The organism is Modicisalibacter muralis, from assembly GCF_900102945.1.
Lineage (GTDB): Bacteria > Pseudomonadota > Gammaproteobacteria > Pseudomonadales > Halomonadaceae > Modicisalibacter > Modicisalibacter muralis.
In genome coordinates this window covers 633,812-748,180 of sequence record NZ_FNGI01000001.1, presented here as the reverse complement: position 1 = coordinate 748,180, position 114,369 = coordinate 633,812, and the positions used below count along the sequence as shown (strand labels likewise).

Here is a 114,369-nt window from a genome sequence, read left to right as displayed (position 1 = left end):
ACCGGGTGGTGCCCAAAATGATCGAATTCTGGCAGGGTCAGTCGGATCGCCTTCACGACCGGCTGCGCTATAGCTTAATCGATGACGGCTGGTTCAAGGTGCGCCTGGCGCCCTGAAGCACGCCATCCCGTAAACGATCCCCACCGGCAACGGCGGGGATCGCCCTCAATATAACCCCATGCTGTCGCGAAACTATGAGCGCGTCGGCGTGCGCATGGTGACCAATTCCTCGGCGCCGGTAGGATGAATCCCCACCGTGGCGTCGAAATCGGCCTTGGTCAGTCCCGCGCGCACCGCGATAGCGATACCCTGGATCACTTCACCAGCCTCTTCGCCGACGATATGCGCGCCGAGCACGCGATCGCTGGCATCGTCGACGACCAGCTTCATCAGGCAGCGTTCATCGCTGCCTGACAGCGTGTGCTTCATGGGCCGGAAATCCGCGGTATAAATGCATATCGCGTCGAATTCGGCGCGCGCCTGCTCCTCGGAAAGACCGACGGTGCCGATATTGGGATGGCAGAACACCGCCGTGGCAATATTGCGATAATCCAGCGCGCGCGGCGGTGTTTCGCTGAAGTGGTGCTGAACCATGTGCATGGCTTCGGCCAGGGCGACCGGAGTCAGCTCGGGGCCGCCGGTAACGTCGCCGAGTGCCAGGATCGACGCTACCGAAGTCTCGTAGCGCTCGTTGACCTTGAGGGTGCCATCGGGATTGAGCGCGATATCGAGTCGGTCGAGTCCCAGGCCCTGCAGGTGTGGACGACGACCGGTGGCTGCGAGTATCGCGTCGACCTCCAGCGTCTCGCCGTTGGTCAATGTCACGCACAGGCCGTTGTCGGTCTTCTCGACATATTCGATGTTGGTCTCGAAATGCAGGTTGACACCTTTCTTGGCCATCTCGTCGCGGGTGAATTCACGCACCTCGTGATCGAAGCCGCGCAAGAACAACTCGCCACGGTAAACCAGGTGGGTATCGCTACCCAATCCATTGAAGATACTGGCGAACTCGACGGCGATATAACCGCCGCCCAGTACCAGGAAACGCTTGGGAAATGTGTCCAGGTCGAAAATCTGGTTGGAGTCGAGCGCATGCTCGTTGCCGGGGAAATCCGGCACCCAGGGCCAACCACCTACGGCAACCAGGATTTTTTCAGCGCTGAAGGTCTCGCCTGCCACCTCGACGCGGTGTTCGTCGACGACCTTGGCGCGACCATTGATCAGGCGCACGCCGGCACCATCCAGCAGTCTTCCGTAAATCCCGTTCAGGCGCTTGATCTCTTCGATCTTGTTGTCGCGCAGGGTCGCCCAGTTGAAGCGCGGCGACTCGCCGATTTCCCAGCCGAAGCCGGCACTGTCGTCGAAGGCTTCGTGAAAATGCGCCGCATAGGAATACAGCTTCTTGGGAACGCAGCCGACATTGACGCAGGTGCCGCCCAGGTAGCGATCCTCGGCGATGGCAACGCGAGCACCGGTAGCCGCCGCGGTACGCGCAGCGCGCACGCCTCCGGAACCGGCGCCAATGACAAACAGATCGTAGTCGTACTCAGCCACGTGGAAACTCTCTCCTGATTCTGATTTGCGCCAATAATACCAGATCGCGGCGTTTTCTCGGGAATGGCTCCAATAGCTTGAAGCTATCGCAAGAAACGGTCTTGGTTCAGACAAAGCGGTGCCATGAGTCTCCCCTTATTCCTCCGATGCTTGCCACATGAAATGCACCACAGCCTCATCATAATGACCGCCGATAACACAAATTGCATACAACTCAATATAAAACCCAGTTGCGCGGGTTAAAATCCCGTCCTAGATTTATAATTGTATGCAATTAAGGGTTGGTCACAGCTTTCGTGGATAAAATCAAACGCTCAAATAACGCGCCGGTGGCACAAACCGCCACCGCCCAGGTTCACGCTGCCATCAAGCAACGCATTCTCGATGGCGACTATCAGCCTCACCAGTACATACGCGAGGCCAGTGTGGCGTGCGAGCTTGCAGTCAGCCGAACACCGGTGCGCGAGGCATTGCGTGAGCTGGTCTCGGAGGGCTGGCTGGAGGCCATCCCCCACCATGGGGCAAGGGTCGCGGCCTGGACCGAGAAAGATGCGCATGAGGTTTTCGAGATTCGCCTGATGCTCGAACCAATAGCCGTCAGGTTGGCTTGTCGGCACATGGACAATGGGCGGCTGGCCTATCTCAAGACATTGGCCACGCAAATGGAAACCTTGACGGAAAGCTCGATAGATCCGGAAGCATGCAATGAACTCGCCGCACTCAATCATGAATTCCACCGAGAGCTGATCAGCGCGAGCGGCAATCAGCGCCTGACAGCGCTACTCGACGGCGTGGTACGTACCTCGGTGATACGACGCAACTTCGCCAACTACGATGCTACCCACTTGCGCCGCAGCATGCACCACCACCGGGAGATCCTGCAGGCGATCGAGGCCGACAGCCCGGAATGGGCGGAAAGCGTGATGCGTTCGCACCTGCTTGCCGCGCGCGACTTGCATGCGAGCTTTCCGGAGTCGATGCCCGAAGCATCGCGAGAAATACCCAACTGACCTGGGCGCGAGTCGCGCTTTCACGCATAACCGAAGGAAACACAACAATAATGTCCCAGAGCATGCCATTCCCCCAAACACCGCTGAACGATCTCAAGGTCCTCGAACTCGGCCAGTTGATCGCCGGGCCTTATTGCGGTCAGGTGCTTGCCGATTTCGGCGCCGAGGTGATCAAGATCGAACCCCCGGGCAAGGGCGACGCCATGCGCCAATGGGGTGAGGCGGATTCCAGCGGCGAGCCCGTGTGGTGGAATGTCATCGGTCGCAACAAGCAGTCGCTAACGCTGGATCTGCGCCAGCCGCGCGGCCAGGCCATATTGCGCGAATTGGCCGCGCAGGCCGATATTCTTATCGAGAACTTTCGCCCCGGCACCATGGAGCGCTGGGGGCTGGGCTATGACACGCTGTCTCGAGACAATCCCGGGCTGATCATGGTTCGCGTCACCGGGTTCGGCCAGGACGGCCCTTATTCATCGCGTGCCGGCTTCGCTTCGGTATGCGAGGCGATGGGTGGGCTGCGCTACATCAGCGGCTACCCGGATCGTCCGCCGGTTCGCGTGGGTATCTCGCTGGGCGATACCCTGGCGGGCCTGCATGGTGCCATGGGCGCGCTGGTGGCACTCCATCAGCGCGAGCGAACCGGTCAGGGACAGATCGTCGACAGCGCCATCTTCGAGTCGGTGCTGGCGATGATGGAAAGCCTGATACCGGAATATGAACGTACCGGCAAGGTGCGTGAACGCAGCGGCAGCTTTCTGCCCAAGATCGCCCCTTCCAATGCCTACCCGGCCGGCGATGGCCGCGATGTGATCATCGGCGCCAACCAGGACAGCGTCTTCAGGCGACTATGCACGGTCATGGGCCAACCTACCCTGGCCGATCATCCCGATTACGCCACCCACCGCGCGCGCGGCGAAAACCAACTAGCCATCGACGATCAGGTGGCGGCCTGGACACGGCAACACGATGCCCAGGACATCGTCGATTGGCTGGCCGAGGCCGGGGTTCCCGCCGGGTTGGTCTATCGCGCCTCGGACATGCTCGATGACCCGCACTTCAAGGCTCGTGAATCGATCGTCGCCGTGCCAGACCGGCATGGCAAACCGTTGCCGATGCAAAACGTTTTCCCTCGATTGGCACAAACGCCGGGGCAAATACGCCATGTGGGGCCTGCTCTGGGTGAGCATACGGATGACATCCTGAAGCATTGGCTCGGCTTCGATGACACGCAACTCATCGAGCTGCGTGACTCGGCCGTGATCTAGGGAGAGGCCTTGTCATGGAACCCGCTCTCGTTCTTGTCACGCTGATCGCTCTGATCGGCTTCGGCTTCCCGATCTTTCTGGCGCTGGGGCTGTCCGGCCTGCTTGGCCTGTATATGGATAGAGGCGCGATGGCGTTTTTCTTTGCGCCCTCGTCGCTGTTCGGCCAGCTCAATAGCTTCGAGCTGATCGCCCTGCCGCTGTTCATCCTGATGGGTAATTTGCTCAGCGCCACCCCGGTAGGCGCCAGCCTGTTTCAAGCCGCGGTGCGCTGGCTCAATTGGTTGCGCGGCAGCCTGGCGATCTCCTCGGTGGGCGCCTCGGCGATGTTCGGCGCGGTTTCCGGGGTTAGTCTGGCCGGCGTCGCGGCGGTGGGCTCGATCGCCGTGCCACAGATGCTCGAGCGCGGCTACAGCCGTTCATTGGCCGCCGGCTCGGTAGTCAGTGCCGGCGCGTTGGCGATGCTGATCCCGCCCAGCGTGCCGTTCATCATCTACGGCGCGGTTTCCAGCGTCTCGGTCGCCGACCTGTTCATCGGCGGTATCGTGCCAGGCATCGTGCTGGCGCTGGCCTTGTCGCTGTACATCTACCTGCGCGTTCGGCTGCATCCGGAGGAAGCGCCGGCAGCGACACAACATTTCACCTGGAGGGAGCGCTTCGTCAGTCTGGCGAATATCTGGCATGCCGCACTATTGGTGCTGGCCGTGCTGGGGTCGATCTACACCGGGCTGGCCACGCCCAGCGAAGCAGCCAGTATCGGCGCTATCGGCGCCCTGCTGATCGCCACGCTGGTGTTTCGCTCGCTTTCGTGGAGCAAGCTGTTCGGAATCCTCGGTTCCACGGCGCGCATCAGCGGCGTCATCCTGCTGATCATCGGTTGCGCCAAGATTTTCGGCGACTACCTCAACCTGATGCGCGTGCCACAGCTTCTCACCGAAATGCTGACCGCCAGCGCATTACCGGCCTGGGCAATTCTGGTTGCGGTGATGGTGCTGCTGGTGCTGCTGGGGATGATCGTCGATGCCGTGTCGTTGATCGTGGTCACCACGCCGGTGTTGCTGCCGTTGGTCGAGGCGCTCGGCTACGACCCGTTATGGTTCGGCATCGTGCTGGTGCTGAATCTCGAGATCGCCGTAGTCACGCCACCGGTAGGGTTGAACCTTTACGCCCTGCATGGCGTATGCCCGCAATTGTCGATCGAGGAGATCATTCGCAGTGCACTGCCCTTCGTGGCCGTGCAGTTTCTGGTGCTGATGCTGTTCGTGCTGTTTCCAAGCCTCAGCCTGTGGTTACCGGGTCTGATGTAAGCCCTGGATGACGATAGCGTCGCAAGTGGACTTAGCAACACAACAACAACGCAAGGAGACTCATCATGCCAGTCAGTCGTCGTGAACTACTCAAACATGGAACCTATGCCGCCGCCGGTGCTGCCCTGCTCGGTGGTCACAGCCTCTTCTCGCGCCGCGCCATGGCCGCGACAACGTTTACCGGGGTGAGCTATATCCCGCCCTCGTACGAGGCGCTGAGCTACGGCTCGAACGGCTTCATCGACTATCTCAAGAACAATGGCGGCGATGCCGTCGCAGTCGACTACTACCACTCCGGGCAGTTGCTCAAGGCCGATGAGCAATTGCCCGCGCTACGCGCCGGTAGTATCGACTTCATGTTTCATACCACCTCTTACATTACCCGCTCATTGCCGATTCTCGGCATTACCGGACTGCCCGGTGTCGTCGGCGAGCTGTATCGCAACCCGGAGCGGATCGGTCAAGATAGTCCGCTACTCGAGCTGATCAACAGGGAATTGGCCAAGGAGAATATCTACATGCTGACCGCCGGTGGCGGCATTCTCCAGCCCGAGTACATCTGGAGCACCGAAGCCACCCCGATCCGTTCGCTGGAAGATATCCGCGGTAAAAAGGTCCGCGTGGTTAGTTTCGAGGCGACCAAGGCGCTCGAGCCCTACGACATCGCCGCCGTGCGCATTTCTTCTTCCGAAACCTACATGGCGTTGCAGCGTGGAACCGTGGACGCCGCCGTCGCCAATATCTCGACGATTATCGGCCGCAGCCTGCATGAGCAGCTTGGCATCTGCTACCGACTGCCGATGACCGGGTTCACCGTGGCGCCATTCATGCTGCGCGATCGCTGGGATTCACTCGATGGCAGCGTCAAGGAAGTCATGCAGGGCGCGGCGCAGTGGTACAACGACAACTTCGCCAGCCACTGTAACAATGACATCTACCCTAATAAGTACTGGCCGCGTGTGCAGGAAGCCGGCGTCGAGATTCTCGAACCCAGCGAAGCCGATGTCGCCGCCTTCAATGAAAGCAGCCATGCGGTATGGGAGCACTGGAAATCAACGGTCGGCGAGGATGTCGGTGAACGCGCCATCGCCCTGGCACTTGGCAAGGCCTGAGGAGGGTTGCTGCCGTGACTCTTTTCGCGATGCGCGGCTGGAACGGCCTGATGGCCGTCCTGCGCTGGTCCTCGATAGTCGTGTTGGCATTCATGATGCTGACTATCTTCTACGACACCCTCATGCGCTACACCTTTTCCGCACCGACAAGTTGGAGCCTGGAGATCAACTCTTTCCTGCTCGTTTACATGGCGGTGGTCAGTGCCGCCGAGGCCCAGCGCCACGACGCACATATTCGCATCACCTTCTTCAGGAACAAGCTGCCGATACGCTTCCAGGCGTTGCTCGGGATCGCTGCCGGCCTGCTCGGGGTGCTGTTTTGCGGCATCCTGGTATGGCGTGGCGGGCTGATGGCCTTCAAGGCCTGGGAATATGGCGAGCGGGTGTCGAGTGCCTTCGGCACGCCGATGGTCTACCCCTATGCGTTGATCCCGGTGGGTTTCGGCGCGCTCGCCCTGCAATTTTTGATCGATACCCTGAGCACTTGTCATCAGCTAGCCCGCCCCACCATACAGAGGGACAACGCCAATGACGAAAACCCTGAGCCATGAGCTTGAACTCGGCTGGATAAGCTCGGTTAGATGAACAAGGTAACCAAACCATGATCCCGCTTAACCCACCGACTCACGTGGATATCGTCGAGGTTGCGCCTCGCGATGGCTTTCAGTCGATTCGCGCTCCTCTGCCCACCGCCGACAAGATTCGCTGTATTCAGGCCCTGATCGATGCGGGCGTCACACGCCTGGAAATCGGCTCCTTCGTCAGCCCCAGGGCAATACCGCAGATGGCCGACATCGGCGAGATCGTCCGGCACTTCATCGGCCGCTGCCCGGATATGCGCTTTTCGGCGCTGGTACCCAACCTCAAGGGCGCGGAACTGGCGTTAGCTAGCGGCATCCGCGAGCTGGTGTTCGTGGTCTCGGTATCGCAATCGCATAACCAGAGCAACGTGCGCCAGAGCGTCGCCGAGTCGCTCTCGAACCTGAAGACCATCGCCGAGCGACTGCGTGAACGAGGTGGCACCCGTCTGCGGCTCGACCTGGGCACGAGTTTCGATTGCCCTTACGAGGGGCATATAAGCTGGCAACAGGTCGATGCGGTGCTGGAACAGGCGCGGGATATTTGCCAAGGCCTCGAGCTCGAAATCGCGCTCTGCGATACCACTGGCCGCGCCACACCCTACCAGGTGGCCGAGCATTTCACCCGGCTGCGCGAACGCCATGATCATTCCCGGCTCGGGTGGGCCTTCCATGGCCACGATACTTACGGCATGGGTGTGGCCAACGCCCTGTTCGCGATCCACCATGGCGCCACGGCATTGGATGCGGCCACCGCCGGCCTGGGCGGTTGCCCGTTCGCTCCCGGCGCCACTGGCAACACCGCCACCGAGGATCTGGTTTATGCGCTGAATGGCGGGCAAGTCAATACCGGCATCGATCTCACGAAACTGCTCGACGCCGCCGATGCGATCGCTACCCTGCCTGGTGGGCAGGTTGCGAGCCACCTGCGCCAGGTGCCACGGGAACGGCTGGCTTGACCCGAGCGGCCTCAAGAGTAAAAATTCATGCACGACAAAGGTCTAACGGCAACCTAATGAACGATATCGATACCCTGCTAGAACAGAACCGTCTATGGTCCGACGCTATTCGCGAACGCGATCCGGAATTCTTCTCGCGCCTCTCCCAACAGCAAAGCCCCGATTATCTATGGATAGGCTGCTCGGATAGCCGTGTGCCCGCCAACCAGATCATCGATTTGCCTCCCGGCGAGGTCTTCGTTCACCGCAACATCGCCAACATCGTGCATCACAACGACATGAATGCGCTGTCGGTGGTGCAATACGCGGTCGACGTGCTCAAGATCAAGCACATCATGATTGTCGGGCATTATGGCTGCGGCGGCGTCAGAGCAGCGATCACCGGCGGCGAATGCGGTATCGTCGATTATTGGCTGCACTCGGTACGCGAGCTTTACAGCCAGCACCGCCAGGCCTTGGCCGACTTGCCACTCGAGGAACAAATCGATCGAACCTGCGAGCTGAACGTCAAGGCCCAGGTCGCCAATCTGTGTCGCACCAAGATCATTCAACGCGCCTGGCTACGCGGCCAGCCGCTGGCGGTGCACGGCTGGGTCTATGGCCTGAGCGACGGCCGCGTCACCAACCTGGATTGCACCACCGAGGGCCTCGACCAGGTACCACAGCTGTATCGCGTGGATCGCTTGACCCCGCTGTCGCCTAGCGATTGATCACGATTATTGGCAGGATACATGGCGGCTGATACGCAGCGCGAATGACGTCAGTCGGTTTTTCGATTGTCCCGATACCTCAGCCTCTCTATGGTGATTTTCGGACCCAAGGGTCATATAACGAACAATCAACCACTTCGGGCTTTGTCATGACGTTCAAAAAAACCCTGCTTGCCACGCTGGTAGGCGCCGCCTTCAGCCTGCCGCTGATTGCCAGTGCTCAGGATTCCGACGACATCACCCTACGCATGGCCTACGATGCCGATCCGGTTTCGCTGGACATTCACGAACAGCTTGCCGGCGGCATGTTGCAACTCTCGCACATGTCCTTCGACCCCTTGGTGCGCTGGACCCAGGATTTCGAATTCGAGCCACGCCTGGCAACGAGCTGGAATCAGGTCGACGACACCACCATGCGCTTCACCCTGCGCGAGGGCGTCAAGTTTCACAGCGGCAACGACTTCACCGCCAAGGATGTGGTGTGGACCATTGAGCGCCTGAAGCGAAGCCCCGATTACAAGGCGATCTTCGAGCCGATCGCCAGCGCCGAGGCCATCGACGCCACCACCGTCGAGATCAAGACCAAGAAGCCCTACCCGCTGCTGCTCAATCTGGCGACTTACCTCTTCCCGATGGACAGCGAGTTCTACTCCGGCACTACCGAGAGCGGCAAGGACAAGGGCGCGATCGTCAAGAATGGCAATTCCTACGCGTCGCGGCACATGTCGGGCACCGGCCCCTATGTGGTCACCGAGCGCCAGCAAGGCGTCAAGATCGAGTTCGAGCGCTTCGAGGGCTACTGGGACAAGAAATCGCCGGGCAATGTCGATCACATCGTATTCACGCCGATCAGCGAGAACGCGACCCGTGTCGCCGCCCTGCTTTCCGGCGATGTCGGCTTCATCGCGCCGGTGCCGCCCAACGATCTCGAGCGAGTGCGCGAAGACGAGAACGTCAACCTGGAAACCCTCTCGGGTACGCGCATCATCCTTTTCCAGATGAACGAAGAGCGTGTCGAGGCCTTCCAGGACCCCCGTGTGCGTAAGGCATTCGCCTACGCGGTCAACCAGAAAGCCATCGCCGAACGCCTGATGAAAGGCTTCGCCACCCCTGCCGCCCAGTTATCGCCCAAGGGTTACGATGGCCACAATCCCGATCTCGAGATGCGCTACGATGTCGAGCGCGCCGAGGAGCTCATGGCCGAAGCCGGCTACGCCGATGGGTTCAGCATCACCATGATGGCGCCCAACAATCGTTACGTGAACGACGCCAGGATCGCCCAGGCGGTCGCGGCGATGCTCGCGCGTATCGATGTCACCGTCGATCTCAAGACCCTGCCCAAGGCTCAGTACTGGACGGCCTTCGACGATCACGCCGCCGACATGATGATGATCGGCTGGCACTCCGATACCGAGGATTCGGCGAACTTCTATCAGTACCTCACCCAATGTCCCGATGCCGAGACCGGCGCCGGCCAATACAACTCCGGCATGTACTGCAACCCCGAGATCGACGCGATGGTCGCCGCGGCCAACCTCGAAACCGACCGTGGCGAACGGGCCAAGATGCTCCAGGCCGTCGAGAAAGCGCTCTACGAGGACGCCGCGTTCATTCCCCTGCATTGGCAGGATCTGGCCTGGGCAGCGCGTGATGGAGTCAATATTGCGCCGGTCATCAACGTGATGAACTTCCCCTACCTCGGGGACCTGGTCATCGAGCAAGACAAATAGACCACGACGCTCGAACCATGCCGCCCACGCGAACGCGACGCTCGCGTGGGCGGTACCTGCCCCAAATCCAAGCCGGGAAACCAGCCAACGATTACCTCGTCGTTCATGGTTTCTTCGTTAAGTACAGGACATGCGGTCCATGATTGCCTTTTTGATCAAGCGGTTGTTTCACGCCTTCCTGGTCATGTTCGTCATTAGCGTGATCAGCTTCGCCATCCAGGACAATCTCGGCGACCCCATCCAGCAGATGGTCGGCCAATCGGTTCCCGAGAGCGAACGCGAGGCGCTGCGCGAGGAACTCGGTCTCAACGACCCTTTCCTGGTGCAGTACGTGCGCTTCGCCAAGAATGCCATGCACTTCGATTTCGGCTATTCGTATTTCTACAACCAGCCGACCACCGAGGTGATCTTGCGGCATTTGCCGGCAACCCTGGAACTGGTCGCGGCGACCACGCTGCTGATCGTGCTGTTGTCGGTGCCGATCGGCGTTTACAGCGCCATTCGGCCACGCGCGCTACTCGCGCGGTTCTTCATGGGCGTTTCCACCGTGGGGATTTCAATACCGGTCTTCCTGACCGCCATCGTGCTGATTCAGATCTTCGCCATCGGCGTCACTTTCACCCCGTTCCCGAGCGAAACCGGCTGGGGAAGCTGGCTCAACGACCTGATCTCGACCGATGGCGGCATGCCCGCCTACGGGCGTGGCCACGAACTCACTCACGTCTTCGGCACCTGGTACACCAATTTCGCGGGGTGGGATAGCCTGATCTACCTGGTACTGCCGGCCGTCTCGCTGGCGTCGATCATGCTGCCGCTGTTCATTCGCCTGATTCGCGCCGAAATGCTCGAGGTACTGCAGTCGGAGTACGTCAAATTCGCCAAGGCCAAGGGCATCGGCATGCGGCGCATCTACTTCCTGCATGCGCTCAAGAACACCATGCTGCCGGTAATCACCGTGGGCGGCGTGCAGATCGGTACGCTGGTCGCTTACACCATTCTCACCGAGACGGTCTTCCAGTGGCCGGGAATGGGCCTGATGTTCCTCGATGCCATCGAACGCTCCGACATTCCGCTGATCGTCACCTATCTGATGGTGGTCGGGCTTATCTTCGTGATCACCAATACACTGGTCGACCTGATCTACGGCCTGGTCAATCCCACCGTCAAACTGACAGGGAAACCCGCATGAGTAACGCAACGACGACGACCCCACCGACGCACTGGGCCCGCTTCCGCGATTCGTATCTGTTCTACAGTTTCAAGCACGACTGGATCGCCCAGGTGTGTTTCGTGATCTTCGTCATCATGGTTTCCGCCGCGTTGTTGGCACCCTGGCTGGCGTCAATCAACCCCTACGACCTGTCGCAGGTGTTCATCCTCGACTCGGAGCTGCCGCCGTTCTGGATCGACGGCAGCGACGCGAAATATCCACTCGGCACCGATGCCTTGGGTCGCGACATGCTATCGACGATTCTCTACGGCGCTCGCGTGTCGCTGATCATCGGCTTCGGCGCGGTAATCCTTCAAGCCCTGATCGGCGTCACCTTCGGCCTGCTGGCGGGTTATCTGGGCGGTCGGGTCGATGCCTTTCTGATGCGTCTCGCCGATATCCAACTGTCGTTCTCGACCCTGATGGTGGCCATCATCGTCGGCGCGGTGTTCAAGGCCACCTTTGGCGGCGCGACCTATAGCGAACATGCCGTTCTGCTGTTGGTGCTGATCATCGGTCTCGCCGAATGGCCGCAGTACGCGCGCACCGTGCGCGCTTCGGTGCTTGCCGAACGCAGCAAGGAATACGTCGATGCCGCGCGGGTCATGGGTTTTCGCGCCAAGCGCATCATGTTCCGGCATATCCTGCCCAATACGCTATCGCCGATCTTCGTCATCTCGACCGTGCAGATCGCCAATGCAATCATTTCCGAGGCGGCGCTGTCGTTCCTGGGTCTGGGCATGCCCGAGACGCAGCCATCGCTGGGCTCGCTGATCAAATCGGGTTTCGACTACCTGCAATCCGGTTCCTGGTGGATCACCCTGCTGCCCGGCGCGGTACTGGTCGTGTTGGTATTGGTGATCAACCTGCTCGGCGACTGGCTGCGCGACGTCATGAACCCACGACTCTACAAGGGCTGAGCCATGGCATTACTCGAAGTCTCCCATCTCGACGTGCGCTTCGCCCTACGCCAGGGCGAAGTGCGGGCGCTGCGCGACGTCAGCTTCACGCTCGACCGTGGCGAACGCCTGGGTATCGTCGGCGAATCCGGCGCCGGCAAGTCGGTGGCCGCGTTCACCATCCTCAATCTGATCGCCAAGCCGGGCTATATCGCCGGCGGCAGCATTCTCTTCGAAGGCCGCGACCTGACCCGGCTCAAGCCTCGCGCATTGCAGAACATTCGCGGCAATCAGATATCGATGATCTTCCAGGACCCGATGATGACGCTCAATCCGGTGCTGACCGTCGGCGAGCAGATGATCGAGTGCTTGAAGGCGCATCGTCGCATACGCTCCCGCGAGGCCCGCGAGATCGCACTGAACAAGCTGCGTCAGGTATACATTCCCTCGCCGGAAAAGCGTCTCGACCAGTATCCGCATGAACTCTCCGGCGGTATGCGCCAGCGCATCATCATCGCCATCGCCCTGCTGCTCGATCCCGACATCATCGTCGCCGACGAGCCGACCACCGCGCTCGACGTGACCATCCAGGCCGAGATCATGTCGCTGCTGCTGGAGCTATGCGAAAAACACAACGTCGCGTTGATCCTGATCACCCACGATCTCGGCGTGGTCAGCCAGGTTACCCAGCGCACGCTGGTGATGTATGCCGGGCGGGTGATCGAACAGGGGCCGACCCGCGAGATCATCAACGATGCCCAGCATCCTTATACGCAAGGCCTGATCAATGCCCTGCCGCAGATGGCGTCACCGGGCAGTCGCCTCAACCAGATTCCCGGCGCCATGCCGCCCCTGGCCAAGACACCGCCAGGCTGCGCGTTCCATCCACGCTGCGGTTTCTCGACCGATGCCGCTGGCCAGCGCCGGCGTGATTGCCGCGAAGACGTGCCGGCCTTCGTCACCTCAGGCAATTGCCACGTCGCCTGCCATATGGTGCGTGAGCTCGTCGAGCGCGACCCAGTAGAGCCAGGGGAGGCTTCATGATTCAAACACTACAACAACCGACCGCTGCCGCCACCGTGACCACCACCGATGAGACACTGGTCGAGATTCGCGGCCTGGAAAAACACTTCGCGCTGTCCGGCGACTTTCTCGAACAATTGCGCTTCCAGCGCGGCAAACTGGTACGCCGCCAGGAATTCGTGCATGCCATCAATGGCGTCGATATCGATGTCAAGCGCGGCGAAGCGTTATGCGTGGTCGGTGAATCCGGCTGCGGCAAGTCCACCGTGGCGCGCATGGTCATGGGCTTGCTGTCGCCGACGCGTGGCGAAATCCGCTACGCCGGCGAGCGTATCGATCATCTCAGCCCACGCCAGCTATTGCCCTACCGGCGGCGCATGCAGATGATCTTCCAAAACCCCTATGCCTCGCTGAACCCACGCATGACCATTCAGCAAACGCTGGAGGAGCCGCTGCGCTTTCACCATCCCGACTGGAGCCGCGAGCGCATTCGTCAGCAGGTCGCCGAGGTGATGGCCTCGGTGGGGATCGACCCCGAGTGGGGCAAGCGCTTCGGCCATGAGTTTTCCGGCGGGCAGCGTCAACGCATCGCCATCGCTCGCGCGCTGGCGGTGGACCCCGAATTCATCGTCGCCGACGAGCCGATATCAGCGCTCGACGTCTCCATCCAGGCCCAGGTTCTCAATCTGATGATGGACGCCCAGGAGAGTCGCCAATTGACTTACCTGTTCATCACCCACGACCTGGCGGTCGTCGAACATTTCGGCACCCGAGTGGTGGTGATGTACCTGGGGAGGGTCTGCGAAGTGGCCGAAACCCATACGCTGTTCTCCCAGCCACGCCACCCCTATACTCAAGCGCTACTATCGGCCATCCCCCGGCTCGAAGACGACCGGCCCGAGTACATTCGCCTTTCCGGCGAGGTGCCGACTCCGGTCAACCTGCCGTCGGGCTGTGTTTTCCATGGCCGCTGCCCGCATGCCAACGAACGCTGTCGCCGCGAGGTACCTCGAGCGATTCCCATCGGGCATGGCGCCCAGGTCGCCTGCCATGCGGTGGAAGAAGGTCGTCTGTAGCGATATGCCATCGATAGCAAACACTGGCGGCATGCCACAATACCGCGCAACATACGCTGTGCATCCGCGAACGAGGTAATCGATGGAGATTCGCTGGCTGGAAGACTTCATCACCTTGGCAAAGACTCGCCATTTCTCGCGCGCCGCCGATACGCAGAACGTCACGCAGCCAACCTTCTCGCGACGCATCAAGCTGCTCGAAGAAGCGATGGGAACCACGCTGATCAATCGTCAGACCCTGCCACTGTCGCTAACCCCGGCCGGGGAGGAGTTCCTGCTGCTTTGCGAGCAGGTCACCGATCGGGTGCGCCTGACCCGTGAACGCATCCATCAGATCAGCGAGGATCAGGCTCGGCGTATCGTCATGGCCGCCCCGCAGAGTCTATTGTCATATCTGTTGCCGAGCTGGCTCGAACGACATGGCCTGCAACAGCGGGTCGAACCGTACCTGCGCGCCACCGGCTGGCTATTGAACGACTATTTCCAGGCGCTGGATCGCGACGAATGCGACCTCGCCCTTTGCTATTGGCCGCGCGGGCGCTGTCCATTGGATATCGACCTGGCGGGTTACGAGTATCTGCGCGTCGGTCAGGAGGTTCTGGTGCCGATCTGCGCCGCCGATGCCGATGGCCTGCCCCGCCACGCCCTACCCGGCAACCGTCGCCAACCACTGCCGTATATCGCCTATCATCCGCGCGGACTGCTGCATGCCGTGCTCGACGCGCACTTGGCGCACTCAGCACAACAGGCGCACCTGATCACGCTCAACGAAAACGTCCAGACCGCCAACATCAAGGAACTGGTGATTCAAGGCTATGGCCTGGGCTGGTTGCCGTTACGCGCCGCCCGGCGTGCGCTCGACAGTGGCGATCTGGTACGCGCCGGCGATACTCGCTGGGATGTGCCACTCGAACTGCGCCTGTACCGTAGACGCCAACATCGCCACCCTGGGCTCGACGAGCTATGGCAACAACTGCAGGAGACTTAACGATGACCGATTCTCGCACGACGCTGCACCTGGCCCACCTGGACGCACTCGAACGCGCTTATGCAACGCTCCTCGACACCCATGGCTACGATGGCGTACTGCTCTACAGCGGCCATCCGCATCGACATTTCGGCGACGACCAGGAGGCCAGCTTCGCGACCTATGGCCATTTCCTGCACTGGATCGCCCAACCCGGGCTAAGCCATAGCTGGCTGCTGATCCGGCCCGGACAGCCCCCGCTATTGCGCTTTCATGCGCCGGCCGATTTCTGGCATCTGGCTCCACAGATTCCCAATGCTGCCTGGACACAGCGCTTCACCATCGAAACCGCGACTGACGCCCAGCCACCGAGCGTACTGGCCAGTCGAGCGGGCAAGCGCCTGGCGGTGCTCGGCGATGTCACGCCCGAACTGGCCGACCGGATAGGCGCCGAACTCAACCCTCCCGCGCTGACTCGCGCACTCGATGAGCTGCGCGTGCGCAAGAGCGACTACGAGATCGACTGCCTGAGCGAAGCCAACCGGCTGGCCCTGGCCGGCCATCACGCGGCCCGTGATGCCTTTCTCGCCGGTGGCGCCGAGTTGGATATCCAACTCGCCTACCTGGGCGCGAGCCGCCAGCGCGAATCCGAGGTGCCTTATCAGAACATCGTCGGACTCAACGCCCATGCCGGTGTCCTGCACTATCAGCATTACGATATCGAAGCGCCCGAACATCGTCGCAGCCTGCTGGTCGATGCCGGCCATCGCGTGGCGGGCTACGCCGCCGATATCACTCGCACCTGGGCCGGCCCCGCTGCCGACACCCAGTTCGCCGAGTTGATCTCGGGTGTCGATGCCCTGCAACAGGCACTGATCGCAGCCATTCGCCCCGGGGTCGGTTATGTCGATCTGCACCACTCGATGCATCATCACCTGGGTGAGCTGCTGCGCACTCAGGGCCTGGTACGTTGTAGCGCCGAGTCCGCAGTGGAAAGCGGCATTACCCGCGCCTTCTGTCCGCATGGCCTGGGGCACCTACTCGGGCTGCAGGTGCATGATGTCGCGGGGCGCCAGGACCCACGAGGAGAGCCACTACCGGCACCTGAAAACGACCCGGCGTTGCGCCTCACCCGGGAACTGGAAGCCGGCATGGCGGTCACGATGGAACCGGGGCTGTATTTTATTCCCTTGCTGCTCGAGCCATTGCGCGATACTCCAGCCGGTCGCGACATCGATTGGCAAGCGGTTGGGCGGCTGATGCCACACGGCGGAATTCGTATCGAGGATAATGTCGTGGTGGGCAGCGAAGGGCCGATCAACCTGACCCGCTAAAGGTCGGCTATCACCAGACGGCCCCGGCGGGATATGCTGGGAGAGATCTCATAGCGAGGCCGATATGTCACGCACCATCGTTCCCGCCGATTTTCAGGCCGCTCGTGGCTTGAGCAATCGCCATGTGCAGACGCTGCTGCCGCGCCTGCGGCCGCTGACGGCGCTCGAGCGCGATACCGAGATTCTTAACCTCCCCGATGGCGATTTCGTCGAGCTGGCTTGGGTGCGCCCGGCACCCGAGCGTGACGATGCCCCACTGTTCGTGCTGTTCCACGGCCTCGAGGGCTCCTTCGACTCGCCTTACGCCCGTGACCTGCTTGCGACCGCCGCATCGCTCGGTTGGCGCGCCGTACTGATGCATTTCCGGGGCTGTGGTCGCGCGCCCAATCGGCTGGCGCGAGCCTATCATTCCGGCGATACCGCCGACGCCTATTGGCTGATCGGCTTGTTGGCGCAGCGCTATCCGCGCGCGATCAAGGTTGCCGCCGGCGTTTCGCTGGGGGGGAACATGCTGGTCAAACTGGTCGCTGAACAGGGCGGCGATGGCCTGGATCTGGCGGGAGCGATTGCCATCAGCGCCCCTCTCGACCTGGCCACCAGCGCCGATGCGCTGAATCGTGGCTTCGCGCGCAATTACCAGCGTCACCTACTGAAGACACTCAAAAGCAAAGTCATCGCCAAGATGGCCAATGGGCCGTTGCCGATTCGGCTTTCGCCACAGCAACTCAAGCGCCTCGACAGCTTCTGGGCCTACGACAACGAAGTCACCGCGCCACTTCACGGCTTCTCCTCGGCCAGCGATTATTACCGCCGCGCCTCGGCCGGGCGACTCATCGGCGACATCGAACTGCCCACGCTGATCCTGCATGCCGCCGACGACCCTTTCATGCCCGGCAATCTGTTCGAAAAACTGCCCACGCCAAGCGATGCGGTGCGCGTCGAAATCGCCCGCCAGGGTGGTCATGTGGGTTTCATGGAATCCTACCGCAGCCGCCTGAACTCCTGGCTGGCGCGGCGCGTCGCCCTGCAATTGCAGGACTGGGCGTCGGTGCCACGCCAGATCAGAGCCACCGCCGGCCGCGACTGAAGCCCTGCGGATATCGCCTAACCGATCGGGCAGCTCACCCCGGTGCCTTTCAAGCCACAATAACCGCCGGGATTCTTGGCCAGGTATTGCTGGTGATACTCCTCGGCGACGTAGAATGCTTCGAGCGGCGCTATCTCGGTGGTGATCGTCCCCTTGCCCGCGTTTTCCAAAGCGCGCTGGTATTGCTCGCGGCTCCGTTCGGCCAGCGCCAGTTGCGCATCGGTGGTGGTATAAATCGCCGAACGGTACTGACTGCCGACATCGTTGCCCTGACGCATGCCCTGAGTCGGATCGTGCGCCTCCCAGAACACCTGCAACAACTCCGGCAAGCCAATTTCGGTAGGATCGAAAACCACCCGCACGACCTCGCTATGGCCGGTAAGTCCAGTGCACGTTTCCTCGTAGGTCGGGTTCGGCGTGAAACCGCCGGCATAACCTACCGCGGTGACGTACACGCCGGGCAGCTCCCAGAACAGGCGTTCGGCGCCCCAGAAGCAACCCAGGCCCAACACCACCTCTTCGCACCCCGCTGGGAACGGCGCGAGCATCGAACGCTGGTTGACGCGATGCTCGCCACTGATCCGCAACGGCTCCTGACGCCCCGGCAAGGCCTGCTCGGCCGTTGGCATGCGCTGTTTGTCGGTTGTCCACATGACGCGATTCCTCCCGCGTGTTGATTGGTTGCATCGAAAGATCGAGGCGGCAGTATCACGGCAAATCGTCACTGCGCCCGAAACTGAAGGTATAGATCAAATCGACGGCCTGGGCCGCACCCGACACCGCTTCTAGATACAGATTCTGCAGCAGCTTGTAGCGCAGCGTCAGTTCGGCGATCGGCGAGAAGATGCCCACGCCATAGCTGACCTGGAGCTCGTCGGTCAACTGGCCACTGACGACCACCTGGCTATCTTCCCCGCTACCTGCGGCATCCAGGCTCAGTTCCTCGACGCCGAAGGCCTGGCCCAACTGCCCCACGGCCCCACCGGTACGCGATAGCGACAGCCCGATCAGCGCCGATGTCAGCGCGCCGTCGGCACCGCCTGAATCGTCGGGCGCGCGGCCACGCAAGAGATAGGATAGCGCGCGGCTTTCATTCATCGCCGGCTCAGAGAAAATTTCCAGGCTCGGCTGTGCGGCCGGCCCCGTGACGCGCAAGCCGGCGATGACATCGTCCTCGGTCGCCTCTGGATTGCGGATGGCCTCGAATTGCAGGTACGGCTGCGACGCCGGGCCGCTGAACAGCACTTCGCCCTCGCGAATGATCAGATCCTGGCCAAAGGCCTGGAAGCGTCCATCCACCAGGCTGACATCGCCGAACAACTGCACGGGCCCACTGCCCTGACGCACCTGCAATTCCCCCGCCAACGAAGCCTCCAGCCCATAAGCCTCGAGTTGCACATCGGGGCCGAGAATAACCTCGATGCGCACGTCGAGCCGCATGCCGGCGTCGGCCAGTGCCTGGGCAGTGGCTTCATCCGCGCCTTCGCCAGCCTGCTCATTATCCTGCTGCGCCTCGCGGCGGGCCTCGGCTTCATCTTCACGGGTAATGATCACCGCATCGCTGCTCGGCGATACCGCGGAAGGCGGTACCTCGGCGACTTCCAAACGCCCCCAGGGCACCCGTACCTGGCCGCGAATACGCAACAGTTCCGGTGAGGCGTCGATATCGATATCCGGTGCCACCTTGAGACGCCCGAAAGCCGGCAACACGACCAGCAACGGCGTTTCACTACCGTCCAACGACAGGTCGGCCTGCCATTGCCCGGGCTGTGGCCAACGGGCATCGCCCTGGATGTTCAAACGCCCTTCTTCAGCGGCAATGAAGCCCTGCAGCGTTGCGTTATCGCCTAGCAAGGCGATTTCCAGGCGGCCGTCGCGAACCTCGAGCGGGATGTCGCCGCCCTGGGCGCGCAGGCCATCGAGTGCCAGTTGCCCATTCAGGCGTGGATTGCTCAAATCGCCGCTCAAGGACACATCGCCGTTGATCGCTCCCTCGAGCCGCTGCAGGCCGGTCACCAACGTCCGATACGGAGAAAGACGAATATCGTCGAGGCGCAAGCGCCCTTCCAGCGCGGCCGCGCCAGCGGGGTCGTCGACATTCACATCGAGCTGAATCTGGCCGGCCTCGGCGAGTGTCAGATCGGCATTCAATTGCGCCCGGGCCTGGGTGGCATCGAGATCCAGCGACAACGTCGATTCGGGCAATGACCAGGGCTGACCATAGGCATCCTGGCCACTCAGCGCCAGGCGGCTTTGCACATTGGCGTCGGCCGACCAGCGCTGACCGCCGGCGGACCAATCGAGCTGAATCTCGCCGTCGGTGCGGCCCCCGGCACTCCAGCCTTCCGGCAATGACGCCGCCAACAGATCCATGGGCACTTCACGTAGCGCCAGGCGCAGATCGCCGCGCTGGGCCGAAGCGTTGAGCGCCTCGATCAGGCACAGGCTACCGCCCTGGCGGCGCGTCAGGCAGAAGGGCTCGACCGTGACACTGCTGGCGGCCAGATTGGCGCTGAAGACCATCGGTGCGTCGAGGCGCAATTCGGCCTGCTCACTGTCGACCTCGAGCGAAAGCAGGCGCCCTCGGTAACGGTCGCGTGCCGCGTTGAGGTCGCCTTCCAATACCAGCGCCGCGCGTGCCAACGGCATTTGCGGAGCGGCATCGGCGGAAAACGTCAGGCGGTGCTGCGACAAGCGGCCATTGAGATCCAACGCCAGCCGCGTGAAGCGCTGGCCCGCGGCATTCAGTCCGCCGACATCCAGCGCGACATCGAGACTCGGATCGTCCAGACCGGCGACTTCGGCCTCGAGACTCAAGCTATCCAGCGAATTCTCGGCGTAGCGCAACGCCTCGCCGCTGAGCGTCAGGTCCAGTTGCGGTGCCTCGAAGGTACCGCCCAGCGAGAAACTACCACGCGCGCTGCCACCGAGCTCGGGCAGCAGTGTCGCCAGTGCCGGAGCGTCGAGTTCGCCGCTCAATGTCATGTTTTCGGCGATGCGCCCGTTGGCGGTCAGGCTATTCTGCCCTTGGCGCAGACGCAACCGATCGATGACCCAGCGCATGTCGCTATTGCCGCTGAGCCGAGCGTCGAGCGCCAGCGGGCGATCCTGCAGGGTGCCATCGATGGCTAGCCGTGGCACATCCAGCGTCCAGCCCTGCTCGCCCATGGCGAAATGCACCCGGGCATCGCCGTTAAGCGTGCCGCTGACGGCGTCGGTCACGGCATCCAGCGCAAAGCGATCGAGGCGCAGCGTGGTGGTGACATCGAGCGTCGGCGTCCAGCGCACCTCGCCCCGGCTGATCAGCGCACCGCCACCTACCGCTACCGATAGCGGCCGCCATTGGAAATGCTCGAGATCGCCCTCGCCGGCCATCGCCAGTTGCACTTCCTCGGGGATCGCCGTTCCCGTTACGGCGGCCGAAAGCGCCGCCGTGTAGCCGGTCAGATCGCCCTCGGCGCGCAGTACCAGATCGCGCACGCGGTAACTATCGGGTTTCTGTTCAGCTTCCTGGGCCGAGGGCGTCTCGCTTTCCCCGGAAGAAGCCTCATTAGCGGCGTTCTCGTTCGGCTGGGGGGTCGCTTGTGGTGCCTCGGTTTTCTGCTCGGCCTGATTGGAAGAAGCCGTATCACCGGACGCATCGGCGGCGAGCGGCCAGTCGATTTGCTCGGCATTCAGCGTCACTTGAAAAGGCAGCGTCGGCGCCAATACATCGGCCTGGGCCTCGAGTTGCGCGCTAACCGGGCCACTCGCTTGCAATTCGGCGCTCAGGTTCGCCAGGCTGCCATCGAGCGTCAGCGCGAGGCTTTCCCCACTCACCGGTGGGCGGTGAATCTGCGCATTCAAATCGACATCGAGCGGATAGTCGTCACGCAGACTGACACTCGCCGCGAGTTCGAGATCGGCGTCCGGCGAGTCCAGCCTCAGGCTATTCAGTTGAATGTCATGGCCGCGCCCCCGCAGGCTGAGCGCCAGACGCCCGACGACATAAGACGTCGGGCCTTCCAGGCGGAAATCCTCGATGACCAGGCTGGGGACGACGACGGCGATAGGCAAGCGGATCTCGGGCAACGCCAGCCGTTCACGCTCGCTCAGCGGGACCGCTGCCTCGGCGCTTTTATCACTTGCGACCTGCGATGTGCCTGACGATGGCGCGACAGGCGTCTGAGTAACGGCAATGGCGGCATCGATGGCATCGGCAGTCGGAGTAATAACCGCTGGCTGGGCCTGAGCGGACGAGGCGACGGCTTCCTCGTTGCGGTCGTCGCGCTCGGCATGCTTGACATCGCTCGCGCTCGCGCCTTCGCTAGCGTTTCCGGTCTCGACCTCGGCGTCGGGCAACTCGTTTTCAGCAGGTACCGTGCTGGGCGCCAACGCCAGGGTTTGTCCCGGCGATGTCGGCAAGCGCAGGCGCGGTTCGACCAACCGCGTCGGTAATAACGTCAGGGTATCGCCGGCGATGCGTGCACCGGTCGTAAAGTGCTGCCAGGACAACCGGGTGCCATCGGCCATTCGTACATCGACATCGCGCAGCGCCAACGCCCGCAATTCGATCGGGAACGGCACGGCGATCGACGGCAACCCACCGCCGCTTGCCGGCTCGGGCGGCGGCTCTTCGGTGGTAGGCGCGGTCTCCTCGATGCGCACATCGACCTCTTCGAGTTGCAAGGCGTCCAGGCACAACTTGCCATCGAGCAGGCAATCGTCGGCCCACGCCAGATGCAGACGCCCGACACGTATATCGGCTGGGCCGGCCTGCAGAGACAGCTCGGTCAGCGTCAGTTCATCGAGCGGTGCGCCGGTGACGCTCTCGACACTCAACAAGCCGCGCTGCTCACCCTGGGAGATCAGCCAGCCGGTGCCCCAGGGCGATAACGCCAGGCCCAGCAGCAGGAAGACGAGACCCAGCAGCCACGTCGGCAGCCACAACAACAGGCGAATCAGCAGAAAGATCAAAACTCGGGCCCGATGGCGAAATGCAGACGCCAAGAGTCCTCCTCGTCATCCAGGGGGTGGGCGATATCCAGGCGAATCGGGCCGACCGGTGACACCCAGCGTACGCCCAGGCCAACACCGGTCGCCAAATCGTTCGGCCACCATTCGTTGAAGGCGTTACCGGTATCGACGAAGGCGGCGCCCCACCAGTTACCGGTAACGCGGCGCTGCGCCTCTATGCTGGCGGTGAACATATGCTGGCCGCCGAGCAACTCGCCGTCGGCGTTCTCCGGGGCCAGGCTCTCGTAGGAGTAACCGCGCACCGTGCGATCGCCACCGGTAAAGAAGCGCAGCGAGGGGGGGATTTTTTCGAAGGTATCGGTACTGATCGCGCCGGCGCCTATGCGTCCGACGAAGCGGTTGTCATTGCCGATCATGCGAATCCATTGCGAATCGAGGGTGGCGCGCACGAAATTGGCATCCGAGCCCCATGACGTATCGGAGACTTCCAGCGAAAAGCTCTGACGATCGCCCCAGGTAGGAAAACGTGGATTGCGCGTGCGCGTGCGCGTCCAACTGATGCCGGGATACAGCAACAGTACCTGGTCTTCCTGGTCAGCCTGGACGAAGTCCTCGTAACTGGTACGAAAATACAGGCGCTGGATCCAGCCATTATCGAACTTCCAGCGTCTGGCGAACTCGACCGAGGCTTCGAGACTCTGGGTATCTTCGTTATCGAAGTTCTTGAGCCCATACAGCAGTTCGTAGCTATCGCGCAGCGGATTCTCGAGCGGCATGACATATTCGCCGCTGAAACGCTGTTCGGGGCCGGACAGGTAAAGCTCGTGATTGAGGCTATGGCCCTGCTCGTTGAGCCATGGCTGCTGCCAGGAAAACTGCGTGCGCGGCCCTACGTCGGTGGCATAGCCGATCCCCACTTCGAACTGGTGACGATCCGCCGGCGTCAGGCTGACGTCCACCGGCACCGTCGGCGGACCGACTCTACCAACGGCGACCGCGGCATCGATGGCGTTCGCCGATAGCAGCTCACTTTCCGGGGTGGTCACGCCACTACCGCTTGCCGACTGGCGATCAACCGCCTCCCACCAGTTACGCTGAGCCTGTGCCACCGACCCTGTATTAGCCGCGCTGGCGATACGTGGCCGCACGCCGATGCCGCTGAACCAGTCGGTCTCGCTCAAGCGTTGATTGTACTCGGCCAGTTGAGCGGCCAGATAAGGATCGCCTGGCTTGAACGGCAGCATATTGCGCAGCCGCGATTGCTCTATCTGGCTGCCTTCGAAATTCACCTCGCCGAACCGATAGCGCGGACCGCTATCGAGTTCTAGATAAATACGGGCGCTTTGCTCCCAGGGTCTAACTTCGATGCGCCGTTCGGTGAAACTGGCCTCGAAATAACCCCGTTCGAGGGCCAGCGTGGAGAATCGATTGCGCAGGCCATCGTACTTGGAGTGCAGTAGCGGTTCGCCTTCCTTCAATGGCAAGTCGTCGAGAACCTGTTGAAAGGCGCTGTCTTCGCTGGCGGCGCCGGCCACCTCGACATACAACTCGGTAATCTTGACGCGTGGCCCGGGTTGAATGCGGATGACGGCGCGCTCGACGGACTTCTCTCCGACCAGCCGGATATCCAGCTCGGATTCATAATAACCGTAGGCACGCAGCGCTTCGACGGCGCGTCGGCGAACCTCGGCCAACAGACGCTGACGGGCGTAATCGGAAGCTTTCAATTCAACGAGATAGGTTGCCACATTCTCGGCAACGGCACCCTTGACACCGGAAACCTCCGCCTCGAGCGCCTGTGCGGGCACGCTCAGCGACGTCAGAAACAGCGCGCCGAACAGCTTTCCATGGCAACTAGAGCGCATGGATCAAGACCCCACACGACGCCGCATACCGCCGACGACCTCAGGCGGACAGGACCCGGACGACTGCCGGCTGGCTTCCAGCGATTCCATTCGCACTTGTCACTCCTCAACTAATCGCTAGAGATTGATGCTTTCGACACCGTCGGAGCGATTATCGGCTATCGAGGCTCTCGATAATCGCATTCAGGGCCAGTTGATTCTGGCGCAGTTCGGTTAGCGACGTTTGGCTAGCCGATACGCGTAAGCTTAGTTCGTCCAGACGCTCCTGTTGAGCCGCATCATTGCCCTGCAGGGCCTCGAGAGTGCCAGCGATATCCTCGAGACGTCCTTGCAAATCGGCCAGCGCTTCATCTTGCGAGCCGCTGGCCAGCTTTTCGAGGCTGGCCTGCAATTGCGACTGCGTCGTTTCAACCTGGGCGAGACGTGCTCCAAGCTCATCGTCGACAACGCTCAATGCTTGGCGACGCTGCTCGGCCTCGTCCTGCGCCGCGGCCAAATCGTCCACCCGCGTCTCGAGCGAGGCACGAGCTTCCTCGCCGCTTCGTTCGATAATATCGAGCGAGCGCTGCATGGCATCGAGGGTAGCCGCCAGGGTATCGCGCTGATCGTCGGCTACCTGAAGCTCCTGAGCCAATTCGCTAAGCGCGGCATCGTCGGCGCTATTTTCTTCTAGACTGTTTAGCGTGGTTCTAAGTTCAGCAAGCTCTGCCTGTAACGACTGCTGGGCCGCTTGCATATCGCTCAGTTGCTGCTTGATGGCGTTGGACGCACCACGACTGTCGCCGAAGCTATCGAGCCGCGCATGCACATTGGAGAGCTGCCCCTCGAGCTGGCGCTGACTGGTTAGCCAGGTTTGACGATCTATCCAGTAATAGGCGCCCAGCGTGACCAGCCCCGCGGTCAGTAGCAGACATACCAACCACAACGGCCATGTCCGGGAGCGACGACGGCGTACGGGTGGAGGACGATGCCGAGCGACCAGTTCGCTATCGGAATCCGGCACGATGGGTGTGGTAAATCGCGGCTCGTCCGAGCGTTCCACCATGAGTTCTCCTCATCAGTCCAGGGCGCTTTGAAGTCGAATCAGCGAGGGAAAGACCAAGTGCCGTCATCGGAATTGGCGAGCATACCCCAGGCTGCTAACATGTTACGACACCACTGCTCGCAGATGCTTGGTATTGTAAGGTTTTTATCGCTGGAACAGGAAACGGGCGATTGAAAACCTGCCGACCGGCACCACATCAAGTGGTGTATCCACGGTGATATTCATATAAAGGAGCTAACCATGGCATTCGAACTTCCCGCACTGCCATTCGAGAAGAACGCGCTGGAACCGCACATCTCCGCCGAGACGCTGGAGTATCACTATGGCAAGCATAACCAGGCCTACGTGACCAAGCTCAACGATCTGACCGATGGCACCGCCGATGCCAACAAGTCGCTCGAGGAAATCATCAAGTCATCCTCCGGCGGCCTGTTCAATCAAGCAGCGCAGGTGTGGAACCACACCTTCTACTGGCACTGCCTGTCTCCCAACGGCGGTGGCGAGCCTTCAGGCGCGCTCGGCGAAGCGATCAGCGCCAAATTCGGTTCCTTCGACAAGTTCAAGGACGAGTTCAACACCAAGGCGGCAGGTAACTTCGGTTCCGGCTGGACCTGGCTGATCAAGACCGATGACGGCGGCGTGGATATCGTCAATACCGACGATGCCGACACCCCGATCGCACATGGCCAGACACCGCTGCTGACCATCGACGTGTGGGAACACGCCTACTACATCGATTACCGCAACGCCCGCCCCAAGTATCTCGAAGCGGTGTGGAACGTGATCAACTGGGATTTCGTCGCCCAGAACTATAGCTGAGCCGTAACGGCTCACGCGCCGGACCGTGATTGAAATGACACCCCGCAATTGCGGGGTGTTGTCGTTGCAGAGGACCCTGCGATTCGCTGGGGCGCCGAGCCCGTGCAGGCATTTATAATGATTACTCAGAGGGTGTTTTACAAAACAGGCGAACGATGGAAAGACAAGGCGAAATTGAACGAAAAAGCGCAGTTTACAGGTAGTAAATGAGCATTTTGATCGGACTCGCGCCCGAGGACAATTTCAACGCTGTATTGCCGAGTGCAGCCCTTTTGTAAACATCCTCTCAAGGGTTGGCGCGTCGGCCGATTCCTCGATAAACCAGCCCCCGCGCGGCAACGTACACTGGGTCGTAGATATTACGCCCGTCGAGGATCAGCTTGGCGCCAAGCATGTCGGAGAGCCGTCGCCAATCCGGGTTCCAGTAGCACTTCCATTCGGTGACCAGCATCAAGGCGTCGGCACCCTCGCAAGCGGAATAGGGATCGTCGGCGCAGAGCGTCAATAGCGGATGCTCGCCCAGCCGCTGCTTCAACGTCGACAATGCCGCCGGGTCGTGCAGACGCACATGTACCCCTTGGGCCCACAAGGCTCGCAGCAGCGTCAGTACCGGTGCATGATCGATGCGCGTGGTGCCGGGCTTGAATGCCGCGCCCCAAATGGCCACGGTACGCCCTTCCAATTGACCGTGGAAATGCCCCCACAACTTGCGAAACAGTGTCTCTTTCTTGTGCTCGTTGATGTCGAGCACCTGTTCGAGCAGATGCGACTCGCGCCCAGTGGCATATTGCACATCGGCCAGGCGCATCAGATCGCGGGAGAAATTGGAGCCGCCGAAACCGCAGCCCGGATAGAGGTATTCGTAGCCGATGCGGGTGTCGGCACCCATGCCTTGGCGAACGTGCTCGACGTCCACGCCCAATGAATCGGCGAGACCGGCGACTTCGTTCATATAGCTGATGCGCGTCGCCAGCATGCCATTGATGGCCAGCTTGGTCAGCTCGGCGGCACGCCGTGGCATGCGCTGAAACACCTCGGCCCGGCGATTGAAGGCGCGCAGCAATTCGCGCACCTGATCCGCCGCCCAGTCGTCCTCGCAGCCCAGCAGCCAACGAGTCGGTCGCGTGAACACCTGCCAGGCACGCCCCTCCTCGAGCATATCGGGCAATACCACCGCGACCTGTGAAGCGTGACGCAACAGCCCTTCGAGACTCTCGGTCTGGCCCACCGGGAAGGTCGAATTGTTGATCACGATCAACGGCGAGTCCTGACGCTGTGCCACAGCGTCGACGAAACGCTCAGCGGCGTCGCGCTGATCCGGCGCCAGGGCCAGCCAGGCGATGTCCACTTCGCCCAGCGTGTCCAGCGAATCGACCAAGCGCAGCGAGCCACCCTGACGACTGGCTTCCAACTGAGCGGGAACGCCCGGCTCGCGAGCCAGCCAATCGGCCTCGGCCAACTGTGCCCAGGGCGCCTCTTCATGCGGCCACCAATCGACCTGGTGGCCGACCGACGATAGCGCCGCCGCCGCAGTGGCCGCCGACAGCTCGCTTCCATGCACGATGATTCGCATCGGCTCACCCTCCGTTGGCGTAGCGCGTTAACAACTCGGTGAAGCCCTGGCCGAACTTGGGATGGCGCTTGGCGAGCACCAGGGTCGCTTCGAGATAGCCCAACTGATGCCCGCAATCGTAGGTCGCGCCCTGCATGCGGTAGGCGGCGACATTGCGCGTCTTGCGCAGGGCGTCGATCGCATCGGTAAGCTGAATTTCGTTGCCGGCGCCCGGCCTGGTCTCGGCGAGCAGCGCGAAGATCGCACCTGGCAGCAGGTAGCGTCCGATCACCGCCAGGCTCGATGGCGCCTCCTCGACCTTGGGCTTTTCGACCACGCCGGTGATCGCGGTGCTCTGCCCCGGCGCCGGCGCATCGCCATCGAGCGCCACGATACCGTACTTGTGAACCATGTCGCGGGGCACGTTCTCGACCATGATCTGGCCTTCGCCACTGGCCTCGAAGGCCGCGATCATGCCGCTCAGGTCATTGCGCTGCAGGCCATGGGCATCGACCAGCACATCCGGCAATAGCACGGTGAAGGGTTCATCGTCGCCGATCACCGGCCGCGCGCAGAGTATCGCGTGGCCCAGGCCCAAGGGTTCGGGCTGACGCACGCTGATGATGCTGACGTCATCGGGGATGATGTTGCGCAGCTCGTCGAGCAGTTCCTGCTTGCCCTTGGCCTCGAGGCTGGCCTCGAGTTCGAAGTGCTTGTCGAAGTGGTTTTCGATGGCGCCCTTGCTGGAGTGCGTGACCAGCACGATCTCCTTGATACCCGCGGCGACCGCCTCTTCGACGACGTATTGAATCACCGGCTTGTCGACGATGGTGATCATTTCCTTGGGGATCGCCTTGGAAGCCGGCAGGCAGCGCGTGCCAAGCCCGGCCACGGGGAGAACGGCCTTACGAATCATGGGGTCCCTCCTGCATGATGAATAGTGCGAATGAGTATGCCATAGCCTGTCGGATTCGGCCTGCTAGGTTCGCCCCAGCAGCCGAGCGATGCTCGTGGGATTCGGCGGCTCGATCACGCCATGCTCGCAAACGATGGCGTCGATCAATGCGGCGGGCGTGATATCGAATACCGGATTGAAAATCTTGACGTTCTCGGGCGCGACACGGCGCTCGCCCTGATGCGTCAGTTCGCGTGAATCGCGTGTTTCGATGGGAATGTCCGCCCCGCTCTCGAGATCCAGATCGAAGGTGCTCGATGGCGCCACCACCATCACCTTGACGCCATGATGACGCGCCTGCACCGCCAGGGCATAGGTGCCGATCTTGTTGGCCACGTCGCCATTGGCGGCGATGCGATCGGCGCCGACGATCAGCCAGTCGATCTCGCCCCGGGCCAGCAACAGCGATGCCGCGGAGTCCGCCGCCAGCACCACCGGGATGCCCTCCCGCTGTAGCTCCCAGGCGGTCAATCGGGCACCTTGTAGCCAGGGGCGGGTTTCGTTGGCATGTACCAGCGTGATCAGCCCTTGTTCCCAAGCACTGCGAATCACCCCCAGCGCGGTACCGTGGCCACCCGTGGCCAGCGCCCCGGTATTGCAGTGGGTCATCACCGTGCAGGTGCCATTGCGGGCGATCAGTTCGCTGCCGTAGCGACCCATGGCCAGATTGTCGGCCAGGTCACGCTGGTGTATCTCCCGAGCCTCGTCGAGCAGCGCCGCGACCGGCGCCTCGCGCTGCGTACGGTGTCGATCGATCACCCCGCGCATTCTGGCCAGCGCCCAGAACAGATTGACTGCCGTCGGCCGCGACGCCGCCAGGCACTCGATGGCGTCTTCCAGTCGCTGCGGCCAGTCGCTGTCTTCGGCGCGTTGCGCGGCCAGAGCCACGCCATAGGCAGCGGTAATGCCAATCGCCGGCGCGCCGCGCACTACCATGTCGGTGATCGCCTGGGCGGTCTGGGTGGCATCGTTGACGCGCAGTCTGATCTCGCGGTCGGGCAAGGCGCGCTGGTCGAGCAGTTCCAGGGCATCACCACACCAGCGAATGGGAACAATGGTCGATGCGGTCATCAAGGCTCCTGGTGAAGGTCAAAACGGGTCGGCACAATCGATCATGCAAGATGGCATTGAGCGGCAGTGTCTGTCGAGAATCACAATACCATCAAGAAAGAGTAGAATGCCGGCATCATACCGGAGGAGGTTCGTGATGCCATCCATCGCGCCGCTCGAGGTCGAGCTACTGATAGAAGCCCGCTGGGTGTTACCGATGAACGAGGGTTTGCCGACCCTGAGAGATCATGCCGTGGCCATCGAGGCGGGCCAGCTCCTCGGCCCCTGGCCAATTAGCGAGGCGCGGGACCGGGTCAACGCCAGGCAAGTGATGCGCCTGGCCAACCATGCCCTGCTTCCCGGCCTGATCAACGCCCATAACCATGCCGGCATGAGCCTGATGCGCGGTTACGCCGACGATCTGCCGTTGATGACCTGGCTCAACGAACATATCTGGCCGGCCGAAGCCGCGCATGTGAATCCCCACTTCGTCGCCGACGGCACGCGCCTGGCCATCGCCGAAATGCTGCATTCGGGCACCACCACATTCGCCGATATGTACCTGGCGCCCGAGGCCGTCGGCGAGGTGGTCGAGACCGGTCTGATTCGCACGCAACTATGTACGCCATTGATCGACTTTCCCACGCCGTGGGCGCCGGACTTCACCAGCGGCCTGGCGCTCACCGAGGCACTCGCCGAGCGCTATCGCGATCACCCAACCATCAGCCTGGCCTTCGGACCGCATGCACCGTACACCATCGGCGACGATAGCCTGCGTCGGCTGGCCGAGGCCCGCGAGCGGCTCGACCTGCCGATCCAGATGCATGTTCACGAAACTGCCGACGAAGTCGAACAAGGGCTGGTGAAAGACGGCAAGCGACCCTTGCGGCGTCTTTATGATGCCGGCCTGCTGGGGCCGCATTTCCAGGCCGTGCACATGACCCAGATCGACGACGAGGATATCGCCATCCTGCGCGATACCGGTACGCATGTGGTGCATTGCCCACAATCGAATCTCAAGCTCGCCAGCGGCTTCTGCCCCGTCGCCAGGTTGCTGGACGCCGGCGTCAACGTCGCGCTGGGCACCGACGGCGCGGCCAGCAATAATGATCTGGACATGTTCGACGAGATCAAGACCGCCGCCTTGCTGGCCAAGGGCGTGAGCAACGATGCCGCCGCGCTGCCGGCCATGGCGGCGCTGGCCATGGCCACGCGCGATGGCGCCCAGGCACTGAGGCTGGGCGATCGCCTCGGCCAGTTGAAAGAAGGCTTCGCTGCCGACCTGATCGCAGTGGATCTCGATGGCATCAATACCTTGCCGGTGCATCATCCGGCGTCCGCCGTGGTCTATGCCATGAACAGCCGCCAGGTTAGCCACGTCTGGGTCGGCGGCCAGGCGCGCCTTGTACAAGGCGAGCTACAGGGTATCGATAGTCAGCAACTCAAGCGCATGGCAGCCGATTACCAACATGCCATGGCGACCACCAGCCAACCGGGAGGGGCCCAATGAGCCAAGCGCAGCGCGACAACACCGATCATCGCGGCAATGTCGACCATGCCGAGATCGCCAAGTTCGAAGCACTCGCCAGCCGCTGGTGGGACAAGGACGGTGAGTTCAAGCCTCTGCACGAGATCAATCCGTTGCGTCTGGACTTCATCGATGCGCGCGCCGGACTTGCCGCCAAGCAGGTGATCGACGTCGGTTGCGGCGGAGGCATTCTCAGTGAAGCCATGGCGCATCGCGGTGCCCGCGTTACGGGTATCGATATGGGCGAGGCACCACTCGCCGTGGCACGCCTGCATCAACAGGAAAGCGGTGTCGAAGTGGATTACCGCCAGGCCAGCGCCGAGGAGATGGCTTTTGATCACCCCGGCGAGTTCGATATCGTCACTTGCCTGGAAATGCTCGAACACGTACCCGACCCCGCCGCCGTGGTGCGAGCCTGCGCCACGCTGGTCAAGCCCGGCGGGCAGGTGTTCTTTTCGACCATCAACCGCAACCCCAGGTCCTATGCATTGGCGATTCTCGGCGCCGAATACGTGCTTCGCCTGCTGCCCCGCGGCACGCATGAGTACCGCAAGTTCATTCGCCCCTCGGAGTTGTCGAGCTGGTGCCGCGCCACGGGTCTGCGTGTCCGCGAGCAAAGCGGCATGACCTACAATCCGCTGACCCGCCATTATCGGCTCAACTCGCGCGATGTCTCGGTCAATTACCTCATGCACTGCTCGCTGGAGGCGCCGTGACGTCTGCCGGCACACTGCGCGCGCCCAAGGCATTGCTGTTCGATCTCGATGGCACCCTGGTGGATACCGCGCCCGATCTCGCCCTAGCGACCAACGCCCTGCGCGCCCATCATGGCCTCGAGGCCCTGCCCTTCGAGGTGATTCGCGCGCAGGTCTCCAACGGCGGAAGCGCCCTGGTGACGTTGGCCCTGGGGCTCGAATCCGAACACCCCGAACATGCCACGGCGCGCACCTTTCTGCTCGATGCCTATGCAAAGAACGTCGCACTGCACAGCCAGGTCTTCGCGGGGCTGGAGTGCCTGCTGGAACTCTGGGCGCTACCCCCGCGCGCCTGGGGCATCGTTACCAACAAGCCGCGCGCTTACACCGAGCCGTTGATCGAGGCGCTGGGGCTGAAGCCCGGCGCCTTGCTGTGCGCCGACGACCTGCCGGTCAAGAAACCCTCGCCCGAGCCGTTATGGGAAGCGGCCCGTCAATTGGGTATCGCCCCCGATGCGTGCTGGTACATCGGCGATCATGCCCGCGACATGCAGGCCGCGCGGGCCGCGGGCATGGCGGCGATTGCCGTCGGCTACGGGTATATCGACGAGAATGAAGACCGCCATAGCTGGCAAGCGGATATCTGGTTCGAACGCCCGACCGACCTGGTCGAAGCGTTGATCGAGGGGCAGGGAAACTAGATAGCGGAGTTACTGCCGAGGCGGCTGGGCATCGAAACGCTCGCCGGTATGCCCGCGACTGTCGGGGCCCATCAGCCACAGATATGTCGCCATGATGTCATCGGGTTTGCGCAAGGTATCGGGATCTTCGCCAGGAAAGGCGGTCTTGCGCATCTGCGTGCGCGTGGCGCCGGGATTGAGACTATTGACGCGAACCGACGTCAGGTTTTCCAATTCATCGGCTAGTACCTGGACGAAACCCTCGGTGGCAAATTTGGAAACCGAGTAGGCCCCCCAGAACGCCCTCCCCTTGTGGCCGACACCCGACGTCGTGAAGATCACCGAGGCATCGTTCGACGCCTTGAGCAACGACAGCAACGCCTGGGTCATCCAGATCGGGCCGTTGATATTGACCTGCATGACCTGCTCCCACAATTGCGGATTGTACTGCTCGAAGGGCGTAATACGTCCCAGCAGACCGGCATTGTGGAGAATACCATCGAGACGGCCGAACTCCCTGTGCAGGGTTTCGGCCATATCCTGATAGTCCTTGAGCGTGGCTCCCTCGAAGTTCAGGGGAAAAATAGCCGGCTGCGGACCACCTAGCGCCTCGATTTCATCGTATACCGCTTCCAGCTTGGCAATCGTCCTGCCTAATAGAATCACCGTGGCGCCATGGCGAGCATAGGTCAGCGCGGCGGCACGACCGATGCCATCCCCCGCGCCGCTAACCAGAATGACGCGCCCATCGAGCAGGTCGGCCGGAGCCTGGTAATCGATCTTGCAGGTCATTACGACTCCTACCGGGAAATCACAGGCCGGACTGATTGAGAAAATCACTGGCCATGCCCGCGGCCCGGCTATCAGGATATTCCGCCTGGACCCGCTCGAGCAGTTGCTTGCTGGCGTCGGGCTGGCCCTGGCGCGCTTTCAACAGGCCCAGCTTGTACAGGGCATCCGGCACCTTATTGCTCTGCGGGTAATCATTGATGACCGTCGTAAAAGCCTGGGCCGCGGGCTCGAGCTCGGAGCGCGCCGAATAGAGTTCACCCAGCCAATAGTAACCATTGGGACGCAATGACGATTGCGGGTAATCGGTGACGAACGCTTCGAAAGCCGCGATGGCCGCATCGAAGTCACGCGCCTGAACCTTGGCGAAAGCCGCCTGATAAGCCTGCCGGCCATCATCACCGGCCACGGCGGTTGCAGCGCCGGTATCGACATTGGCATTGGCATCGACATTGGGTGTTTGTGCCCCACTACCGGTATTTCCCGCCTGAATGCGTTGCTCAAGCTCGAGATAACGCTCTTGAGAAAGTTGGCGCTGCTGATCCAACTGGTAGCGCAATTCCTCGACCTGGCCTCGAAGCTCCCTGATCTGGCGCTGATTTTCCTGTAGCTGATTGAACAATGTCAGACTGCCACCGGGTTCCTGGCGAACCTGTGCCTGCTGGTAGAAACTGTTTTGGGCCGTAAGATCCTCGACCACTGGGGCGGCCCATACGGACAGCGGGAGCACTAAGGCTCCCGCGCCGCACAGTCCTTTCAGACCGTGTTTCATGCTTGACTCCGTAGGAGCTTAGTAGTCGAAGACCACGCGGCGATTCTGCGCATAAGCATCTTCAGAGTTACCCTGAACGGCCGGACGCTCTTCGCCGTAACTGACAATCTCGAGCTGGGAAGGCGATACGCCCTGTACTGTCAGGTAGCTTTCGACGGATTGCGCACGACGCTCGCCCAGACCCAGGTTGTATTCACGAGTACCGCGCTCATCGCCATGACCTTCGAGAATGACGGTCGTGTTCGGATTGCTACGCAGGTAATCGGCGTGAGCATTGAGCACGGATTCGAATTCAGGACGAATGGTGTCCTTGTCGAAATCGAAGTAAATGGTACGCACGTCGGGGATGCCAGTCTGACTGCCCATCTGGCTACCGCTGGTTTGACCGTTGGTCATGCCTTGGCCGGAAACACCGCCCATGGTAGTACCAGTGCCATCCATGCTCCCATCCTGGGTGCCACCGCTGCTGGAACAGCCAGCCATGACGGCGAGGGACACAGCGACTGCCAGGCTTTTGGCGTACGGTTTGAATTGCATTTATCAACTCCTTGCTCGGAATTTGAATGACACAGTCGATTCTAGTGCTTTAGTTCAAGAAAGGCGACCAAGCGGGTTCCCGCACGTCGCCTTGTGCCGAGGGTAGTCGGTACGAAGCATTGCCATCGGCCGACACGACACCCAGCACCCCTCGGTTTGCTTGCTGGGTGGCGAAGATTACCATGGTCCCATTCGGGGCAACACTGGGCGATTCATCCAGAGTGGATTCGGTAAGAATCGTCAGCCTTCCTGTATCCAGGTTCTTCTTGGCAACATGGAAACCATCGCTGGCCCGGTGAATCATGAAAATCGTCTCGCCATCCGGCGCAAAACGCCCTCGGGAATTGTAGCTACCCGTAAAGGTTATGCGTTCTGCCTGCCCACTGGCAAGATCGTAACGATACAATTGCGGGCCGCCACTACGGTCCGATGTGAACAAAAGGCTGCTGCCATCCGGCGACCATTCCGGCTCGGTATCGATCCCCGGACTGTTGGTCAGGCGAGTGAATGTACGCGAAGCGACGTCCATGACGTAAATCTCCGGCTGTCCATCCTTGGATAGGGACATAGCCAATTTACGCCCATCAGGGGACCAGGCCGGAGCGCTGTTGATTCCCGAAAATGAGGTCGCTTGAATTCGCTGACTAGAGGCTAAATCCTGAATATAAATCGCCGAATTTCCGCTCTCGAACGACACATAAGCTAGCTTGCCGCCATCGGGAGACCAGGCCGGTGAGAGAATTGGATCGTCGGAGGAAAGAATCTGCTGACTGCCATGGCCATCGGAATCGGCGACATGCAACCCGAAGCGCCGATTGTCGCCCGCGCCCTGCGCCGTGACATAGGCAATCTGTGTCGAAAAGGCGCCACGAATACCGGTAATCGCCTCGAATATCTGATCGCTGATGTAATGCGCCGCGTCGCGCAGTTCATTGGCCGAGACGTTGATCACTTCACCGATAATGCGGCGCTCGCCATAGATGTCCAACAGCTCGAACTGGATGCGATAACCGCCACTCTCCTGGCTGATTTCACCGACCACTAGATAGCTGCTATCGACCAATCGCCAATCGCGGAAAGTGACCTCGTCACTGTTACTTGGCGTAGCGATCAGCGACTCGCGAGGCAGCGGGTCGAACTGGCCGCTGCGTGCCAGGTCGCTACTGACGATACCGGCGATATCCTCGGGAACATTGCCCTGCCCCTGATTTTCGAAAGGCACAATGGCAATCGGAATGGCACGATCGCTACCCTTGGTAATCTCGATCGTCAGGTCGGCGCTGGCCAGACCGCTGCACAACAGCATCAGCAGTCCTGCCAGTAAAGAAGTCATACGTTTCATCGGCGCACGTCCTCGGGGTTGAAGTCCAGATTGAATTCGCGGAATTGGCTCTGGGCGGAAGCCGGCAACGCGCTCATTTCACGGAAAGGCGCGGCACGCTCCACGGCCAGCAGCACCGAGCGGTCGAAGGCAGCGTCGCCACTGCTCTTGCTTATGCTAGCGCTAATCAGCTCGCCCGTCGGCAAGAGTCGGATACTCACGAGAGCTTCCAGTTTTCCATTGCTACCAGATGGCAATATCCAGGCCTGTTCAACGGCATTGCGCACCAGATTGACAAAGCTATTGGATGCTTGGGCCGCCTGCTTGGCATTGGCAATCGCCTGAGCCTCGCCCGCGATCGCGCTGTCGAGAGACGAGGCGGCGGCTTCAGCGGCACGCTTGAGCTCTTCCTGGCGCTGTTGCTCGGCTTTCCTGGCGGCTTCGGCTTTTCTGCGCGCTTCTTCCTCGGCTTGGCGTTTGGCTTCCTCCTCGGCTTTTCTACGCGCTTCCTCTTCGGCCTGGCGTTTGGCTTCCTCCTCGGCTTTTCTGCGCGCCTCCTCTTCGGCCTGACGCTGGGCTTCCTCGGCTTTTCTGCGCGCTTCCTCCTCGGCCTGGCGTTTGGCTTCCTCGGCTTTTCTGCGCGCTTCTTCCTCGGCCTGGCGTTTGGCCGCTGCAGCCTGGGCCGCTTCCTCACGGGCCTGTTCCTGGCGTTGCTGCTCGGCCCGTTGTTCGCGCAGCTCGGCTTGCTTAGCAGCTTCTTCGGCGCGTCGTTCGGCTTCGGCCTCGGCTTGCTGCCTTGCTTGTTCACGCTCCTGTTGTTCGGCTTCGCGTGCCGCCTGGGCTTCAGCCTCAGCCTGGCGCTCGGCTTCCTCGGCCTGGGCCTGCTCGGCCTCACGAGCCGCCTCGGCGGCTTCTTCGGCCTGCTTGGCCTGGGCCGCGCTGGCTTTAGCCTCTTCGACCCGCTGCGCCTGATCGGTGGCGGTTTCGGTACTCACCAGGGTTGCCTGTACCACCGACGACGAACTCGGTGTCGCCTCGCTATCCGGCCAACGCAGCACGGTCAACAGCAACACCAGCACATGGACGCCGATGGCGAGCAGCGTAGGCAGGCCGTAACCTACCCGCCGTTCGTGTCTAGCCATCTATACTCCTCAGCCATCACTGGGGGGCGGTTCGGAAATCAGCCCCACGTTGGGTACGCCAGCGATCTGCAGGGTGCTCATCAGCTCTACGATCTGGCCATAGGGAACGTTACGATCGCCACGCACCAGTACCGGCGTGCTGGGCTTACGCTCTAGAATGATAATGACCTTGTCGCTGATCTCATCCAGTGACAAAGGAGTTTCGCCATCACCCAGCGAAATGAAGTACTGACCCTGGCTATCCACCGAGACGACGACCGGCTCGGTGTCTTCCATATCCTGGATTGGCTCGGAGGTCACCTGGGGCAGATCGACGTCGACCCCTTGAGTCAGCATCGGCGCGGTAATCATGAAAATCACCAATAGCACCAGCATGACATCAATGAAGGGCACCACATTGATCTCGCCCATCGGCTTTTGCCGCGGGCCGCGATTGAATGGTCCGTGCATGGTAGGGCTCCCTCAGGCGGCTTCGCGCTCGCCGCGTCCTTGCAGGTTGCGGTGCAGGATGGAGTGAAACTCCTCGGCGAAGTCCTCATATTGCCCCAGTAACCGGTTGGCTTGCGCCGACAGCCGGTTATAGAAGATCACCGCCGGGATGGCGGCGAACAGACCCATGGCCGTCGCGATCAAGGCTTCGGCGATCCATGGTGCCACGGTGGACAGCGTCGCCTGCTGAGCCATCGACAGGCTCTGGAACGACCCCATAATGCCCCACACGGTGCCGAACAGGCCGATGTAAGGACTGGCCGAAGCCACGGTAGCCAGAAACGTCAGATGCAGCGTGAGTCGCTCTTCCTCACGCGACCAAGCCACGCGCATGGCGCGCTGCACGCCGTCGAGTACCGCCTGGGCGCTGCGTGTCTTGGGCAGCAGGCGATTGAATTCGCGAAAGCCGGAGCGAAAGATCTGCTCGGCGCCCAGCACTTCCTGCTCGGCCGGCGTTTCACGATACAACTCGTTGAGATCGACGCCGGACCAGAAGCGGTCCTCGAAGGTGCTATGGGCCTTGCGTGCCCGGCGCAGCACGAAGCTGCGTTGAAAGATCACTACCCAGGAGGCGATGGAGCCCGCAATCAGTAGCAGCATGACCAGTTGGACGACCAGACTGGCATTCAGGATGAGATGGGGAATGGACATGGAGTCGTTCACGGGTGTCCTCGATCAGTGGTACGGATTATCCGTTCAGGACCGCGGCAAGTGCCGACGGCCAACGTGTCGGGCGAAGCCGGGACGCATCCAGACAAGCGATGTCGACGCTAGCTTCGCATAATGGTTCCCCACGACCCGTCACCCGTTGGCGAAAACTCAGGCGACAGGAGGATTGCTCGACGACCTCGGCGCTGACCATCAGCCGGTCGTCGAGTCGGGCGGGCTTGGCATAACGGCATTCGATTCGATGCACCACCAGTTGAATGCCGGCATCCAGCAATTCACGTTGGGTAATACCGAACTGCTTGAGCCATTCGCTGCGTGCCCGCTCCATGTATTTGAGATAATTGACGTAATAGACGATGCCGCCGGCATCGGTGTCTTCGATATAAACCGTCACCGGTAGCGTGAATGCACTCATGGGCGCCCCTCGCCCGAGGCATTCGGTACGCTATCACCCGCCGCCAGGCCGAAATGCAGATAGGCCTGACGTGTAACCATGCGCCCCCGCGCGGTACGCAGCATGAGGCCCTGCTGGATCAGATACGGTTCAAGCACATCCTCGATGGTATCGCGCTCTTCGCTGATCGCCGCGGACAGCGAGTCGACACCCACCGGCCCGCCATCGAATTTCTCGATCATCGCCAACAGCAAGCGACGATCCATATGATCCAGCCCATGACGATCCACGTTCAACATGTTCAAGGCCAGATCGGCGATTTCAACGCTCAAGCGGCCATCGCCACGTACCTCGGCGTAATCGCGCACCCGGCGCAGCAACCGGTTGGCGATACGCGGCGTACCGCGCGCGCGGCGTGCGATTTCGGCGGCGCCACCAGCCTCGGCCTCGATTCCCAGCAGCCTCGCCGAACGCGTGACGATCTCGGTAAGCTCGTCGATCGCGTAAAACTCCAGACGCTGGACGATACCGAAGCGATCGCGCAGTGGCGAGGTCAGAAGTCCCGCGCGAGTGGTGGCGCCGACCAGCGTAAACCGGGGCAGGTCGAGCTTGATCGAGCGCGCCGCCGGGCCCTCGCCGATCATGATATCCAGCTGAAAATCCTCCATCGCCGGGTACAAGACTTCCTCGACCGCTGCCGGCAGGCGATGAATCTCGTCGATGAACAGCACATCGCCCGGCTGGAGATTGGTCAACATGGCGGCCAGGTCGCCGGCACGCTCGAGCACCGGCCCGGAGGTCGACTTGATATCGACGCCCATCTCTTCGGCGATGATGTTGGCCAGCGTAGTCTTGCCCAGCCCCGGCGGGCCGAACACCAGCGTATGATCGAGACTATCACCACGCCCACGTGCCGCGCTGATGAAGATATCGAGCTGCTCGCGCACGCGTGGCTGGCCGATGTAATCGGCCAGGCGCTTGGGGCGTATGGCATGGTCGACGCGCACTTCACCCATCTGAGGTTCGGCGGCAATCAGGCGGTCGCTTTCGATCATGCGTCCTTACCCTGCCATCTGGCGTGTAAGCGCGGCCTTGATCAAGGCCTCGGTGGGTTGTTTGGCATCGAGCCCCGAGAGCAAACGCGCTGCCTCAGTGGGCTTGTAGCCCAGCGTGATCAGCGCCGCCTCGGCGTCGGCCAACGGATCGTGCGAATGGGTGGCCTCGCCCGCCTGGCCCAGACCGTCGAGTGCATCGCCTTGCTCGGCCGTCCAGTGTGGGAAGCGGTCACGCATCTCGACGATCAAGCGTTCGGCGGTTTTCTTGCCCACACCGGGCAGCCGGGTCAGCGACTTGATGTCGTCGTCCATCACACAGCGAATGAACTGGTTTTCTTCCATGCCGGAAAGAATCGCCAGCGCCAGCTTGGGCCCGACGCCGTTGACCTTGATCAGCGCACGGAACAGCGAGCGCTCCTGCTGACGAGCAAAGCCGTATAGCAGGTGAGCATCCTCACGGATGGTCAGATGAGTGAAAACCTGTACCGCTTCCCCCACTCCGGGCAAGGCCAGCAAAGTGTTCATGGAGGCTTCGAGCTCATAACCGACACCGCTGACGTCGATCACCATCCAGGGCGGTTGCTTCTCCAACAGGGTGCCACGCAGGCGTCCAATCATGCGTTCACAATCCTTCGAATGACTGGGGTGTCACTATACTGATCGGCCGTTCGACTGACCAGCGTCGTGAGAATGGCTTCACTCGGGGCGATAATCGCGCCAACGTTGGCCACGCCCACCACGACGGCTACCGTAGCTGCCCTGCTGGATCAGCCCGGCGCGGGTATGGGCATGGGTCAGCGCGATGGCCAATGCATCGGCGGCATCTGCCTGGGGCGTGGCGCTAAGGCCGAGCACGGCAGTAATCATATGCTGCACCTGGAGCTTGTCGGCGGCCCCGGTGCCGGTCACGGCTTGCTTGATCTGACGCGCCGCGTACTCGAACACCGGCAGGCCGTGGTTGGCGGCACACACCACGGCGGTGCCCCTGGCCTGACCCAGCTTGAGCGCCGAGTCGGCGTTCTTGGCCATGAACACCTGCTCGATAGCGAATTCCGCCGGGCGGTGCATGGCGATCAACTCCGCGATACCGGCATACACCTGAGCCAATTTCTGGGCCAGGCCGTCGGCCTTGATGCGAATGCAACCGCTGGCGACATAGCGCGGCTTGCCGCCAGACAGATCGAGCACCCCATAACCGGTGAGGCGCGAGCCGGGATCGATACCCAGCACGATCATTGCGCGCCTCCCTGGAGCCAACCACCTTTGATCATTTATTCTTCGCTCGTGGGCACCTTGGCCTTCTGTCGTAAGCGAATGTTCAGATCCTTGAGCTGATCGGCACTGACCTCGCCCGGTGCGTCGGTCATCAAGCAGGCCGCGCTCTGGGTCTTGGGGAACGCAATCACTTCACGAATGGTCCGTGCGCCGGTCATCAGCATCACCAGGCGATCGAGGCCAAAGGCCAGGCCACCATGCGGCGGCGCGCCGAACTGCAGGGCGTCGAGCAGGAAGCCGAACTTCTCTTCGGCTTCCGCATCATTGATGCCCAGCACTTCGAAGACCTGGCGCTGCATGTCGCGATCGTGGATACGAATCGACCCGCCACCCAATTCAGTGCCGTTGAGCACCATGTCGTAAGCGCGCGATAGCGCCGCCGCCGGATTGGCCTTGAGCTCGTCCGGCGTGCACGACGGCGCGGTAAACGGATGATGCAACGCCGACAGGCGACCGGCATCGTCGGCCTCGAACATCGGGAAATCGACCACCCACAGCGGCGCCCACTCGGCGGTATACAGGTCCAGATCCCCACCCAGCTTGACGCGCAACGCCCCGATCGCCTCGTTGACGATGCGTGCCTTGTCGGCACCGAAGAAGATGATGTCGCCATCTTCGGCACCCACGCGATCGAGCAACGACTCGACGATGCCTTCCATGAACTTGACGATCGGCGATTGCAGGCCTTCGATGCCCTTGGCGCGCTCGTTGACCTTGATCCAGGCCAGCCCCCTGGCGCCGTAAATACCGACGAACTTGGTGTACTCGTCGATTTCCTTGCGTGAAAGCCTGGCGCCGCCAGTGACCTTGAGCGCCGCGACACGGCCGTCGTCGGCGTTGGCCGGGCCGGAGAACACCTTGAAGTCGACCTCTTTCATCAGATCGTCGACATCGACCAATTCCAGCGGAATGCGCAGGTCGGGCTTGTCGGAGCCATAACGCTGCATGGCCTCGGCATAGGGCATGCGCGGGAAATCAGGCAGCTTGACGTCGAGCACCTCGGAGAAGAGCTGACGAACCATACGCTCGGTGATCGCCATGACGTCGTCTTCCTCGACGAACGATGCCTCGATGTCGATCTGGGTGAATTCCGGCTGACGATCGGCGCGCAGATCCTCGTCGCGGAAACACTTGGCAATCTGGTAGTAACGATCGAAACCCGAAACCATCAGCAATTGCTTGAATAGCTGCGGCGACTGCGGCAGCGCGAAGAAGTGCCCTTCATGGGTACGACTCGGTACCAGGTAGTCGCGTGCGCCTTCGGGCGTGGCACGGGTCAGGATCGGCGTCTCGATATCCAGGAAACCCTGGCCTTCGAGAAAGGCACGCACGCTGTGCGAGATACGCGAGCGCAGGCGCAATTTGTCGATCATCTCCGGACGACGCAGATCGATATAGCGATACTTGAGGCGCACTTCCTCGCCGACCTTGCCATGCTCGTCGAGTTGGAACGGCGGCGTGGCGGCGGTGTTGAGCACCTCGACCTGCTTAGCCAACACCTCGATCATGCCGGTCGGCATGTTGGGATTTTGGGTGCCCTCGGGGCGCAGCCGAATACGCCCGCGAATACGCAGCACGAACTCATTGCGGGCGCGATCAGCGGTGGCGAACGCTTCCGGGGTGTCGGGGTCGACCACGACCTGCGCAATGCCGTCACGATCGCGCATGTCGAGGAAGATCACCCCGCCGTGGTCACGGCGGCGATGCACCCATCCGCAAAGCGTGACCTCCTGGTCCACCTGGGTCTCGTTCAACTGGCCGCAATAATGGCTGCGCATGTCAAATCCTGTTTCGTTGCTTTAATCGGTGAATCTCCGCCGACCGGTGAGGCCGGCGGAGTTGTCAGGCGGTGGCCTTGCTATCGGGGCTCGATGGAGACTTACTCGATGAGCCCTTGCCCGGTGAACTCTTGGCATCAGCGCTGGAAGGCGCTTTTTTATCGACACTTGGCGAGGCCTTGCCGTCAGCGCTCGAAGTGGTTTTCTTGTCGCCCGCGTCGCCCGCCAGGTTCTTCTTGCCGCCCGACTTGAAATCGGTCTCGTACCAGCCGCCGCCCGCCAGGCGGAAACCGGCGGCGGAAACCAGCCGCGACAGCTCCGATTGCTCGCAAGAAGGGCAATCCTTCAGTGGAGCGGCGCTCAGCTTCTGTAGTTTTTCCAGGCGATGGCCGCAGGCCTTGCACTCATATTCATAGATCGGCATGGTTTTCTTCTTCACTCTTGGGTACGAAAACAACCGTGAAACGTCACCGCAGGCACATCGGGCTACAAACCCCAGCATGCGGTGGCTCGTTTAATATGGCCAGCCGACGCGCTTTCCAAGCCTGCCTTGAAAGCCGCATATTATAGCGTGTAGCGGCCCCCGACGGGCAAGGCCGACACAGCGAGCTTCGCCCACCTTCGTTCATGAGGAATCGTCGATGAAAGCCGTAATCCTGGATGCCGCTAGCCTAGGCGACGATATCGACCTGTCGCCGCTGTGCAATGAAGTCGCCACCCTCGACGTTCACGCCCATAGCAAGCCGCAGGAATGCCAGGCCCGCCTACAGGATGCCGATATCGCCATCGTCAACAAGGTGCAGCTCGACGGCGAACTGCTGAGCGCGCTGCCTCGGCTCAAGCTGATCTGCGTGCTGGCCACCGGCACCAACAATATCGACAAGGCCGCCGCCGAGCGCCATGGCATTTACGTGAAGAACGTCAATGCCTACGGTACCGCCAGCGTTGCCCAGCACACCATGATGCTGATGCTTGCCCTCGCCAACCGCTTGCCGCTGTACCAACGCGACGTCGCCGCTGGCCGTTGGGACGAGAGTCCGATCTTCTGTCTGCTGGATCATCGCACGCTGGAACTCGCCGGCAAGCGGCTGGTCATCGTCGGCAGTGGCGAACTGGGGCAGGCCGTGGCACGCCTGGCCGAGGCTTTCAGCATGGATGTCGTCTTCGCCGCACGCCCCGGCAACGAAGCCAACGACGCGCGCCCATCACTTGTCGAGCTGTCGCCCAGCGCCGATATCCTGTCCCTGCACTGCCCATTAACCGAGGCGACCCGGCACCTGATCGATGCCGACCTGCTGAGCCGCATGAAGTCCGACGCGTTGGTGATCAACTGCGCGCGTGGCGGCATCGTCGATGAACGGGCCGTGCTGGCGGCACTACGTCGAGGCCAGCTAGGTGGGCTGGGCATCGACGTTCTATCTCAGGAACCCCCGCGCGAGGGGCTCCCACTACTCGATGCCTTGAGCGAGCCGCTGAACCTGATCGTGACGCCGCACAATGCCTGGATCAGCCCTGAGGCACGCGCCAACGTCGTGCGCCTGACCGCCGAAAATTTACGCGCGTGGGCCGGGACCCAGGGCTGATGCTTGCATCCTCTTGATCGCCCGCCAATACTCCAAAACGCGGCAATGCCCGCAAGAATGCGCTGTCAGGAGAGGCCATGCTTTACAACTATGGATCGATCAACATCGATCACGTTTACCGCGTACCGCATCTGGTGCGCCCCGGAGAAACCCTGTCCAGTCATGGATACCGTCAGGTGCTCGGTGGCAAGGGTGCCAACCAATCGCTGGCGATAGCGCGCGCCGGTGGTGAGGTGACTCACTGGGGGCGTCTGAGCCAGCGCGATCGCTGGGTGATAGAGGCGCTCTCCACCGCCGGAGTCAATACCGCGCATATCGAGCTGACCGCCGAAGCCAGTGGTCACGCGCTGATCCAGGTCGACGATCACGGCGAAAATGCCATCATCCTGCATCCTGGCGCCAATCACGGCTTCACCGATGCACAGCAGGACGCACTGATGACGTCGGTGAAATCCGGCGATTGGCTGCTACTGCAGAATGAATGCAATGCCTTGGGTAAATTGATGGTTCGTGCCGCCGAGCATGGCATGAACATCGCTTTCAACCCGGCGCCAATGGCGGCCAATGTGCTGCGCCTGCCGCTGGAACATTGCCGGCTGCTGTTCCTCAATCGCGGCGAGGCCGCCATGCTGGTCGATCAAGGCGAACAGGCACCGACCGATGCCCTGCTCGACGCACTTGGCCAGCGCTTGCCGAGTGTCGAGGTGGTGCTCACGCTGGGCCGTAACGGCGTCTGCTATCAGCATGGCGACACGCGGCTCCACCTACTGGCGCACCCGGTCGAGGCCGTGGATACCACCGCCGCCGGAGATACCTTCATTGGCTACTTCATGGCGGCGCGTCAGCATACCGACGACACCGTTGCGGCACTGCGCCTGGCAAGCTCCGCCGCGGCGCTCTGCGTGCAGCACGAAGGCGCCGCGCCGAGCATCCCGGTGATCAGCGAAGTTCATGACGCCGCGAGGGAATGGCCGGAACTCGAACTTCACGACCAGTAGACGCTGGCCGACATTCACGCTGCTAGAAGGAAGCTTTCATGGCGACACCGATCATCTTCGATACCGACCCGGGCGTGGATGACGCCCAGGCTATCGCTATTGCCCTCGCCCATCCCGATATCGAATTGCTGGGCATGACCACCACCTACGGCAATGTCGAAATCGCCACCGCGACGCACAACGCCTTGCTGCTCGCCGAGTTGGCCGGGCAGGACATACCCGTGGCACAGGGCGCCGCCATGCCGTTGGTCAAAACCAAGCATCCGGCGCCGGCGCATATCCATGGCGATAACGGGCTGGGCAATTTCGAACTGCCCGATGTGCGGGGCCAAGCAATCGAGCAAAACGCCGCGCAGTTCATCGTCGATCAGGTCAACGCCCGTCCCGGTGAGATCACGCTGGTCGCGGTTGGCCCATTGGGCAACCTGGCCGCCGCGCTGCAGCTCGACCCGAGCATTGTCGGCAAGGTCAAGCAGGTGGTGATCATGGGCGGCTCGGTGAAGGAAGGCGGCAACGTCACGCCGGTCGCCGAAGCCAATATCTTCAACGACCCGCACGCCGCGTCCCGCACATTAACTGCCGGCTGGCCGTTGACGATGGTCGGCCTCGACGCCACGCACCGCTGCGTGCTCGGCCCGGCCGACATGGAGAAGATCGCAGCCGGTCAAGGGCGATTGGGCGAGGTACTGGCCGGCAGCTATCACTTCTACCGAAAGTTCTATCAAAGCGCGCTGGGTATCGACGGTTGCTGTCCTCACGATAGCTGCGCGCTCGCCTGGCTGATGCGCCCGGATCTGTTCACCACCGCTCGCGGGCATTTGAGCGTAGCCACCGATGGCCTTGCCGAGGGACAAACCCTCTTCGCTCCCGAGGGCCGCCCTTTCCTTGGTGAACGCTGGTCGAGAACGCCCCTGGTCGAGGTCTGCCTCAACGCGGACGGCCAAGGGGTTGTCGATTGGATCGTCGACACCCTGGCCTAGTCAACGCGTCACGAAGGCGTCGCGGTCCCGCCACTCGACGCCTTCCAGCTCGACATGGGTCACCTGGGCCTCGGGTGGTCCCTGCCATAGCCATTCGACCACGGCATTGACCGCCTCGCCCTCGCCGCACAACAGAACTTCGACGCGACCGTCCGGCAGGTTCTCAGCGTAACCGGTCACACCGGCCCTGAGCGCCTGGTCCTGCGTGGCGCGGCGATACCACACGCCCTGCACCCTGCCACTGACGATGGCCTTGACACAGCATTTGCTCATGGCGATTTTCTCCCTCCCAAGCTGCCGGTGAATAGTGCGGTGACGTCTCTTTCTAGCATTGTCGCGGCTTGCACCCAAGATCGAGAAATTCCCGGCCGATTGTTTTAACCTGACATCAAGAGGCCACAAGCCTCTTCCACTTGCGGTATTCGGCGCCCTACCCGACGCCTTTGCGCATTCTATTGACACGGCTTTAGTCCGGAATTCCTCACAAGGGAGAACAACAAATGACCCTCTTCGATCACCCCGATTTCGATCACCACGAACAGGTTGTGTTCGGCTGCGACGAAGCCAGCGGATTGCGTGCCATCGTCGCCATCCACAACACCCATCGCGGCCCTTCCCTCGGTGGCCTGCGTATTTTCCCTTATGCCAGCGAAGAGCAGGCATTGACCGACGTGCTGCGCCTATCGCGGGGCATGACCTACAAATCGGCACTGGCCGGGCTCGACCTGGGTGGCGGCAAAGCGGTGATCATCGCCGACCCCAAGCGCGACAAGACGCCAGCCCTGCTGGAAGCGATGGGACGCCTGGTCGATTCGCTGGGCGGGCGTTACATCACCGCCGAGGACTCCGGCAGCAGCGAAGAGGACATGCAGATCATTGCCGGCACCACGCGCCATGTCGGCGGCCTGTGCCGCGAGGGCGACCATTCCGGCGACCCGTCGCCCTTCACCGCATGGGGCGTATTTCACGCCTTGCGCTGTGCGGTATATCACGGCCTGGAGCGTGACGACCTGCGTGGCTTGCGAGTCGCCATACAGGGCGTCGGCAACGTCGGCGCTCACCTGGCGCACCACCTGCACGACGCCGGTGCGCGCTTGGTACTAACCGATATCGATACCCAGGCTGCGGATCGGCTGGCACGCGAACTCGATGCCCAAGTCGTCGCCCCCGATGCCATCTTCGATGCCGATGTCGATGTGTTCGCCCCCTGCGCCATGGGCGCGGTACTCGATGCCAGTGTCGCTGAGCGCTTGAAAGCGCGAGTCATCGCCGGGGCCGCCAACAATCAGCTCGCCACGCCAGGGATCGGCCAGCGGCTACAGGAACGCGGCATCCTGTACGCGCCCGATTACGTGGCCAATGCCGGCGGGGTGATCGAGATTGCCTGGCAGCGCCGCGAAGACTACAGCCGTGACAAGGTCATGGCGCATATCGCCGGCATCGCACAGACGCTGGATGAAATCTTCGTTCGTGCCCGGCAGGAACGCCGCACACCCGCCGAGGTCGCCGACCGGATTGCCGAGGAGCGTTTCGCCGCGCATCGCCGCCACGCGGCCTGACGTTAACCGCAAGGCTACCGATCCCGGCTTCACCGGGGTCGGTAGCTTGATATCAGCGATCAGACATAAACTCACGCTTGACCCGCACCGCCATCTTGCGCGGGATGATCGGCTTCCCCCGGGCTTCGAGATGAATGCGGGTAAATGCCGCGCCAAACAACAGAATGAGCGACGAGTAGTAGACCCACAGCAAAATCAGCACCACCGAACCCGCCGCCCCGTAGGTCGATGCCGTCGCGGTGTAGGCCAGGTAGGCGGCAATCGCATAGCGCCCGATGGAAAACAGCACGGCGGTGACCACGGCCCCCACCAGTACGTCCCGCCAGCCGATCACAACATCGGGCAGCACCTTGAATAGCGTGGCGAAAAACAACGTGATGACCAGCAGCGAAAGTAGCAGCTCGGCGCCGCTCAGCAACGCCCCGGAACCGGGTATCCAGTCGCCGGCGAATTGAAAAGCCGCACGTAGCGCCACCCCGAGTACCAGCGACACCAGCAACACGAAGCCAATGGCCAGCACCACGGTCAGCGATAAAAAGCGCTGCTTGATGAAAAGCGACATGCTGTTGCGATCCGGCCGGGCGGTCACGCCCCATATCGTATTCAGCGAGAACTGCATCTGGCCAAACACCGTCGTGGCGCCCACCACCAGCGCCCCGACCCCTAGCAATGTGGGTATGATCCCCGAGGATTCGATACGCGATTGTGCCACGGCATCCTCGACGGCCGCCGCCGCCCCAGACCCCATGACGCCGGAAAGCTGGCCGACGATCTGCCCATGAGCAGCATCCTCGCCGAGCACCAGCCCGATGACCGTGACCGCGATAATCACCGTCGGCGCCAATGAAAACAAGGTATAGAACGCCAGCGAGCCAGCGTAACTGAACGCATTATGTTCCAACCATAGCGTGAAGGCATCGCGTACGATCTGAAACCAGGTCTTCACCTCTTTCTTGATCACGAACTCTCCCATGCCTACGGCGGTTATCTCCTGTTATCAGCATAACCAAGTCGCCAACCGAGCGGAAACCAAAGGGCGAAACTCACCATCCCCGCAATCCAAGCTACCTTGCAGGGCCGTAGTCGCCCGACCATAATGGCTCCGCTCATCATGACAGGAACCTTTATGTCGACCGCGCCGGACCCGACACCGATGCCCGCTGCTTCCGCTTCGCACGACTTTGACTGCCTGGTCTTCATCGGCCGTTTCCAGCCGCCTCACCTGGGGCACCTGGCGGTCATTCATGAAGCACTGAAACGTGCCCGCCAGGTCATCGTGTTGATCGGTTCGGCATGGCAGGCGCGCTCGCTGCGTAACCCCTGGCGTTTCGAGGAACGTCGCGACATGCTGCGCGACTGCTTCGATAGCGACGACAATCGCCGCCTGGAAATCGAGCCGCTGCTCGATGCGCTATACAACGATGACGTCTGGGTTCGCGATGTGCAGCGCAAAGTGCGTGATATCGCCCGCCCCCGCCAAGGCAAGCTGCCACGCATCGGGTTGATCGGCGCCAACCGCGGTCAATCGAGCTATTACCTGAGCCTATTCCCACAATGGGAATCGGTGAGCGTGCCACTGATCGAAGGCATCTCGGCCAGTCAGATTCGTGAGCGGCTATTTTACTCCAGTGCCTCGGCGGCGGATTATCTTTCCACTGGCGCGGCTCACGACCTACCCCCTCGTGTGCATCGCGCGCTGCTGGCATTTCATGCCACGGAGGCCTGCCAGCAGCTACTCGAAGAACAACAACTGCTCGAGCAATATCGCAGCGCCTGGGCGCAGGCGCCCTACCCGCCGATCTTCGTCACCGTAAATGGCGTAGTGGTGCAATCGGGTCACGTATTGTTGGTCAAGCGTACGGCCGCGCCGGGCAAGGGGTTGCTGGCCCTGCCCGGTGGCTTCATCAACCCGCACGAACGATTGCTCGATGCCTGCCTGCGCGAGTTGCGTGAGCGGGTACGCCTCAAGGTGCCCGAGCCGGTACTCAAGGGATCGCTGCGTGGCCAACGGCTATTCGACGAGCCGCACCGTAGTTGGCGGGGCCGCACCCTGGCCGAAGCCTTTTACTTCGCCCTGCGTCCCGAGCAGCAATTGCCGCAATTGAAGCCGGCCAAGGGCGGCGACCATGCCCGCTGGGTGGCACTCGCCGATCTCGAACCCGAGACGCTGTTCGAGGACCATTTCTTCATCATCCAGAACTTCCTGGGACTGCCAGCCGGCTGGGCCACGCCTTAAGCGGTAAAGGCCATTGGGGAAATAGCCGAACGAAATGATGCGGATGGCTTTTCAGGCCTGAAGAAAATCGCGCGGCAACTCCATCATCTGTCGCCACAGCTTCTCCACGCCGGGCTTATGCACCAGTGAGCAGCGATACAGGCGCACCTCCAGTGGTATATCCCATTGCTGGTCCCCGGCACGCACCAGCCGCCCGTCGCGAAGTTCCTCGCGGATACAGAAATCGGGTATCCAGGCCATGCCCACGCCTTGCAGCGCCATGCCCTTGAGCCCTTCGGCCATCGCCGTTTCGTAGATGGTCTTCAAGCGCATGCGTGTCGGGTCGTTCTTGAGCAACATGCGCACGCTGCGCCCCAGGAAAGCACCCTGGGTATATGCCAGGAACGGTATCGGATCGTTGCCGGCCAACGGGAAGCACGGCTGCCCGTTGGCATCCGGCAGGCACACCGGAACCATCTTGGCGTTGCCGATCGAGAACGATGGAAAGACCTCCGCATCGAGTTGCATCGTCGCGTAGGGATCGTGATAGCCAAGCATCAGATCGCAATTGCCTTCGCGCAACACATGAATGGCATCGCCCACGTTCATCGCCACCAGCCGAGTAGGCAACTCACCGACGCCCTTCTGCAGGCGCGAGACCCAGCGTGGGTAAAATGCCAGTGCCAGTGAATGCGCGGCGACGATATCCAACGCTTCGTTGGCGATCGACAGGCCGCGCAGATGCCCTAGGCATTCGCTGAGTTGCTCGACCATATTACGAGCGGTGATCAAGAAGAGCTGACCCTCGGGCGTCAATCCCACGGGCGTGGTGGAGCGGTCAACCAGCGTGGCGCCCACCGCCTGTTCCAACGAACGGATACGCCGACTGAAGGCCGGCTGAGTGACATGGCGTTGGCGTGCCGAGGCGGAAAAGCTGCGGGTATTGGCCAGTGCGACGAAATCTTCCAGCCATTTGGTTTCAAGGTTCACCGCGACTCCCGACGTTCCGATGGGCAGCTTGGCCGACGACACACGGCCGAATCAGGAGTTTACCCAAGGGCAACGGTACTCACCATGGGCGTGTCCATAATCTGAAAGTCACCGGCCCGTTTAGACAGGCCGATTCGTGATCATTGAATCGGCGCCAGCAGGTACGCGGCGCGAGAAACCAGCTTGCGCCACAGCGGTCGCTGCTGGAGCTCTTCCAGCGTCACCTCGCGGCAACTGTCGAAATCACGCTCGAGCATCGACTGCACCTCGGCGGCGAACCCCTTGTCGGGAATGAACGCCGTGATCTCGAAATTGAGCCGAAAGGATCGATTGTCCAGGTTGACGGACCCCACCGAGGCGCAGCGATCATCGATCAACATGACCTTCTGGTGCAGGAACCCCGGTTGGTAGCGGTAGATTCTGACACCGACGCGCAGCATGTCGGGCAGGAAAGAAAACGCCGAGAGAAAGATCAGCAAGTGATCGGGGCGCTCGGGCATCATCACCCGCACATCGACACCCCGCATCGCCGCCAGTCGCAACGCATCCTGCACTCCCTGGTCGGGAACGAAATACGGGCTGGCCACCCACAGCCGATGCCGCGCGCTGTGAATGGCGTGCTGCGTCAGCAGGCTGGCGGTTTCCTGGCGATCCGCCGGCCCGGAGGGCACGATCACCACGTTCTGACACTCGTCACAGGTGATGCGGGGTTTCCATTCCAGATCGATCACCTGACCGGTTGCCCAGTGCCAGTCTTCCCAGAAGGCTTCTTGCAACCCTAGCACGCTGGGGCCCGAGAGCTTCAGGTGGGTGTCGCGCCAGGGCCCATGCCGAGGGCTCTCGCCAAGATACTCGACACCGACGTTGAAGCCGCCGGTCCAGCCAAACTGGCCATCGACCACCAGAATCTTACGGTGATTGCGAAAGTTGAGCTGAAAGCGGTGGCGCAGCCCGCGCGATGAATTGAAGGCGCTGACTTCCACCCCCGCGTGACGCAGATCGTCCAGATAGCCATCGCCCAGCGCACGACTGCCGATCTCGTCGTACAGGAAATAGATCCGCACGCCGCGCTCGGCCTGACGCTCCAGGCGCTGTTTGAGCTCGAGGCCGAGTCGATCCTGACGAACGATGAAAAACTGAATGAGAATATAGGACTCTGCGGCATCGATACCGGCGAACAGGCTATCGAACGCTGCCTCGCCATCGATCAGCAGTTCGGCCCGGTTGCCGCTGGTCATCGGCATCATCGCCAACTGCTCCACGGCGCGTATGCTGCCGTGTCGCGCGTCCGCCAGATACGGCTCGATCAAGGGCCGATAACGCAGCAGCACACGGCGCAGCGTGGTATCGCGCTCACCGCGTGCCGAAACGTAGCCATAGAATCGCGGCCGCCCGAAGATCCAATAGGCCGGAACCGCCACATACGGGAAAGTGATCAGCGAGATGATCCAGGCAATCGCACCTTGTGACGTACGACTGGACATCAAGGCCAGCACTGCGGACAGCACGCCCGCAAGGTAAATCAGAAAGATACCCAGCCCCACTAGCGTGGATGTCATTGCCACTCCCTGTTGCAATGTTTGATCGAGGCAGCGCCGCTGTGCGGCCAGGCACCCATCCTATCAGGCTCTTTCGGCGATGATCTCCTTCCATTTCGCGGGACCGGTTCGATGCACCGACTCACCCAGGCTATCGACCGCCACGGTGACTGGCATGTCTTCGACCTCGAACTCATAGATCGCCTCCATGCCCAGGTCCTCGAAGCCGACCACCCTAGACTTCTTGATCGCCTGGGCGACCAGGTAGGCGGCTCCGCCGACCGCCATCAAATACACCGCCTGGTTGTCGCGGATGGCCTCGATGGCGATGGGACCGCGCTCGGCCTTGCCGACCATGCCCAACAAGCCGGTTTGCTCGAGCATGGTACGGGTGAACTTGTCCATGCGCGTCGACGTGGTCGGACCGGCCGGGCCAACGACCTCGTTGCGCACCGGATCGACCGGACCGACGTAATAGATAAAGCGACCGCGCATATCGACCGGCAACGGCTCGCCCTTGGCCAGCATATCAACCATGCGCTTGTGCGCGGCGTCGCGCCCGGTCAATAACTTGCCGGACAGCAGCACGGTATCGCCGGGCTGCCAGGCTCGTACGTCTTCGGCGGTAACGGTATCGAGATTGACGCGCCTGACGTTACCGTTCGCTTCGCGGGCGATCTCCGGCCAGTCCTCCAGCTTGGGTACAGGCAACTCGGCGGCGCCGCTGCCATCAAGCCTGAAATGGATGTGGCGGGTCGCCGCGCAGTTGGGAATGATCGCCACTGGTTTGTTGGCGGCGTGGGTCGGGTAGTCTTTGACCTTGATATCGAGCACCGTGGTCAACCCACCCAGACCTTGCGCCCCGATACCGCTGCGGTTGACCTTGTCGTAAAGCTCCAGGCGCAGTTCCTCGGCACGGTTGGAGGCGCCGCGCGCCTGCAACTCCTGGATGTCGATGGGATCGAGCAACGCCTCCTTGGCGAGTTCCATGGCCTTTTCGGCGGTACCGCCCACGCCGATGCCGAGCATTCCCGGCGGGCACCAGCCAGCGCCCATCTTCGGCAACTGTTCGAGCACCCAATCGACCACGCTGTCCGACGGATTGAGCATGGCGAATTTGGACTTGGCTTCGCTACCACCGCCCTTGGCCGCGACATGCACCTCAATGGTATCGCCCGGCACCAGCTTGTGATGGATGACCGCCGGCGTGTTGTCGCCGGTATTGCTGCGCTTACCATCGGGGTCGGCGAGCACCGACGCCCGCAATACGTTGTCCGCGTTGGTGTAGGCCCGACGCACGCCTTCGTTGATCATGTCGTCGAGACTCATGTCCGTCTCCCAGCGCACGTTCATGCCGACATGCACGAACACGGTGACGATGCCGGTATCCTGGCAGATCGGTCGATGACCGGTGGCGCACATGCGTGAATTGATCAAAATTTGCGCGATAGCATCGCGTGCCGCCGGATTCTCCTCGCGCTGATACGCCGCATGCATGGCGTCGATGAAATCCTTGGGGTGGTAGTAGGAAATGTATTGCAGGGCATCGGCGACACTCTGAATCAAATCATCCTGGCGAATCACGGGCATGGGGCGGGAACTCCTTACAAGTGACGGGCGGTGCGAACAAGTCAGTCAGGTGGCTTGCGAGCGATATTCTGTGCGACAAATTATACCCCATCGCACAATGCCTCGGCAGGCCGGCGTTATTCGCTGAGAGCCAGGAGAAAAGATAACGGTATAAATCCGCCCTGCGCTTTACAGATGGATAAAACCCTACCCAAACTGAATCACCAAGACATTCAAGGATGCGCGACCGGAATGCAGGAACCGCGAACCAAAGGGAGAGGATCATGCACCAGACTGTCAGCGACTTCATCGTTTCGCGACTCGGGCAATGGGGAGTCGAGCGGCTTTATGGCTATTCCGGTGACGGCATCAATGGCTTCATGGCCGCACTGCGCCGCGCCGATGGCTTGCCACGTCTCATCCAGCCACGCCACGAAGAAGTCGCGGCTTTCATGGCCTGCGGGCACGCCAAATTCAGCGACGAAGTGGGAGTCTGCGTGGCCACCTCGGGTCCCGGTGCCGTGCACCTGCTCAACGGCCTGTACGATGCCCGTAAGGATCATATGCCCGCGGTCGCCATCATCGGGCAGCAGGCACGCATGAGCTTGGGCACCGATTACCAGCAAGAACTCGACCTGATCTCGCTGTTCAAGGATGTCGCCAGCGCCTATGTACAGATGGTCACCGAGCCGGCCCAGACCCGCCATGTAATCGACCAAGCCATGCGCATCGCCATCGCCCGGCGCACCGTAACCTGCGTGATTCTACCCAACGACGTGCAGGATCTGCCCATGGCCGATCCACCCGCCGCGCACGGTGCGGTATTCTCCGGCGTCGGTTATCGATTTCCGCACCGCCTGCCTGAAACAGTGGATCTCGATACTGCTGCGGCGATTCTCAATCAGGGCCAGCGCGTGGCGATTCTCGCCGGGGCTGGCGTCAAGCACGCCATCGACGAGTTGCACCAGGTCGCCGAGTTGCTCGGCGCGGGTATCGCCAAGGCACTGCTGGCCAAGGCGATGATCGCCGATGACGCGCCAGGGGTGACCGGCACCATCGGCTTGCTGGGCACCGAAGCCAGCGACAAGATGATGAAGGAGTGCGATACCCTGCTGATGGTCGGCACGCGCTTTCCTTATGCGGAATTCTTGCCGAAATCCGATCAGGCCCGCGCGATTCAGATCGATATCGCGCCCGAGGCGCTGGGCCTGCGCTATCCGACCGAGCTCAACCTGCATGGTGATGCCAAGCCCACCCTGGCCGCTCTCGCCGAACGCCTCGAGTACAAGCAAAACCGCCGCTGGCGTAACAAGATTCAGAAATGGACCGATGATTGGTGGCAGGTAACCGAGGCACGCGCCGCCACCGATGCCATGCCGATCAACCCACAGCGCGTTTTCCAGAGCCTGTCGCCGCGCCTGCCCGACGACGTGATGCTGTGCTGCGACGTGGGCACGGCCACCAACTGGTACGCGCGCCATCTCAAGATTCGTCGCGGCATGTTCGGTTCGGTATCGGGCGGGCTGGCCTCGATGGGCAACGGCCTTCCCTATCTGCTGGCGGCGAAATTCTGCCATCCCCAGCGCCCAGCGGTGGCGATGATCGGCGATGGCGCAATGCAGATGCTGGGTAACATGGCCCTGCTGACGCTGGCCAAGTACTGGAAGGAATGGCAGGACCCGCGCTGTATCATCCTGGTGTTGAACAATCGCGACCTCAGTCAGGTGACCTGGGAGCAGCGCGTGATGGAAGGCGATCCCAAGTTCGATACGTCTCAGGATATCCCCGATTTCCGTTACGATCAGTACGCCGAGCTGCTCGGCTTCAAGGGCTTATGCCTGGAGCGCGCAGAAGATATCGAGCACGTTTGGGACGAGGCTTTCGCCGCCGATCGCCCGGTGATCATCAATGCCTATACCGATGGCGATGTCGCCCCGCTGCCGCCGCATATCGAGTTCGAGCAGGCCAAGCATTACATGGCTTCGGTCATCAAGGGCGATTCTTCGGGGTGGCACAACGTCAAGCAATCGACCAAACAGGTCAAGCGCTCACTGTTCAAACGCAATCGATGAAACGGTGCGGCCACCCAACGTGGCCGCACCGTCCCTGGTCTCGATAACGCCGGTCAACCGCCTAGATAAGCGCGGCGCACCTCGTCGTTGGCCAGCAACGCCTGGCCCGTATCGGACAGCACCACCCGCCCATGCTCGAGCACATAGCCACGGTCGGCAATCGACAGGGCCTTGTGCGCATTCTGCTCGACCAGGAAGATCGTCGTGCCCTGCTCTTCACGCAGCTTCTGAATGATTTCGAAGATCTGCGCGATGATGATCGGCGCCAGCCCCAACGATGGCTCGTCGAGCAGCAACAGGCGCGGCCGACTCATCAGGGCCCGAGCGATGGCCAGCATCTGCTGTTCGCCGCCGGACATGGTGCCGCCACGTTGGTTGAAACGCTCCTTGAGCCGCGGAAAGAGCGTCAGTACATGCTCGGTACTCTCCGCGATCTCGACCTTGGAGCGGTAATAACCACCCATCGACAGGTTTTCCTCGACCGTCATCCCCGTGAAGATACGCCGCCCTTCGGGAACGACCGACAGCCCGGAACGCATGATCTGCGAGGTAGGCAAACCCTGAACTTCCTTGCCATCGAAACGCACAGTTCCCGAGGTCGGCAATGGATCGCCGCAGATCGACATCAATAGCGTGGTCTTGCCGGCGCCGTTGGAACCGACCAGAGTGACGATCTCGCCTTGGCTGACCTCGAGAGACACGTCGTTGAGTGCCTGGATCGCCCCATAATGAGTCACCAGGTTATCGACTTTCAGCATCGCAGTGGTCACGTTTACTCCTCACCCAGATAGGCCTTGATCACCTCGGGATTACGCCGCACCTGCTCCGGCGTACCATCGGCCAGCGGCCTGCCCTGATTGACCACATAGATGCGATCGGAAATACCCATGACCAGGCTCATGTCATGTTCGATGAGTACCACGGTGATGCCCTCTTCCTCCTTGAGTTGCACGATCAGACGATCGAGATCGCGCGTCTCGTTGGGATTGAGCCCCGCCGCCGGCTCATCGAGCATCAACAGCTTGGGCTGGGTCACCATGCAGCGCGCTATTTCCAGCCGGCGCTGCTGCCCGTAGGCCAGATTGCCTGCCTCACGGTTGGCGAAATCGATCAGGTTGACACGCTCTAGCCAGTGCACGGCCCGATCCATCATCTCGCGCTCGCGGCGGCGGTAACCGGGCGTCGAAAACAATCCTTTGAGCAGATTGCGTTCGGCCTGCATGTGCTGGGCGACCAGCAGGTTCTCGATGACCGTCATGTCCTTGAACAGGCGGACGTTCTGGAACGTGCGTACCATGCCGGCGCGGGCGATCTTGAAGCCGGTAAGGCGATGCATCGCCTTACCTTCGAACATTACCTCGCCGCTGGTCGGGCGATAAAAGCCGCTGATGCAATTGAACACCGTGGTCTTGCCGGCACCGTTGGGGCCGATGATCGAAACCACCTCGCGTGGCTGGACCTCTATGCTCACGCCATCGACCGCTAACAGGCCGCCGAAGCGCATACTCAGGTCACGAACGGAAAGCAGTGCGGAATCAGTCACGTTTCAGCTCCATCTGCGGTCGCTTGAGCGGCAACAGCCCCTGCGGGCGCCAGACCATCATCAGCACCATGATCGCCCCGAACAGCAACATGCGGTACTCGTTGAACTCACGGGCGATTTCCGGCAGCAACGTCATGGCGATCGCCGCCAGAATCACGCCCAATTGCGAACCCATGCCACCCAATACCACGATCGCCAGAACGATCGCCGACTCGATGAAGGTAAACGACAACGGGCTGATGAAACCCTGCCTGGCGGCGAACACCGACCCAGCGAAGCCAGCGAAGCTGGCGCCAATGGTAAACGCGGAAAGCTTGATGCCGGTAGGATTCATACCCAGCGAACGACAGGCGATATCGTCCTCGCGCAGCGCCTCCCAGGCTCGTCCGATGGGCATGCGCATCAGACGATAGATCACGGTGGCCACCGCCAAAGCGAACAACAACGCCAGGATGTACAGGTAGATCACCTTGTGACTGGGGTCGTAGGCAATCCCGAAGAACTCATGAAACGATAGGTAACCCTCGTCGATACGACGCGAGAGCTGCAGGTTGAACAACGACGGCTCGGGAATCTGCGAGATGCCATTGGGGCCACCGGTGATCTCGGTCAGATTGTTGAGCAGGATGCGGATGATCTCACCGAAACCCAGGGTCACGATGGCCAGATAATCGCCACGCAGGCGCAACACCGGAAACCCGAGCAGATAACCGAATAGCGCGGTCGTGGCGCCGGCGAGCGGTAAGGCTTCCCAGAACGTGAAGCCGAAATAGCTGTTGAGCAACGCATAGGTATAGGCGCCGATGGCATAAAAGCCGACATAGCCCAGGTCAAGCAGGCCGGCCAGCCCCACCACCACGTTCAGCCCCAAACCCAGCATTACGTAGATCAGCGTCAACGTGGCGATATCCACGGCACTGCGCTCGGCCAGGAACGGGAACAACAACAGCGCGCCGATCGCCAGCGCGATCATCAGACGCCGTTGGGCATGGTTCTTGAGGAACGCCGGTAGCTCGAAATGCGATGCACGCTGGGCATGCTCGCGTACCAGCCTGATACGGTCCTTGAGCAACTGATAGACGAAAACGACCACGGCGGCGACAGCCAGCCACAACCAGGTCATTGCGTCGTGAACGATAACGATGGTATCGACGCCACGAGACTCCAATTGCACACCAAGTATCGAAGCACCCAGTAGCAACGTCAGGCCGGCGGCGAAGAATGCGGGCATTAATTTTCCTGACATCAGATCTTCTCCACTTCCGGCTTGCCGAGAATGCCCCAGGGGCGAAACAGCAAAATCAGAATCAACAGGCCGAAGGAGACTACGTCGTTGTACTCCGTTGACAGATAGCCCCCGGTCAGCGCCTCGGCCACGCCCAGCAACAGGCCACCGAGCACCGCCCCCGGAATGCTCCCGATTCCGCCCAGCACGGCGGCGGTGAAGGCCTTGAGTCCAGCCAGGAAACCGATATAGGGATTGACCACGCCGTAGTACATGCCCAGCAACAACCCGGCGACGGCAGCTAGCGCGGCACCGATGACGAAGGTCATCGAGATCACCAGATCGGTATTGATACCGAGCAGGTTGGCCATGCCACGATCCTGAGAACAGGCACGACAGGCACGCCCCAGCTTCGAGCGCGAGATGAACGCTGCCAGCAACAGCATGCTGATTAGCGTGACGGCGAAGATGATCACCTGCATGTAGGACAGCACGACGGTGAAATCCCCGCCGCTGAAATGCCAGCCACCCGGCAATATGTTGCCGATCGCCTTGTCGCGCGAGCCCTGCGCCAACAGCATGTAGTTTTGCAGAAAGATCGACATGCCGATCGCCGAAATCAGCGCGATCAGACGTTTTGAGCCACGTACCGGCCGGTAGGCGACGCGCTCCACGGCAAAGGCGTGGGCGCTGGCGACGATGATCGCCACGATCAGCGCGGCTACCATCAGAAATATCGTGCTATCGATACCCATCATCGATAGCCCGGCAATCACGATGAAAGCGACGTAGGTCGCGATCATATAGATTTCGCCATGGGCGAAATTGATCATACCGATGATGCCATAGACCATTGTGTAGCCAATGGCGATCAGCGCGTAGGTGCTGCCTATGGTAAGGCCGTTGATCACCTGTTGCAGGAAGTAGAGTGGAGCTTCCATTGGGAGTTACCTGCGCAAAGACGCCCGGTCGGCTTTTGACCGGCCGGGCGAAGGTCGATGTCGCCTCAAGCGACGGTGGGACGTTGTCGAACCGAACGAGGCACTGGCTTATTCGGTCGCGGTCTCTTCGGAACCGGTCTGTGCCTTGTCGGTATTGACCGGAGTCTTGGTGCCATCGGCGTGCCAGCGGTAGACGACGAACTCGAATTCCTCCAGGTCGCCTTTCTCGTCGAAATCGACTTTACCGATCGGCGTGTCGAAGGTGTTTTCGTGCAGATACTCGGCCACCTCGAACGGGTCTGTCGAGTCGGTAGCCTCCATGCCTTCAGCTATGACTTGCACGGCGGTATAAGCCGGCATGACGAAGGGGCCGGAGGGATCTTGATCCTTGGCTTCGAAGGCCGCGACCAGATCGGCGTTCGCGGGATCGGTTTCAAAGGCTTTGGGTAGCGTGACCAATAGTCCTTCGGAGGCCTCACCGGCAATCTTGGAAATATCCGGATTGCCGACACCTTCAGGCCCCATGAACTGGGCATCCAGACCCAACTCGGCGGACTGGCGCAGGATCAGCCCTAGCTCGGGGTGATAGCCGCCGTAATAAACGAAATCGACATTGTTGAGTTTGAGCTTGGAGATCAGCGAGGAGTAATTCTGCTGGCCTGCGGTGATGCCTTCGAACACCACCACATTGATGCCGGCTTCCTCGACGGTTTCCTTCACTGCCGTGGCGACGCCCTGGCCATATTGCTGCTTGTCATGGATGATCGCCATGCGCTCGGGCTTGATCTGCTCGGCGATAAACGTACCTGCCACCGGGCCTTGGGCATCGTCACGACCGATGGTGCGGAAGATCGTGTCGTAACCGGCCTCGGTAATCGCCGGGTTAGTGGATGCCGGGGAGATCATCAGAATGCCTTCCTCGTAATAGATGTCCGAGGCCGGCTGAGTGGAACTGGAGCATAGATGGCCAATCACGAACTGTATGCCATCGTTGACGATCTGGTTGGCGACGGCGACGGCTTGCTTGGGTTCGCAAACGTCATCGTAGATAACACCCTTGAGCATTTCGCCATTAACGCCGCCGGCCTTGTTGATCTGCTCGATGGCCATCTTGGCACCGATGGTCTGCATATCACCGTACTGGGCAACGGGACCAGTAACAGGCCCTGCTATGGCAATCGGGATATCCGCCTGAGCAGACATGCTGACCAACCCTGCCGCACTAACCCCCAGAGCCAACAGCGACTTGCGCATCACTTTTTTCATGGTGGTTCCATCTCTTTGTTATCTTTAAGAAAAAACACCGCATTTCAAGCGGCTGTTCGAGATTATTATTGGCGCTCTCGAGGCTGCCTGTAAAGCGCGGCTAACGTCGCATTCACGCCGCCTCAATGGCTTTTTATGGTGGAATATTCCAAACAGAAAGCCAAGAACAGCAACAAAACCAGAAAATTTAAAAAAACCCAGTCATTAACTAAGCAGCAAGCATAAAAAGCGGCCAATAAACGCTTTTTAAATGCGCAAGCAGAGGATCCTCTCGAAAGACCGTGGATCGCTCAGGAGCATGGATTTCAAAAGCGGCATTTTCAAAAACATGGCTTACCGGATCGGGCAGTAACGCGAATTTGCTCGCGCTTACTTGAGTTCTATCAGGCGCGCATTGAGCGTGTGCACGCGATCGCGCAGTCGCCCCGCCTCTTCGAATTCAAGATTCTGCGCGGCCTCGTACATGGCGTCCTCGAGCTTGCCGATGGCGCGGGTCAGATCGTCGATCGACATCGTTTTGAGATCGTCGAAATCATACTCGCCCACCGTTTCGGCCGCCTTGCGCTCACTGCCACGCCGGTTGCCCTTCTTGCCTGGCGTCCGAGCGCCCTCCATGATGTCCGCCACCGACTTGGTCACCGTGCGCGGCGTGATGTCATGTTTCTCGTTGTGGGCGAGCTGCTTGCTGCGACGACGCTCGGTCTCGTCGATGGCCCGGCGCATCGAGTCGGTGACCCGGTCGCCATAGAGGATCGCCTTGCCGCTGGCGTTACGCGCGGCGCGGCCGATGGTCTGAATCAGCGAGCGTTCGTTGCGCAGGAAACCTTCTTTATCGGCATCGAGGATCGCCACCAGCGAGACCTCGGGAATATCCAGCCCCTCGCGCAGCAGGTTGATGCCGACCAGCACATCGAACTTGCCCAGTCGCAGGTCGCGGATGATTTCGACCCGCTCCACAGTGTCGATATCGGAGTGCAGATAGCGCACCCGCACGTCGTGTTCATCCAGGTACTCGGTGAGATCCTCGGCCATGCGCTTGGTCAGCGTGGTCACCAGAACCCGTTCGCCGACCGCGCTGCGCAGACGGATTTCGGAGAGCAGATCGTCGACCTGGGTAGACGCCGGGCGCACTTCGACCTCGGGATCGACCAGCCCGGTGGGACGCACCACCTGCTCGACGACCTGGCCGGCATGCTCGGCTTCGTAGGGCCCCGGCGTCGCCGACACGAACACCGTCTGCGGGCTGACTCGCTCCCATTCCTGGAATGTCATCGGCCGGTTGTCGAGTGCCGAGGGCAGCCGAAACCCATACTCGACCAGGGTCTCCTTGCGCGAACGGTCGCCTTTGTACATGCCACCGACCTGGGGCACGCTAACGTGCGATTCATCGATGAACAGCAGCGCATCGGCGGGCAGGTAGTCGAAAAACGTCGGCGGTGGCTCGCCGGGCTTGCGGCCCGATAGATAGCGCGAGTAGTTCTCGATGCCGTTGCAGTAGCCCAGCTCGAGCATCATCTCGATATCGTAGAGCGTGCGCTGCTCCAGGCGCTGCGCCTCGACCAGCCGGTCATTCTTGCGCAGCCAGTCGAGGCGCTCGACGAGTTCCGCCTTGATCGAATCGACGGCCGCGATGATCGTCTCGCGCGGGGTCACATAATGGCTTTTCGGATAGATCGTCATGCGCGGCACCTTGCCGCGCACCTCGCCGGTGAGCGGATCGAACAGGCTGATGCTGTCGATCTCGTCGTCGAACAGTTCGACGCGCACCGCCTCTTCCTCGGAATCGGCCGGGAATATGTCGATCACATCGCCACGCACACGATAGGTACCGCGTCGGAAATCCATGTCGTTGCGGGTGTATTGCAACTCGGCGAGACGACGCAGGAACGAGCGCTGGTCGATGATCTCGCCGCGGTTGAAGTGCAGGCGCATCTTCAGGTACTGATCGGGGTCGCCGAGACCGTAGATCGCCGATACCGAGGCGACGATCAACGCATCGCGACGCTCGAGCAGCGCCTTGGTCGCCGACAGACGCATCTGCTCGATGTGCTCGTTGATCGACGCATCCTTCTCGATGAAGGTGTCCGACGACGGCACATAGGCCTCGGGCTGGTAATAGTCGTAGTAGGAGACGAAGTACTCGACGGCATTGTCGGGCAGAAACGACTTGAACTCGCCATAGAGCTGCGCCGCCAGGGTCTTGTTCGGCGCCATGACGATGGTTGGGCGCTGCAGCCGCTCGACCACGTTGGCCATGGTGAAGGTCTTGCCCGAGCCGGTCACGCCGAGCAGGGTCTGGTGCGCCAGCCCGGCATCGAGGCCCTTGACCAGACTTTCGATAGCCGTCGGCTGATCGCCTGCGGGGCGATATTTGGAAACGATGCGGAAGGATTTGTTCATGCGCCTGAGATGACCCCGAAAAAGGAAAAGTTCAAGCGTCGACCGAGGTCGCGGCAGTGGTAATTTCCACCTGTGACGTCGTGATCAGCCGGTGAATCGGGCAACGATCGGCAATCTCGGCGAGCCGGGCGCGCTGTCCGGCATCGTCGATGCCCTGGAAGTCGAGACTCACATCGAGGCGGTAGATGCCGTGGCGTTCCTGGCTGTCATCACGAGCGACCGTGACACTCACGCCAGTCAGTGGCCAGCCCTTGCGACGCGCATACATCTGCGCGGTAATCGCCTTGCAGGCACCCAACGCCAGATCGAGATGATCGTGCGGATCCGGCGCACTGCCCTCGCCACCGACGATTTGTGGGGCATCGAGAAACAGGGTCTCGAATCCTTCGACTTCGACACGCTGACGCAGGCCATCGCGATCGACACTCTGTACCTTGATAGTCATCGGCTCGCTCCCTGTGGTGGCGTTTATCAATGCGCCTCGATGCCCAGTTTCTTCGCCGCTGCGATCAGGGCTTCACGGCGTGCGTGCCCCTGCACCTCGGCGCCATAACGGTGAACCTCGACACTATCCACGCCCTCGACCATCATCAACGCCGTCGTCAGTCGGTTGATCTGGTCGGCGTTCTCGACGCCCTCGAAAGTGAGCGAGACATGCGCCATGCCGTCAACTCCATAGTGGCAAAATCGCTAAAATGGGAAATCGCAGTTTAGCACGCTGCCCGCAACTCGGTCGTGCCGGTGGGCACGTCCAGCGCTGCGTCCTTGCAATACGGGGTAGCTGGCCCCATACCCTGCATCAATCGTTTTCAAGCTGTAATGGAAACCGTTTCGCGCCGCAATGGAGCTCACATGACCGACTGGAATGCTCACCTGCAACACGCCGGCGCCCAGCGCATCGACGACCGGCAAGTGGATTTCGACACGCCCGAGCAGGCACGCCTGGCTCAAAGTGAAAGCGTGGTGTCGCCGCTGGCCCACCTCGCCGTGCTGGAGGTCGCCGGCGCCGATGCCGAGCGTTTCCTGCAAGGCCAGACCAGCGCTCAGCTCAGCCTGGCCAACGGCAGCTTCGCCGCGCCGACCGCGTTCTGCAATGCCAAGGGGCGCATGCTCGCCAATGCCCAGTTGCTGCGTATCGCCGAGCAGCGCTACTGGCTACTGCTCGATCGTGATCTGCTCGAGCCGCTGCGCGTGCATTTGGCCAAGTTCGCGGCCTTCTACAAGGCCGAGCTGAGCCCGCGCGATGATTTGGCGATTATCGGCCTGATCGGCCACGCTGCGCCGACGCTGATCGAAACCCACCTCGACATGACCCCACCGACCACCTGGCAGCAAATCGCACGTGGCGACACTGTCGTGCTGCGTCACCCGGGGCAATGCCCGCGCTTCGCGCTCTGCCTGCCACAAGCCGAGGCTCGCGATGTGTGGGATACCCTGGCCCGTCATGCCGCGCCGGTCGGCAACGCCATCTGGCAATTGCATGACATTCAGGCAGGGCTTGCCTGGCTGAACGCGGCGCACCAGGACAGCTATCTGCCGCAGATGGTCAACTGGGAAGCGCTGGGTGGCATCAGCTTCAAGAAGGGCTGCTATACCGGCCAGGAAGTCGTCGCGCGCGCGCACTTCCGTGGCCAGGTGAAAAAGCGCCTGGTTCGCGGTCAGCTCGACGGCAACGCCCTACCGGATATCGGCAGCCCGGTCGTCGATGCCGAAGGCAAAAGCCGGGGCGAGACTTTCGCCGCCGCCCACGATGCCGATGGCCAGGTCGAGATACTCGCCGTGATGACGACGCGCGAGATCAGTGAGCCACCGCATGTCGGCGAGCAGCGCCTCGAGCTTCTCGAACTACCCTACCCGCTCGAGCGTCTCGACCCGGAGACCATGGTCAGCGGCGGTGAAACCGCCTAGCTCAACCCAAACAGACGCCGCGCAGTGGCCGTGCTGTGCTCGGCCACCCGCGCGACGCTCTGTCCGCGCAGCTCGGCGATTCGCTCGCACACCAGCCTGACCCTGGCGGGCTCGTTACGCCGGCCCTGAAAACCTGCCAGCGGCATGTCGGGGCTATCGGTTTCCAGCACGTAGCCGTCGTCGGGTAGCGCCCTTACCGCACGCTGTAGACGCTTGGCGCGCTCGAACGTCGTCGCGCCACCCAGCCCCACCACGAACCCCAAATTGAGAAACCGACTGGCCTGCTCCGGGCTACCGGCAAAGGCGTGAACCAGCCCACCCACCGGCAAGTCGAGTTGGCGAAGCCGCTTGGCCAGCTTGTCGTTGGCATGCACGCAATGAATCACAGCCGGCAGACCGCGCGCCTTGGCGATTCTCAACTGCGCGTCGAGCAGCTTCCACTGCGCTTCCAGCGTCTCCTCGAAACGCGCATCGATGCCGCATTCGCCCAACGCCACGGCTTCGGGATGCGCGTCGAGCATCCGCTCCAACGCTTCAAGATCGCCTTGCTGATGCTCATGCATGAAATAGGGATGCAGCCCGAGACTCAGACTGACGTCCTTGCGACGCGCGACTTCGGCAACCGCCGGCCAGCGCTTGCGCGTGGTGCCGGGCACCACGAAGTGACCGACACCGGCGTCGCGGGCACGCTCGAACATCGCCTCGCGGTCGTCATCGAAGGCTTCGAAATCGAGGTGGCAATGGGCGTCGATCAACATCCTTGCGATAGACTCCTTGGCAGGGTGTCAGGACGCCTCGGAGAGCGCCGACGTGCAGGCCGGGCAGCGCGTCGCCTGCAAGGGAATCTGGGTCACGCAGAAAGGGCAGCTCCTGGTCGTCGGCGCAGCGACGGGGTCGGGCTCCTCGTAGCGCCTTCTCAGACGATTGATGTTACGGATCAGCAGGAAGGTGACGAACGCCACGATCACGAAGGACAACATGGCGTTCAGGAACAGGCCGTAGTTGACGGTCACCGCGCCGGCGGCCTGGGCATCGGCCAGGGTCGTGTAGGGCGCGCCCTCGGCCCCCGGCTTCAAGACCCAGAACAGATTGGTGAAATTCATGCCACCGGTGGCCAGCCCGATCAGTGGCGTGAAGATATCCTTGACCAAGCTATTGACGATAGCAGTGAACGCCGCGCCGATGATAATGCCCACGGCCATGTCGACCATGTTGCCCTTGACCGCGAATTCGCGAAATTCGTCGAGAAATTTCGATGCCATGCGCGCTCTCTCCCCTGAAGCGGGCAGGCTCTAACGCGTTACCTCATGTAAGGCGTCGCCCACCCGAAACGCTCCGCACTCGGCAAGAATGTGTCAGCTAGCGGCATCCGGCAAGTCTCAATGCTCGCGGGTGGCATTGAAGCGAATCTCCGGCCAGCGCTCCTGGGTCATCTGCAGGTTGACCCGCGTCGGCGCGATATAGGTGAGATAGCCGCCGCCGTCGAGCGCCAGGTTGAGGCTCGCCTTGCGCTTGAAGTCATCGAGCTTCTTGGCGTCATCGCAATACACCCAGCGCGCGGTCTGCACGTTCACCGCTTCATACAGACAATCGACCTTGTACTCCTCCTTGAGCCGGTGGGCGACCACGTCGAACTGCAGCGAGCCGACGGCACCGACGATCAGGTCGTTGTTGTCGAGCGGCATGAACACCTGGGTCGCGCCCTCTTCCGAGAGCTGCTGCAGGCCTTTCTGCAGCGCCTTCATCTTCAGCGGGTCACGCAGGCGCACGCGCTTGAACAGCTCCGGCGCGAAGTGCGGAATACCAGTGAAACGCATCTCCTCGCCCACGGTGAAGGTATCGCCGATCTGGATGGTGCCGTGGTTATGCAGACCGATGATATCGCCGGGCCAGGCTTCTTCCACATGGGCGCGATCCGAGGCCATGAAGGTCAGTGCGTCGGCGATCTTGACGTCCTTGCCGATACGCACGTGGCGCATCTTCATGTTCTTGTCGTACTTGCCCGAGCACACGCGCAGGAAGGCCACGCGATCGCGATGCTTGGGGTCCATGTTGGCCTGGATCTTGAACACGAAACCGCTGAAGCGCTCGTCCTCGGCGCTCACCTCGCGCGTGTCGGTGTCGCGCGGCTGCGGCGCCGGGGCATACTCGACGAAGCCATCGAGCATTTCGCGCACGCCGAAGTTACCCATCGCTGTGCCGAAATACACCGGCGTCAGTTCGCCACGCCGATACGCCTCGAGATCGAATTCATGCGAGGCGCCACGCACCAGTTCGACCTCCATGCGCAGTTCCTCGGCCTGCTCGGCACCTAGCACTTCGTCGACCTCGGGGTTGTCGAGCCCTTCGATGCGCACATCGTCGGGAATGCGATTGCCCTGGCCCTGCTTGTAGAGATGGATGACATCGTTATACAGGTGGTAGACGCCCTTGAAGTGGCGGCCCATGCCGATCGGCCAGGTCATCGGCGCACATTGGATATCAAGTACCGTTTCGACTTCGTCCATCACCTCGATGGGGTCGCGCGTGTCGCGATCCATCTTGTTGATGAAGGTCAGGATCGGCGTGGTTCGCAGGCGGCAGACTTCCATCAACTTGATGGTGCGCTGTTCGACGCCCTTGGCGCCGTCGATGACCATCAGCGCCGAGTCCACCGCGGTCAGGGTGCGATAGGTATCCTCGGAGAAGTCCTCGTGGCCCGGCGTATCGAGCAGATTGACGATGCGCCCGTTGTAGGGAAACTGCATCACCGAAGTGGTCACCGAGATGCCCCGCTCCTGCTCCATTTTCATCCAATCGGAGGTGGCATGGCGCTCGTTGCGCTTACTCTTCACCGAGCCGGCCATCTGGATAGCGTTTCCGAACAGCAGCAGCTTCTCGGTGATGGTGGTCTTGCCCGCGTCGGGGTGCGAAATGATCGCGAAGGTACGTCTGAGCCCGGCATTGTGGGCAATTTGGCTATCTGGCATTGAGCGACATCGCTAGTTTGTACTCAGCCGGCGCGACATGGCCCAGGCTGGGGGAAGTGTATTCTGGCGGGGATTGTAAACATTGCGGTCGATGTAGTGTAGCGCCGTGATGCTTTACCTGCGCGACGGGACGTAGCATTGTGTATTCAGCGCAGGGATTGCATGCGCCGGCAAGTCACCTGACAGATGCCGTTTTACCGACTATATTGTTAGCGTGCTAATAGAAAAATCGACTGAAGGAGAGGTAGCTAATGCGAATTCTTGGCAAATTGTTTTCAATGATTGCAGCGGTCGTTTTGTCCGCCCTGCTTCCCATGACCGCCATGGCCGAAAGCGACAGCGAATCCAAGCAGGATTATCGCCAGCAAACCGAGATGAACATATCCGACGCCGCCGGTGACGACCCGCGAAAAGACCGCCACCCCACTGAATAGAAGCCTTGCCGTTACTTCTCGCAATACCAGGAAAAGGAACATCGACGATGAGCGAGCGCTATGTGGTCGTGAACGTATTCGACGAGCACGACGAGAACAAGGTCACGGGTTGGAAGATCATCGACACCCACGACGACAATCGTGTGGTTTCCACTCACGCTTCACAGGGCGAGGCACAGCGCCAGGCCGGCGATCTCGAAATTCGCCACGGTCGCGATTGACGACTCGCGAACTGGAAACTCAATGACCGCAGCGGCAAGGTACAGCCTCGATTTCTAACTTCGATGGCGGGCCTGAGCGAAGCTACAACATCGGTTATCATGGCGTGGGCCACCCCGTCGGAGCCGTCATGCACCAGCCGCTACCCCTGCCGCTGTCCACACCCAATCGCAATCTGGTACGCCTGACCTTCGTACGCGGCATTACCTGGACCGGCTTTCTTGCCGCGATCGTCTTCGGCATCGCAGTCCTCGACTTCCAGGTGCAAATCACCCCCGTGATCAGCGTGATCATCGCCATGGCGCTGATCAACGTCGGCACCTGGTGGCGGCTGGAGCGCCCACGGGCGGTCACCGATACCGAATATCTGCTACACCTGCTGGCCGATATCGCCGGGCTGACACTGCTGTTCTATTACACGGGTGGCTCGACCAATCCTTGCATCAGTTACTATCTGGTTCCGGTGACCATCGCCGCCGCTACCCTGCCCTGGCTGTATGCCTGGATCATCGCCAGTGCCGCCATGGCCGGCTACACCTTCCTCATGGTGTTCTATCAGCCGATCCCCCAGTTGAGCCAGGGCCTGATGGACATCGGGATCAACCTGCATGTATTGGGCATGTGGTTGACCTTCGGCTTGTCGGCGGGGCTGGTGACCTTCTTCATCTTCAAGATGGCCTATGCGCTGCGCCGCCGTGACCTGACCCTGTCGCGTACCCGCGAGGCGGCGCTGCGTAACGAGCAGATACTGGCGGTGGCCACCCAGGCCGCCGGCACCGCGCACGAACTCGGCACACCGCTGTCGACCATGGCCGTGCTGCTCAAGGAAATGCGCCAGGACACCGACGACAACTCGGCCCTGGCAGCCGATATCGATCTATTGCGCCAGCAGGTCGATACCTGCAAGTCGCGCTTGCAGCACCTGGTGGCCAGCGCCGACCGCCGCCGCCTGGCCGAGCCCGAACCTCGCCCGGCCGAACAATGGCTGGCCCAGGTCGTGCAGCGCTGGCTGGTGCTGCGCCCCGATGTCACCCACCGTATCGAGAGCCCCGGCAAACGCGGCACGCCTTGGCTGGCGGTGGACGCGACGCTCGAGCAGGCGCTGATGAACCTGCTCAACAATGCCGCCGACGCCAATCCCGAGAATATCGTCATCAACCTCGACTGGACCAACGATGAAGTGATCATCGACATTCGCGACCATGGCCCGGGCGTAACCATGTCGATTGCCGACCAATTGGGCGATACCTTCGTTTCGACCAAGAGCAAGGGGATGGGCATCGGCTTGTTCCTGACCCACGCCACCATCAATCGCTTCGGCGGTGGCGTAAGCCTGTACAATCACGAGGAAGGCGGCACCCTGACCGAAGTCAAGCTGCCCCGCTTTCTGGCGGGTCAGGGGCTGTAAGAGAGCTTGCAAGAGGATGTTATGCAAACCACCCCACAACGACTGCTGATCGTCGACGACGACGAGATGTTCTGCCATGTCATGCAGCGCGCGCTGACGCGGCGCGGCTTCGAGGTCACGGTAGCGCACGATGCCGATGAAGCGCTGGCCCAGGTACGCCGCTCGCCGCCGCAGTTGGCGACGCTGGATCTCAAGCTCGAGCATACCTCGGGGCTCAAGCTGCTGCCCGAGCTACTGGCCATTGTTCCCAACTGCCGGGTGGTGGTGCTGACCGGCTATTCGAGCATCGCAACGGCCGTCGAGGCGATCAAACTGGGCGCGGCGAACTATCTGTGCAAACCCGTCGACGCCGACGAGATACTCACCGCCTTCGGGCGCGAAGGCGGCGATCCGGATATCGACATAGCCGACAACCCACCGTCGATCAATCGCGTGACCTGGGAGCATATCCAGAAGGTACTTCAGGAAAACGATGGCAACATTTCCGCGACCGCCCGCGCGCTGGGGATGCACCGCCGCACGCTGCAACGCAAACTACAGAAGCGGCCGGTCAGAAGGTAAGTACGGCGCTTCGCGCCTCGATCTCGTGGCCTATTACCTACAACCATAAAGATAAAGTCAGGGCCCGACGGGTACATGGCTATTTCTAAAAAGGATTATAATTCTGATTATTTTACGAAACAGGAAGAATTATGCCTTCCAAATTGGATGGTTTCGATCGTCATATTCTCTTTTTCTTGCAGCGCGATGCGGCGCTCTCCATCAAAGAACTCGCCGAGGCGGTAAATCTTTCGACCACCCCATGTTGGAAGCGGGTGAAGCGCCTGACAGAGAATGGCTATATCCGCGGTCGGGTGGCTCTGTTGGATCCCGAGAAGCTGGGGCTTGGCCTCTCGGTGTTCGTGCAAATCAAGACGCAACGCCATGACAGAGGCTGGCTGGAGACGTTTGCCGAGACGGTGATGCGGTTCGAGGAGGTGGTGGAGTTCTATCGCATGTCAGGCGAATGGGACTACATGCTAAGGGTCGTGGTCAGCGACATCACGGCCTATGACGCTTTCTACAAGAAGCTGATCGACAGCACGGAGGGGCTGAGCGACATCAGTTCCAATTTCGCCATGGAACAGATCAAGTACACCACGGCCCTCCCCATTTCCTGACTCCCCATGGCCCCTAGCGGGCCATGGGGGTCCGCTCAAGCATAATTAGCAGGACGCTACCACAAGAGCCCGATCACCATGAAAATAGCCAGAGTGACCAGCCCCGCCGCAAAACAATAAGGCAGTTGGGTGCGGATATGATCCATGAGATCGTTGCGGGTGGCCATGGAAGTCACGATGCCGGTATCGCTGATCGGTGAGACGGCATCGCCGAAGATCGAGCCGGAAATCGCAGCGCCGATCACCAGATATGGGTCGGCGCCCAAGGACACGGCAACCTGGATGCCGATCGGAATCATGATCGAGAAGGTGCCCCAGGAAGTCCCCGTCGACAGCGAGATGGCACAGGCAATAGCGAAGATCAGAGCAGCGGCGAAACTCGGCGATATGAAGGCGTCGACCTGCCCGGCGATATAGCCTCCCACGTTGAGCGCACCGGCGATAGTGCCGATCATGAAGGCCAGTGTCATGATCACGGCCAGCGGAATCATGCTCTTGTAGCCTTCCAGAAGCTCGTTGAAGAACTCATTGATCGTTAATAACCGCTTGATGAAGATATAGTGCACCGCTCCGGCCAACTGACCGACCAATACTCCCCAGAGCACCGAGGTTGCCCCGGAGCCGGCGTTGAACGCTCCGTCTCCTGTGATGTAGAGCCCTACCGGCACTGTGGCGATCATCGCCAGCAAGGGAACAAGGAGGTTTGAGGCGCTGGGTAGGCATTCCTTGTGCCTAGGCTCCTCATCATCGATCAGTGGAGTGGCCCCTTCGCGCAATTCCACGCCAGCGGCGGCGCGCGAATTGGCCCTGCGCATCCCTGGGAAAGCGAACCGAGTAAAGATACTGACCAATATGAATGCCAGCGAAACCCAGGCGAAGACATTGTAGACAATTGAGTGGGCCAATATGGCGACAGGGCTGCCAGAGATAAAGCCCTGTTGGATCTGCGCGGCGATGATCGCCATCATCGCGGCTCCCCAGCCGTTGAAGATCACAGACGACCAGACGCTCAGCCCAGTATTGCGGATGACGTAGGCCAGTTGCTCACGCGAGACCCGGTAGCGACTGCCTAGGCTTTGGGTGACTGTCCCTGCGGTAAGCAGGGACGTATTGCTCTCGATAAAGATCAGGCCGGCAAGACACATACCCAGCACTTGAGAGGTGACTGGCCCTCGTACCAGCCGAGTGCGCTCGGTGAGCAACAGTATTAGGCCCTGCATGCCCCTGGTGACCTTTGCCAAATGAATGACGGCACCGACCATTAAGCCGAATAACAGGACCTTGGCAGAGCTGTCGGACTTGAAGACATCGACCAGTCCCTGGGAGGCGGCCGCCAGCGCCGCGCCAAGCTGGAAATCGGCCAGCACCAAAAACCCCAACAGGATGCCCATCAACAGGGACAGGATGACCTGCCGTGTGGTGATCGCCAGAATGATCGTCAGCACCGGAGGTATAACGGACCATATACCATATTCATGCATTGTTGTTGTCCTTGCAGTACGTTTTATGTGGGAATATCGGCGCTCTCAGAGGGCTCGCAGTGCGCGATCGAGCTCTGCGATGAGATCCTCGATATCCTCGATACCCACGGACAGTCGGAACAGGTTTTCGCTGATGCCCTGGGCCGCTTTCTGCTCATGATTCAAAGAGCCGTGGGACATGCTGTAGGAATGGTTGATCATGCTCTCCACACCGCCCAGGGAGTCGGCCAGCACGAACAACTTCAGCTTGCCGAGGAAGGTGTCGAACGCCTCGCGCGGCGCCTTGAGCTTCATCGAGACCACCGCCCCGCCACTCCGCATCTGGCGCCTGCACAGCTCATGCTGGGGGTGGCTTTCCAGGCCGGGGTAGAACACCGCCTCGACTCGAGGATGCTCGGCAAGGAAGCGCGCCAGGGTCTCGGCGTTTGCAGCCTGGCGCTCCATGCGCAGCGAGAGTGTCTTCAGGCCGCGCAGCGCCAGATAGCAATCGAAGGGCCCTTGGATAGAGCCGGTCGCCATGGCGACGGATCTGAGCTCTCCCAGGCGCTCGGTATCGGCGGCCACCACGATGCCGCCGATCAGGTCCGAGTGACCGCCGATGTACTTGCTGGCGGAGTGCATGACCAGGTCGATACCGAACTCGATGGGACGCTGGTTCCAGGGCGAGCAGAATGTGTTGTCGATACAGGTGAGAAGGCCATGGTCCCTGGCGAACCGCGCGACGCGCTCCAGATCGACTAACTCCAGCAAGGGGTTGGTGGGGCTCTCGATCCAGATCAAACGAGTATTGTCGCGCAGTTGCTCCCGCAACGCGGCAATATCGTTGAGATCGACATAGCTGGCCTCGAGTCCCGCAGTGCGTCCGCGATAATCCTCGATCAGCCGGAAGGTACCGCCGTAGACGCCGGCCATGACCAGGATATGGGAGTCCTTGGGCAACAGCTCCAGCACGGCATTGGTGGCCGCCATGCCGGAGGCGCAGGCGATGGCCCCGCTGCCGCCTTCCAGCTCGGCGAGACAACTCTCGTAGGCGTGTCGCGTCGGGTTGCCGACCCGGCCATAGGCATAGTCGGGAACATCGTCCAGGCCCCGCTTGGCGAAAGAGCTCGAGGTCACGATGGCCGGAAAGATGGCGTTATCAGCGACGCTTCGCTGGTCGCCGCCGTGCACGGTACGCGTCGTGAAACTACTCACCTCGTTGTCTTGCATGATCCATCTCCTATGAGTGAGGCTTGAGAAAGCCGTTCAGCCATTCGGTCGGCTGAACCAAGGAACCGAACTGGCTCTGGATCCAGTCCGCATCGTAATAGGTATCCAGGTAGCGCTCGCCGCCGTCGCACATCATCGTGACGATGGAGCCCTGGCGGCCCTCGTTGCGCATGCGCTCGGCGATCGTCAGGGCCCCCCACAGGTTCGTGCCGGTGGAGCCACCGGCCTTGCGCCCCATGCGCTGCTCCAGCCAATGAATGGCGGCGATGGATGCGGCGTCCGGTACCTGCAGCATCTCGTCGATGACATCGGGTAGGAAGGAAGGCTCCACCTGGGGACGGCCGATGCCTTCGATCCGACTGCTGGCTCCGCTCGTCAGGGACGGGTCGCGGCGCTGGTAGCTGTCGTGGAACACGGAGTTTTCCGGGTCGACAACCACCAGTTGCGTGGCATGGCCGCAATAGCGGATATAACGACCGATGGTCGCCGAGGTTCCTCCCGTACCGGCACTCATGACGACGGCATAGGGCGTGGCGTGACGCTCCATCGCCATCTGGCTGAAGATGCTTTCGGCGATATTGTTGTTGCCTCGCCAGTCGGTCGCACTCTCGGCGTGGGTGAACTGGTCCATGTAATGGCCGCCCAACTCACGAGCCAGCCGCCGAGCCGTTGCATAGACCTCAGCGGAATGCTCGACGAAGTGGCAGGATCCGCCGAGCTGCTCGATCTGCTCAATCTTGCGACATGCGGTACTGGCCGGCATGACCGCCGTGAACGGTAGTCCCAGAAGCTTGGCGAAATATGCCTCGGAAACCGCGGTACTGCCCGAAGACGCCTCGACGATCGGCGTCCCTTCCTTGACCTTGCCGCTGCAGATGGCATGCAGGAATAGCGACCTGGCAAGACGATGCTTGAGACTGCCGGTGGGATGAGTGCTCTCGTCCTTCAGATAGAGATCGATTCCGGCGCTCTCGAGGCCCGGAATGTCCAGGAGATAAAGGTGCGTGTCGGCGGATCGACGCTGATCGCTGTCAAGCAACCGCATGGCGTTGCGAACCCAATCACACATGACTGATCTCCACTGCTACTGCCTCGATTTCGATCATCGCCGACTTGGGCAGTCGGCTGACCTCTATCGCAGCCCGTGCGGGATAGGGCGCCACGAAGTGGCGTTCCATGATCGCGTTCAGCTCCGCGAAGTTATCGAGATCCGCCAGGTAGATCGTCAGCTTGGCTACGTTACGACCGTCCATACCGGCCTCGGCCAGTACGGCGGACAGGTTGCGAAAGACCTGCTCGGCTTGTGCCTCGAAGCCCTCGACGAGGGTCATCGACTCAGGGGCCAGCGGCAGCTGTCCGGAAACGTAAAGGGTCGTTCCACAGCGGATGGCCTGGGAATAAGGACCGATGGCACGGGGTGCATTAGGAGATGAGATGACACTTCTTTGCATGGACGGGATCCGTTTGCTGGCGAATACAGCGAACACATTAACCGGGAGCAAAGAGAATGGGGTTTCAAAGTTGAAGGCTTCTTGCACCGAGAATGGAATATAATTTTATATAAAGATTATTTCCTAGAATATTCTTTATACCCTCTCTCTTAATCACACCAATTCATTTTCTTTGGCGCATTTTCGACGCTCTGGACACCTTGCGAGTTTCGTTCTTGATCCCTAAAATATCCATAAATCGAATATCGTTATTCCTTACAGGAATATAATGCTCGATATTCCGCGGATCCCATCACGGCTTACACCCCGTTTGTCGCTATCGGAGGCAACCCATATGCCCATAAAGCCTATAGTCAAGGCCTTCTTCGACGAGCCTACCAATACCTTCAGCTATGTAGTTTGCGACCCAGCCTCTAGGGCCTGCGCCATCCTCGACTCGCTGATCGACTTCGATTACGCCGCCGGACGCACCGACGTGCACTCCGCCGACGAGATCGTTGACTTCGTCCAGAGCGAGGGCTTGAGCGTCGAGTGGATCCTCGAGACCCATGTGCACGCCGATCATCTCTCGGCGGCGCCCTATCTCCACGACAAGCTCGGCGGCCGAACTGGCATCGGAGCCCACATCTCCGAGGTGCAAGAGGTCTTCGGCAAGGCCTTCAACGCCGGCACCGAGTTTGCCCGGGACGGTAGCCAGTTCGATCGCCTCTTCGAGGAAGGCGATACCCTTCGCATCGGCCAACTCGAGGGCCGGGTGATCCATACCCCCGGCCATACGCCGGCCTGTCTGACCTACGTGATCGGTGATGCCGCCTTCGTAGGCGACACCCTGTTCATGCCCGACTACGGCACGGCGCGCTGCGACTTTCCCGGCGGCGACGCCCGCACTCTCTACCATTCCATCCAGAAAGTGCTGGCGCTGCCCGGCGAGACGCGTCTTTTCCTATGTCACGACTACAAGGCGCCGGGCCGCGACACCTATCAATACCAAACTAGCGTGGCCGAACAGCGCGCCCATAACGTTCATGTTCATGAGGGTACCAGCGAAGAGGCATTCGTCAGGATGCGCACCGAGCGCGACGCCACTCTGAGCATGCCGCGCCTGATCCTGCCTGCGGTGCAGGTCAATATGCGCGCCGGACATATGCCGCCCGCCGAGGACAATGGCCAAGTGTATCTCAAGGTGCCACTCAATTACTTCTGACGCCGTGTCCGACCAATGCCTCTCGACGGGCACAAGCGTGTGTCAAACCGGGCGGCACGCTGCGCCTCTATCCTCTCAGACATGGAGCCCAGACATGACTCACACCCCTCACGCCTCCTCTCCGTCACACCATGATGTGGTCATCATCGGTGGTGGCGCCGCAGGCATCGCCGTCGCCGCAAGCCTGCTCAAGCGGCGCGGCGACCTGGATATCGCCATTATCGAACCCGCCGAGTCACACTATTATCAGCCTGGCTGGACGCTGGTCGGCGGTGGTGTCTTCTCTGACATCGATACCCGCCGCTCCATGCAAAACGTGATGCCTCGCCAGGCGAGCCATTATCCGACCCATGCCGAGCGAGTCGATCCGCAGGCCAGCGAGGTGACACTGGCAGACGGTCGCCGCCTCGGATACACCCGTCTGGTGGTGGCGCCTGGGTTGGTCCTCGACTGGGGGCCATCGAGGGGCTCGAAGCGACCCTCGGCCAGCACGGCGTGACCTCCAATTACCGCTACGACCTGGCCCCTTATACCTGGTCGCAAACGAAATCACTGAAAAAAGGGCGCGCCCTGTTCACTCAACCGCCCATGCCCATCAAGTGCGCGGGCGCCCCCCAGAAGGCCATGTACCTGTCCTGCGACCACTGGCGCCGCCAGGGCCGCCTAGCCGACATCGAAGTGAGTTTCTGCAACGCTGGCCAAGTGTTGTTCGGGGTTTCCGCCTATGTGCCGGCCCTCCAAGACTATATCGAGCGCTACGGCATCAACGTGGACTACCAGCATCGCCTGGTGGCCGTCGATGGCCCCTCGAAAATAGCGCATTTCATGGTGGCTGGTGAGGACGGCGAACATCAGCTGGAACACCCCTTCGACCTGCTACACGTGGTGCCGCCGCAGAAGGCCCCGACGTTTATTGCCGACTCGGGTCTCGCCAACGAGGCCGGTTGGCTCGAGCTTGATCCCGAGACGCTACAACACGTCCATCATCCAGCGGTGTTCGGTCTTGGCGATGCCAGTGGTACGAGCAACGCCAAGACCGCCGCGGCAGTGCGCCAACAGGCACCGGTGGTTGCCGAGAACCTACTGGCGTCCCTGGACGACAGGCCCCTTTCGGCAGCCTACTTCGGCTACGGTGCCTGCCCGCTGACCGTGGAGCGCGGCCGCGTAGTGCTGGCCGAATTCGGCTATGGCGGCCAGCTTCAGCCGACCTTCCCCCGCTGGCTGAACGACGGCACGCAAGCGACTCGACTCGCCTGGTGACTCAAGGCCCAACAACTGCCCTGGCTGTATTGGAACGGCATGCTCAAGGGGCACGAATGGCTGGCCCGGCCAGCTCGTCGTACCACCGAGCGCTGAGTTCCCATCGCGATACGAGAAGAGGCCCATGACCCCAGCGCGCTGGATTCCCCTTGCTGGCTGGTTGCGTGACTATCGACGCGACCTCCTGGCCCGCGACCTAATAGCGGCGGTGATCGTTACCCTGATGCTGGTACCCCAGGCACTGGCTTATGCCCTGCTGGCAGGCTTGCCTCCAGAGGTGGGGCTCTATGCCAGCATGTTGCCGCTCGTGCTGTATGCCCTCTTCAGCACCAGCGCCACCCTGGCGGTAGGGCCAGTGGCGATCACCTCGCTAATGACAGCCTCGGCGCTCTCCGGCATCGCCGCGCCCTGGAGTGCCGCCTACGTCGGTGCTGCCTTGGTGCTCGCTGCCCTATCCGGCCTGCTGCTGGTGGCCATGGGTATGCTGCGCCTGGGGTTCCTGGCCAACTTCCTCAGTCACCCGGTGATCTCGGGCTTCGTCACCGCATCGGGTATCCTGATCGCCACCAGCCAGCTACGTCATGTGCTGGGGGTAGAGGCATCCGGCGATAACTTGGTGGAAATGGCCACGGCGCTGGTTTCGCAGTGGAAACAAATCGACCCGCTCACGCTGGCCATCGGCGGCGGCGTCTGGGGCTACCTGCTGCTGTGTCGGCGCCACCTCAAGGGCGGCCTTAAGCGCCTGGGGCTTGCTGCCCAAAGCGCGGACCTCGTGGCCAAAGCCGCACCCGTCACGGCGGTGATCGTCTCCATTCTACTGGCCTGGTCACTGGGACTCGGCGAGCGTGGTGTGGCGCTGGTGGGAGAAGTCCCAAGCGGCCTGCCACTTCTGGCCCTGCCGAGCCTCGACCCCACCCTGTGGTCGAGCCTGCTGCCGGCAGCAGTGCTGATTAGTCTGGTGGGTTTCGTGGAATCGGTCTCGGTGGCCCAAACCCTGGCCGCCAAACATCGTCAGCGCATCGACCCCAACCAGGAGTTGATCGCCCTGGGCCTGGCCAATCTCGGCGCCGGAACCAGCGGCGGCTTACCGGTCGCCGGCGGCTTCTCCCGTTCAGTGGTCAACTTCGAGGCCGGTGCCGCCACGCCCTTGGCGGGTGCCTTCACCGCGCTGGGCATCGCCGTGGCGACTCTCTCGCTGACCACGCCGCTGGCCTTTCTGCCCAAGGCCACCCTGGCCGCCACCATCATCGTTGCAGTGGGGACTCTGATCGACCTATCTGCCATCAAGCGTACCTGGATCTATTCCCGGACCGATGGCGCGGCCATGCTGGCCACCTTGGTGCTGACTCTGGTGCACGGGGTGGAGAGCGGCATCATGGCCGGTGTGGCGCTGTCTATAGGCCTGCACCTGTATCGCACCAGCCGGCCCCATAGCGCCGTGGTAGGTCGGGTGCCCGGTAGTGAGCATTTTCGCAACGTGCGCCGCCATGCGGTGGAAACCGACGAGCGCCTGGCCATCCTGCGCATCGATGAGAGTCTCTACTTCGCCAATGCCCGCTACCTAGAGGACACCATCATGGCCCTGGCTGCCAGCCAGACCGGTCTGGTTCATATCGTGCTAGCCTGCCAGGCGGTCAACGTCATTGACGCCTCGGCACTCGAGAGCCTGGAGGCCATCAAGGACCGCCTGCGAGATGCCGGAGTCTCGCTGCACTTGGCCGAGGTCAAGGGGCCAGTGATGGATCGCCTCAAGCGCACCAAGTTCTTTCATACTCTGACCGGCCAAGTATTTCTCAGCACCTATGATGCCTGGCGCGTTCTGCACAAGGGCAATGCCAGCTCGTCTTCACCAGCCACCCTCAAACAGCCAGTCTCGCCATGAAGAAGCGCTGAATCGCCCACCCAACCCTCGCACCAACGAAGTTGGCCGTGCTTATCGGGCATGAACGATGGACGCTTCGCGCCTATTTACTCCTACTGCGCCGTCCAGCCGAGATCGATATTCCAGCTCGATCCGGTCACCGCGCCGGCCTGATCGGAGGCCAGGTAGGCGACCAGCGCGGCGACTTCCGACGGGTCGATCAGTCGCTTGATGGCGGCGTTCTTGAGCATGATCTTTTCGATCACTTCCTGCTCTTCCATGCCGTGCATACGCGCCTGGTCGGCGATCTGACTGTCGACCAACGGTGTACGCACGTAGGCCGGGCACAGCGCGTTGGCGGTAATCCCCGATTCGCCGCCTTCCAGGGCAGCGGTCTTGGTCAGGCCGATCAGACCATGCTTGGCGCTGATATAGGCTGCCTTACCCGGCGATGCCACCTGGGCATGCACCGAAGCGATATTGACGATGCGCCCCCACTGGCCCTCGCGCATGTAAGGCCAGGCCGCCTGCATCAGCAGAAACGGCGCGGTCAGCATCAGATCGAGGATTCGACGCCATTTATCCTCGGCAAACGCCTCGATGCTCTCGACATGCTGAATACCCGCGTTGTTGACCAGAATATCCACGTGGCCGAAACGCTTGACGGCATCGGCCACCGCCGCGCGACAAGCGTCGCCACCGGTTAGGTCGGCCTGGAAGAAAGCCGCGCCGGCGGCCTCGGCAACGGTTTTTCCGGCTTCGTTGAAATCCACCGCCAGCACTTGGTGACCCTGCTGGCATAGCATGTTGACCACGGCCTCGCCGATGCCACTGGAAGTTCCGGTAACCAGGGCGACACGCGGCGTTCCCGGGCTGAGATGGGCACTCATCATTCACTCCTTTGACGGCGCGAAAAGGTTTTTCAGCATACGTCGTGGCTTGCGTCGAACGCTACTGGCCATTGTCAGTGGTGGACGCCATGACACGCTCCATCACCTGCTGGGCCAGCCGGCTAGCTTCCATGGGGCCGCTAAGAGCGGAGAGATCGTCAAGCAGCTCGCTGTACCACAGCACCTCGCCGCCAAGACGCTCGGCGGTCATCAGATAACGGCCACTGGGCAATTCGACGACACGCCGGTCGCCACTCACCGTTTCGTCATCTTCCAGCGGCAACACGATACGTGCCAGCAATAACGCCAGCGGCGTAATCAACACGCCAACCAGCGCACCGTCATGCTGTTGGAAGCACAACGCATCCACCCACAAATGCGGATTGCGCCGGGGAGCCGCTTCGAAGTCATCGGCATGGCGCTGCCGGTAGGCGGCGGCCAAGCGCGAGAGACGCTCGTACTGATCCCCGGAAAGTGCCTGCATCCACGGCCTCCTGACTTATCAACGGTAACGATTGGGAAGTGCCGGCGTGAGTATAGCGAACCGCTCGCCGACTGCTAGACTGGCAGCTCATCCTCGTTGTGCCAGGAGGCACCATGCAGCTCCGTGAGCGTCTCGCCATTGCCGTCGAGATCGCCGAACTGGCCGGTCGGCATATCCAGGAAGCGCGCCAGCAACAGAATTTCAAGCAGCATTACAAGCAAGGCAGCGAGCTTGTGACCGAGGTCGATGTCGCAGTGGACCGGCTAATCGCCGAGCGCCTGGAAAGCCACTTCCCCGGTGAGGCCCGGCTCACCGAGGAGTTGTCTCCCGAGCGCGATGCCGTGAGTCAAGGCGGCGTGTTGTGGGTGGTCGACCCTATCGATGGCACGGTCAATTTCGCTCACGGCCTGCCCCATGTGGCGGTATCGATCGCTTGGGCGCAAGATGGCGAAGTACGCTTGGGCGTGGTTCACGCGCCCTTTCTCGGCGAGACGTTCACCGCCATTCGTGGCGATGGCGCCTTCCTGAACGGCGAGCGAATTCGCGCCAGCCTGGCCACGCGACTCGAACACAGCCTGATCGCAACCGGCTTTCCTTACCTGCGCGATGGCCGGGCACCGCTGATGCGGCGTCTCGCGGCGGTGATGAAGCACTGCCAGGATATGCGCCGTTGTGGCTCGGCGGCGCTCGATCTGTGCAACGTCGCCTGCGCGCGCCTCGACGCCTACTACGAAAGCGTATCGCCCTGGGACTTCGCCGCCGGGTTGCTGATCGCCCGCGAGGCCGGCGCACGCACCGGTCATCTGTATCCCTGTCCCAAGGGTATCCCCGAGGAGCTTTACGGCGAGCATATCGTCGCCGCGGCGCCGGACATCTACAAAGCTCTCGAAACGCTGTTGATTCGGGCCGACGAGAACCCCAATTCGCAGTAAGCACCGGTACAATGGACAAGCGGGAAACGCTGCCAGCGCGATAACCTTTATGATAGCCCCATGCAATAATGGATGTAGCAAGACTCTATTGGCGCCAAGGCGCGCAATACGAAACAATAGCCATCAAAATTTCGATCATTCTTCATCGACAGGAGGCACATTGATGCTTACCGTAATTTTCGGACGTTCCGCTTGCCCCTTCTGCGTTCGCGCCAAGGAACTCGCCGAAAAGCTCAGTGCCACACGCTCCGATTTCAGCTACCGCTACATCGATATTCACGAGGAAGGCATTACCAAGGCGGACATGGAAAAGACCATCGGCAAGCCGGTGGAAACCGTGCCGCAGATTTTCGTCGACCAGACGCATATCGGTGGTTTCACCGAGTTCGACCAGTACGTTAGCGATAACGCGCTGCTGCCGGAATCGACCGTTAGCCAATAAGCTCGACGCATACACTGGGCAGCCTCGACGCCGACTCACTGGGTCGGCGTCGTCGTTTGCGTCTGTCTGGCGTTGAATTGTCGTCCTCCACGAATGCCTATACTGCCGATAAAGGAGCAGTAGCGTATTAGGGAGGTTGGCGGACATGCAACGTGAAGAGTTTGTGCAGCAGTTATGGCTGGACTATATCCATCGTCACCCCGAACTCGGGGCCATGAACCTGTGGCCGATGGATGCCCCAGCGGAATACCTGGCACTGCTGACCCTCAATCACGGTCCCTTCAGTGCCAATGCCTTGCTATCCTCGCTGAACCATTTCGGCTATCGCCATGTCGAGCGCTACGCCATGGCGGACCGTGGATTATTGGTCACCCTGTTGGCGCCGCCCGATGACGGCCCCTGGCTGATATTGGGAGAATTGCAGACCGGCGCCTTGACCCGTGAACCGCGCCAGCGGCTCGAAGCCCTGGTCGAACAGGTGCATCCGCACGACAGCCGTGGCCAGAACCTGCTATGTCGCGGCCGCCCCTGGCCGATGCCCGATTGGGCCTGTTACGAGCGCCTGCAGCAAGCGCACCCGTTGGCCGCCTGGCTGGCGGTGATGGGCCCTCGCATGCATCACGCCGGTTTCGATTGCCAGCGGCTCGGCATCGATCTCAATACGCTCGACCGGAGCATGCATCACGCCGGACTGGCGGGTAGCGCCGATCGCCATCACGGCGTCTTCCCCATCTCCGCGCTACTCAGTTACCGCTTTTACCCGACCTGCTCGCGGCGCCTGGCGTTCGCCGATGGCGACGAACACCGCATCGCCATGGGCGGTATTGCCCTGGTCGACAAATGCCTGCCCGGCAATCGCGAACGGGCCGCCGAGCTGCTCTTGCCCCAGCATACTCGCTGCGAGGTTGCCTGAATGGCTCAGGCAGCCTCGCGATGACCTCAGGGCACGGAAGCCTGTGCGCTGACCTCCTCGGACTCAGCTTGGTCGCTGTCATCGACGCCGATGTCGAGGTGCGCAAAATCGAATTCGAGCTGGTGCGGCTCGAAACGCGGGTCCAGTTCATTGATGTAGTGTGAGGTTTCAATGATCGGCAGCGGCGCATAGGGCTCCTGCTCCACCTCGACCTCCCTATCGACTCTCCGCCTGCGGCGTGCCAGTAGATACACTGACACGTAGACAGCCAACGACAAGGCCGCCCCGCCCAGAAACAGCCACAGCCCCTCGGGGCCGACGACCTGCATGACCAACGAGGCACTAAAAGGCCCGATTACCGAGCCGATGCCATACCAGATCATCAGCTTGGAGTTGGCGGCGATGACCTCTTCCGGCTCCAGCCAGTCGTTGGTATGCGCCAGGCTCAGCGAATACAGGGTATGCAGCATGGCAGTATGCAGACAGGCCACCACCAGTAGCGCCAGATAACTGTAACCGGCCGCCACCGAAATGAACGCGCCGGTGGCCGCCATTACCGCCGCCATGCATAAAATGACCTTGCGCCGGTCGATTCGGTCCGAGACGCGCCCCAGCGTCCATTGCGCCACCAACGCCACCATCGTGGTAATCGCCATGAATTGCGCGGTCTGCTGGGTGGAGAGCCCGATTTCCTGGCCATAGAACGGCGTCATGGCGAAGAAAGCCTGCGCCATCAGTCCACCGGTAAAGGCGCCGACCAGACCAACTGGCGCTCGCTTGTACAATTCCCGCAACTTGATCTTGTGCGCGACATCATGGTTCGAGCTCGATGGGCCGTGAATCCGGTGGATCGACAGCGGCACCAACGACAGCGCGAACAGCATGCCGGCCACCGAGAACAGCACCGAGGTAGCCGGGTCGGCCAAGTTGAGCATCCACTGCCCACCCGCCAAGGACATCGTGGAAATCACCAGATACCAGCCCAGCACCTTGCCGCGATTGTCGTTAGTCGACTCACCCGAGACCCAGGATTCCATTACCATCAGTAGCCCCGCGGTGGCTGCGCCGCCCGCGACCCGCCAGACCAGCCAAGCCCAGGGATTGATCCAGATACCATGCAACATGGCGGTCACCGCCAGCATCGCGGCACAGGCCGCGAACACGCGAATATGCCCCACCGAGCGGATACGCTTCTCGATGAAATAGCTGCCCAGTACGAAGCCCAGCGAGAAGCTCGACATCAGCAGACCGGCCATCTGCGAGGGGAACCCTTCCAGCGACATGCGCACGCCGAGCAGGGTCATGATCAGGCCATGCCCCAGCAGGAAGCTGATTTCGCAAACGAACAGAATCGGCAGGGTCGCCGGCAAGCTGCGTAGCAGCACCATTTACCTCCCGGGAGCGATTTCCTATCGCACGATCATAGTGAACGCTAACGCGACGGGCATCGCGAGAACGGGAAAAGTGCGTGGATTCTACCGTCAGCGGCGCGCTGAACCAAACGTCGAAAACCCTGGCCGGCACGTCATGAGGTTTATACACAGAAACTGTGGATAAGGCTGTGCAAGGGCATTGCACACCCTGCCGTAACGGCGCTGACACATCACGCCTTCACGAAACGGTCAGTTTTTCATCATTGCCGAGGTCCGTGACAAGCGGGCGCAAGGTAGTTTTAAATGCAATTGTTGTGCAATGCACCAAGAGGGATCACGCACACTGAAGCCTATGCTATCGTGGCGTGATTGGGCCTTCGTCGGTAGCGCCGGAATAGCCACCGAAAAAAACGGAACCGGACCCATCGTAACGCCAGCAATCGCCATTCAGACAACAACAAGGAGGGAATGCATGTCCACACCACTCTGGCAGCCGTCGCGGGCTGCGATCGAAGCCACCCAGACCCATGCTCTGATGCAGCGCATCAACCGCGAGTACGGTACCGCACTCGCCGATTATGCCGACCTGCATGCCTGGAGCATCGATAACCTGGAAGACTTCTGGTCACTGGTGTGGGAAGAAGGCGATGTGATCGCCGAGCGGCGTGGCGACAGCGTGCTCGAGCGCCCCGATGCCATGCCCGGCGCGCGCTGGTTTCCCGGGGCACGCCTCAATTTCGCCGCCAACCTGCTGCGTCGCCGCGACACACATCCAGCGCTGGTCGTGTGCGACGAGCGCGGTCGACGCAAGGCCATCAGTTACTCCGAGCTTTATAGCCAGGTGGCCAGACTGGCACACGCCCTGCGCAGCAGCGGCGTTACCGCTGGCGATCGGGTCGCCGGCTTCGTACCCAACAGTGAACATGCGGTCATCGGCATGCTCGCCGCGGCCAGCATCGGCGCGGTATGGTCGTCCTGTTCGCCGGATTTCGGTTTCAACGGCGTGCTCGATCGCTTCGGACAAATCAAGCCCAAGGTGCTGATCGCCACCGACGGCTATACCTGGAACGGCAAGCCCATCGACACCCGCGAGCGCGTGGCCAGAATCAGCGAAGCCATCGATTCGCTCAATCAGGTAGTGGTATTCCCCTTCCTGCACGACCAGGCTGATACCGATGGCATCCTCAATGGCGTGACCTGGCAGGATTACCTCGACAATCCGGCCACCGAGATCGACTTCGAGGCCCAGCCGTTCGACCATCCGCTGTACATCCTCTATTCCTCGGGCACCACCGGAGCGCCCAAATGCATCGTCCATTCCGCCGGTGGCGCGCTGTTGCAGCACATCAAGGAACACCGTCTGCACACCGATCTCGACGATGAGGACGTGCTGTTCTACTACACCACCTGCGGCTGGATGATGTGGAACTGGCTGGTCTCGGGCCTGGCCTGCGGCGCTACGCTGGTGCTCTTCGATGGCTCGCCCTTCGCACCGACGCTCAGCGTGCTCTGGGAGGTGGCGGCGCGCGAGGGCATCACGGTATTCGGCACCAGTGCCAAGTACATCGCCGCTTGCGAAAAGGAAGAACTGACGCCCGGCGAGAGTCATGATCTTTCGCGCTTGCGCGCGGTGCTCTCCACCGGCTCGGCGCTATCGCACGAGTCGTTCGATTACGTGTATCGCGATATCAAGGCCGACCTGTTGCTGGCTTCGATTTCCGGTGGTACCGACATCGTTTCCTGCTTTGCGCTGGGCTGCCCCATTCGTCCGGTGTATCGCGGCCAATTGCAATGCCGTGGCCTGGGCATGGCGGTCGATGTCTTCGACGACGACGGCAAACCGCTACGTAGCGAGAAAGGCGAACTGGTGTGTACCCGCCCGTTCCCCTCGATGCCCATCGGCTTCTGGAACGACCCCGATGGTGAGCGCTACCGCGACGCCTACTTCGCCACCTTCCCGGGCATCTGGGCACACGGCGATTACGCCGAAATCACCCCGCAAGACGGCCTGATCATCCACGGCCGCTCGGACGCCGTGCTCAACCCCGGCGGCGTGCGCATCGGCACCGCCGAGATCTATCGCCAGGTCGAGAAGGTCGAGGGCGTGCTGGAATCGCTGTGCATCGGTCAGGAATGGGGCGACGACATTCGCGTGGTGCTGTTCGTGCGATTGCAGGAGGGGCTGACACTCGACGACACCCTGCGCGACGCGATCAAGCGCACCATTCGCGCCAACACCACGCCACGCCATGTACCGGCGCGCATCCTTCAGGTCGACGACATTCCGCGTACGCTGTCGGGCAAGATCGTCGAGCTGGCGGTGCGCAACGTGGTGCATGGTCGCTCGGTCAAGAATCAGGATGCGCTGGCCAACCCCGAGGCGCTGGAACTCTACGCAAACCTCCCCGAACTGCAACGTTGAATCGTAGTGCGATCACGGTGACCCGCAGGGTCACCGTGAGGCTGGGCAGTTTCCCTTGCTTCCAGTAGCATGTTCTCCAAGTCATTGAAGGAGAATGGCATGTCGACCCTGAAAGGGCTCGTCAGCATGCTGCTGCTGGTATTAAGCACCCTATTCTGGGCGATTCCCCTCTACGCCCTGACGCTGCTCAAGCTGGTCACGCCGACCCGGCGCTTGCGCCTACGCCTGCTCGGCGGACTCAACGGCATCGCGCTGGCCTGGATCGGCACCAACCTGTGGTGGATGCGCCGCTGGCTCAAGCCCAGGCTCGATATCCACCTTCCCGATGGCTTGTCTCCGCAGCAGTGGTGGCTGGTGATCGTCAATCACCGCAGTTGGACCGACATCTTCATGCTGCAATTGGCGCTGCATCGCAAAATTCCCATGCCACGCTTCTTTCTCAAACGAGAGCTGATCTGGGTGCCGGTCATCGGCCTGGCCTGGTGGGCTCTGGAATTCCCGTTCATGCGCCGTTACAAGCGCGAGCAGTTGGCGCGCGATCCGCAACTGGCGCGTCGCGATCGAGAGGCCACCCAGCGCCTGTGTCAACGCGCCCAACAAATGCCCATGGCGATCTATAACTTCGTCGAGGGAACCCGCTTCACCCCAACCAAACAAACCGCTCAGAACAGCCCGTATCGGCATCTGCTGCGGCCCAAGGCCGGGGGCACCGCTCAAGTCGTCAGCCTGCTGGGGCGACGCCTCAATGGCATCCTGGATGTCACCCTCGCCTATGCCCGCGACTGCCCCAATTTCTGGGATTTCCTATGCGGCCGCGAAGGCCCGGTCAGCCTGCATGCCAGTTGCCTCGAATTGCCGGACTGGATGCACGACGGCAATTATCACCAAGACCCGCAGTACAAGGAACGCTTCCAGACATGGCTCAACGCGCTGTGGCAAGACAAGGATCAACGGCTCGAATCGTTGCGCTGATACTGCTACTGGCCTTGCTTGGCGGTTGTGCCGGGGGACCCGGTGGCTCGGCGTGGCGCAGTGGCGTGGTAGCGGGAAACTGGTTGACCATTCAACGCGGCGACACGCTGGGTGAAATCGCCCGTCGCGCCGGTATCCCCCTGCTTCGTCTGCAGCGCTTCAACCCCGGTGTCGAGGCGCGCCACCTGGCGATCGGGCAGCGCGTCCTGGTGCCCAGCCAACGCGAACGCGCACCTTCCGGCGGGCCCTATCGCTATCAGATACGCCCCGGCGATACTTACTACAGTATCGCGCAATACTTCGGCACCACCGCCGGGCGCATTCAGGCCGCCAATCGCTCGCTCGCCCCCAGCGATCTCAGAATTGGCCAACTGATCCAGGTACCGCTGCACGGTGGCGGCGCGCCGGCGCGCAGCGCAACGGCGGCGAGACTTCCTGACCCCGGCCCGCTACCCGAGCGGATCGGCGATTGGGCATGGCCCTTGGGCGATTATCGGATCGTGCGTCATTTCGGCACCGACAGCCGCGGCTCCCTGCAACCGATGCTGCTCGCCACCCAGCAAGGCAACGTTGCCAAGGCCGTGGCGGATGGAAAGGTGCGTTTTGCCAACAGCATGCGCCAGTTGGGCAAGGTGGTTATCTTGCATCACCCCAACAACCTGCAAAGCGTTTACGCGCTATGCTCCGACCTGAAAGTCAGCGAGGGTCAGACGGTCGAGGCCGGCATGCCGATCTGCACGGTAGGCTATAGTGGCGACACCGAGCGCTACGACCTGCTATTCGACGTGCGTCACGGTGGCAAGCCCATCGATCCCCGCAAGGTGCTGCGTTAGGCAATCACTGCTTAAATAGCTATACGGGCATGAGCGCGACTCAGTCGATAACGTCAAACGTCACCGAGTCGTCATGCGATTGTCGCAGCCTTGTCATGCCCCCCACGGATGCTACCCCCAATGCCAATAGACAGCCACAAGGGGAAAGGCATGCGCATTGCCATGGTCAGCGAAACCTGGTCACCGGAGATCAACGGTGTTGCCCATACGTTGGGCCACCTCAGCCGTGAGCTGACCCAGCGCGGCATGACATTGCAATTGATTCGCCCCGCACCCATCAAACCCGCCCGCGCCGAGGCCATTGCACAAGAACTGCAAGTGCGCGGCTTTCACCTCCCCGGTTACCGCGACGTGCAGTTCGGCGTGCCATCGCGCCGTGCGATCGGCGATTTATGGCGCGATGCGCGTCCCGATGTCGTTTACATCGCCACCGAAGGCCCGCTGGGCTGGTCGGCGCTGAACGTCGCTCGCCGCCTGGGCGTTCCAACGGCCAGTGGCTTTCACACCAACTTCGATCACTATGCCGGCGATTATGGGCTCGGCTTGCTGAGAGTGCCGGTACGTCTGACTCTGCGTTATTTCCATAATCGAACCCAGGCGACGCTGGTGCCAACTCGCGCGCAGGCCATGAAACTGACGACGCAGGGATTCGATAACGTGCGGGTACTGGGGCGTGGCGTCGACATTGCGCATTTTGGCAGTCACCAGCGCGATGACGCCCTGCGTAAACGTTGGGGAGCGCATGAGCAGCAACCGGTCGCCTTGCATGTCGGCCGCATGGCGCATGAAAAGAACCTGGATCTGTTGGTCGAAACCTTCAATGCCATGCGCCGTGTCCAGCCCGACCTGATACAGGTACTGGTCGGCGACGGTCCGCAACGCGACGCGCTGGAAAAGCGCCTGCCCGATGCCATCTTCGCGGGCTTCGTCAACCGACAATCGCTGGCACGGCATTACGCCAGCGCCGACCTGTTCGTCTTCCCCTCGCGCTCGGAGACCTACGGCAATGTCATCACCGAGGCCATGGCCAGCGCGCTGGGCATCGTCGCCTTCGACTATGCCGCCGCGGGCGAGTTGATCGAGCATCGCCGCAATGGATTCAAGGTTGCCTTCGGCGACGATCGAGGCTTCATCGACGCCGCGCTCGAACTGTGCCAACAGCCGGCCCTCAGTGTCCGCATGGGCCGTGCCGCTCAGGATCGCGTACAGGGCCAGAGCTGGTCGCGTATCGCCGATGACTTTCTCGCCATCCTGCACCAGGTAGAGGAGATAGCGCATGGCAAACCGCACCCCACCCGTGTTTGAGCGTCTCGATCTGGTCGAATGGCAAGCCTGCCACCGGCTGACACAACTGAGCGGTTACCGACCGCTATTGGCGACACTACGCCTGGCCAGCCGCCTGGGCGATTGGCCGGCCTGGGCCATGCTGACACTCTGCCTGCCGTTTATCCATGGGCGACCAGGCTGGTGGCTGGCACTGCAATTCGCTATCACCGCCGGCTGCGGGGCGCTGCTCTATCGGCTACTCAAGACCCGCCTGTGCCGCGAGCGCCCCTTCATCACCTTTACGACGATTCCCTGCACCCTACCGCCACTCGACCGCTACAGCTTTCCCAGCGGTCATACCCTGCATGCCGTGTCGTTCTGCACACTGACGGCAACCGCCGCGCCGTGGTTGCTCGTCATCGTCGCCCCGCTAACGCTGCTGATCGCCGCCTCGCGGGTTGGCCTGGGACTGCATTATCTGAGCGACGTGGCCGCCGGGGCGCTACTCGGCCTGCTCATCGCCAAGGCCAGCCTATGGCTGTGGCCGCTGACCACGGTTAGCGCAGCGGCACCTTAAGTAACTGCAACGAAAAAGGCCGCCCCGCGAATGAAGCGGAGCGGCCCATCAGGTACGACTCAGAATAAGATAACGGTATAACTCGAAGCGCCGATTTTCAGCCGCGATAATAGCCCGGCGTCACGAACGGCATCTTGCTGATCGTCATCGGCAACCGCTTGCCACGCACCTCGGCGTAGACGACGCTACCGATCTCGGCATCTTCGGTAGCCACATACCCCATCGCCACCGGCTTGCCGACGCTGGGACCGAAACCTCCCGAGGTGACCACGCCGATTCTGCGGTCGTCCTCGCTGTACAGCTCGGCACCTTCACGAACCGGCGCACGGCCTTCACCGAGCAGACCCACCCGCTTGCGGCGATGATCCTTGACTCGCACCTGATGCAATATCACATCGGCGCCGGGGAAGCCGGCCTCGCGTTCACCACCCTGGCGACGCGGCTTGCCGATCGCCCAGATCAATCCCGCCTCCACCGGCGTGGTGCTCTGATCGATATCGTGCCCGTACAGGCACAGCCCGGCCTCCAGGCGCAACGAGTCACGCGCGCCGAGACCTATCGCTTCGACCTCGGGCTCATCCAGCAAGCGTTTGGCGAGGCGCTCGGCGTCTTCGCTGGCCATCGATATCTCGAAGCCATCTTCGCCGGTGTAGCCGCTACGGCTGATCCATACGGGAATACCCGCCACTTCGAACCGGCCATGCTGCATGAACACCAGGTCGCAGGCGGCCGGACACAATCTGGCCATGACCTCGACCGCCTTGGGGCCTTGCAGCGCCAGCAGGCCGCGATCCAACTCCTCGACCTGGTAATCACCGCCAAGACCGGTACGCAGATGGGCGATATCCTGAGCCTTGCAAGCCGCATTGACTACCACATAGAGGTGGTCGCCGGCATTGGACACCATCAGATCGTCGAGGATGCCACCTTCATTGCCGGTGAACAGCGCATAGCGCTGCATGCCCCCGGGGAGGCCGACGATATCGGCACACACCAGCGATTCGAGGGCAACCGCCGGAGTGGAGCCACGCACGATCAACTGCCCCATGTGCGAGACATCGAACAACCCGCAAGCCGCGCGCGTGTGTTCATGCTCCTTCTTCACACCCAGCGGATATTGGACCGGCATGCTGTAACCGGCGAATTCCACCATCTTGCCGCCCAGCGCCACATGCAGATCGTGCAAAGGGGTCTTATTGAGTTCGCTCATCGGGTCGCTCCACCATTGGCCAGAGTTACGGTTATTTCAACTTAAAGGTCTTCGCCCGCCAGCACAGGCTTGCCCGCGAAGTAATCCTTGCTTAGCTTGAACACCACCGGCGAGAGCAGCGCCAGGGCAATCAGGTTGGGTATTGCCATCAGCGCGTTGAACACGCTAGCCATCAACCAGATAAAGCCCAGATTGGCCATGGCGCCGAGCGGAATCGCCAGGATGTATATCACGCGGTATATCTTGATCGAACGTACCCCGAACAGATACTCGCAGCACTTCTCGCCATAGAATGCCCAGCCCAGCACGGTAGTGAAGGCGAAGACCGCCAGCGCGAAGACCACCACGTACTGGCCGATGCCCGGCAGCGCCGAGTCGAACGACAGCGCGCTCAAAGCAGCACCGGTTTCGCCGGTCGTCCACACAGTCGATGTCAGGATCGCCAGCGCGGTGATGGTACATACCACGATAGTATCGAGAAAGGTGCCCAGCATGGCGATCAAGCCCTGGCGAACCGGATTCTTGGTCTGTGCGGCGGCATGCGCGATCGGTGCGCTACCCAGCCCTGCCTCGTTGGAGAACACGCCACGCGCCACGCCGAACTGGATCGCCGCGGAAACCGCCGCACCAGCGAAGCCGCCAGCCGCCGCGATGGGGTTGAAAGCATATTCAAAGATCATGCCGAAGGCGTTGCCGACCTGGTCGGCATTAGCGATCAGTACCACGATACCGCTGATCAAATAAGCGACCGCCATGAATGGCACCAACTTACCGGCCACCTTGGAGATACGCTTGATACCACCCAGAATCACCGCGCCGGCGAGCACCATCATTACCAAGCCAGTCACCCAGAACGGAATGCCGATGGCCTGATTCAGACCATCGGCCACGGAATTGGCCTGCACCGTGTTGCCGATGCCGAATGCCGCCACGGCACCGAAGAAGGCAAAGGTACCACCGAGCCATGCCCACTTTTTACCCAAGCCATTGCGGATGTAGTACATCGGGCCACCGACGTGATCGCCCGCCTCGTCGACCTCGCGGAAGCGCACCGCCAGCACCGCCTCGGAGAACTTGGTCGCCATGCCGACCAACGCAGTCACCCACATCCAGAACACTGCCCCGGGCCCGCCGAGCACGATGGCCGTGGCCACGCCGGCAATGTTACCGGTACCGATGGTCGCCGAGAGCGACGTCATCAACGCATTGAACGGTGAAACCTCGCCATCGCCCTCTTCGCCCTTGGCCGTCGAGCGTCCCTGCCATAGCAGACTGAAGCCCATGCCAAGCTTGCGAATGGGCAGCAACTTCAGCCCGAGCTGAAGATAAAACCCCACACCTAGTATCAGGACAAGCATCAGCGGGCCCCAGACGACACCGTCAATGGCGCTGAAAATTGCATTCAATGTTTCCACGTGAAGCACTCCGTTTCGTCTCTGCTTGTTGTTATGCACCGTCGCCTTGAGCAGCGCCGATACGCTAGTGAAGCCATCGCGGCCACGAGGGCGCAACCTTAGCGGATACCACTGACATAGCTCTAGTCCGGCATTGAAAAACTCGCAACTTTAGCGCCATAACAGTAAAGAATTGCGTAAAATTGCCGTGACACTGCGCTCCAAATCTCTTGGCACCTCAGTGTGTACCAGCCAGCCAATCATTGAAATTTGTTTCTTATTGGAAACGTCGCTACATTACTCGGACCACGACACGATCACAATAAGCTATCGACAAAGGTCGGATAAGGTTACGAGGTGCGAGCGCAAGGATAGCCATTTCGCCTAACTGAGCGGCGCAATCGTAGTAAAAGCCGGTCTACTCGGACAATTGGCAACTGGACGCATCAAGCAAACCCGACCACCCTTAGGGGGCGGTCAAGCCACGCCCGACACAGCGGCGTAATACAAAACGCTTTGGGGCTCGCCATGGGAACCTAATGGCGATACGATTCCCCAATTGAGAAAACCTTTTTCGTATAGGAAAACGAGATGAGCACCATCCCCGCGAACCTGCGCTATACCGAAAGCCATGAGTGGATCCAGGACAACGGTGGCGGCACGGTCACTCTGGGCATCACCGATCACGCCCAAGAGGCGCTGGGCGACGTGGTTTTCGTCGAGTTGCCCGAGGTCGGCCGTGAACTCGATACCGGTGACGAATTCGGTGTCATTGAGTCGGTAAAGGCAGCATCCGATTTATATGCGCCACTCGCCGGAGAAGTCGTCGAGGTCAACGAGAATCTCGAGGACGCTCCCGAGACCGTCAATGAGTCGCCCTACGAGAATGGCTGGATCGCCAAGCTCAAGCTGGCCGATGCCAGCGCCCTCGATGTGCTGCTCGATGCCGATGCCTACGCCAAGCTGGCAAAGGCCGAAGAGGACTAGGACACACCCGGCCAGCACATGGCGCCGGCCGGAATCCATTCGATGTCAACGCGGGCAGCCCGGCTGCTCGCACGCTGCATTATTACTCGTTACGGGCCTGACCGCCCCGCCACACTATCAGGTGCCCCATGGCAGTAGATAATCGACGCTTGGCCGAACTGGCCAGCCACGACGCTTTCGTTCATCGTCACAACGGCCCCGGTGCCAACGATGTCGCGCAAATGCTCGAGACCCTCGGGGTCGATGGCATGCCCGCGCTGATCGAGAAAACCGTACCGGCCGGAATACGCCTGGATCGTGAACTCAATCTGGAAGCCCCGCGCGGCGAAGCGGAAGCGCTCGATTATCTCAAGCGTCTGGCTCGCCAGAACAAGGTTTTCAAGACCTACATAGGCCAGGGTTATTACAACACGCATACACCGGCGGTGATCGCCCGTAACGTGCTGGAAAATCCGGGCTGGTACACCGCTTACACGCCCTATCAGCCCGAGATATCCCAGGGTCGCCTGGAAGGCTTGCTCAACTTCCAGCAGATGGTCATGGACCTGACCGGCATGGAGCTGGCCAACGCCTCGCTGCTCGATGAAGCGACCGCCGCCGCCGAGGCCATGGCGTTGTGTCATCGTGCCAACAAGAAGGTCAAGTCCGAGCGCTTCTTCGTCGCCGACGACGTTTTGCCACAAACCCTGGACGTACTGCGCACCCGTGCCGCCTACTTCAATATCGAACTGGTCGTCGACGCCGCCGAGCGCATCAATGACCACGAGGTCTTCGGTGCGCTCTTCCAGTATCCGGGCGAAACCGGCCGGATTCGCGACCTCGCGCCGCTGATCGATGCCGCTCGCCAGCGCAACGTCATGACCTGTGTCGCCGCCGACCTGATGAGCCTGGTGCTGCTCAGGGAACCCGGCGCGCTAGGCGCCGACGTGGTTCTCGGCAACTCCCAACGCTTTGGCGTGCCGATGGGTTACGGCGGCCCGCACGCCGCCTTCTTCGCCACCACCGACAAGCTCAAGCGCTCGATTCCCGGACGTATCATCGGCGTTTCCAAGGACAGTCGCGGCAACCAGGCGCTGCGCATGGCGATGCAGACTCGCGAGCAGCACATCCGCCGCGAGAAGGCGACCTCCAATATTTGTACCGCCCAGGCACTGCTGGCGAACATGGCGGGGTTCTATGCCGTCTATCATGGCGCCGAGGGGCTGCGCACGATTGCCACGCGCATTCATCGTCTCACCAGCATTCTCGCCGAGGGCCTCAAGCGCAAGGGCGTTCAACTGGCTCACGATAGCTGGTTCGATACGCTGACCTTGACCGGCGTCGATGCCGGCAAGATCCATGGCCGTGCACTGACCCACGAGATCAACCCGCGCTTTTACGCCGATGGACGCATCGGCATCAGCCTCGACGAAACCACCACTGCGGCCGACGTGGCGGTGCTGTTCGACGTGCTGCTGGGCGACGAACACGATCTCTCCGTGGCGGCGCTGGACGATGCGGTCGTCGCCTCCGGCAGCAGTGGCATTCCCGCCGGCTGCGAACGCGAGTCGGGCTTTCTCACCCACCCCAATTTCACGCGTTACCGCAGCGAAACCGAGATGCTGCGTTATCTCAAGCGCCTGGAAAATCGCGACTTGTCGCTGACTCACGCGATGATTCCGCTGGGTTCGTGCACCATGAAGCTCAACGCCACCAGTGAGATGGTGCCCATCACCTGGCCGGAGTTCGCGCATATACACCCGTTCGCCCCGGCCGATCAGGCGGTGGGCTACAAGCAGATGATCGACGAGTTGGCGGCCTTTCTGGTCGAGATTACCGGCTACGAGCATATCTCCATGCAGCCCAACTCCGGCGCTCAGGGCGAATATGCCGGACTGGTAGCGATTCGCCGCTATCAGGCTCACGAGGGCCAGGGACATCGCGACATCTGCCTGATTCCCAGCTCCGCCCACGGTACCAACCCCGCCTCCGCCGCCATGGCGCAGATGAAGGTGGTCGTGGTCGAGTGTGACAAGGACGGCAATATCGACCTGGCCGATCTGCGCGACAAGGCCGAGCGGCATAGCGAGTCCTTGTCGGCGATCATGCTCACCTACCCTTCCACCCACGGCGTTTTCGAGGAAGGCGTACACGAGGCGTGCCGCATCGTTCATGAGCATGGCGGGCAAGTTTACATCGACGGCGCCAACATGAACGCCCAGGTCGGCCTGTGCCGCCCCGGCGATTTCGGCGGCGACGTTTCGCACCTCAACCTGCACAAGACGTTCTGTATCCCGCATGGCGGCGGCGGCCCAGGCATGGGGCCAATCGGCGTCAAGGCACACCTGGCTCCGTTCGTCTCCAACCACGTGGTCACGCCGATCGCCGGGGTTCGCGAAGAATGCGGCGCGGTCTCGGCCGCGGCCTTCGGCAGCGCCTCGATCCTGCCGATCTCGTGGGCCTACATCAAGATGATGGGCGCCAGCGGCCTGCGCGAGGCCACCGAACTGGCGATTCTCAACGCCAACTACATCGCCACGCGCCTGGAAAAGCACTACCCGATACTCTACAAGGGCGTCAATGGCACCGTCGCCCACGAGTGCATCATCGATATTCGCCCACTCAAGTCGGCCTCCGATATCAGCGAAGAAGACATCGCCAAGCGCCTGATGGATTACGGCTTCCACGCGCCGACCATGTCCTTCCCGGTGCCCGGCACGCTGATGATCGAGCCGACGGAATCGGAATCGCGCTACGAGATCGACCGTTTCTGCGACGCCATGATCGCCATTCGCGAGGAAATCGCCAAGGTGGAGAGCGGCGACTGGCCGGCGGACGACAATCCCCTGGTCAACGCCCCCCACACCATGGCGGACCTGATGGATGCCGGGTGGGAGCGCCCTTACTCCCGCGAACTCGGCGCCTTCCCCTCCGATGCGGTCAAGGCCGCCAAGGTCTGGCCGGCGGTCAACCGCGTCGATAATGTGTATGGCGATCGCCAATTGATCTGCTCATGCCCGACCATCGACAGTTATCGTGACTGATCCCTTGACCGCGAATCCATGAGTGGCATACGCAAAACCCCGAGGCCAATATTGGCCTCGGGGTTTTGCGTTGAGACAACGATAATCGCCCAGCCAGCGGCTTACGCGTCGAAGCTAGGCTCCTCGGCGAAGCCATACAGCACGCTGCGGCGCTGTTCGCGAAAATCCTCGAGCAGCTTGGCGTAGCGCCTGGGCGTCTCGCTGCCGGCCCGCGTGACCACATGCAGCGTCTCGTAAACCTGCTGTGCCAGCGACAGCTCCTTGACTTGACGCTGCCACGGCGAGGTTTCCAGCACCAGCCGCGAAATCACCGTGAAGCCAAGCCCTCGCGCCACGGCGTCGAGCACCGTGGCAACCTCGTTGGTAAAGCCCTGCTGCACGAAGTGACTCATCGAGCGGAATTCGCCGGTGAAGTTGGCGCGCAGCAGTTGGCTGGCATGGTTGACGCCGTCGGAATAGTTCATGAAGCCCAGCGCCATCAGTTCCTTTAGTGTGGTGCCGGTAAAATCGGCGGGCACCACCAGGCACAGCGGCTCCTGGTGCCAGGGTTCATAGTGCAGATCGGGGTGCTTGATCACATCGGTGACGATTCCCAGGTCATAGCGACCGGCCAATACATCCTCGACGATTTCGCTGTTGAAGGCGAAGTTGTAATTGATGGTCAATCCCGGGTGCATCTGTTGATAACCGAGAATAAACGGATAGAACATCAACCCGACACTGCCGGGGGATGCGATGCGGCAATCACCGGAATCGATGGAGTCGTTATCCAGTGAATGCCGAAAATGTTCATGTTCGGCAAATAGCTTGATGGAGTAATCGTAGGCTCGCCGCCCCGCCTCGGTGAGTGTGAAGCGGCGACCGTGGCGGTTGAGCAGCGGTTTGTCCAGATATTGCTCGAGCTTGCGAATATGCTGACTGACACCCGGCTGCGTCATGTCGAGCCGCCGAGCGGTATGCGTGAAGCTGCCGGTCTCCACCAACGTAATGAAGGTCCGAAAATACTGAGCATTGAACATGGAACGTCGAGTCCACTCACGGGTGATTCATTGACGATGCAGCAAAGGCTACCTGCGACGTCGGTAATAGTCGGCGGCGGGAGTCGGCAGTATTGATCCACCGTGGGAGTTGTCCGGTCGACATCGATATTATCAGAGAATCGGTCAGTGCGCAGCGCTGCCAGCACGGCGCCGACATGGTAGCATCGGGCCTAATTGTAGAATCACGCTCAGGAAATCTCGACGCCATGCCCGGCCCTTTTGCCAATCGCGCTGTTGACCGCGCTCGCTGCACGTCTCGAGATATGACCTAACAAGGAAAAACCCGATGCCCGGAACGCTTTCCACCACGATTTCTCCCGAGGGCAGTCTCGAGGTCCTGTCGCAACACGAGGTCAACCGCCTGCGCGACACGTCCGCCAGCGGCTTGCATGACCTGCTGCGCCGTTGCGCTCTTGCCGTGCTCAACTGCGGCTCGCCCACCGACGACGGCCTCGCGGTCATGGAAGCCTATCGCGACTTCGATATCGAAGTGTTGCAGGAAGACCGGGGTATTCGCCTCAAGCTCAGCAATGCCCCGGCCGAGGCCTTCGTCGACGGCCGGATGATTCGCGGCATTCGCGAGCACCTTTCCTCGGTGTTGCGCGACATCGTCTATGTCTTCAACGAAATCCAGCAGCAGCCGCGTTTCGACTTGTCGACCAGCGAAGGCACCAGCAACGCGGTCTTTCATATCCTGCGCAACGCCGGCACGCTGAAGGCCTCTCGCGAGCCCAGCCTGGTGGTGTGCTGGGGCGGCCACTCGATCTCGCGCGAAGAGTATGACTACACCAAGGATGTCGGGTATCACCTGGGCCTGCGCGATCTGGATATCTGTACCGGTTGCGGCCCCGGCGCGATGAAAGGCCCCATGAAAGGGGCCAACGTGGCGCATGCCAAGCAACGTCGTCATAACGGTCGCTATCTGGGCATATCCGAACCCGGCATCATCGCCGCCGAATCGCCCAACCCGATCGTCAACGAATTGGTGATCATGCCCGACATCGAAAAGCGCCTGGAGGCCTTCGTGCGTGTCGGACATGGCATCATCGTATTCCCCGGCGGGGTCGGCACGGCCGAAGAGATTCTCTACCTGCTGGGCATTCTGTTACACCCCATCAACGCCGATACGCCCTTCCCGGTCATCTTCACCGGGCCGCAGAGTGCCGCCGAGTATTTCCAGCGGATCGACGAGTTTCTCGCCTACACGCTCGGCGACGAGGCCCGCGACCGTTATCGTATTCTCATCGACGATCCAGTCGGCGTGGCGCGCGCCATGCGCAAGGGGATCGACGAGGTCACCGAATTTCGACGTGCGAACAACGACGCTTTTTACTACAACTGGCGTCTCAATGTGCAGCCTGGCTTCCAGCAGCCTTTCGAACCGACCCACGCAGCAATGGCCGCGCTGGCCCTGCACCACGACCAGCCGGTGCATGAACTGGCCGCCAACCTGCGCCGTGCCTTTTCAGGCATCGTCGCCGGAAACGTCAAGGAGCCCGGCATACGTGCCATCGAAGCCAAGGGCCCCTTCCACCTGCATGCCGAGCCGGAGTTGATGGCCCGCCTCGACGAGTTGCTCAACTCCTTCGTCGCGCAAGGACGCATGAAGCTGCCAGGCAGTCACTACGTACCCTGCTATACCCTGAAATAATACGTTTGCCGGCGGCCCAACAACGATAAAGGCCCGCGATCGCGGGCCTTTATCGTTTGGGTATATCGGCAATCAGTTATGGCGCCGCCACCCTACCAAAAGCGCATGCAGCAACAACCCCACGGTCGCACCGTGGGACAACAGCAGAAGCCCGTCGATGCCGCCCTGCATCGACTGCCACAAGGCAACCACGACAGCGCCCAGCAACAACATGCCAAGCAATCGAGCGAGCAAGGCCGGCAAGCGGCGGCGCGCCGCATGGCTCAGCATGCGCCAGGCCGCCACCGACACCACGGCGACCGCGACGAAGGCCAACGAGATCAGCATCAGTTGGCTTTGATGCCCACCCACTACATACCGCGGCAGGGTCGCGACGATCGCCGCCAACACCCCAACCATGATGCTTAGCCGCTCCGGCGTCATCGAGGCCGCCATGTCATTTCCCGTTGTCGACGCTGAAATCAACCATGGCGCAATTGCTGCTCATCGATCCATGCCTCGGCCCAAGGCAGCGCCGCGTCATCGGCCATGAACGTTTCCATGGCATCCACTTCGAGCCTCTCGCCCAGGCGCTGCGCACCATGTTCCTCGAGAAGCGCATCGAGCGAACGGCCGGCACCGCAAAAGGTATCGCCATACGAACTGTCACCGAGCGCAATCAACCCATAGCGAAGCTCGGTCAGCGATGGGTGGCGCTCGTCGATGGCACGCGCAAAGGGCACGAAGTTACCGGGAAAGTCACCGCTACCGGTAGTGGAAACACAGAACAACGCTAACTCGGTGGGCGGCTCGAGCAAATCGTCAAGCGTGGGCTGCTCGAAAATAGCGACTTCGTAGCCAGCATCCTCGAAAAGCGGCTTGACCTGCTCCGCAACATCCAAGGCACCACCATACATGGTGCCGACAAAAATCTTGAGCGTGGGCATGGACTGACTGATTTTGCTTGAGAAATTCGCATGAATGGTACCATGAAACCCCTCCAGCGCCCATCGTGCATGGGCGCTACCCTGCGCGTTTGCGCCGCACAGCCACATTCTGTGCGGCACCGGCTGCGCGGTTATAATGGCGGTTTTATTTTTACCCGCGCGGGAGCAACCATGGAACACGACTTCGAAGTCTGGATCACACCGCTGATGATCGGCGCCCTGATACTATTCATGTGTTTCATCATCTGGGATCTGGCACGCAAGTCCAACGCCGGCAAGTTCGGCACCATCATGCTGTTCGTCGTATTAGGCGCGGGCATGCTGGTCTTCGTACTCAAGACCGTCATAACCACACTCATGGAAAACGGCAACCTTTAGGACCCGATCAAGACCGTTGAGTAACGCATATCCTTAGACAAAAAGAGTCATGAATTCTCCCGGTCAATTACCCGCTCTCCTCTCCGTTTGCCTCGATTCGCCATAGACTATTTTCCAATGGCACGCTAAACCATGGGGCATACAATCGTAATTGAGAATGCAACAAAAAACTGGAAAAACAACTACTAAAGTCCAATGGTTTGCGCCAAACGCGCGGGGAAGGATGCTGCGCGCCTGTCGCAAACGAGAGAGGTAACGCACATGAGCCGTTCCAAGAATAATACCCCGCAGGGCGTCTCTCGCCGCACGATATTGAAAACAGGCGCGACCGCAGCCGTCGTTGCAAGCTCCCCGATGTTTTTCATGCGCAATGCCTGGGCACAGGAGTTTCGCAACGACCCCTCAAAACAAAGCACCGTAACCTTTGGTTTTAACGTTCCGCAGACAGGTCCTTATGCCGATGAAGGCGCCGATGAGCTGCGTGCCTACAAACTCGCCGTAAAGCATCTCAATGGCGAGGGTGATGGCGGCATGATCAATACCATGCAGCCTAGCTCACTGAAGGGAAACGGTATTCTCGGCAAGAAAGTACAGTTCGTGACCGGTGACACACAGACGAAATCGGATGCCGCACGCGCTTCGGCCCAGCGGATGATCCAGAGGGACGGTGTCACCATGTTCACCGGCGGCTCGTCATCGGGCGTGGCAATCGCCTGCCAGAGCCTCGCCCAGGAGCTGGGTGTCATCTACATGTGTGGCCTAACCCACTCCAACGACACCACCGGCAAGGACAAACGCCGCTATGGTTTTCGCCACTTCTTCAATGCCTACATGTCGGGCAGGGCACTCGGCCCGGTATTGAAAGAAGAATATGGCACCGACCGGCGCGCCTATCACCTGACAGCCGATTACACTTGGGGCTGGACGCAAGAAGAGTCCATGAAGAACACCACCGAGGAACTCGGCTGGACGACGGCGCGGACGGTGCGTACACCGGTTGGCGCCGGGGATTACTCGCAGTATCTCACCCAAGTGCTTAGCTCCGATGCCGATGTGCTGATTCTGAATCACTACGGCAACGACATGGTCAATTCGCTGACCCAAGCCGTGAATTTCGGCATGCGTGACCGATCTGTCAATGGTAAGAACTTCGAGATCGTGGTGCCGCTGTTCTCACGCCTGATGGCACAGGGTGCCGGCAATGCCATCAAGGGCATACTCGGCTCCACCAACTGGAACTGGTCGTTGCAGGATGCCGGCTCGCTGGCCTTCGTCAAATCATTCGGCGCGGAGTACGGGGCCCCTCCCTCACAGGCCGCCCATACCTGCTACGTGCAGACCCTGCTTTATGCCAACGCTTGCGAAATGGCAGGTACCTTCTACCCACCGGAAGTCATCAAGACGCTGGAAGGCTTCAAATTCGATGGCATGGGCAATGGTCCAACGGAATACCGCGCCGACGATCACCAGTGCTTCAAGGATGTTCTCGTGGTGCGTGGCGCCGAAGACCCGACCAACCAATTCGACCTTCTGGACGTGGTGAAAGAAGTTCCACGCTCACAAGTCGAATACGATCCTTCAATATTTGGCGGAGAGCTTGGACCTTATAAGGTCTAAGTAAATCCGCGAATCGGAGCTACGGACAACATTAAGATTCCGTCCGTAGCTCTGGGTACCAACTTACACTTCCTGCTTAATACCACCACTTTATCATGAAGACTGGGGGCATTAAGACTACCTCAAGTGCATGAAATACACTTGATATTGGCTGGTATCGACTATGGATGCGTTTTTTCTACAAGTACTTAACGGTCTCGATAAAGGCGGTGCCTATGCTCTGATAGCCTTGGGGCTGACTCTGGTGTTCGGCACGCTAGGGGTTGTCAACTTCGCTCATGGCGCACTCTTCATGCTCGGGGCCTTTTGCGCTGTGTCAGTCAATCAGATATTGACGATATCACGTCGGGTCAAGGATGAGAGTGTGACCTTTTTTGCGGCTTACAAGGATGAGCCTTATTTAATCACTTGGTTCGGGGATACCGGTGAGTTTATCATCGATTATTCCGTACCTATATCGCTTCTTGTCTCGATTCCTATCATGCTCTTGGTGGGCTTGGTGATGGAACGAGGCCTGATCAAGCATTTTTACAAACGCACCCATGCCGAACAAATCCTGGTCACTTTCGGTCTTGCCATCGTCATCCAGGAAATTATCAAGGCTAATTTTGGCGCCAACGCGATACCCATGTCCGCCCCGGATATCGTGTCCGGCAGTGCAAGTGTTGGAGCGATGTTGGGCTTGGGCAATTCCGTCATATATCCATGGTGGCGACTCATCTATTTCATATTTTCCGCCATCACGATTTTCGGTGTATTCGCCTTTCTCAGGTATACCAGTTTCGGCATGGTAGTTCGGGCGGGTATGCATGATCGTGAAACGGTCGGCCTGCTTGGAATCAATATACAACGACGCTTCACTATCGTCTTTGGCCTCGCCGCGGTTGTCGCAGGCATGGCCGGTGTGATGTACACACCCATACTCCCACCCAATTATCACCTGGGCATGGATTTTCTGGTTCTATCCTTCGTCGTGGTCGTGGTCGGTGGCATGGGGTCGTTAGGGGGCGCCGTCGCAGCAGGCTTCCTGCTGGGGATGCTCGAGTCCTTTGCCTCGACCAATACCATAAAGAGTCTCATACCCGGAATAGACCAAATCATTATTTATCTTGTTGCCGTCATCATTCTATTGGTACGTCCGCGCGGGCTGCTCGGTAAAAAGGGAGTATTCGAATAATGAATATGTCAGCTCGTGCAAAAATCCAGACAACGCCAGCGAAGGATTGGATACTGTTCATCGCTTTTTCGATCGTCATTCTGACAATGCCGCTATGGACGATGCCAATCGGCGCATCCTACCCTGCCCTACTTCAAAAATTCGCCATTTATGGAATTTTTGCGATTGGCTTTAACATCCTGTTTGGCTTGACGGGTTATTTATCCTTCGGTCATGCGGCCTTCCTCGGCGTCGGTTCTTACGCAGCGGTATGGTCATTCAAACTATTCACCATGAATGCCATCCCCGCGGTTATATTCGGTGTCATTTTCTCAGGTTTATTAGCTTATTTGGTCGGCTTCATATGCCTGCGTCGGACGGGGATTTATTTTTCCATCCTGACACTGGCCTTCGCACAAATGTGTTATCGACTCGCCTACTCGGTGCTTACCCCGATAACGAACGGTGAAACCGGCCTTCAACTTAGCGGTGGAGATCCAAGAATCATCGATCGTATGTTTTTTGAAGCCAGTCCTGGCTTACCGTCACCCAGGCTATTCGGCTATGAACTAGGTGGTTATGCCGGCTTCTACTTTTGCGCAGTAATGATGATCATCACCTTCTTCATCGCGATGCGCATCACCCGCTCACCGTTTGGAATGAAGCTCAAGGCGATAAGATCGAACCAGAACCGCATGAATTACATTGGCTTCCATACGCGCCCGTATACACAGATGGCATTTGTGATATCCGGAATGTTCGCGGGGCTCGCGGGGGCACTACTCGCCGTGACAGACCCATTGGCAGGCGCCGAGCGCATGACCTGGACGGCATCCGGCGAGGTCGTTCTAATGACCATTCTAGGCGGCGTAGGAACACTGATAGGCCCCGTGCTTGGCGCTGGCGCCATCAAGTATTTTGAAAATATATTTTCCGCCTTTAATGAAAACTTGTTGCATAACACCTTCGCCATTCTCCCCGATGGATTGGAAAATATCGTCGTTAGCGCTATTTCCCCTTTTGTCGGTAACGGCTGGCACTTGACTCTCGGTTTGATTTTCATGGCAGTGGTGATTTTCCTTCCAGGTGGCTTTATGGAGGGCATTACTCGAATACAGCGGTACATCGATAGAAAAAGAAATGGTTCCGTCGATTCCAAAACGGAGAACGAGAAGGAGCCGAATCATGGTTGATTCCTTGAGCCTGGCGAAAAGAGAAGACTCAATTGGCAACGCTCCGACAAAAAACGCGATTTTCGACGTTCACGATGTCCACAAGAGTTTTGCTGGCTTGCATGCCCTCAGCGAAGTCAACCTCAAGGTGGGTGAACGCACGACACACGCTATCATCGGTCCTAACGGTGCCGGTAAATCGACCTTGTTGAATGTCTGCGTCGGCCGCCTTGCACCGGACTCGGGTACGGTAACATTCGACGGCGAAACATTGACCGGGAAAAAACCTTACGAAATCAATCAGGCAGGCGTTGCCAGGGTCTTTCAGACGCCCGAGATCTTCTCGGATTTGAACTTGCTCGAAAACCTGTTGATGCCCGCGCTCTCCAAACGAGATGGAAGTTTTACCTTCAATGCATTTCGTGCTCTAAACACACAAAAAGACATTCTTCAAAAGGCCGAGCATGCCTTGGAAGACGTAGGATTGATCGAGAAGCGCTACGAGCATGCCGGGAGCCTCTCGCGCGGCGATAAACGCCGACTGGAACTGGCCATGTGCCTGATTCAGAACCCCAAACTATTATTACTGGATGAACCCACAGCCGGCATGTCGCGTCACGATACCAACAGAACCATTGATTTGCTGGTAAGAATCAAGGAATCGGGAATGACGATAATCGTTATCGAACACGATATGCATGTCGTTTTCTCATTAGCCGATCATGTTTCCGTACTTGCTCAGGGAAAGATCATTGCGGCCGGCACACCGAGTGAAGTCAAGGGCAGTGCCAAAGTTCAGGAAGCCTACTTGGGCGGGGCCCCACAGTAAGCTAGGCGAAGAATAAATAGCGCAGAATAGTTTACGCCATACACCTTCCCTCTTTTCAAGGGACGCTTAGAGCCAGTTATTATGCATACTGAATCGGTACATTCACAAAGCGGCACGACGACGCCTGGATCAAGAGCTCCCAGCATCGGCGAACACGCTTATTTCAGCGTCAGGGATATACATGCCTATTATGGCGAATCGTACATCGTCCAAGGCGTTTCCTTTGAGGTCGCCGAGCAGGAAATTATCGCTTTGCTGGGTCGCAATGGCGCGGGCAAGACGTCTACCCTGCGTACACTGGCACGAATGGATGCACCAACCTTGCAGCATGGTGAAATTTATCTTCAAGGCCAACCGTTGCATGGTTTGAAGTCCTATCAAGCGGCACAGGCGGGCATCCAACTGGTACCCGAAGACCGCAGTATCATCCCGGGCCTGACCGTTGAAGAAAATCTTACGCTCGCGCAAATAGAGAAGCCCCTCGGCTGGCCTCTTGAACAAATCTATGAACATTTCCCAAGGCTAGCGGAGCGCCGTAAACAGGAAGGCATTACGCTATCGGGTGGTGAGCAACAAATGCTGGCAGTCGCAAGAGCGTTGGCTCGGGATATCAAACTGCTGCTTCTCGATGAACCGTATGAAGGCCTGGCTCCGGTCATCGTTCAGGAAATTGAACGCATCCTTTTAGAAGTAAAGGAAATCGGGATTACCACGATCATTGTCGAACAGAACGCTATTGCGGCGCTAAAGCTGGCAAGTCGGGCGATTATCCTGGATATGGGCCAGGTTGTCTTCGACGGCACCGCCCGGGAGGTTCTGGATAACAGCCAATTAAGGGAAGAATATTTAGCGGTATAGCGATATTCCCAGGCACCCTCCCCTTGAAAGAACAACGCCACCTCGAAAGGTGGCGTTGTCTTTATCGACTGGCGTGCGTCTTCAAAGCTAGGACTTGTCGACGAAGTCCTCAACCTGGGCCTTGAGCTTCTGTCCCGGGCGAAAGGTGACTACGCGCCGGGCGGAAATCGGAATCTCTTCGCCCGTTTTGGGATTGCGTCCGGGGCGTTCACGCTTGTCGCGAAGGTCGAAGTTGCCGAAACCGGATAACTTCACCTGCTCGTTCTCGCGCAAACATCCGCGAATTTCTTCGAAGAAGGCCTCTACCATGGACTTGGCTTCACGCTTGGAGAAGCCAAGTTCCGCATGCAGATGTTCGGCCAGTTCCGCTTTGGTCAACGCACCCATTGTCACTTCCTCGTGCTGGATGTCGACACTCAGCCGCGCAACTCGGCATCGAAACGGCGCCGGGACTCGGCGACGATTGCATCGACTAACTGGTTGATTTCATCATCATTCAGCGTGCGCGAAGGATGCTGCCAGGTCAAGCCCAAGGCGAGACTCTTGAGCCCCTCGGCAACGCCAGGCCCCTGATAAACATCGAACAGGCAACAGTCGGTCAACCATTCGCCGGCTTGCTCGCGCAGCGTGTCGAGCAATGCTTGAACCGGCACACCCTCGGCCACGACCAAGGCCAGGTCGCGACGCACCTCGGGATAGCGTGACAGTGGCGTAAAGGCTGGCAGGTTTCCTTGCGTCACGGCATCAAGGCGCACCTCGAAAACGAAAGCATCGGTCTTGAGCCCCAACTCGGCGCGGACCCCGGGGTGCAACGCGCCGATCCAACCCACCGCCTCGCCCCGATAACGTAGCCGTGCGGTCTGTCCAGGATGCAGTGCCGGATGCTCGGCGGGCTCGAAGCGCCAGTCATCGGCATTTGCGCCCATTGCCAGCAGGCTTTCCAGATCGCCTTTGAGGTCGAAGAAGTCGACGTTATCGCGCCGCGCCGCCCAACCCTCGGGATCACGCGGACCGCAAACCAGGCCGCCCAACATGGGTATCTGTTCCAGCGCATCGAGCTCGCCACGAAACACCAAGCCGGTTTCGAACAGCCTGACCCGACTCTGCTGACGGTTCAGGTTGTGCATCAATGCCTTGACCAAGCCGGGAAACAGGCTGGCTCGCATTATCGCCATATCGCTCGAAATCGGGTTGGCAAGACGCGGAGCGGTAACGCCAGGTGCCAGTAGCGCCTGCAATTCGGGTGCGACGAAGCTGTAACTGATCGCCTCCTGATAACCGCGAGCCACCATCTGGCGGCGCAGGCGCGCCTGCGGAAGCCGGCTCTCGCCATCGGCGCGCAAGCCCAGCCGCGCGGCGGGGCGTCGCGTCGGCAGGCGATTGTAGCCATGAATGCGCGCCAGTTCCTCGATCAAGTCTTCCTCGATGGCGATATCGAAACGCCAACTCGGTACCGTGACCTGCCAGGCCGCATCGCCATCGACCACGACGTGCATGCCCAGGCGCTCGAGAATCTCGACGACCTCTTCGCCCGGCAAAGCCAGATTCAGGCATTGTTCGATACGCGCGCTGCGCAGATGCACCCGACGCTCGCTTGGCAGATGATCCGGACTCGCCGTCTCGCTCAGCGGCCCTGGTTCGCCACCGGTGATGGCGAGCAACAGTGACGTGGCGCGCTCGATGGCCTGACGTGCCAACATCGGATCGACACCCCGTTCGAAGCGGTGCGATGAGTCGGTATGCAAGCCATAGGAGCGCGCCTGCCCGGCCACCGCCAATGGCGTGAAAAACGCCGCTTCGAGAAAGACGTCGCGGGTCGCCGTACTCACGCCCGAATATTCGCCGCCCATCACGCCAGCGATCGCCAGAGGCCGTGTTGCATCGGCGATGACCAGGGTATTCTCGTTCAGCGCAATGTCCTGGCCATCGAGCAACGTCAGACGCTCACCTTCGCGAGCCAGGCGCACATCGATGGCCTCGTGCAGGTTGGCCAAATCGAAGGCGTGCATCGGCTGGCCCAGCTCGAGCATGACATAATTGGTGATGTCGACCACCGGGTCGATGGAACGTACGCCACTACGTCGCAGGCGCTCAGCCATCCATAGCGGAGTTCGAGCGCCGACATCGACATTGTGGATCACTCGCCCAACGTAGCGCGGGCAGCGCTCGGGAGCGGCAACGCGTACCGGGAAGGTGTCATCGTGCATTGGCGCCTGCGCACTCGTTTCGGGCTCGCTCAGCGCCAGCCGATTAAGTACGCCGACCTCTCGCGCAAGCCCCTTGAGACTCAGGCAATCGCCGCGATTGGGCGTCAGATCGACCTCGATGGTGCTGTCGTCGAGTTTCATCCAGTTGCGAAAATCTTCGCCGAGCGGCGCCTCGAGCGGCAGTTCGAGAATCCCCGGCGAGGTCTCTTCCTCGAGCCCCAGCTCCGAGGCGGAGCAGATCATGCCCCGCGACTCGACGCCCCGCAGCTTGGCCTTCCTGATCGTGAAGTCATCCGGCAACACGGCCCCGACTCGCGCGAAAGGCACCTTCTGCCCCACCGCGACATTCGGCGCGCCGCAGACCACCTGCACCGGCTCGCCGGAGCCATCATCGACATGGCAAACATTGAGCTTGTCGGCATCGGGATGCTGCTGCTTGGCCACTACCTCGGCAACCACCACGCCGGTAAACACAGCGGCAACACTATCGAGGCCATCCACCTCCAGCCCGGCCATGGTGATCTGGTCGGCCAATGCCTCGCTGGAAAGTGCCGGCGATACCCATTCGCGCAGCCACTGTTCGGAAAATTTCATCGTGCGCTCCTATCCCTTGGAGTGGTCAGGCGAACTGGCGCAAAAAGCGCAGATCATTGTCGAAGAACAGTCGCAGATCGTTGACGCCATAGCGCAGCATCGCCAATCGCTCGGCGCCCATGCCAAACGCAAACCCCGTGTAGCGCTCAGGGTCGATGCTCGAATGGCGAAACACTTCAGGATGCACCATGCCGCAACCCATCACTTCCAGCCAGCCACTGTGCGAACACACACGGCAGCCATCGCCGTTGCACATCACGCACTGAATATCGACCTCGGCGGAAGGCTCGGTGAACGGGAAATACGACGGCCGGAAACGCACCGTGAGTTCGTCACGCTCGAAAAATGCCTTGAGGAAATCCTCGATGGTGCCCTTGAGGTCGGCGAAGCTGACATCTTCGTCGACTAGCAGCCCTTCGATCTGGTGAAACATCGGCGTATGGGTCAGATCCGAGTCGCTGCGATAGACCCGACCAGGGCAGACGATGCGAATCGGCGGCTCCTGGCTCTTCATGGTGCGCACCTGCACCGGCGAGGTGTGCGTGCGCAACAGTCGCGTGGCATCGAAATAGAAGGTATCGGCCATGCCTCGCGCGGGATGATGCGCCGGAATATTGAGCGCCTCGAAGTTATGGTAGTCGTCTTCGATCTCGGGGCCGACCGCAACGTCGAAGCCAATCCGGGTGAACAGCCCCTCGATACGCTCCAGCGTGCGAGTAACCGGGTGGAGGCCGCCACTTGCCTGCCCGCGACCTGGCAAGGTGACATCCAGGCGCTCGGCAGCCAGACGCAGGTTCAGCGCCGTTTGTTCGAGTTCATGCTTGCGCGCTTCCAACTCGCCGCTGAGTTGCTGCTTGGCCTGGTTGATCCGCTCACCGGCCTGGGGCCGCTCTTCGGGCGATAGCTTGCCGAGCCCCTTGAGCAGCGTGGTTATCTCACCCTTTTTGCCAAGATAGCGCACCCGCACTTCGTCCAGCGACGCGAGCTCTCCGGCAGCCGCGATGGCTACGCGCGCCTCGGCGACCAGATTGGGAAGATCGTCCATCCGTTACTCCGATTCCTGTGTCACGGGCCGCGTTGCGACGCAATCAGAAACAACGCGATCCAAAAAAACAGGGGAAGAGCGGCTGCTCTTCCCCTGCGACGTTCACGATGGATTGCGATACTCGGCCATGGCCGGCATCGAAGCCATCACTTACTGGGCAGCCTTGGCCTTCTCGACGATAGCGGCAAAGGTGGCCTTTTCGTGAACGGCGAGATCGGCCAGCACCTTACGATCGATCTCGATGCCTGCCTGCTTGAGGCCGGCAATGAAGCGGCTGTAGGACAGACCGTTCTGACGGGCCGCCGCGTTGATACGCGCGATCCACAGGGCACGGAACTGACGCTTGCGCTGACGACGGTCGCGATAGGCATACTGCCCTGCCTTGATGACCGCCTGCTTGGCAACGCGGAACACACGAGACCGGGCACCGTAGTAACCCTTGGCCTGCTTCATGATCTTCTTGTGACGACGACGTGCGACGACACCACGCTTGACACGAGTCATAGCTTTCTCCTGACGTTAAACGAATTCGACCAAAGCGGGTTACAGGTTGGGCAGCATGCGCTGGATCAGCGCCTTGTCGGCATCATGGATCTGCTTCATACCGCGCAGCTGACGCTTACGCTTGGTGGATTTCTTGGTCAGGATGTGGCTACGAAAAGACTGCTTGTGCTTGAAGCCATTGGCGGTCTTCTTGAAGCGCTTGGCCGCGCCACTGTTGCTCTTGATCTTCGGCATGAGGGAAATACTCCGCTCGGGTTTTTGAGAAAATCCGTGGCCGAGAGTCACAACGACAGCGTCGTTGCGACCCTCCGTTAACTTGCCGTCGGATCACTTCTTCTTGGGGGCAAGAATCATCACCATCTGGCGCCCTTCCATCTTCGGAAAGGACTCCACCGCCGCGAGTTCATCGAGATCCGCGGCGACGCGCTCCATCAGCTTGCGGCCGATGTCCTGATGCGCCATCTCGCGACCACGAAAACGCAGCGTGACCTTACCCTTGTCGCCACCTTCGAGGAAACGAATCAGGTTACGCAGCTTGACCTGATAGTCGCCCTCGTCGGTGCCAGGCCGGAATTTGACTTCCTTGACCTGGATCTGCTTGGTTTTCTTCTTCTGAGCCGCTTTTTGCTTCTTCTGCTCGAAGACGAATTTGCCGTAATCCATGATCTTGCAAACTATCGGATCGGCATTGGAAATCTGCACGAGATCCATATCAGCGGCTTCGGCCTGCTCGAGAGCCTCACGGGTCGGGACGATTCCCAACTGTTCACCGTCGGCGCCGATAAGGCGGACTTCGTCTTCGCTGATACGCTCGTTCATTGGGGGGCGCTTCTCTTGAGGACGCCCACGTTGGTTATTCCGCTTGATCGTTAACTCTCCGTTCTGTTTAACGTTGACGTCAGCCCCGCTCGACGTCGAGGAGGGTGATGAGGTCATCGATCTTCATCGTGCCCAGGTCTTCACCGCTACGGGTGCGAACGGCCACTGAATCGGACTCGATTTCCTTGTCCCCCACGACCAACAGGTAAGGGATCTTCTGCAACGTATGTTCACGGATTTTAAAGCCGATCTTCTCATTCCTCAAGTCCGCCTTGACGCGCAGGCCCATTTTCTGCAAGCGCTGCTCGAGTTGGACTGCGTAATTTCGCTGCGCATCGGTGATGGTCAGCACCACGGCCTGCTGCGGCGCCAGCCACAACGGCATCGCTCCCGCATAGTGTTCGAGCAGGATACCGATGAAGCGCTCCATCGACCCGACGATGGCTCGGTGCAGCATCACCGGCGCGCGGCGCGCGCCATCCTCGGCGACATACTGGGCCCCGAGCCGCGTCGGCATCATGAAATCGACCTGCATGGTGCCTACCTGCCACTCACGACCCAGGCAGTCCTTCATATGGTACTCGATCTTCGGGCCGTAGAACGCCCCTTCGCCGGGCAACTCTTCCCACTCAACCTCGCAGCGATCGAGCGCCGCTCGCAATGCGCTTTCGGCACGATCCCAGATATCGTCGCTGCCCAGGCGCTTTTCCGGTCGCAGAGCGATCTTGACGGCAATGTCGTGAAAGCCGAAGTCGCCGTAGACCTTCAACGCCTGTTGGTGGAATGCGGTGACCTCCGACTCGATCTGCTCTTCGGTGCAGAAGACATGCCCGTCATCCTGCGTGAAAGCCCGCACGCGCATGATGCCATGCAGCGCGCCAGAGGGTTCATTACGATGGCAGCCGCCGAACTCGCCATAACGCACGGGCAGTTCACGGTAGCTGCGCAAGCCTGAATTGAACACCTGCACATGGCCGGGACAGTTCATCGGCTTGAGCGCGTACTCGCGCTTTTCCGACTCGGTGAAGAACATGTTCTCGGCGTAGTTATCCCAGTGCCCCGACTTTTTCCACAGCGATACGTCCATGATCTGCGGGCAGCGGATTTCCTGATAACCGCTGTCCTTGTAGACGTTGCGCATGTATTGCTCGACGGTCTGCCATAGCGTCCAGCCGCGAGGGTGCCAGAACACCATACCGGGGGCTTCTTCCTGCATGTGAAAGAGATC

Annotated in this window: 108 protein-coding genes and 1 pseudogene (2 of these 109 only partly in view); 53 read left to right on the top strand and 56 right to left on the bottom strand. The window is 60.8% G+C overall.

The features are described 5' to 3' along the window. Nucleotides 1–116: the 3' portion of a pyridoxamine 5'-phosphate oxidase gene (gene pdxH, locus BLR92_RS03525; protein ID WP_089725517.1), read on the top strand. It extends 526 nt beyond the left edge of the window; 116 of the gene's 642 nt are visible here — the last part of the coding sequence; its start codon lies off the left edge, out of view; the stop codon is at nt 114–116. Between the two features lie 76 nt (nt 117–192). Here pdxH and gorA read toward each other — a convergent pair whose 3' ends face one another. Beyond that, nucleotides 193–1,554 (bottom strand): glutathione-disulfide reductase, encoded by a 1,362-nt coding sequence (gene gorA / locus BLR92_RS03520; protein ID WP_089725515.1) that lies wholly within the window; start codon nt 1,552–1,554, stop codon nt 193–195. Between the two features lie 296 nt (nt 1,555–1,850). On the opposite strand from gorA, the gene BLR92_RS03515 reads away from it, so the two are divergent. From BLR92_RS03515 to BLR92_RS03445, 15 genes are all read left to right on the top strand, one after another. Further along, nucleotides 1,851–2,564 (top strand): GntR family transcriptional regulator, encoded by a 714-nt coding sequence (locus BLR92_RS03515; RefSeq protein WP_245703969.1) that lies wholly within the window; start codon nt 1,851–1,853, stop codon nt 2,562–2,564. 50 nt (nt 2,565–2,614) lie between these two features. Then, a complete protein-coding gene (locus tag BLR92_RS03510; RefSeq protein ID WP_089725511.1) occupies nt 2,615–3,829 on the top strand; it encodes a CaiB/BaiF CoA transferase family protein in 1,215 nt (404 codons plus the stop codon). Nucleotides 3,830–3,843: 14 nt separating this feature from the next. Beyond that, on the top strand, nt 3,844–5,133 hold the full coding sequence (locus tag BLR92_RS03505) for a TRAP transporter large permease (RefSeq protein WP_089725509.1): 1,290 nt from the start codon (nt 3,844–3,846) through the stop codon (nt 5,131–5,133). 65 nt (nt 5,134–5,198) lie between these two features. Further along, nucleotides 5,199–6,245 carry a TRAP transporter substrate-binding protein gene (locus BLR92_RS03500; protein ID WP_089725507.1) on the top strand — a complete coding sequence of 349 codons (1,047 nt, stop codon included), beginning with the start codon at nt 5,199–5,201 and terminating at the stop codon, nt 6,243–6,245. A gap of 14 nt (nt 6,246–6,259) precedes the next feature. Further along, nucleotides 6,260–6,796, top strand: coding sequence for a TRAP transporter small permease (locus BLR92_RS03495; protein WP_089725506.1), 537 nt, complete (start codon nt 6,260–6,262; stop codon nt 6,794–6,796). Nucleotides 6,797–6,846: 50 nt separating this feature from the next. Then, nucleotides 6,847–7,782 carry a hydroxymethylglutaryl-CoA lyase gene (locus BLR92_RS03490; RefSeq protein ID WP_089725504.1) on the top strand — a complete coding sequence of 312 codons (936 nt, stop codon included), beginning with the start codon at nt 6,847–6,849 and terminating at the stop codon, nt 7,780–7,782. Between the two features lie 56 nt (nt 7,783–7,838). Beyond that, the gene (gene can / locus BLR92_RS03485) at nt 7,839–8,492 is read left to right on the top strand and encodes a carbonate dehydratase (protein WP_089725502.1); all 654 of its coding nucleotides are present in this window, start codon (nt 7,839–7,841) and stop codon (nt 8,490–8,492) included. A gap of 149 nt (nt 8,493–8,641) precedes the next feature. After that, nucleotides 8,642–10,222 carry an ABC transporter substrate-binding protein gene (locus BLR92_RS03480; protein WP_089725500.1) on the top strand — a complete coding sequence of 527 codons (1,581 nt, stop codon included), beginning with the start codon at nt 8,642–8,644 and terminating at the stop codon, nt 10,220–10,222. A 139-nt stretch (nt 10,223–10,361) separates the two neighbouring features. Then, nucleotides 10,362–11,411, top strand: a complete 1,050-nt coding sequence (locus tag BLR92_RS03475; RefSeq protein WP_089725498.1) for an ABC transporter permease — start codon at nt 10,362–10,364, stop codon at nt 11,409–11,411. After that, on the top strand, nt 11,408–12,352 hold the full coding sequence (locus tag BLR92_RS03470) for an ABC transporter permease (RefSeq protein WP_089725496.1): 945 nt from the start codon (nt 11,408–11,410) through the stop codon (nt 12,350–12,352). The genes BLR92_RS03475 and BLR92_RS03470 overlap by 4 nt, the downstream gene beginning before the upstream one ends. Nucleotides 12,353–12,355: 3 nt before the next feature. Then, nucleotides 12,356–13,375, top strand: a complete 1,020-nt coding sequence (locus BLR92_RS03465; protein WP_089725494.1) for an ABC transporter ATP-binding protein — start codon at nt 12,356–12,358, stop codon at nt 13,373–13,375. Further along, on the top strand, nt 13,372–14,430 hold the full coding sequence (locus BLR92_RS03460) for an ABC transporter ATP-binding protein (RefSeq protein WP_089725493.1): 1,059 nt from the start codon (nt 13,372–13,374) through the stop codon (nt 14,428–14,430). The genes BLR92_RS03465 and BLR92_RS03460 overlap by 4 nt, the downstream gene beginning before the upstream one ends. A gap of 82 nt (nt 14,431–14,512) precedes the next feature. Then, nucleotides 14,513–15,418: a LysR family transcriptional regulator gene (locus BLR92_RS03455; protein ID WP_089725491.1), complete on the top strand. Its 906-nt coding sequence runs from the start codon at nt 14,513–14,515 to the stop codon at nt 15,416–15,418. Between the two features lie 2 nt (nt 15,419–15,420). Further along, the gene (gene pepQ / locus BLR92_RS03450; protein WP_089725490.1) at nt 15,421–16,731 is read left to right on the top strand and encodes a Xaa-Pro dipeptidase; all 1,311 of its coding nucleotides are present in this window, start codon (nt 15,421–15,423) and stop codon (nt 16,729–16,731) included. Between the two features lie 64 nt (nt 16,732–16,795). Further along, nucleotides 16,796–17,818, top strand: a complete 1,023-nt coding sequence (locus BLR92_RS03445; protein ID WP_089725488.1) for a hydrolase — start codon at nt 16,796–16,798, stop codon at nt 17,816–17,818. Nucleotides 17,819–17,835: 17 nt separating this feature from the next. On the opposite strand, the gene msrA is transcribed toward BLR92_RS03445, so the two are convergent. From msrA to BLR92_RS03425, 4 genes are all read right to left on the bottom strand, one after another. Then, entirely contained in the window at nt 17,836–18,471 is a 636-nt protein-coding gene (gene msrA, locus BLR92_RS03440) for a peptide-methionine (S)-S-oxide reductase MsrA (RefSeq protein ID WP_089725486.1), read from the bottom strand. Between the two features lie 55 nt (nt 18,472–18,526). Continuing rightward, the gene (gene tamB, locus BLR92_RS03435) at nt 18,527–22,807 is read right to left on the bottom strand and encodes an autotransporter assembly complex protein TamB (protein WP_245703967.1); all 4,281 of its coding nucleotides are present in this window, start codon (nt 22,805–22,807) and stop codon (nt 18,527–18,529) included. Next, nucleotides 22,771–24,639: an autotransporter assembly complex protein TamA gene (gene tamA / locus BLR92_RS03430; protein ID WP_089725484.1), complete on the bottom strand. Its 1,869-nt coding sequence runs from the start codon at nt 24,637–24,639 to the stop codon at nt 22,771–22,773. Before tamA ends, tamB begins: the two co-directional genes overlap by 37 nt. Nucleotides 24,640–24,790: 151 nt before the next feature. Then, nucleotides 24,791–25,684: a coiled-coil domain-containing protein gene (locus BLR92_RS03425; RefSeq protein ID WP_089725482.1), complete on the bottom strand. Its 894-nt coding sequence runs from the start codon at nt 25,682–25,684 to the stop codon at nt 24,791–24,793. A 240-nt stretch (nt 25,685–25,924) separates the two neighbouring features. Between BLR92_RS03425 and BLR92_RS03420 the strand changes: the two genes are divergently transcribed. Then, the gene (locus BLR92_RS03420) at nt 25,925–26,503 is read left to right on the top strand and encodes a superoxide dismutase (protein ID WP_089725480.1); all 579 of its coding nucleotides are present in this window, start codon (nt 25,925–25,927) and stop codon (nt 26,501–26,503) included. A gap of 286 nt (nt 26,504–26,789) precedes the next feature. Here BLR92_RS03420 and BLR92_RS03415 read toward each other — a convergent pair whose 3' ends face one another. The 3 genes from BLR92_RS03415 to mtnA form a co-directional block, all read right to left on the bottom strand. Further along, on the bottom strand, nt 26,790–28,076 hold the full coding sequence (locus BLR92_RS03415) for a nucleotide sugar dehydrogenase (protein ID WP_089725478.1): 1,287 nt from the start codon (nt 28,074–28,076) through the stop codon (nt 26,790–26,792). A 4-nt stretch (nt 28,077–28,080) separates the two neighbouring features. Further along, nucleotides 28,081–28,971 (bottom strand): UTP--glucose-1-phosphate uridylyltransferase GalU, encoded by an 891-nt coding sequence (gene galU, locus BLR92_RS03410; RefSeq protein WP_089725476.1) that lies wholly within the window; start codon nt 28,969–28,971, stop codon nt 28,081–28,083. 63 nt (nt 28,972–29,034) lie between these two features. Beyond that, nucleotides 29,035–30,081 (bottom strand): S-methyl-5-thioribose-1-phosphate isomerase, encoded by a 1,047-nt coding sequence (gene mtnA / locus BLR92_RS03405; protein ID WP_089725474.1) that lies wholly within the window; start codon nt 30,079–30,081, stop codon nt 29,035–29,037. Nucleotides 30,082–30,217: 136 nt separating this feature from the next. Here mtnA and BLR92_RS03400 point away from each other — a divergent pair, with 136 nt between their 5' ends. The 3 genes from BLR92_RS03400 to BLR92_RS03390 are packed head-to-tail and all read left to right on the top strand — an operon-like array spanning nt 30,218 to nt 32,984. Next, nucleotides 30,218–31,570 carry a TRZ/ATZ family hydrolase gene (locus BLR92_RS03400; protein WP_089725472.1) on the top strand — a complete coding sequence of 451 codons (1,353 nt, stop codon included), beginning with the start codon at nt 30,218–30,220 and terminating at the stop codon, nt 31,568–31,570. After that, on the top strand, nt 31,567–32,304 hold the full coding sequence (gene ubiG, locus BLR92_RS03395) for a bifunctional 2-polyprenyl-6-hydroxyphenol methylase/3-demethylubiquinol 3-O-methyltransferase UbiG (RefSeq protein ID WP_089725470.1): 738 nt from the start codon (nt 31,567–31,569) through the stop codon (nt 32,302–32,304). The genes BLR92_RS03400 and ubiG overlap by 4 nt, the downstream gene beginning before the upstream one ends. Then, nucleotides 32,301–32,984, top strand: coding sequence for an HAD-IA family hydrolase (locus BLR92_RS03390; RefSeq protein WP_245703965.1), 684 nt, complete (start codon nt 32,301–32,303; stop codon nt 32,982–32,984). The genes ubiG and BLR92_RS03390 overlap by 4 nt, the downstream gene beginning before the upstream one ends. Nucleotides 32,985–32,993: 9 nt before the next feature. Here BLR92_RS03390 and BLR92_RS03385 read toward each other — a convergent pair whose 3' ends face one another. The 13 genes and pseudogenes from BLR92_RS03385 to BLR92_RS19880 form a co-directional block, all read right to left on the bottom strand. Then, nucleotides 32,994–33,755, bottom strand: coding sequence for a YciK family oxidoreductase (locus tag BLR92_RS03385; protein ID WP_089725468.1), 762 nt, complete (start codon nt 33,753–33,755; stop codon nt 32,994–32,996). Between the two features lie 19 nt (nt 33,756–33,774). Further along, nucleotides 33,775–34,524 (bottom strand): tol-pal system protein YbgF, encoded by a 750-nt coding sequence (ybgF, locus tag BLR92_RS03380; protein ID WP_089725466.1) that lies wholly within the window; start codon nt 34,522–34,524, stop codon nt 33,775–33,777. A gap of 18 nt (nt 34,525–34,542) precedes the next feature. Beyond that, a complete protein-coding gene (gene pal / locus BLR92_RS03375) occupies nt 34,543–35,061 on the bottom strand; it encodes a peptidoglycan-associated lipoprotein Pal (RefSeq protein WP_089725464.1) in 519 nt (172 codons plus the stop codon). 49 nt (nt 35,062–35,110) lie between these two features. Further along, nucleotides 35,111–36,403, bottom strand: a complete 1,293-nt coding sequence (gene tolB, locus BLR92_RS03370) for a Tol-Pal system beta propeller repeat protein TolB (protein ID WP_089725462.1) — start codon at nt 36,401–36,403, stop codon at nt 35,111–35,113. Beyond that, nucleotides 36,400–37,524 carry a cell envelope integrity protein TolA gene (gene tolA, locus BLR92_RS03365; protein ID WP_089725460.1) on the bottom strand — a complete coding sequence of 375 codons (1,125 nt, stop codon included), beginning with the start codon at nt 37,522–37,524 and terminating at the stop codon, nt 36,400–36,402. Before tolA ends, tolB begins: the two co-directional genes overlap by 4 nt. Nucleotides 37,525–37,533: 9 nt before the next feature. Next, nucleotides 37,534–37,974, bottom strand: coding sequence for a protein TolR (tolR, locus tag BLR92_RS03360; protein WP_089725458.1), 441 nt, complete (start codon nt 37,972–37,974; stop codon nt 37,534–37,536). A 12-nt stretch (nt 37,975–37,986) separates the two neighbouring features. Further along, on the bottom strand, nt 37,987–38,676 hold the full coding sequence (tolQ, locus tag BLR92_RS03355; protein ID WP_089725456.1) for a protein TolQ: 690 nt from the start codon (nt 38,674–38,676) through the stop codon (nt 37,987–37,989). Nucleotides 38,677–38,701: 25 nt separating this feature from the next. After that, entirely contained in the window at nt 38,702–39,097 is a 396-nt protein-coding gene (gene ybgC, locus BLR92_RS03350) for a tol-pal system-associated acyl-CoA thioesterase (protein ID WP_089725454.1), read from the bottom strand. Then, nucleotides 39,094–40,131: a Holliday junction branch migration DNA helicase RuvB gene (gene ruvB / locus BLR92_RS03345; RefSeq protein ID WP_089725452.1), complete on the bottom strand. Its 1,038-nt coding sequence runs from the start codon at nt 40,129–40,131 to the stop codon at nt 39,094–39,096. Before ruvB ends, ybgC begins: the two co-directional genes overlap by 4 nt. A gap of 6 nt (nt 40,132–40,137) precedes the next feature. Next, nucleotides 40,138–40,749 carry a Holliday junction branch migration protein RuvA gene (ruvA, locus tag BLR92_RS03340; RefSeq protein WP_089725450.1) on the bottom strand — a complete coding sequence of 204 codons (612 nt, stop codon included), beginning with the start codon at nt 40,747–40,749 and terminating at the stop codon, nt 40,138–40,140. Nucleotides 40,750–40,827: 78 nt separating this feature from the next. Continuing rightward, nucleotides 40,828–41,367: a crossover junction endodeoxyribonuclease RuvC gene (gene ruvC / locus BLR92_RS03335; RefSeq protein ID WP_089725448.1), complete on the bottom strand. Its 540-nt coding sequence runs from the start codon at nt 41,365–41,367 to the stop codon at nt 40,828–40,830. A gap of 35 nt (nt 41,368–41,402) precedes the next feature. Then, nucleotides 41,403–43,184, bottom strand: a complete 1,782-nt coding sequence (gene aspS, locus BLR92_RS03330) for an aspartate--tRNA ligase (RefSeq protein ID WP_089725446.1) — start codon at nt 43,182–43,184, stop codon at nt 41,403–41,405. A 169-nt stretch (nt 43,185–43,353) separates the two neighbouring features. Beyond that, nucleotides 43,354–43,608, bottom strand: a pseudogene (locus tag BLR92_RS19880) (FmdB family zinc ribbon protein); the annotation flags it as partial. Between the two features lie 217 nt (nt 43,609–43,825). Here BLR92_RS19880 and BLR92_RS03320 point away from each other — a divergent pair. From BLR92_RS03320 to BLR92_RS03310, 3 genes are all read left to right on the top strand, one after another. Next, complete coding sequence (locus BLR92_RS03320; RefSeq protein ID WP_089725442.1) at nt 43,826–44,767, top strand: D-2-hydroxyacid dehydrogenase; 942 nt, start codon at nt 43,826–43,828, stop codon at nt 44,765–44,767. Between the two features lie 77 nt (nt 44,768–44,844). After that, nucleotides 44,845–45,765: a ribokinase gene (locus tag BLR92_RS03315; protein ID WP_089725441.1), complete on the top strand. Its 921-nt coding sequence runs from the start codon at nt 44,845–44,847 to the stop codon at nt 45,763–45,765. A 38-nt stretch (nt 45,766–45,803) separates the two neighbouring features. After that, nucleotides 45,804–46,745: a nucleoside hydrolase gene (locus BLR92_RS03310; protein WP_089725439.1), complete on the top strand. Its 942-nt coding sequence runs from the start codon at nt 45,804–45,806 to the stop codon at nt 46,743–46,745. On the opposite strand, the gene BLR92_RS03305 is transcribed toward BLR92_RS03310, so the two are convergent. After that, nucleotides 46,746–47,018 (bottom strand): acylphosphatase, encoded by a 273-nt coding sequence (locus BLR92_RS03305; RefSeq protein WP_089725437.1) that lies wholly within the window; start codon nt 47,016–47,018, stop codon nt 46,746–46,748. Between the two features lie 227 nt (nt 47,019–47,245). Between BLR92_RS03305 and BLR92_RS03300 the strand changes: the two genes are divergently transcribed. Next, nucleotides 47,246–48,304, top strand: a complete 1,059-nt coding sequence (locus BLR92_RS03300; RefSeq protein ID WP_089725435.1) for a Glu/Leu/Phe/Val family dehydrogenase — start codon at nt 47,246–47,248, stop codon at nt 48,302–48,304. A gap of 52 nt (nt 48,305–48,356) precedes the next feature. Here BLR92_RS03300 and BLR92_RS03295 read toward each other — a convergent pair whose 3' ends face one another. Further along, entirely contained in the window at nt 48,357–49,265 is a 909-nt protein-coding gene (locus BLR92_RS03295) for a YihY/virulence factor BrkB family protein (RefSeq protein WP_245703951.1), read from the bottom strand. A 165-nt stretch (nt 49,266–49,430) separates the two neighbouring features. Here BLR92_RS03295 and BLR92_RS03290 point away from each other — a divergent pair, with 165 nt between their 5' ends. After that, a complete protein-coding gene (locus BLR92_RS03290) occupies nt 49,431–50,540 on the top strand; it encodes a bifunctional nicotinamide-nucleotide adenylyltransferase/Nudix hydroxylase (protein ID WP_245703948.1) in 1,110 nt (369 codons plus the stop codon). A gap of 51 nt (nt 50,541–50,591) precedes the next feature. Here the strand turns inward: BLR92_RS03290 and BLR92_RS03285 are convergent, their stop codons facing one another. From BLR92_RS03285 to BLR92_RS03275, 3 genes are all read right to left on the bottom strand, one after another. Further along, on the bottom strand, nt 50,592–51,509 hold the full coding sequence (locus BLR92_RS03285) for a LysR substrate-binding domain-containing protein (RefSeq protein ID WP_089725431.1): 918 nt from the start codon (nt 51,507–51,509) through the stop codon (nt 50,592–50,594). Between the two features lie 140 nt (nt 51,510–51,649). Continuing rightward, on the bottom strand, nt 51,650–53,068 hold the full coding sequence (gene cls, locus BLR92_RS03280) for a cardiolipin synthase (protein ID WP_089725429.1): 1,419 nt from the start codon (nt 53,066–53,068) through the stop codon (nt 51,650–51,652). Between the two features lie 63 nt (nt 53,069–53,131). Then, nucleotides 53,132–54,637, bottom strand: coding sequence for a fumarate hydratase (locus BLR92_RS03275; protein WP_089725427.1), 1,506 nt, complete (start codon nt 54,635–54,637; stop codon nt 53,132–53,134). Nucleotides 54,638–54,900: 263 nt separating this feature from the next. On the opposite strand from BLR92_RS03275, the gene BLR92_RS03270 reads away from it, so the two are divergent. Beyond that, on the top strand, nt 54,901–56,688 hold the full coding sequence (locus BLR92_RS03270) for a thiamine pyrophosphate-requiring protein (RefSeq protein ID WP_089725424.1): 1,788 nt from the start codon (nt 54,901–54,903) through the stop codon (nt 56,686–56,688). Nucleotides 56,689–56,741: 53 nt separating this feature from the next. On the opposite strand, the gene BLR92_RS03265 is transcribed toward BLR92_RS03270, so the two are convergent. From BLR92_RS03265 to BLR92_RS03230, 8 genes are all read right to left on the bottom strand, one after another. After that, nucleotides 56,742–57,446 (bottom strand): ABC transporter ATP-binding protein, encoded by a 705-nt coding sequence (locus BLR92_RS03265; protein WP_089725986.1) that lies wholly within the window; start codon nt 57,444–57,446, stop codon nt 56,742–56,744. A 14-nt stretch (nt 57,447–57,460) separates the two neighbouring features. Continuing rightward, entirely contained in the window at nt 57,461–58,192 is a 732-nt protein-coding gene (livG, locus tag BLR92_RS03260; protein WP_245704044.1) for a high-affinity branched-chain amino acid ABC transporter ATP-binding protein LivG, read from the bottom strand. Nucleotides 58,193–58,223: 31 nt separating this feature from the next. Continuing rightward, nucleotides 58,224–59,477, bottom strand: a complete 1,254-nt coding sequence (locus BLR92_RS03255) for a high-affinity branched-chain amino acid ABC transporter permease LivM (protein ID WP_089725422.1) — start codon at nt 59,475–59,477, stop codon at nt 58,224–58,226. After that, nucleotides 59,477–60,397 carry a high-affinity branched-chain amino acid ABC transporter permease LivH gene (livH, locus tag BLR92_RS03250; protein WP_089725420.1) on the bottom strand — a complete coding sequence of 307 codons (921 nt, stop codon included), beginning with the start codon at nt 60,395–60,397 and terminating at the stop codon, nt 59,477–59,479. Before livH ends, BLR92_RS03255 begins: the two co-directional genes overlap by 1 nt. Before the next feature lie 108 nt (nt 60,398–60,505). Further along, nucleotides 60,506–61,663 carry a branched-chain amino acid ABC transporter substrate-binding protein gene (locus BLR92_RS03245; protein ID WP_089725418.1) on the bottom strand — a complete coding sequence of 386 codons (1,158 nt, stop codon included), beginning with the start codon at nt 61,661–61,663 and terminating at the stop codon, nt 60,506–60,508. A gap of 369 nt (nt 61,664–62,032) precedes the next feature. Beyond that, the gene (gene uvrB, locus BLR92_RS03240; protein ID WP_089725416.1) at nt 62,033–64,063 is read right to left on the bottom strand and encodes an excinuclease ABC subunit UvrB; all 2,031 of its coding nucleotides are present in this window, start codon (nt 64,061–64,063) and stop codon (nt 62,033–62,035) included. Nucleotides 64,064–64,094: 31 nt separating this feature from the next. Beyond that, nucleotides 64,095–64,508, bottom strand: a complete 414-nt coding sequence (locus BLR92_RS03235) for an OsmC family protein (RefSeq protein ID WP_089725414.1) — start codon at nt 64,506–64,508, stop codon at nt 64,095–64,097. A gap of 26 nt (nt 64,509–64,534) precedes the next feature. Then, nucleotides 64,535–64,726 carry a hypothetical protein gene (locus BLR92_RS03230; RefSeq protein WP_089725412.1) on the bottom strand — a complete coding sequence of 64 codons (192 nt, stop codon included), beginning with the start codon at nt 64,724–64,726 and terminating at the stop codon, nt 64,535–64,537. A gap of 189 nt (nt 64,727–64,915) precedes the next feature. Here BLR92_RS03230 and ygfZ point away from each other — a divergent pair, with 189 nt between their 5' ends. Further along, complete coding sequence (ygfZ, locus tag BLR92_RS03225) at nt 64,916–65,971, top strand: CAF17-like 4Fe-4S cluster assembly/insertion protein YgfZ (protein WP_089725410.1); 1,056 nt, start codon at nt 64,916–64,918, stop codon at nt 65,969–65,971. Here ygfZ and BLR92_RS03220 read toward each other — a convergent pair. The 3 genes from BLR92_RS03220 to BLR92_RS03210 all read right to left on the bottom strand — a co-directional run bounded on the left by BLR92_RS03220 (nt 65,968) and on the right by BLR92_RS03210 (nt 68,940). Continuing rightward, nucleotides 65,968–66,729, bottom strand: a complete 762-nt coding sequence (locus BLR92_RS03220; RefSeq protein WP_089725408.1) for a TatD family hydrolase — start codon at nt 66,727–66,729, stop codon at nt 65,968–65,970. The two genes, ygfZ and BLR92_RS03220, sit on opposite strands and share 4 nt — an antisense overlap. A gap of 27 nt (nt 66,730–66,756) precedes the next feature. After that, nucleotides 66,757–67,233, bottom strand: coding sequence for a large conductance mechanosensitive channel protein MscL (gene mscL / locus BLR92_RS03215; RefSeq protein WP_089725406.1), 477 nt, complete (start codon nt 67,231–67,233; stop codon nt 66,757–66,759). Nucleotides 67,234–67,350: 117 nt separating this feature from the next. Continuing rightward, nucleotides 67,351–68,940, bottom strand: a complete 1,590-nt coding sequence (locus BLR92_RS03210) for a peptide chain release factor 3 (RefSeq protein WP_089725405.1) — start codon at nt 68,938–68,940, stop codon at nt 67,351–67,353. Nucleotides 68,941–69,191: 251 nt separating this feature from the next. On the opposite strand from BLR92_RS03210, the gene BLR92_RS03205 reads away from it, so the two are divergent. The 5 genes from BLR92_RS03205 to BLR92_RS03190 all read left to right on the top strand — a co-directional run bounded on the left by BLR92_RS03205 (nt 69,192) and on the right by BLR92_RS03190 (nt 72,161). Beyond that, the gene (locus tag BLR92_RS03205) at nt 69,192–69,374 is read left to right on the top strand and encodes a hypothetical protein (protein WP_089725403.1); all 183 of its coding nucleotides are present in this window, start codon (nt 69,192–69,194) and stop codon (nt 69,372–69,374) included. A gap of 47 nt (nt 69,375–69,421) precedes the next feature. Then, a complete protein-coding gene (locus tag BLR92_RS19655; protein WP_175488704.1) occupies nt 69,422–69,595 on the top strand; it encodes a hypothetical protein in 174 nt (57 codons plus the stop codon). Nucleotides 69,596–69,723: 128 nt separating this feature from the next. Continuing rightward, nucleotides 69,724–71,001, top strand: coding sequence for an ATP-binding protein (locus tag BLR92_RS03200; protein WP_089725401.1), 1,278 nt, complete (start codon nt 69,724–69,726; stop codon nt 70,999–71,001). 21 nt (nt 71,002–71,022) lie between these two features. Then, on the top strand, nt 71,023–71,562 hold the full coding sequence (locus tag BLR92_RS03195) for a response regulator transcription factor (RefSeq protein ID WP_089725399.1): 540 nt from the start codon (nt 71,023–71,025) through the stop codon (nt 71,560–71,562). Between the two features lie 131 nt (nt 71,563–71,693). Next, nucleotides 71,694–72,161 carry an Lrp/AsnC family transcriptional regulator gene (locus BLR92_RS03190; RefSeq protein ID WP_175488703.1) on the top strand — a complete coding sequence of 156 codons (468 nt, stop codon included), beginning with the start codon at nt 71,694–71,696 and terminating at the stop codon, nt 72,159–72,161. A 56-nt stretch (nt 72,162–72,217) separates the two neighbouring features. Here the strand turns inward: BLR92_RS03190 and BLR92_RS03185 are convergent, their stop codons facing one another. The 4 genes from BLR92_RS03185 to BLR92_RS03170 are packed head-to-tail and all read right to left on the bottom strand — an operon-like array spanning nt 72,218 to nt 76,302. Further along, nucleotides 72,218–73,642: a Na+/H+ antiporter NhaC family protein gene (locus tag BLR92_RS03185; RefSeq protein WP_089725397.1), complete on the bottom strand. Its 1,425-nt coding sequence runs from the start codon at nt 73,640–73,642 to the stop codon at nt 72,218–72,220. A gap of 45 nt (nt 73,643–73,687) precedes the next feature. Then, a complete protein-coding gene (locus tag BLR92_RS03180) occupies nt 73,688–74,851 on the bottom strand; it encodes a trans-sulfuration enzyme family protein (protein ID WP_089725395.1) in 1,164 nt (387 codons plus the stop codon). A gap of 10 nt (nt 74,852–74,861) precedes the next feature. After that, nucleotides 74,862–75,920, bottom strand: a complete 1,059-nt coding sequence (locus tag BLR92_RS03175; protein WP_089725393.1) for a PLP-dependent cysteine synthase family protein — start codon at nt 75,918–75,920, stop codon at nt 74,862–74,864. Continuing rightward, nucleotides 75,913–76,302, bottom strand: coding sequence for a RidA family protein (locus BLR92_RS03170; RefSeq protein WP_089725391.1), 390 nt, complete (start codon nt 76,300–76,302; stop codon nt 75,913–75,915). The genes BLR92_RS03175 and BLR92_RS03170 overlap by 8 nt, the downstream gene beginning before the upstream one ends. A 334-nt stretch (nt 76,303–76,636) precedes the next feature. Here BLR92_RS03170 and BLR92_RS03165 point away from each other — a divergent pair, with 334 nt between their 5' ends. The 4 genes from BLR92_RS03165 to BLR92_RS03155 all read left to right on the top strand — a co-directional run bounded on the left by BLR92_RS03165 (nt 76,637) and on the right by BLR92_RS03155 (nt 80,648). Then, entirely contained in the window at nt 76,637–77,506 is an 870-nt protein-coding gene (locus BLR92_RS03165; RefSeq protein ID WP_089725389.1) for an MBL fold metallo-hydrolase, read from the top strand. Between the two features lie 94 nt (nt 77,507–77,600). Next, nucleotides 77,601–78,005: an NAD(P)/FAD-dependent oxidoreductase gene (locus BLR92_RS20115; RefSeq protein WP_245703945.1), complete on the top strand. Its 405-nt coding sequence runs from the start codon at nt 77,601–77,603 to the stop codon at nt 78,003–78,005. Next, complete coding sequence (locus BLR92_RS20110; RefSeq protein WP_245703944.1) at nt 78,002–78,766, top strand: NAD(P)/FAD-dependent oxidoreductase; 765 nt, start codon at nt 78,002–78,004, stop codon at nt 78,764–78,766. The genes BLR92_RS20115 and BLR92_RS20110 overlap by 4 nt, the downstream gene beginning before the upstream one ends. Nucleotides 78,767–78,890: 124 nt before the next feature. After that, the gene (locus tag BLR92_RS03155) at nt 78,891–80,648 is read left to right on the top strand and encodes a SulP family inorganic anion transporter (RefSeq protein WP_089725387.1); all 1,758 of its coding nucleotides are present in this window, start codon (nt 78,891–78,893) and stop codon (nt 80,646–80,648) included. Nucleotides 80,649–80,740: 92 nt separating this feature from the next. Here the strand turns inward: BLR92_RS03155 and BLR92_RS03150 are convergent, their stop codons facing one another. Then, entirely contained in the window at nt 80,741–81,517 is a 777-nt protein-coding gene (locus tag BLR92_RS03150) for a 3-hydroxybutyrate dehydrogenase (protein ID WP_370659216.1), read from the bottom strand. A gap of 61 nt (nt 81,518–81,578) precedes the next feature. Then, the gene (gene hybE / locus BLR92_RS03145; RefSeq protein WP_089725381.1) at nt 81,579–82,001 is read right to left on the bottom strand and encodes a [NiFe]-hydrogenase assembly chaperone HybE; all 423 of its coding nucleotides are present in this window, start codon (nt 81,999–82,001) and stop codon (nt 81,579–81,581) included. A gap of 113 nt (nt 82,002–82,114) precedes the next feature. Between hybE and BLR92_RS03140 the strand changes: the two genes are divergently transcribed. From BLR92_RS03140 to BLR92_RS03130, 3 genes are all read left to right on the top strand, one after another. Next, nucleotides 82,115–82,933 carry an inositol monophosphatase family protein gene (locus BLR92_RS03140; protein WP_089725379.1) on the top strand — a complete coding sequence of 273 codons (819 nt, stop codon included), beginning with the start codon at nt 82,115–82,117 and terminating at the stop codon, nt 82,931–82,933. Between the two features lie 163 nt (nt 82,934–83,096). Continuing rightward, complete coding sequence (locus tag BLR92_RS03135) at nt 83,097–83,375, top strand: GrxA family glutaredoxin (protein ID WP_089725377.1); 279 nt, start codon at nt 83,097–83,099, stop codon at nt 83,373–83,375. Between the two features lie 145 nt (nt 83,376–83,520). After that, a complete protein-coding gene (locus tag BLR92_RS03130; RefSeq protein WP_089725375.1) occupies nt 83,521–84,288 on the top strand; it encodes a VOC family protein in 768 nt (255 codons plus the stop codon). Nucleotides 84,289–84,314: 26 nt separating this feature from the next. Here BLR92_RS03130 and BLR92_RS03125 read toward each other — a convergent pair whose 3' ends face one another. Then, nucleotides 84,315–85,676 carry an MFS transporter gene (locus BLR92_RS03125; RefSeq protein ID WP_089725373.1) on the bottom strand — a complete coding sequence of 454 codons (1,362 nt, stop codon included), beginning with the start codon at nt 85,674–85,676 and terminating at the stop codon, nt 84,315–84,317. Between the two features lie 457 nt (nt 85,677–86,133). Between BLR92_RS03125 and BLR92_RS03120 the strand changes: the two genes are divergently transcribed. The 5 genes from BLR92_RS03120 to BLR92_RS03100 all read left to right on the top strand — a co-directional run bounded on the left by BLR92_RS03120 (nt 86,134) and on the right by BLR92_RS03100 (nt 91,731). Continuing rightward, nucleotides 86,134–88,083 carry an acetoacetate--CoA ligase gene (locus BLR92_RS03120; RefSeq protein WP_089725371.1) on the top strand — a complete coding sequence of 650 codons (1,950 nt, stop codon included), beginning with the start codon at nt 86,134–86,136 and terminating at the stop codon, nt 88,081–88,083. 99 nt (nt 88,084–88,182) lie between these two features. Further along, nucleotides 88,183–89,055 carry an acyltransferase gene (locus BLR92_RS03115; protein WP_089725369.1) on the top strand — a complete coding sequence of 291 codons (873 nt, stop codon included), beginning with the start codon at nt 88,183–88,185 and terminating at the stop codon, nt 89,053–89,055. Continuing rightward, on the top strand, nt 89,001–89,888 hold the full coding sequence (locus tag BLR92_RS03110) for a LysM peptidoglycan-binding domain-containing protein (RefSeq protein WP_089725367.1): 888 nt from the start codon (nt 89,001–89,003) through the stop codon (nt 89,886–89,888). The genes BLR92_RS03115 and BLR92_RS03110 overlap by 55 nt, the downstream gene beginning before the upstream one ends. Nucleotides 89,889–90,038: 150 nt before the next feature. After that, complete coding sequence (locus tag BLR92_RS03105) at nt 90,039–91,193, top strand: glycosyltransferase family 4 protein (RefSeq protein ID WP_089725365.1); 1,155 nt, start codon at nt 90,039–90,041, stop codon at nt 91,191–91,193. Further along, the gene (locus BLR92_RS03100) at nt 91,165–91,731 is read left to right on the top strand and encodes a phosphatase PAP2 family protein (protein ID WP_089725363.1); all 567 of its coding nucleotides are present in this window, start codon (nt 91,165–91,167) and stop codon (nt 91,729–91,731) included. The genes BLR92_RS03105 and BLR92_RS03100 overlap by 29 nt, the downstream gene beginning before the upstream one ends. Before the next feature lie 97 nt (nt 91,732–91,828). Here the strand turns inward: BLR92_RS03100 and gcvT are convergent, their stop codons facing one another. Together gcvT and BLR92_RS03090 are read right to left on the bottom strand one after the other, a co-directional pair. Then, on the bottom strand, nt 91,829–92,941 hold the full coding sequence (gcvT, locus tag BLR92_RS03095) for a glycine cleavage system aminomethyltransferase GcvT (RefSeq protein WP_089725361.1): 1,113 nt from the start codon (nt 92,939–92,941) through the stop codon (nt 91,829–91,831). Nucleotides 92,942–92,982: 41 nt separating this feature from the next. After that, nucleotides 92,983–94,356 (bottom strand): alanine/glycine:cation symporter family protein, encoded by a 1,374-nt coding sequence (locus tag BLR92_RS03090; RefSeq protein WP_089725359.1) that lies wholly within the window; start codon nt 94,354–94,356, stop codon nt 92,983–92,985. A gap of 570 nt (nt 94,357–94,926) precedes the next feature. Between BLR92_RS03090 and gcvH the strand changes: the two genes are divergently transcribed. Together gcvH and gcvP are read left to right on the top strand one after the other, a co-directional pair. Next, entirely contained in the window at nt 94,927–95,322 is a 396-nt protein-coding gene (gene gcvH, locus BLR92_RS03085) for a glycine cleavage system protein GcvH (RefSeq protein WP_089725357.1), read from the top strand. A gap of 128 nt (nt 95,323–95,450) precedes the next feature. After that, on the top strand, nt 95,451–98,345 hold the full coding sequence (gene gcvP, locus BLR92_RS03080; RefSeq protein ID WP_089725355.1) for an aminomethyl-transferring glycine dehydrogenase: 2,895 nt from the start codon (nt 95,451–95,453) through the stop codon (nt 98,343–98,345). Nucleotides 98,346–98,446: 101 nt separating this feature from the next. On the opposite strand, the gene BLR92_RS03075 is transcribed toward gcvP, so the two are convergent. Continuing rightward, nucleotides 98,447–99,364, bottom strand: a complete 918-nt coding sequence (locus BLR92_RS03075) for a LysR family transcriptional regulator (RefSeq protein WP_089725353.1) — start codon at nt 99,362–99,364, stop codon at nt 98,447–98,449. 307 nt (nt 99,365–99,671) lie between these two features. On the opposite strand from BLR92_RS03075, the gene ppnN reads away from it, so the two are divergent. After that, complete coding sequence (ppnN, locus tag BLR92_RS03070; RefSeq protein ID WP_089725351.1) at nt 99,672–101,036, top strand: nucleotide 5'-monophosphate nucleosidase PpnN; 1,365 nt, start codon at nt 99,672–99,674, stop codon at nt 101,034–101,036. A 72-nt stretch (nt 101,037–101,108) separates the two neighbouring features. Here ppnN and BLR92_RS03065 read toward each other — a convergent pair whose 3' ends face one another. Further along, nucleotides 101,109–101,471 (bottom strand): hypothetical protein, encoded by a 363-nt coding sequence (locus tag BLR92_RS03065; protein WP_089725349.1) that lies wholly within the window; start codon nt 101,469–101,471, stop codon nt 101,109–101,111. A gap of 26 nt (nt 101,472–101,497) precedes the next feature. After that, nucleotides 101,498–101,962, bottom strand: coding sequence for a flavodoxin (locus BLR92_RS03060; RefSeq protein ID WP_089725981.1), 465 nt, complete (start codon nt 101,960–101,962; stop codon nt 101,498–101,500). A gap of 171 nt (nt 101,963–102,133) precedes the next feature. Here BLR92_RS03060 and BLR92_RS03055 point away from each other — a divergent pair, with 171 nt between their 5' ends. From BLR92_RS03055 to BLR92_RS03030, 6 genes are all read left to right on the top strand, one after another. Beyond that, the gene (locus BLR92_RS03055; protein ID WP_089725347.1) at nt 102,134–102,340 is read left to right on the top strand and encodes a DUF2788 domain-containing protein; all 207 of its coding nucleotides are present in this window, start codon (nt 102,134–102,136) and stop codon (nt 102,338–102,340) included. 261 nt (nt 102,341–102,601) lie between these two features. After that, complete coding sequence (locus tag BLR92_RS03050) at nt 102,602–103,957, top strand: substrate-binding protein (protein WP_175488702.1); 1,356 nt, start codon at nt 102,602–102,604, stop codon at nt 103,955–103,957. A 163-nt stretch (nt 103,958–104,120) separates the two neighbouring features. Continuing rightward, entirely contained in the window at nt 104,121–105,134 is a 1,014-nt protein-coding gene (locus BLR92_RS03045) for a branched-chain amino acid ABC transporter permease (protein ID WP_089725345.1), read from the top strand. Beyond that, nucleotides 105,134–106,306, top strand: coding sequence for a branched-chain amino acid ABC transporter permease (locus tag BLR92_RS03040; RefSeq protein WP_245703942.1), 1,173 nt, complete (start codon nt 105,134–105,136; stop codon nt 106,304–106,306). Before BLR92_RS03045 ends, BLR92_RS03040 begins: the two co-directional genes overlap by 1 nt. Continuing rightward, nucleotides 106,299–107,114 (top strand): ABC transporter ATP-binding protein, encoded by an 816-nt coding sequence (locus BLR92_RS03035; protein ID WP_089725343.1) that lies wholly within the window; start codon nt 106,299–106,301, stop codon nt 107,112–107,114. Before BLR92_RS03040 ends, BLR92_RS03035 begins: the two co-directional genes overlap by 8 nt. Nucleotides 107,115–107,195: 81 nt before the next feature. Beyond that, nucleotides 107,196–107,972: an ABC transporter ATP-binding protein gene (locus BLR92_RS03030; RefSeq protein ID WP_089725341.1), complete on the top strand. Its 777-nt coding sequence runs from the start codon at nt 107,196–107,198 to the stop codon at nt 107,970–107,972. Between the two features lie 87 nt (nt 107,973–108,059). On the opposite strand, the gene ihfA is transcribed toward BLR92_RS03030, so the two are convergent. The 7 genes from ihfA to thrS form a co-directional block, all read right to left on the bottom strand. Beyond that, a complete protein-coding gene (gene ihfA / locus BLR92_RS03025) occupies nt 108,060–108,359 on the bottom strand; it encodes an integration host factor subunit alpha (RefSeq protein WP_089725339.1) in 300 nt (99 codons plus the stop codon). 29 nt (nt 108,360–108,388) lie between these two features. Beyond that, complete coding sequence (gene pheT / locus BLR92_RS03020; protein WP_089725338.1) at nt 108,389–110,773, bottom strand: phenylalanine--tRNA ligase subunit beta; 2,385 nt, start codon at nt 110,771–110,773, stop codon at nt 108,389–108,391. Nucleotides 110,774–110,798: 25 nt separating this feature from the next. Then, on the bottom strand, nt 110,799–111,818 hold the full coding sequence (pheS, locus tag BLR92_RS03015; RefSeq protein WP_089725336.1) for a phenylalanine--tRNA ligase subunit alpha: 1,020 nt from the start codon (nt 111,816–111,818) through the stop codon (nt 110,799–110,801). Nucleotides 111,819–111,968: 150 nt separating this feature from the next. Continuing rightward, a complete protein-coding gene (gene rplT / locus BLR92_RS03010; RefSeq protein WP_072821088.1) occupies nt 111,969–112,322 on the bottom strand; it encodes a 50S ribosomal protein L20 in 354 nt (117 codons plus the stop codon). A gap of 39 nt (nt 112,323–112,361) precedes the next feature. Continuing rightward, complete coding sequence (gene rpmI / locus BLR92_RS03005; protein WP_089725334.1) at nt 112,362–112,556, bottom strand: 50S ribosomal protein L35; 195 nt, start codon at nt 112,554–112,556, stop codon at nt 112,362–112,364. A 93-nt stretch (nt 112,557–112,649) separates the two neighbouring features. Next, on the bottom strand, nt 112,650–113,258 hold the full coding sequence (gene infC, locus BLR92_RS03000) for a translation initiation factor IF-3 (protein ID WP_089725332.1): 609 nt from the start codon (nt 113,256–113,258) through the stop codon (nt 112,650–112,652). Next, nucleotides 113,221–114,369 carry the 3' portion of a threonine--tRNA ligase gene (gene thrS / locus BLR92_RS02995; RefSeq protein ID WP_089725330.1) on the bottom strand. It continues 750 nt past the right edge of the window, so 1,149 of the gene's 1,899 nt are visible here — the last part of the coding sequence; the start codon falls outside the window, past its right edge; it ends in the stop codon at nt 113,221–113,223. The genes infC and thrS overlap by 38 nt, the downstream gene beginning before the upstream one ends.

Excerpts from the sequence above, each read along its gene's own strand:
- BLR92_RS03510 (WP_089725511.1), top strand. The coding sequence starts at position 2,615 with ATGTCCCAGAGCATGCCATTCCCCCAAACACCGCTGAACGATCTCAAG.
- BLR92_RS03505 (WP_089725509.1), top strand. The coding sequence starts at position 3,844 with ATGGAACCCGCTCTCGTTCTTGTCACGCTGATCGCTCTGATCGGCTTC.
- BLR92_RS03500 (WP_089725507.1), top strand. The coding sequence starts at position 5,199 with ATGCCAGTCAGTCGTCGTGAACTACTCAAACATGGAACCTATGCCGCC.
- BLR92_RS03490 (WP_089725504.1), top strand. The coding sequence starts at position 6,847 with ATGATCCCGCTTAACCCACCGACTCACGTGGATATCGTCGAGGTTGCG.
- can (WP_089725502.1), top strand. The coding sequence starts at position 7,839 with ATGAACGATATCGATACCCTGCTAGAACAGAACCGTCTATGGTCCGAC.
- BLR92_RS03480 (WP_089725500.1), top strand. The coding sequence starts at position 8,642 with ATGACGTTCAAAAAAACCCTGCTTGCCACGCTGGTAGGCGCCGCCTTC.
- BLR92_RS03475 (WP_089725498.1), top strand. The coding sequence starts at position 10,362 with ATGATTGCCTTTTTGATCAAGCGGTTGTTTCACGCCTTCCTGGTCATG.
- BLR92_RS03470 (WP_089725496.1), top strand. The coding sequence starts at position 11,408 with ATGAGTAACGCAACGACGACGACCCCACCGACGCACTGGGCCCGCTTC.
- BLR92_RS03465 (WP_089725494.1), top strand. The coding sequence starts at position 12,356 with ATGGCATTACTCGAAGTCTCCCATCTCGACGTGCGCTTCGCCCTACGC.
- BLR92_RS03460 (WP_089725493.1), top strand. The coding sequence starts at position 13,372 with ATGATTCAAACACTACAACAACCGACCGCTGCCGCCACCGTGACCACC.
- BLR92_RS03455 (WP_089725491.1), top strand. The coding sequence starts at position 14,513 with ATGGAGATTCGCTGGCTGGAAGACTTCATCACCTTGGCAAAGACTCGC.
- pepQ (WP_089725490.1), top strand. The coding sequence starts at position 15,421 with ATGACCGATTCTCGCACGACGCTGCACCTGGCCCACCTGGACGCACTC.
- BLR92_RS03445 (WP_089725488.1), top strand. The coding sequence starts at position 16,796 with ATGTCACGCACCATCGTTCCCGCCGATTTTCAGGCCGCTCGTGGCTTG.
- msrA (WP_089725486.1), bottom strand. The coding sequence starts at position 18,471 with ATGTGGACAACCGACAAACAGCGCATGCCAACGGCCGAGCAGGCCTTG.
- tamA (WP_089725484.1), bottom strand. The coding sequence starts at position 24,639 with ATGCGCTCTAGTTGCCATGGAAAGCTGTTCGGCGCGCTGTTTCTGACG.
- BLR92_RS03425 (WP_089725482.1), bottom strand. The coding sequence starts at position 25,684 with ATGGTGGAACGCTCGGACGAGCCGCGATTTACCACACCCATCGTGCCG.
- BLR92_RS03420 (WP_089725480.1), top strand. The coding sequence starts at position 25,925 with ATGGCATTCGAACTTCCCGCACTGCCATTCGAGAAGAACGCGCTGGAA.
- BLR92_RS03415 (WP_089725478.1), bottom strand. The coding sequence starts at position 28,076 with ATGCGAATCATCGTGCATGGAAGCGAGCTGTCGGCGGCCACTGCGGCG.
- galU (WP_089725476.1), bottom strand. The coding sequence starts at position 28,971 with ATGATTCGTAAGGCCGTTCTCCCCGTGGCCGGGCTTGGCACGCGCTGC.
- mtnA (WP_089725474.1), bottom strand. The coding sequence starts at position 30,081 with ATGACCGCATCGACCATTGTTCCCATTCGCTGGTGTGGTGATGCCCTG.
- BLR92_RS03400 (WP_089725472.1), top strand. The coding sequence starts at position 30,218 with ATGCCATCCATCGCGCCGCTCGAGGTCGAGCTACTGATAGAAGCCCGC.
- ubiG (WP_089725470.1), top strand. The coding sequence starts at position 31,567 with ATGAGCCAAGCGCAGCGCGACAACACCGATCATCGCGGCAATGTCGAC.
- BLR92_RS03385 (WP_089725468.1), bottom strand. The coding sequence starts at position 33,755 with ATGACCTGCAAGATCGATTACCAGGCTCCGGCCGACCTGCTCGATGGG.
- ybgF (WP_089725466.1), bottom strand. The coding sequence starts at position 34,524 with ATGAAACACGGTCTGAAAGGACTGTGCGGCGCGGGAGCCTTAGTGCTC.
- pal (WP_089725464.1), bottom strand. The coding sequence starts at position 35,061 with ATGCAATTCAAACCGTACGCCAAAAGCCTGGCAGTCGCTGTGTCCCTC.
- tolB (WP_089725462.1), bottom strand. The coding sequence starts at position 36,403 with ATGAAACGTATGACTTCTTTACTGGCAGGACTGCTGATGCTGTTGTGC.
- tolA (WP_089725460.1), bottom strand. The coding sequence starts at position 37,524 with ATGGCTAGACACGAACGGCGGGTAGGTTACGGCCTGCCTACGCTGCTC.
- tolR (WP_089725458.1), bottom strand. The coding sequence starts at position 37,974 with ATGCACGGACCATTCAATCGCGGCCCGCGGCAAAAGCCGATGGGCGAG.
- ybgC (WP_089725454.1), bottom strand. The coding sequence starts at position 39,097 with ATGAGTGCATTCACGCTACCGGTGACGGTTTATATCGAAGACACCGAT.
- ruvB (WP_089725452.1), bottom strand. The coding sequence starts at position 40,131 with ATGATCGAAAGCGACCGCCTGATTGCCGCCGAACCTCAGATGGGTGAA.
- ruvA (WP_089725450.1), bottom strand. The coding sequence starts at position 40,749 with ATGATTGGACGCCTGCGTGGCACCCTGTTGGAGAAGCAACCGCCCTGG.
- ruvC (WP_089725448.1), bottom strand. The coding sequence starts at position 41,367 with ATGATCGTGCTGGGTATCGATCCCGGCTCGCGCCTCACCGGTTATGGG.
- aspS (WP_089725446.1), bottom strand. The coding sequence starts at position 43,184 with ATGCGCAGCCATTATTGCGGCCAGTTGAACGAGACCCAGGTGGACCAG.
- BLR92_RS03320 (WP_089725442.1), top strand. The coding sequence starts at position 43,826 with ATGAAAGCCGTAATCCTGGATGCCGCTAGCCTAGGCGACGATATCGAC.
- BLR92_RS03315 (WP_089725441.1), top strand. The coding sequence starts at position 44,845 with ATGCTTTACAACTATGGATCGATCAACATCGATCACGTTTACCGCGTA.
- BLR92_RS03310 (WP_089725439.1), top strand. The coding sequence starts at position 45,804 with ATGGCGACACCGATCATCTTCGATACCGACCCGGGCGTGGATGACGCC.
- BLR92_RS03305 (WP_089725437.1), bottom strand. The coding sequence starts at position 47,018 with ATGAGCAAATGCTGTGTCAAGGCCATCGTCAGTGGCAGGGTGCAGGGC.
- BLR92_RS03300 (WP_089725435.1), top strand. The coding sequence starts at position 47,246 with ATGACCCTCTTCGATCACCCCGATTTCGATCACCACGAACAGGTTGTG.
- BLR92_RS03290 (WP_245703948.1), top strand. The coding sequence starts at position 49,431 with ATGTCGACCGCGCCGGACCCGACACCGATGCCCGCTGCTTCCGCTTCG.
- cls (WP_089725429.1), bottom strand. The coding sequence starts at position 53,068 with ATGACATCCACGCTAGTGGGGCTGGGTATCTTTCTGATTTACCTTGCG.
- BLR92_RS03275 (WP_089725427.1), bottom strand. The coding sequence starts at position 54,637 with ATGCCCGTGATTCGCCAGGATGATTTGATTCAGAGTGTCGCCGATGCC.
- BLR92_RS03270 (WP_089725424.1), top strand. The coding sequence starts at position 54,901 with ATGCACCAGACTGTCAGCGACTTCATCGTTTCGCGACTCGGGCAATGG.
- BLR92_RS03265 (WP_089725986.1), bottom strand. The coding sequence starts at position 57,446 with ATGCTGAAAGTCGATAACCTGGTGACTCATTATGGGGCGATCCAGGCA.
- livG (WP_245704044.1), bottom strand. The coding sequence starts at position 58,192 with ATGCGCTTCGGCGGCCTGTTAGCGGTCGATGGCGTGAGCATAGAGGTC.
- BLR92_RS03255 (WP_089725422.1), bottom strand. The coding sequence starts at position 59,477 with ATGTCAGGAAAATTAATGCCCGCATTCTTCGCCGCCGGCCTGACGTTG.
- livH (WP_089725420.1), bottom strand. The coding sequence starts at position 60,397 with ATGGAAGCTCCACTCTACTTCCTGCAACAGGTGATCAACGGCCTTACC.
- BLR92_RS03245 (WP_089725418.1), bottom strand. The coding sequence starts at position 61,663 with ATGAAAAAAGTGATGCGCAAGTCGCTGTTGGCTCTGGGGGTTAGTGCG.
- uvrB (WP_089725416.1), bottom strand. The coding sequence starts at position 64,063 with ATGAACAAATCCTTCCGCATCGTTTCCAAATATCGCCCCGCAGGCGAT.
- BLR92_RS03235 (WP_089725414.1), bottom strand. The coding sequence starts at position 64,508 with ATGACTATCAAGGTACAGAGTGTCGATCGCGATGGCCTGCGTCAGCGT.
- BLR92_RS03230 (WP_089725412.1), bottom strand. The coding sequence starts at position 64,726 with ATGGCGCATGTCTCGCTCACTTTCGAGGGCGTCGAGAACGCCGACCAG.
- ygfZ (WP_089725410.1), top strand. The coding sequence starts at position 64,916 with ATGACCGACTGGAATGCTCACCTGCAACACGCCGGCGCCCAGCGCATC.
- BLR92_RS03220 (WP_089725408.1), bottom strand. The coding sequence starts at position 66,729 with ATGTTGATCGACGCCCATTGCCACCTCGATTTCGAAGCCTTCGATGAC.
- mscL (WP_089725406.1), bottom strand. The coding sequence starts at position 67,233 with ATGGCATCGAAATTTCTCGACGAATTTCGCGAATTCGCGGTCAAGGGC.
- BLR92_RS03210 (WP_089725405.1), bottom strand. The coding sequence starts at position 68,940 with ATGCCAGATAGCCAAATTGCCCACAATGCCGGGCTCAGACGTACCTTC.
- BLR92_RS03205 (WP_089725403.1), top strand. The coding sequence starts at position 69,192 with ATGCGAATTCTTGGCAAATTGTTTTCAATGATTGCAGCGGTCGTTTTG.
- BLR92_RS19655 (WP_175488704.1), top strand. The coding sequence starts at position 69,422 with ATGAGCGAGCGCTATGTGGTCGTGAACGTATTCGACGAGCACGACGAG.
- BLR92_RS03200 (WP_089725401.1), top strand. The coding sequence starts at position 69,724 with ATGCACCAGCCGCTACCCCTGCCGCTGTCCACACCCAATCGCAATCTG.
- BLR92_RS03195 (WP_089725399.1), top strand. The coding sequence starts at position 71,023 with ATGCAAACCACCCCACAACGACTGCTGATCGTCGACGACGACGAGATG.
- BLR92_RS03190 (WP_175488703.1), top strand. The coding sequence starts at position 71,694 with ATGCCTTCCAAATTGGATGGTTTCGATCGTCATATTCTCTTTTTCTTG.
- BLR92_RS03185 (WP_089725397.1), bottom strand. The coding sequence starts at position 73,642 with ATGCATGAATATGGTATATGGTCCGTTATACCTCCGGTGCTGACGATC.
- BLR92_RS03180 (WP_089725395.1), bottom strand. The coding sequence starts at position 74,851 with ATGCAAGACAACGAGGTGAGTAGTTTCACGACGCGTACCGTGCACGGC.
- BLR92_RS03175 (WP_089725393.1), bottom strand. The coding sequence starts at position 75,920 with ATGTGTGATTGGGTTCGCAACGCCATGCGGTTGCTTGACAGCGATCAG.
- BLR92_RS03170 (WP_089725391.1), bottom strand. The coding sequence starts at position 76,302 with ATGCAAAGAAGTGTCATCTCATCTCCTAATGCACCCCGTGCCATCGGT.
- BLR92_RS03165 (WP_089725389.1), top strand. The coding sequence starts at position 76,637 with ATGCCCATAAAGCCTATAGTCAAGGCCTTCTTCGACGAGCCTACCAAT.
- BLR92_RS20115 (WP_245703945.1), top strand. The coding sequence starts at position 77,601 with ATGACTCACACCCCTCACGCCTCCTCTCCGTCACACCATGATGTGGTC.
- BLR92_RS03155 (WP_089725387.1), top strand. The coding sequence starts at position 78,891 with ATGACCCCAGCGCGCTGGATTCCCCTTGCTGGCTGGTTGCGTGACTAT.
- BLR92_RS03150 (WP_370659216.1), bottom strand. The coding sequence starts at position 81,517 with ATGAGTGCCCATCTCAGCCCGGGAACGCCGCGTGTCGCCCTGGTTACC.
- hybE (WP_089725381.1), bottom strand. The coding sequence starts at position 82,001 with ATGCAGGCACTTTCCGGGGATCAGTACGAGCGTCTCTCGCGCTTGGCC.
- BLR92_RS03140 (WP_089725379.1), top strand. The coding sequence starts at position 82,115 with ATGCAGCTCCGTGAGCGTCTCGCCATTGCCGTCGAGATCGCCGAACTG.
- BLR92_RS03135 (WP_089725377.1), top strand. The coding sequence starts at position 83,097 with ATGCTTACCGTAATTTTCGGACGTTCCGCTTGCCCCTTCTGCGTTCGC.
- BLR92_RS03130 (WP_089725375.1), top strand. The coding sequence starts at position 83,521 with ATGCAACGTGAAGAGTTTGTGCAGCAGTTATGGCTGGACTATATCCAT.
- BLR92_RS03125 (WP_089725373.1), bottom strand. The coding sequence starts at position 85,676 with ATGGTGCTGCTACGCAGCTTGCCGGCGACCCTGCCGATTCTGTTCGTT.
- BLR92_RS03120 (WP_089725371.1), top strand. The coding sequence starts at position 86,134 with ATGTCCACACCACTCTGGCAGCCGTCGCGGGCTGCGATCGAAGCCACC.
- BLR92_RS03115 (WP_089725369.1), top strand. The coding sequence starts at position 88,183 with ATGTCGACCCTGAAAGGGCTCGTCAGCATGCTGCTGCTGGTATTAAGC.
- BLR92_RS03110 (WP_089725367.1), top strand. The coding sequence starts at position 89,001 with ATGGCTCAACGCGCTGTGGCAAGACAAGGATCAACGGCTCGAATCGTT.
- BLR92_RS03105 (WP_089725365.1), top strand. The coding sequence starts at position 90,039 with ATGCGCATTGCCATGGTCAGCGAAACCTGGTCACCGGAGATCAACGGT.
- BLR92_RS03100 (WP_089725363.1), top strand. The coding sequence starts at position 91,165 with ATGGCAAACCGCACCCCACCCGTGTTTGAGCGTCTCGATCTGGTCGAA.
- gcvT (WP_089725361.1), bottom strand. The coding sequence starts at position 92,941 with ATGAGCGAACTCAATAAGACCCCTTTGCACGATCTGCATGTGGCGCTG.
- gcvH (WP_089725357.1), top strand. The coding sequence starts at position 94,927 with ATGAGCACCATCCCCGCGAACCTGCGCTATACCGAAAGCCATGAGTGG.
- gcvP (WP_089725355.1), top strand. The coding sequence starts at position 95,451 with ATGGCAGTAGATAATCGACGCTTGGCCGAACTGGCCAGCCACGACGCT.
- BLR92_RS03075 (WP_089725353.1), bottom strand. The coding sequence starts at position 99,364 with ATGTTCAATGCTCAGTATTTTCGGACCTTCATTACGTTGGTGGAGACC.
- ppnN (WP_089725351.1), top strand. The coding sequence starts at position 99,672 with ATGCCCGGAACGCTTTCCACCACGATTTCTCCCGAGGGCAGTCTCGAG.
- BLR92_RS03065 (WP_089725349.1), bottom strand. The coding sequence starts at position 101,471 with ATGGCGGCCTCGATGACGCCGGAGCGGCTAAGCATCATGGTTGGGGTG.
- BLR92_RS03060 (WP_089725981.1), bottom strand. The coding sequence starts at position 101,962 with ATGCCCACGCTCAAGATTTTTGTCGGCACCATGTATGGTGGTGCCTTG.
- BLR92_RS03055 (WP_089725347.1), top strand. The coding sequence starts at position 102,134 with ATGGAACACGACTTCGAAGTCTGGATCACACCGCTGATGATCGGCGCC.
- BLR92_RS03050 (WP_175488702.1), top strand. The coding sequence starts at position 102,602 with ATGAGCCGTTCCAAGAATAATACCCCGCAGGGCGTCTCTCGCCGCACG.
- BLR92_RS03045 (WP_089725345.1), top strand. The coding sequence starts at position 104,121 with ATGGATGCGTTTTTTCTACAAGTACTTAACGGTCTCGATAAAGGCGGT.
- BLR92_RS03040 (WP_245703942.1), top strand. The coding sequence starts at position 105,134 with ATGAATATGTCAGCTCGTGCAAAAATCCAGACAACGCCAGCGAAGGAT.
- BLR92_RS03035 (WP_089725343.1), top strand. The coding sequence starts at position 106,299 with ATGGTTGATTCCTTGAGCCTGGCGAAAAGAGAAGACTCAATTGGCAAC.
- BLR92_RS03030 (WP_089725341.1), top strand. The coding sequence starts at position 107,196 with ATGCATACTGAATCGGTACATTCACAAAGCGGCACGACGACGCCTGGA.
- ihfA (WP_089725339.1), bottom strand. The coding sequence starts at position 108,359 with ATGGGTGCGTTGACCAAAGCGGAACTGGCCGAACATCTGCATGCGGAA.
- pheT (WP_089725338.1), bottom strand. The coding sequence starts at position 110,773 with ATGAAATTTTCCGAACAGTGGCTGCGCGAATGGGTATCGCCGGCACTT.
- pheS (WP_089725336.1), bottom strand. The coding sequence starts at position 111,818 with ATGGACGATCTTCCCAATCTGGTCGCCGAGGCGCGCGTAGCCATCGCG.
- rplT (WP_072821088.1), bottom strand. The coding sequence starts at position 112,322 with ATGACTCGTGTCAAGCGTGGTGTCGTCGCACGTCGTCGTCACAAGAAG.
- rpmI (WP_089725334.1), bottom strand. The coding sequence starts at position 112,556 with ATGCCGAAGATCAAGAGCAACAGTGGCGCGGCCAAGCGCTTCAAGAAG.
- infC (WP_089725332.1), bottom strand. The coding sequence starts at position 113,258 with ATGACCTCATCACCCTCCTCGACGTCGAGCGGGGCTGACGTCAACGTT.